The following is a 97469-nucleotide window of genomic DNA, read 5'->3' on the forward strand; positions in this document are numbered from 1 at the left end:
GTCACGTTGGCTTTGAGTGTGCTGGATGTTTTTAGGGTTTCCTCAGATTGGGTAGAATTCCTGATTCCCTTAACCATCGTCATCACTTCGCTGGACAATATAATCTTTAAAGGAAATCAATCTAAATTAATGAGAATCAATTACTTTCTGGCTTTGTTTTTCGGTTTGATTCACGGAATGGGATTTGCCAATACTGCAAGAATGATGTTGGCGAAAGAACAGTCGCTCTTGGTCCCGCTTTTGGGTTTTAATATTGGTTTGGAACTGGGACAAATCCTTGTTGTTCTGGCTTTTTTAGTTTTGCTTTTTGTTTTCACTAAGCTATTGAAAGTGAATCGAAAAGACTGGATCATGTTCGTTTCTTCCGGAGTTTTTGCTTTGGCACTGAAGATGACCATTGAACGTATTCCATTTTAATTTGAAGTTATACTTAATTTCATGTAACAAATCAACTTTTTTTTTGACTATTTTTTAAGTCTAACATTTTATTGATTCATAATCTGTATTTTCATCATGAAACTCAAATCTTTTGCATTTTTTCTTTTTTGTTCAATTTTCGGCTTTGCCCAAAACATTCAGAACAACCCTACAAGCAATCATGGGAACAAATTCGAACAACTCGGAACAATTTTGCCTACTCCGAATGTGTACAGAACCGCTTCCGGAGCTCCTGGACATCAATATTGGCAACAACGGGCAGATTACGAAATCAATGCATATCTGGATGAAGAAAAATTGAATCTGAAAGGATCAGAAACCATTACCTATTACAATAATTCACCCGACGATTTGGAATATTTATGGCTTCAATTAGATGAAAATCAACAATCTAGTATAAAAAATGCTAATTATCAGTCTTCTTCCACTCTTCCGGAATTTTCCACCACCGACCGTTTGCGGACCACGGATTTGCCTGCAAAAGACAATGGTCTCGGTGTAAATATTGAAAAGGTGACCGATGCTTCAGGAAAGCCAATTCCTTATTACATCAATAAAACCATGATGAGAATCGATTTGCCGCAAATCCTGAAATCAAAAGAAAAAATCACTTTCAAAATCGAATGGAATTACAATATTCCCGACCGAATGAAAAACGGCGGACGGGGTGGTTATGAGTTTTTCCCGGAAGACGGCAATCATCTTTTTACGATGACGCAATGGTTTCCCAGAATGTGCGTTTATAGTGATTTCAAAGGTTGGCAAAATAATCAATTCACCGGTAGAGGAGAATTTGCACTGGTTTTCGGAAATTACAAAGTGACCATGAATGTTCCTGCAGATCATGTGGTAGCAGGAACAGGTGAATGTCAAAATTACGCAAATGTGCTCTCATCCGCACAGCTAGCACGTTATAAACAGGCGGAAAATTCAAGCGAACCAATTGAAATTGTGACCTTGGACGAAGCAAAAAAAGCGGAAAAAGTGAAGTCAAAAGAAAGAAAAACCTGGATATTCGAAGCGAAGGATGTTCGGGATTTCGCTTGGACCTCATCCAGAAAATTTATCTGGGATGGAATGCGGGTGACGATTCCTGAAAACGGAAACAAGGTAATGGCCATGAGTCTTTATCCAAAGGAAGCATATGGACTTTACCGCAAATTTTCCACGAAAGCAGTGGCACATACCATTCTGACCTACTCGGAATATACCATTCCATACCCATATCCTGTTGCACAATCGGTGGAGGCCGCAAACGGAATGGAATATCCTATGATTTGCTTCAATTTCGGAAGGACGGAGAAAGACGGAACCTATTCCGAAGGAACAAAAAATGGAATGATTGGGGTGATCATCCATGAAGTTGGACATAACTTTTTCCCCATGATCATCAATTCCGATGAAAGACAATGGAGTTGGATGGATGAAGGTCTGAATACCTTCGTGGAATACCTCACCGAAGAAAGGTGGGACAATAAATTCCCGTCAAGAAGAGGTCCCGCTCACACCATAGTTGATTATATGAAACTTCCGAAAGATCAGCTGGAACCCATTATGGTGAATTCCGAAAACATTAATCAGTTCGGTCCAAATGCCTATTCTAAACCGGCTACTGGATTGAACATTCTTCGCGAAACCATTATGGGAAGGGAGCTTTTTGACAAAGCATTTAAAACTTATGCCAAAAGATGGGCATTCAAGCATCCGGAACCTGCAGATTTTTTCCGAACTATGAATGATGCAAGTGCGGAAAACCTTGATTGGTTTTGGAGAGGGTGGTTCTATGGCATCGACCCGGTAGATATCTCCATTGACAAAGTGACAATGGCCACCCCAGAATTTGACGTGGATCCAAAACCTAGAGAAAGAAGTTATACCCTAGATAAACCGCAGATCAATAGTTTTGAAGATATTAGCAAAATCAGAAATCGCGAAGACAAAAACATCCAATTTTACACCGATGTTGACAAAGAAACCCGAGATTTCTACTGGAGATACGCCAGAGGTTTAGAAAAAGTGGATACCAATAAAAAGTACACGGTCAAGTCAGACAACACCGAAAAACCAAGCCCGGCAGATATTGAAAGATTAAAAAATATCCGGGCATATCAAATTGATTTCAGTAACAAAGGCGGCTTGGTGATGCCGATTATTTTGGAATTCACTTTTGAGGACGGAACCAAACTCAATGACAAAATCCCAGCACAAATCTGGAGAAAAGACGAAAATAAAGTTTCCAAAACTTATTATTTTGACAAAAAGTTAAAATCCATCCAGCTCGACCCGAAGCTTGAAACTGCTGATATAGACACTTCCAATAATTTTTGGGGCGAAATCGCAGTGCCGGCATCAAAATTCAACGTTTTCAAACAAAAACTGGATGGTTCGGCAAGAGGAGCAGCGAAAGGAATGGTGAATCCGATGCAGGCAAAGTAAAGACCCGATTGGTCACATGTCCCGAATTAAAGTAATTGAGTGGGGAGTGGATTAGTAATTTACGGATTTCGGGGGAAACAACTGAACAAAAAACAGAATTCCAGAACCCCTTAGTAGTTGTATTTATGTAGAAAGGATTCCAACCCAATCGATCAGAACTCCCCAGGAATTCAATATTTTAATAACAGCACTAAAAATATCAAAGTCATTTCCATCTGCGAAATGGCTTTTTTTCTGCCAAAATTTCACCATTAATAATTAAAATCTGCCATTTTTTAACTTCCATCCTGCATCTTTCATCTTCCAACTCCTTTGGCAAAGTTTTCGTGAACAAAAAGTCAACTTCAAAAACTTTATTAAAAATTAAATATTATGTCAGTAAATTTCAAACCATTATCAGACAGAGTTTTGGTGGAGCCCAATGCGGCCGAAACAACCACAGCATCAGGAATTATTATTCCGGATACGGCGAAAGAGAAACCCCAGGAAGGAACTGTTGTTGCGGTGGGGCCAGGTAAAAAGGACGAACCTACCACGGTGAAGGTGGGGGATAAAGTTCTTTATGGAAAATACTCAGGTTCAGAATTAAAACTCGACGGTAAGGATTATTTAATTGTAAGAGAGGGAGATCTTTTAGGGATTATTGGATAAAAGAATCAACCTTCAATAATCAGGAAATTCAAAAATAGAAAATCTAGACTCGCGGGTCTAGTTCTTAAAATCTAAAAATTATGGCAAAAGAAATTAAATTTGACATCGAATCAAGAGACGCACTAAAAAGAGGTGTTGATGCTCTGGCAAACGCAGTAAAAGTAACTTTGGGACCAAAAGGAAGAAATGTGGTGATCGAAAAATCTTTCGGTGCACCGCATGTGACCAAAGATGGAGTTTCCGTAGCGAAGGAAATTGAACTCGAAGACAAAGTGGAAAACATGGGGGCGCAAATGGTGAAAGAAGTGGCTTCCAAAACCAATGACATTGCAGGAGACGGAACCACAACCGCTACCGTTTTGGCACAGGCAATCGTTCGTGAAGGTCTTAAAAATGTAGCCGCCGGAGCAAATCCAATGGATTTGAAAAGAGGAATCGACAAGGCGGTTTCTGCAGTGGTGGAAAATCTGAAATCCCAATCCCAAGTTGTTGGTGATTCATCGGAGAAAATCAAACAGGTTGCAGCAATCTCCGCAAACAATGATGATACAATTGGTTCACTTATCGCAGAAGCATACGGAAAAGTTGGTAAAGAAGGCGTGATCACCGTGGAAGAGGCGAAAGGTACAGACACTACCGTTGATGTGGTGGAAGGAATGCAGTTCGACAGAGGTTATCAATCACCATATTTCGTGACCAATCCTGAAAAAATGATAGCAGAATTGGAAAATCCCTATATCCTTTTAGTAGAGAAAAAAATCTCTTCCATGAAGGAATTGCTTCCAGTGTTGGAACCGGTTGCTCAAGCGGGAAAATCACTCTTAATTATTTCCGAGGAAGTGGAAGGTGAAGCACTGGCAACTTTAGTAGTAAACAAATTGAGGGGTTCTCTGAAAATCGCTGCGGTAAAAGCGCCGGGATTCGGTGACAGAAGAAAAGCAATGTTGGAAGATATTGCCATCTTAACAGGCGGACAAGTAATCTCTGAAGAAAGAGGTTTCACCATGGAAAACGCCACTTTGGAAATGCTCGGTACTGCAGAAAAAGTAACCATCGACAAAGACAATACCACTATTGTAAACGGTGGAGGAGATGAAGCGCAGATCAAAGGTCGTGTGAACCAGATCAAAGCGCAAATGGAAACAACTACTTCGGATTACGACAGAGAAAAACTTCAGGAAAGACTGGCAAAATTAGCAGGTGGAGTTGCAGTTCTTTATGTGGGAGCCGCTTCTGAAGTGGAAATGAAGGAGAAAAAAGACAGAGTTGATGACGCGTTACATGCAACCAGAGCCGCTGTGGAAGAAGGAATCGTTGCAGGAGGTGGTGTTGCTTTGGTGAGAAGTATTTCCGCTTTGAACCTGGAAGGTGCAAACCAGGATGAGTCTACCGGAATCAAAATCGTGAAAAGAGCAATCGAAGAGCCATTAAGACAAATCGTTGAAAATGCAGGTGGTGAAGGTTCTGTGATTGTGGCAAAAGTGGCGGATGGAAACGCAGATTTTGGATACAATGCGAAAAACGACGAGTACGTGAACATGTTCGAAGCCGGAATTATCGACCCCACTAAAGTAGTCCGTGTTGCCCTTGAAAACGCTGCATCTGTTGCTGGAATGTTGTTGACCACAGAATGTGTCATCACCGAAATCAAGAAAGACGAACCAGCGATGCCGATGGGTGGCGGAATGCCGGGAATGATGTAAGAAGCGGGAAGCCGAATACAGAAACGTCATAAATTTAAATCCGTTCAGAATTTTCTGAGCGGATTTTTTTTATTACTCTGATTCCTGAAGTTTTTCATTGAGCAGCAGCAGTTTTCTAATAACTTACTGAAAGTCAAAATTCATGTCGTGACCCTTTATCGTTCGAGGAACGAAGAAATACCGATTTATTTTTTAGGGATTTGAAAATAGTTGGTCGCAGCAAAAAAATCCATTTCTTCAGAGAGGGCAAAAACTTCCATGATTTGCTGCCAACCTTCGAGAATGAAAAGAAACCTGTCTTCCCTTTTTTTTCATCCAATTGTTATAAAATGAAAAGTGGGTCTCCTCAATCAAATTTTTGAGGTTTTCTTTGATCTTTGTTTTTTCCTCCTTCCCTACAAAGTCATATTTCACAAAATAGTACAGAATTGAAAAATATTTTGTGCAACCGCAATAAAGATTATCTAAAACCACATCATTCAAATACTGGAGTGAATTTTCCCTGTCTCCTATTTTAAAGTAAGCGACAGCGCAGAGAATCTTCAAACTTTCGGCGTGACTAAGCAGGCGCTCTTCAGGCAAAATGCTGCAGTCGGGAATTTTCTGTTCGGTGTTGTTTTCAATTAGCCATTTGATTTCAGCTGTTTTATCGGTAAAGATGAGGTACTCTAAAATGACATTTTCAAAACTGAAAACGGAATGAATCGAGCCCGGAAGATAGAGTCTTCTTGAAACCAGCATCTCTGCATACACTTCCTGAAACATTTTGTCATCACCCTTAAGCCAGGAATACAGCAGCTGAACCCCAAATTTCCTTCCGGCGAAAACCATGGAGACCTCTTCTGTTACTTCTGTTTCTGCAATTTTCCGATGATAAAGTTCCATAAATTCCGGGTTTTCGGAGAGAAATGCACCCATGAACATAAAACTGTAGGCAAATATTTTCGCTTCGTTGTTTCGGTGAAATTTCAGATAATCCTGAAAATATTGCACATACGCACCTGCAATCATATCGCGCATGGGATGTTCTTCGATAAAGAATTTTCTCACCAGTGGATATTTCATCATTTTGCAATGAAGTGAAATCAACATGGTGGGAGATTCAGTAATCTGCCGGCAAAGTTTGTTACTCATGTCCCAGAAATCATCACTTTTTCCACCAAATTCGGTGAAAAAGATGTCCAGCTCATTACGGAGGAGATCTTGTTTGAAATGGGAAAAATTCTTAAAACCAGTATAAATAGCCAGCGCATCCAGCGTAAAAGTAGAAAATCCACCGTCATACTTAATGACCCCGAAAAAGCGGCGAAGCGTTTGGGAGTGCACCATATATCCCAGAGAGCTCAATTCACTTGAAAGAAAATTGCAGTCTGGAGAATTTCTGATTTCTTTTCCAAACTTTTCAGTAACTGATTTCTTGAGTTGTTGAATGTCTTTCTCTTCAATGCCCATCTCTGATGGTAGTTTTAACAAATCTACAAAAAATATTAGATTTAATTAACATTGTACAAACTTGTACAGCGGTTTTATTGGTTTTTCGATTACTTTTGTAGCCCGAAAACGCCAATGATGAGGAAGAAAAAAAAAGAACAAGAAAAGCTTAAGTAAGCAATTTTCTAATCAGCAATTCGCCAAAAGTATTGGGGAATTGTTTTTTTTTAGATGGTCTTTTGTTCATGGGCAGCTGTCATTAGGAGTAATGAGGAAACTGTGAAACTAAAATGACAAATTTTTATACCAAGTTGCAAAGGTTGCAGTAAATCAAAATCTGTAACATTCCTGAAGGGCAACTCAAACTCTGCTAGGGAATAGAATAATTGCAATTATTGCTGAAAAAATATTTCCACCATCCAAAATTAAGTACGGTAAGTTTGGCAATTTGCACAATTTCAAATGGGAGTTCATCAGGTAGAAAATAATGATGAGGTGCAAAAATAAACGATAAAACTTTCTTAAAGTCTTAAAATTGGACAAAGCTATACAGATAATTCCCTAATACGTTCCGCTTCTCAATAACCCAATAGCTTCAAAACATCTTCCGGTTTTTGTTCCTCGCGGAAAAGCGTGTAAACAAAATTCCCGTCTTCATCTTTGTCGATGAGGATATGTTTCGGCTGCGGCATCAAACAGTGGTGAACACCACCATATCCACCGATGGTTTCCTGATAAGCTCCGGTATGGAAAAACCCGATGTATAAAGGTTTTGTATCGCTGAAAACCGGGAGATAAATCGCATTCGTATGCTGTTCGGAATTATAATAATCATCAGAGTCGCAAGTCAGTCCGCCGAGAAAAACCCTTTCATAAGTGTCTTCCCACCGGTTCAATGGAAGCATAATGAAATGTCGGGAAATCGCCCAAGTGTCGGGTAAAGTGGTCATGAAAGAAGAATCGATCATGTTCCATTTTTCCCGGTCGTTCTGCCTTTTTTGGGAGATAATTTTATAGAGATGTCCGCCGCTTTCTCCCACGGTAAAACTGCCGAATTCGGTATAGATATTGGGTTCCTCCACACCTTCCTCTTCGCAGAATTTCTTGATTTGAGAAACAATTTCATTCACCATATACTGGTAATCATAATCGAAATTCAGGGATGTTTTAATCGGGAAACCCCCGCCAATATTAAGGGAATCTACTTCGGGTGCGATTTTTTTCAAACGGGCATAAACCCGGAGACATTTGTAGAGTTCGTTCCAATAATACGCTGTGTCCTTAATCCCGGTATTGATGAAAAAATGGAGCATCTTCAATCTTGCGTTGGGATGTTCTGCAATTTTTTGGCTGTAATAAGGAATGATGTCCTTGTAACCGATTCCCAATCTTGAGGTATAAAATTCGAATTTCGGTTCTTCTTCCGATGCAATTCTGATCCCGATATCGAAATTCACATCGATGCTTTCCGTCAGTTTGTCGAGTTCGCGGTAATTATCGAGGATTGGTGTGATATTCTCAAAGCCACTGTTGATTAAATCTGCGATTTTCGTCAAGTAATCATCGGTCTTAAAACCGTTGCAGATCACCTCCACATTTTTGTCAAACTTCCCTTTGTCATAAAGCGATTTCACGATGTCCATATCATACGCCGAAGACGTTTCGATGGAAATATCGTTTTTCAGCGCTTCCTCCAAAACAAAGGCAAAGTGGCTGGATTTAGTACAGTAGCAATATCGGTAGTTTTTCTTGTAGTCGTTGATTTCGAAAGCTTCTTTAAACCACGCTTTCGCACGCTGAATATTGGTGGAAATTTTCGGCAGATAATTAAATTTCAGAGGGGTGCCAAATTTTTCCACGACTTCCATCAAAGGAATTCCGTGAAAAAGAAGCTGATTTTCCGCCACATCGAATTCCTCTGTCGGGAAATAAAGGGTCTGGTCAATAAGTTCTGAATATTTAATTTTCATGGGTCAAATCGAGGTTTAATTGAATTGCAAATTTGGTGAAAAAAGTTGGGATTGGCAGATTAATTTACGGTTTTTGACTTAAGAAATGATTACAAAACAAGTCTGCTTATTTTTCCACGAAAACAATCAGGTCGCCTTTCTGAAATTCAATAGAAACGAGATCTTTGGCAGCAAAATTTCTGGTTCCAATTCTGCTGGTAATTTCCAGTTTTTCTTTATCTAAAGACCAATTCAAGCCTTTTGTGACAATGTTTTCGGCAATGGGAAAAGGATAAAGCGAAATCATTTTCCCTTTCACATTCTCTAAAACTAAATTTTTCGGTGAAAAAAAATAGGTAGAAAACTCATCGAAAAAGGTGATTTCCAATTCATCTTTAAAGTGAAAAGCAACCGTAAGATTTCCAAGGAAATGGTCCATTTCACCGCCACTGCCACCGTAAACATGAACTTGCTTAAAACCTTTTGTTTTGATGATCTCAAGGGATTTTTCAAAATCGGTTTTCTCCTGATCTGGAGTGTAGATGAATATTTCTTCATAAATTTCGTCATCATTACCCGTGTGCGAATCAAAATCTCCAGAAATAAAATCGAGTTTTTCCACTGGGAAATTTTTCTCTTTCAAGTAATGGAAAGCACCGTCAGAACAGGCGATCAAATCATAACCGTCAATTTCGGGGATGTCTTTAGGGGGAACTCCGTTGATGAAAAGTAGGGCATTTCCACCCCCAGAATTTCTTCTTAACCGAGAACAGCTTTTTGAGTCGAGGTTCTTTTTAATGTTTTTCACCGGTAAGTAAATATTTCGTTTGAATGCCCTTTTAATTTGCTCTGTCCGGAGAGAACCAGAGTGAGGATTATCGGTTGTTCGGATTCCAATATTCTTCGGTATCGTTATTTAATTTTGATACATATCTTGCCAAAACAAACAAATAGTCTGATAATCTGTTCAAATATGTAATCAGCTCCACACGAACTTCTTCAGTCTCGTTTAAGAATACCAAACTGCGTTCCGCTCTTCGGCAAATGGTTCTGCAAACGTGAAGCAAGGTCGCTGATTTCCCGCCTCCCGGAAGGATGAAATATTGCAGGGGTTCCAAATGTTTTTCCCACTCGTCAATCCAGGATTCCAGTTCTTCGATTTCTTTTTCGGAAATCATTAAGCTCAGTCTGGATTTTCCGTTCGCCAATGTCAGTCGATCAGTGGGCGTTGCAGATTCTGAACCGAGGGTGAATAAATCGAACTGGATTTTCTTAAGTTGCTTGTTTACATTTTCGTCTGTTATTTCCGATTTTGCGACTCCGATAAAGGAATTCAGTTCGTCGATATTTCCGTATGATTCCACTCTTGAGGATGCTTTTGAAACGCGGGTTCCGCCGTAAAGTGCGGTGGTTCCTTTGTCGCCGGTTTTGGTGTAGATTTTCATTTTTGAATAAATAAAAGCCAGCAAATCCCTGCTTGCAGGTCTTTACATAAGATTGATAAATAGGAGGTAAAATTACGGAAATAAATATTTGCAAAAGATTTTGACTTTAAGAAAGCTCATTCAGCACTATTTTCCACAAAACCTTATTAAAGGTCCGGAAAAAGTTGATGTGGCCGATTTCGCCTTTTGGGGATTCAGAAACTTTCACCTCGCGATAGGTTTTTTTCAAGTTGGGATAACCTCTGTTCATCAGACTTTCCATTCCTTTCATGGTCACCCACGGATCATCTTCGGCATGAATGATGAACGCTTCCTGGGTCAAGGTTTTCGAAAAATCCTCGTCAATTTTCTCGAATAGTTTGCTGGTGGATTTTCTGTTTAAGATCAGGGTTTTCCAATCATATGCGACTCCTTTGGGCAAAGATTCCCCTAAACCGAAACTGGTTGCCGGGAAATATCCTAGCAATTTAGTGCAGGCCGGAAGTGCAATTCCAAAACCGAAAATCGCAGTAAATGCCACATTCCATGGCAAATTTCCGATGTATGCGTCTTGGGTTCCAACAAAGATAAATTTCTCAAAAATCCTGGAGTCCCTGTTCATTCCGAGAATCAGTGCGCCCACGGAATGACCCAGGCAAAATTTTCGGTAATCAGCGTAGTTTTCCTGAATAAAATGGGTTAAAGTGGTGAAATCTTTTGTTCCCCAAATCCTCATGGATCCGGTGAAACCCTTCAGTTTTTCCGGTTTAGATTCATTGATTCCACGGTAATCATACGTTAATACCGTAAAACCGTGCCCTGCAAAATAATTGGCGAAAGAAAAATAGACCTGTTGTTTCACCCCGGTCGCAGAGTTGATGAGCAAGAGTTTTCCGTTTGAATGTTCTGGTTCAAAAAGTTTGACGGAAAGCGGAAAATTATCTGAAGTTTTAAGGATTAAATCTTTCATTTTTAAAGAAAATCCACTCATCAAGAAATGGATATCTGTTTTTCAAAATTAACGATTTACCTTTAGCTAAAATGAAATTTCAGTATGTGGAAAATAGGAGTTGATCAATTTTCAACCTCCACCTCAATAAATTCCGAAATGATTTTCACCGGTGAATTATTTGGGTCCACACCGATATAACTGGCGTAAAAACCTTCGCCATAACCGGTTTCGAAAGCGATGATGTTCCCCGGTTTTTCGTCATTGGGTTTCAGGAAGGCGAATTGATCTATTGCCCCGTTTTCATCAAAAAAGTGTTGATGAAAAAATTCCTCGTAAATTCCCATGAAATCGTCACCTTTTCTGTGGAAAAGCCTCTTTTCCAAATGGTTCAGTTCAGTCTGGGTTTCCAGATCCATGAAGCAGCCCATTCCGCTTTCTACCGGATATCCGAAGATTTCGCCTTCTTTTAAATCTTTTGGATGTTCTCCGGATCGGGTAGCCAGCTTCCATTCTGAAATTTCTCGGTCTGAAAAAACAATTTCTGCATATGCAACACAATTGCTGTCTCTTTCTTTATGCACAAAAACCGGAAATTCACCGATTGGGAAAGCGGTTTCAAACGCTGGCATTTCCCCTGTTGTCAATGGATCAGAAGCAACCAGTTTACCTGTTGGAAGTTCTATTTTTCCAACTTCAAATGTTTCGAGCAAAGGACTTTCAACAAAATCTTTGTTGAAAAGTTTGGCGATATTTTCGAGATGTTTCATAAAAAAGAGTATGGAGAAAAAAGCATAGAAGATAGACTACAAAAACTGCTTATTTTGTTCGTAATTTACATTGAATCATACCATTTCAGATCTTTTCGAATTCTTAAAGTGTTTTCAGTTTTTCTTCCAACAAGGCGATTTTTTCCTGTGTGTCTTTTTGCTTTTTCAGTTCAATATCTACTACATTTTGTGGGGCTCCAGCCATAAATTTATCGTTTGAAAGTTTCTTTTGAACAGACATTAGGAAACCTTTTAGATGTTGAAGTTCTTTTTCAGTTTTCCCTTTTTCTTCAGCCAAATCGATGTTTTCACTTAGTGGAATTGAAACTTCTGTCGCTCCAACTAAAAAAGTAAAACTTGGTTTGTCTATTTTTTGGCTAAAATGAATATCGGAAATATTCGCTAATTTTTTTACTAGTTCTTCATTGGAAATAGTTTCTGCATTGGTGAAAATTTCAACACTTTCTCTAGGCGAAATCCCTTTTGACTGCCGGTAATTTCTCACTCCTGAGATAATTTCTTTGGAAGTTTCAAAATCTTTAATCAATTCATTATTAAAGGTTTCAGCCTTTCTTTGTTGTGAAATCACCAAGGCGTTTTCTGGTGTTCTTTCCGAAATATTCTGCCACAATTCCTCAGATAAGAATGGCATGAACGGATGAAGCAACTTCATCAGTTCCTCGAAAAAGGAAATGGTTTGATCATAAACTTGTGGAGCAATCGGTGCGCCAAAATTGGGTTTGATGGCTTCCAGATACCACGAACAAAAATCGTCCCAAATCACTTTGTAAACCAGATGCAATGCATCAGAAATCCTGAATTTTTCGAATTGGTCACCAATTTCCACAATGGTTTTGTCCATTTGATTTCGGAACCATTCAATTGCTTGATGATCTGAATGATTGGGCTTTGTGGTTTCATCTTTTTTCCAGCCTTGAATCAGTTTGTAGGCATTCCAAATCTTGGTGGCAAAATTTCTTCCCTGCAACATCAGATCTTCATCGAAAAGCAGATCGTTTCCGGCGGCGGAGCTCAGCAAAATTCCCACACGAACGCCGTCTGCGCCGTATTTTTCAATCAATTCTATTGGATCCGGAGAATTTCCGAGTGATTTAGACATTTTTCTTCTTTGCTTATCGCGGACAATTCCCGTGAAATAAACATTTTTGAACGGAACTTCTTTTCGGTATTCCAGTCCGGCCATAATCATTCTTGCGACCCAGAAGAAAATAATATCCGGACCGGTTACCAAATCCGAAGTGGGATAATAATAGTTGATGTCTTTATTTTCTGGTTCCAGCATTCCGTCGAAGACCGAAATCGGCCATAACCAGGAAGAAAACCAAGTATCCAAAGCATCTTCATCTTGTTTGAGATCAGAAATTTCCAGATTGGAAATCTGAGACTTTTCTTTGGCTAAAGTTAAGGCTTCTTCGATGGTTTCCGCAACCACGAAATCATTTTCGCCTTCCCCAAAATAATACGCCGGAATCTGCTGTCCCCACCAAAGCTGGCGCGAAATATTCCAATCCCGGATGTTTTCCATCCAGTGTCGGTAGGTATTTTTAAACTTTTCGGGGTGGAATTTCACTTCATCATTCATCACCACATCCAATGCCGGTTTTGCCATTTCAGACATTTTCAAAAACCACTGCTGCGAAATTTTCGGTTCGATGATGGCGCCAGTTCTTTCGGAAGTTCCTACTTTATTCACATAATCTTCAGCTTTTAAGAGAAGACCTTTTTCCTCTAATTCTTTTGCAATAAGTTTTCTGACCTCGAATCGGTTTTTTCCGTTATAATGAAGTCCGTGCTGGTTTAGGTTACCGTCATCATCCAAAGAATCAATCATTGGCAGATGATGGCGTTGCCCGATTTCATAATCGTTTGTGTCATGAGCCGGCGTAATTTTCAATGCTCCGGTTCCGAATTCGATATCCACGTAATCATCTTCTATGATGGGAATCACACGGTTTGCGATGGGGACGATAACTTTTTTCCCTTTCAAATGGGTGTATCTTTCATCATTTGGATTGACACAGACCGCGGTATCTCCGAAAATCGTTTCTGGGCGTGTGGTAGCAACTGAAAGAAATTCCTCTGTTCCTTCTATTTTATATTTCAGAAAATAAAGCTTTCCATTTTGTTCTTTAAAGATGACTTCCTCGTCGGAAATATTGGTTTTCGCTTCCGGATCCCAATTGACCATTCGGTAACCTCTGTAGATCAGTCCTTTATTAAATAGGTCCACAAAGGATTTGATGACCTGTTTTGAAAGTTTCGGCTCCATCGTGAAACGGGTTCTTTCCCAATCGCAAGATGCGCCGAGTTTTTTCAGCTGTTCCAGAATGGTTCCGCCGTATTTATCAGTCCATTCCCATGCATGTTTCAGAAATTCTTCTCTGGTAATTTCGGATTTGCTGATTCCATCTTCTTTCAGTTTTGCCACCACTTTTGCTTCTGTTGCAATCGAGGCATGATCCGTTCCGGGAACCCAGCAAGCATTGAATCCCTGCATTCTGGCTCTTCGCACCAAAACATCCTGAATCGTGTTGTTCAGCATGTGTCCCATGTGGAGAATTCCGGTCACATTGGGTGGCGGAATTACTACGGTATATGGCGGCTTTTCGTTGGGTTCGGAATGAAAATAGTTATTTTCAAGCCAATAGCTGTACCATTTCTGTTCGGTTTCCTGTGGATTATATTTGTCTGAAATCTGCATACAATCTTAAATAAACATTAAAATAATGTGCAAAAATAGGGTAAATAAAATTTTTTATATGGATTAATAAAATAATTTTTAACTTTGTCTCTTAAGATTTATCAAACAACCAAAAAAAACAAATTAGGAATATGAAAAATATTTTCGCAGCTTTATTTTTAACTGCATCTTTCGCATTTGCGTCAGCACAAACAATTTCATTCGAAAAGACTACTGTGGATTATGGAACTGTGAAAAACGGTGCTGATGGCAACAGAAATTTCGTGGTAAAAAACACTGGAGACAAACCGTTGATTATTTCAAGAGTACAGCCGTCTTGCGGATGCACAGTTCCGGAATGGAGCCAGGATCCAATTATGCCTGGAAAAACAGGTCAAATCAAAGTGCATTACAACACTACGCTTACCGGACATTTTACCAAATCTATTGAAGTGTATTCCAACGATCCGGAAAACAGCCGATCAGTTGTCAATATCACCGGTACTGTGGAACCTGCCGCCACTGCTGCTGCAGAAATGAAAGCCGCCTCAGCTGATCTGGCGGTTGCACAAAAATTTGAAAGTGTACCTTCCCAAGCTACAGCTGCTGCACCGGCAAGAGCTACCATGAAAGTGAAAAAGGAAGCAAAAAATACTGCAAAAAAAGAGATCGCAAAATAATTCAATAGCGTTTTCTAAAATAATTCTCAAAAATCACTCCATTATTGGGGTGATTTTTTTATTTTTAATAAAAATTTGATGATGGATTTAGATTTTAGCGACAATTTTATGATCAATGATAAGTTTTCGATCAAAAATGTAGAAACAGAATACAAAGGAAAACTCTCGAAGGAAGATGGAATACGAATGCTGGATGAGGAGAAAGTAAAGCTCCGCGAACTGCAGGAGAAACTTTATGCGGATGGCAGCAAATCTTTGTTAATCGTTATCCAGGCGATGGATGCGGCAGGAAAAGATTCGCTGATAGAACATGTTTTCAGTGGGGTGAATCCGCAAGGTTGCGAGGTGACCAGTTTCAAGACTCCAAGTACCAAAGAATATTCCCATGATTTTTTGTGGCGGCAATATTTGGCAGTTCCGGCAAAGGGCAAAATCGGTATTTTTAACAGAAGTCATTATGAAAGCGTCTTGGTCTGCAAAGTACATCCCGAATATAATCTGAGTGAAAAAGTCTGGAAAAATGTGGAGGACTTTGATGCCAAATTCTGGGAAAACCGGTATGAAAGTATCCGGAATTTTGAGAAACATCTTGCTGAAAATGGTACCACGATCGTGAAAATGTTTCTGAATGTTTCTAAAAAAAAGCAGAAAGAAAGATTGATCGAAAGAATTGACGAACCGGAAAAAAATTGGAAATTCTCTCTGGGTGACCTCCCGGAACGCGCACTTTGGGAGAAATACATGGCGTGTTATGAGGAAGCCATCAACGAAACTTCCAGAAAACATGCGCCTTGGTTTGTGATTCCAGCAGACGACAAATGGTTTACAAGGGTCGCGGCGATCCAGATTATTATTGATGCTATGAATAGGATGAACTTAAAATATCCGGTTTTGTCCGATCAGGATCGTACTGCTTTGAAGGCTGCAAAGGATCATCTGCTTGGTGAATAATTTTTGATAAGGGGTGGTTTTGGCTATGGATATTTGGAGAGCACTACTGTTTTCGGTGATTTTTTTGATTCTGGATGCACTTTTTTATTTCGCGTTTGTATTGCCGTTTCGTTTTGATCTCCTGGATTACGAGACAAATCTGTATTCCACTTTCGAAATGCTCTCAAAAGTTTCTTTCTATGTGTTGTTTTGGTTTTTATTTTTAAGAAAACAGGTCACCTTAAATCATGCAGAAGAGAAAATTCCCAGGATAGACCATGTCTGTTCTATGGTCATGATTTCGGGTGGTTTGTTCCTGCTCAACCGCCTATTCTTTGATTTATACAGTGTCTATATTGAGCGGTATAAATTCGATTTTAAGCCAGACGATTTTCGTAATTTTGTCAATAATAACCCAATCTATTCACAGGTTTTGGGAGTCATTGGATCTTTAATTATCGCTCCGATTGGTGAGGAACTGGTCTTTCGGAAATATCTTTTTGCAAAAATGCTGAACAGATATCATGTTTGGACGGCAATGGTTTGGTCAAGTCTTTGTTTTGCACTGATTCATGTTCCCGATTATCGGAATCTGTTCCCGACTTTTCTGTTGGGATTTTTTTGTTCTTTTGCCTTTCAGCGATCGAAAAAGATACTCTATCCAATTATTTTGCATTTTCTCTATAATTTCTTCACCTATCTAAACCAAAGTTTTTTCATTGATTTCAAGATATTCATTTATGAAAACAGGTTCAATCTGTCCTATTTTTTGATCGTGATTATAGGTGTCATTTTTATTTACTCCGGATTTCTGCTTTTTAATAAGGCAATGAAGAAGGAGAAAGAGAAGTTGGAAATTTCCTGAAAAACCCACAAGAAAAACTATAAGCCGGATTCTGTTCCCCGCCGAAACGAGGCGCTTGTTATTTATCTGCGTTTTACGTTGCCGCAAAACTTGAGCTGTTTACCCCTCATCAACGGACGAGCAGCCCTTAACTGATGATATACTTAACATTGCACCGCAAAGAGTTTACCTGATTTCACTATAACTAAATATACATTCTTTCTGTTGCACTGGTCCTGATCTCGCGACCGACGGATGTTATCCGCTTTGCTGCTCTGTGGTGTCCGGACTTTCCTACCCCCGATCCCGAAACTTCGGGAGGGAATCAACAAGCCGTTTTTCTTGTGGATTGCAAAGATATGGAAAAGCGGTAAGTCTGAAGACGGAACATGAGAGAAAATCAGGAAGTTGAAAAAGTGACTAGGAGCGGAAAAATATATTTTAGAACAAAAACCAACCTCCATCGAAAGGATCAGATTCTTCAAACTGATAACAAATCTATTTTCCAGCTCTGATCTTCGGACTTTTTCCTATTTTTGAATTATGGATTATTTTAGCGTTGTTTCTTCCGTTTTGCAAAGATGGTATCTCACTTTTGCGGAGCTTACCCCAAAATTGATTGTTGGGATTTTGGTTTTCAGTTTCTTTCTTATGGCCAGCTCTTTCCTGAGCAAAGCTACAGTGAAGCTTTTTCATCGCCTTTTCCCCAAAAGCCGCAAAGCGGAGACCATGACCAATTTGGTTGGTTTCTTTCGGTTTTTGATTATCCTTTTCGGAACTTTTGTCTCTTTGGAAATCATAGGGCTCAGTGGTTTTTTCATGAAGTTACTGGGAAGTTTGGGGGTAGCTGGAATTATTGCGGGAGTTGCGCTGAAAGATTTGGTGTCGTCCATGTTTTCGGGAGTTTTGGTGGGAATTGATAAATCCTTCAAACCAGGAGATGTGGTGCAAATCAGTAATATTACCGGCACGGTGGAAGAAATCGGATTCCTGACCACGAAAATTATTGCCGATGACGGAAAGAAAGTTTACCTGCCGAATCAGTTGATTTTCAATGCTCCATTCATTAATTTTTCGGCTTCTGCGAATAGGAAAATATTCATTGATATTGAAATTCCAAACAGCCAGGATTTGGAGAAAGCCAAAGAGGTGATTTTGGATGAAGTGCGAAAGCTTGATGCTGTGGATCGGCTTAATCTTGCCCAGGTTGTATTGCTGAAGCAAAACTTCGGAGTCTTCACCATTGAGGCGCAATTTTGGATGAAACAAGGTCTGAATATTGTGCTGGTACGAAGCGAAGCTCTGCTTAAAATAAAACAGCGTTTAGATCAGGAAGAAATCCAAATGGTTAATCCCAACCAAAACCGATGAAATATTGAACAAAAAAAGGATGCCCAAATTTGGACATCCTTTATGAATTTTAAAGCTTATAATTATTTCTTGATCATAAGTTTATCTGTAAATTTCTCGCCGTTTTTCAATTCGATGTTTAGGATATAGTTTCCATTAACCAGATTCGAAACATTGATTTTTCCTTCAGCAGAAATATTTCCTTTTGCAACAACTCTTCCTGAATGGTCATAAATGCTATAAGAAGCAGCTTCAGCTTTGTTTTTCAACATTACATTGACTTCATTTGTTGCAGGATTTGGATAAATCGCGATATTCTTCACATTTACGTCACCAACTGCCAAGAATTTCTTAATGGAGAAATTGGAAGAATTTAGTGCGAAATAGATGTTATTATCAGCTTTTACCATTAATCTCGCCGAATTCACATCTTCGTTAGGAAGCATAAATGTTGCAGAACCGGTATTTGGAACACTTGCTGCAACTGGATAGAATGTGGCTCCTCCATCTTTTGTCAGGTAAATGGTGACGGTGGAAGTGTTGATGGTTCCGGCATTTGTTCCGGCAACATCCCAAGTTACGGTATATGGCGCCGCTGCATCAACCTGGGTATTGGTAGTCTGCGAAGTCACTTTGAAAGGTCCGTCATTGGTTACGGTTACTTTCATGGTACTTCTTGCAGATTGGTTTCCGGTTGCTTTGTTGTCGCTGACCAATAGTGAAAAGTTCAATGTTCTCGCTACACTTGGAGTTACCTCCCATTTTGGCACCAAATCATTGTTCATGATGGAGGTCATATTGGGGAAATATCTTGATGGAGAAGAAGTGGCAAAGAAAGATCTGTAATTAGGTCCTCCGGTTGCAGTAGAAACTGGTGGTTGCGTGCTGGATTGGTTATCTAATTGTTCCCATAAATAGGTGATTGGATCTCCATCCGGATCGGTTCCCGCTCCTGTCAGCACAAACGCGGTGCTTTTAGGAATGGTATAGTTTGCACCCGCATCTGCGGTTGGAACTCCATTATTGTTAGGTGTTTTTACTGAGCAATCGGATGCTCTTGTGATCACGTTATTGATTTCATTTACACTAGCGGAATGGAAATACGCATCACTGTTATTTTGCACATTGTTTGTTGCGGTGCAAATTCCTGCATAAGCCATAATGGTGGTTCCTCCACCAACTTCAAAAGCAGTCGCGAGGTTTCTGTTTCCTCCGCCACAACTTCCCGTAGTTGCATTGAATGTATGATTCGCTCCAAATTGGTGACCCATTTCATGTGCCACGTAATCAATGTAAAAAACGTCATTAATTGGAGCGGTCAAACCGGTAACTCCACCTGCTTTGCTGGAGCCGCAGATGCACGCCAGATACGCAACACCACCACCTCCGGTAGAGAAGACGTGACCTATATCGTAATTTGCAGATCCGATGACGCTGTTACAAGTCGAGATATTTTGTCCCAGCATGGTGCTTCCATTGTTATTGGTATATGGATCGGTGTTTGGATCCGTATAGATCAAAAGGTCGGTATTTGGAACCATGACCATTGTTACTGAAAGTATTTTCTCATAAACACCGTTTACTCTGGTCATAGCCACGTTCATTGCAGTAAGTGCTTTTGCAACTGTTCCTCCGTGATATATGGTGTATTCTCCTGTTGCTGCCAAAGCAAGTCTATAAGTTCTCATTTTGCCATCTGAAATCAGTGGAGCGTTACTCATAGGCGGTTCTGTGGCGCTCTCTTCAATCAGATGTTCCACATTGCATTCAAAAATCCGGTCATTTACCGGCAAATCTTTTCTTTCATAGAAAATATATTTGGAGTTGTCTTTGGTGTAGCTGTCTAAGTAGCTCACTTTCATTCCGTCAAAATACATGGCGCTCACTCCGGTTTCCGGTGTTACACTAAATCGGACAGAGTTTGCGGGATTGTCTTTTTGAACTCCAATATAAGATCAGATTTCCGGATATTTTGCCTGCAGTTCCGGAGCCATTACTGGTGCTTCGTGTACAAGATATTGCTTGAATTTCCCTTCCGCATTCGGAAAAGTGACCAATTGTCCCGGAGTGTTGGTAAATCTCATAGGAGATTGAGCCAGAACGGCTTTGATCTTGTTCAGATCCAGATTATAAATCGAAAATGAGTTAGGTTTTGTCATTCTCACATTCAGGTCCTTCGTAGGGACCGAGGAAGATTTGGACCAATAGTTTTGTCCAAAACCCCAGATTGCCATCAGGAGGCAAGATAAAAGCGTAATTTTTGTTTTCATAATTACTTGTTTAAAACTGTTATTTATAGTTGATGTTTATTCGCTTTGAACTTACTCTTGAGTGAAGTTTGACCATCACATTTGGTGAAACTCTTGAAGCGCTGCTTCTTTGAGGATCATTAAAAGGTTTCACGTCCACATTTAAAATTCCATTCTTGAGATAAATCTTCAAGATTTCGATATCGTTCGTATTCTTTAATTCTGGCTTAAAAATAAGGTAGGATTCATCCTCTGATATCGTTGGAATAGGGGCCATTCTCCCGCCGCCATTCTCTTGATGGATGATGGCGTAGATTTCATCCATTTTCTTCTGATCGCTGATCAACAAAAATTTCTCCTGGGTTAAAGAATACAGAAAGTGATTCAGGTCTTCAAACTGAATTTCTTGGATGGAGGCTGGCTTCGGTTGATTCATGGATTTATTTTCAGGTGCGGAATCAGTTTCCTTATAGGGTTCTGAAGTTTTTTCGGTATGGGATATTTTATTTTCTGAAATTCTGCTTTTTTCCTGCGTGGATTCGGTCTTCATCTCCGAATTCGTTTCCGCGGAAGGGGATCGGGGATCTTCCTTTCCGGTCTTTGCGCAGGTAATCAAAATGGTCAATATGAAAACAAAAATAAATTTCATGCTTTTTCATCTGTGAGAATTGATAAAAGTAATATTTTTTTATTAAATCGCAAGGTTTTGGTAATAATTTTTTTGAATTAATAGAATTTTTGCCATTTCTTAAAACAAAAAATCCGTTCAAGCAATTGAACGGATCTGTGTTTATTTTAAAAATTCTAGTGACCCAGAACCTCTTTTACTTTATTTGCCGCTTCTTCCAGGGTAATCGCAGAATGTACAGGCAAACCAGAATTGTCAATCAGCTGTTTCGCTTCAACCGCATTTGTTCCCTGAAGACGTACGATTAACGGAACCGGAAGTGAACCCATCGCTTTGTACGCATCCACAACACCTTGTGCCACTCTGTCGCAACGAACGATTCCACCGAAAATATTTATCAGGATGGCTTTTACATTCGGATCTTTAAGGATGATCCCGAAAGCTTTCTGAACTCTTTCCGCATCTGCAGTTCCACCAACATCCAGGAAGTTTGCTGGATTTCCGCCCGAAAGTTTGATGATGTCCATTGTTGCCATTGCCAAACCTGCACCGTTTACCATACAGGCAACGTCACCATCTAGTTTCACGAAGTTCAAACCTGCTTCACCTGCTTCCACGTCAGTTGGATCCTCTTCTCTGGTATCTCTCAGCGCGGCCAAATCTTTGTGACGGAACAATGCGTTGTCGTCCAAAGTCACTTTCGCGTCAACAGCGATAATCTTATTGTCGGAAGTCTTCAACACTGGATTGATCTCGAAAAGTGAGGCGTCAATTCCCACGTAGGCATTATAAAGACTGGTAATAAATTTCGTAAAATCCTTGAAAGCATCTCCGCTCAAACCAAGGTTGAAAGCGATTTTTCTCGCCTGGAAACCTTGCAGTCCAACAGCAGGATCAATTACTTCATTGTGAATCAAATGGGGTGTCACTTCTGCAACATGCTCGATGTCCATTCCACCTTCTGTAGAATACACGATCATATTTTTGCCTTTCGCTCTGTCCAAAAGGATGGAAACGTAAAATTCTTTAGTTTCTGTTGCTCCCGGATAATACACATCTTCTGCAATCAGCACCGAGTTTACCTTTTTACCTTCGGCAGAAGTCTGTGGAGTTACCAACTGCATTCCGATGATGTTTTGGGCATTCTCTTTCAGCTTGTCCATGTTTGGCGAAAACTTTACACCGCCCCCTTTTCCGCGACCACCTGCGTGAACTTGGGCTTTCACTACCCAACCTTCGTTTCCGGTCATTGCTTTTATTTTATTGGCAGCGTCCACTGCTTCGTCCACGTTGTTTGCCACGAAACCGCGCTGAATATTAACGCCATACTTTGCTAAAATCTCTTTTGACTGATACTCGTGAAGATTCATAATATTTTTGTTAGATTTTTTTAAGATTGACAAATTTACGAAAAAGTGGGAAGATGGAAGCGGGAAGATGTAAGTTTTTTAGTGAATCGCTACTTAATCCTTCAAGAAATCCAAATGATTGAAGGAATCAACGGATGGATGTAAGATCATTAAAATGCTATTCCCCGCCAAACCGCAAAAAATACAGTTGCGTAGCGGCGACGGTTTGGTACAAATTGTTTTAGGCAGAAAACAAAGTGATGAAGCTGCAAAATGTTTTAATTGAAAATTTTCATGACCGCAAATCATATTTTGAGATTTTGGGCTTTTTTGGCTTTTCCTTGTCCGTAAAAAAATTTTTGAAGCATTTCAAATCCCTTCAAATCTGCATTATTCTGCAACCTTCCTTCGCTTTTCATAAAAAGTAAGCGCAATTCCAGACAGAATAACTATTCCACCAATAATCTGGCGGGTAACAATTTTCTCATCAACAAAAAACACTGCCAAAAGTGCCGCAAAAGCTACCTGGCTCAACAAAACTAGTGAAACCCTGGTCGCGCGCATCCGTTTCGTGGAATAAGAAATGAGCAGCCACGCAACCAACTGGCATACAATCCCTTGAATCAATAGTGAAACCCATGCCTTTTGTGTAAAGCCAAAAAACTTTTCTCCGAAAACAAGACAAATGAGAAACAGGAAAACCGTACTGAACGACATGCTTATCGACAAAAATGTAACCACATCCATTTTCTGCAAGGTGCTTTTGCTCACTAAGATATAAAGGGCATAAAAAATTCCAGACAAAATCCCCAAAAAGAAGGCGAAATCAAAATTTAGCCGAAAAACCGTGTCAACACCCATGAAAATGACCATGCCAACCAATGCGGAGATTGTACCCAACCAAAACGAAGTTTTCGGGCGGAATTTTAGAAAGACAAGAGAAATCAAACCTACCCAAATCGGCGAAAGATTAGTGAGCAAAGTTGCCTGTGTTACGGAAGAATTCTGAATGGAAACATTCCATACCGCAATGTCAGATGCGAACAAAATCCCGCAGATCAGCAAACCGATGAGTTGCTTTTTGTCTTTTATCTTGATCTTGCCCGAGAAAAACGCAAACGGCAAAACGATGGCCGTTGCAATTGCCATTCGGTAAAATGCGGAACTCAGCCCGGAAGTGAGGTTCATCCGCACCATGACAGGAAAAATGGAAATACAGAGTACTCCGAGAAAAAGAGCGATCCTTGCTTTATTCATAATTAATACATCCTTCCTGCATCCCTACAAATTTTCAACAGATCTTCCGGTATTTTAGAAAAGTAATTCTGCTCGAAATACTCGTCGGAATGGGGGATGTAGATGCTGTATCTTTTCCCCAGTGGAATCAAAGGAATGAAAAACACCTCGAAATACGTTCGGTAAATCATAATAATTGCATTCACCTCAAAACCGTTTCTGTAAATTTTGCGGTTTTCTTTGCCGATGGGTTTTCTGTTGATGCCGAAGATAAAAAACATAGAAAATCCGAAATACAAAGTACAAAGTACGGAATGCGAAATTAAAATTTAGTTTTCACAAAATAGAAAATCAACATTGCCCAGGAAATAATCATCAGCAAACCGCCAAGCGGAGTGATGGGTCCGAGAATTTTCAGGTTCATATTCCAGGCTTCGCTCATGCTCAGGAAGTAGATGCTCACCGAAAAAAGAAACGCACCGACAATCATCAGCATTGAAATCCACTTTTCAGATGAGGTTTCAAATTTCAGGATGTAGCCGACTATTAACAAAAACAGAGCGGCATACATTTGATAACGGACTCCGGTTTCGAAACTCTCGAGTTTTTCAACCGAGATGATTTTCTTTAAAGCGTGCGCACCGAACGCTCCCAATACCACGGAAAGCAATCCGTAAACAGCGCCGAAAATGAGGGTAAGGTTTTTCATTTCTTCTTTAGATTTTTGATTTAGGATTTTAGAATTAACCTGAATTTATTCTATTTCAAATTTCACCTTTTGAATACATGATCACAAGTTTCCCCAAAATACTTATGATTCCAAGGACGATCAGCATCCATGCAAATTTTTTGGAACTTGCGAATCCGGGATTCTTGGTCATTTTCAGGAAAATTCCAAAAAAGAGGAGCGCGATGGCGATGATGATTCCGAACATAATTAGAAGCTTGATTTTTTGAGGTTTATTTTCCGCGCAATTTGTTAAACTCAGCAATCACCTCGTGGTGCGTCACGGTCTTATCTTTGAAATAATTCACGAAATATTGTTTTTCGTCCTCCGTCGCACCGAGTTGGTTTAGAATATTAAAAAGGTGCATTTTCATGTGTCCTTTCTGGATTCCTGTAGTGGTCAATGACCGTAGTGCGGCAAAATTCTGTGCTAATCCCGAAACCGCCAAAATGCTCATCAATTCCTGTGCGGAAGGTTTACCGAGCAAAGCCAAAGAAAATTTCACCAGTGGGTGAAGATTTGTCAATCCTCCTACAACTCCCACAGAAATAGGCAAATCGATCCAGAATCTGAAAATTCCGTTATCAATTGTGCAGTGGGTCAAACTTGAATATTTTCCGTCTTTTGCGGCGTATGCGTGCGCACACGCTTCCGTGGCGCGGAAATCGTTTCCGGTTGCGATGACCACTGCATCGACGCCGTTCATAATTCCTTTGTTGTGCGTAGTGGCACGGAATGGTTCTATTTCCGCAATGGTGACGGCTCGCTTGAATTTGGTGGCAAACTCCTCGTTGGAAATTCCGCTGTCGTCGTTCAGTTCGTTGATTTTGCATGAAACTTCGGCTCTCACAATGCAATCTGGCGTGAAATTCGAGAGAATATTCATCACGATTTGCAGAGAATCTTTTTCTTCCCGTGTGAAATCAGATTCTTTCTCAACCTCCTCTTTCAATGTTTTTCCAAACTGCTCCAGACAGGAGTTGATGAAATTCGCACCCATGGAATCCACCGTGTCAAAACTCGCCTTGAGCTGATAGTAATCCACCATATCCGCGGTTTTGTCGATCAATCGGATGTTGAGAATTCCGCCGCCACGATTCCTCATATTCTTAGTGATGTCTTCAGTGGCTTCAAAAAGTTTTTGCTTCAATTTGAAATTGAAAAAATGCAGCAGTTTATGGGGTTCAACTTTAAAAATAAAATGGGTGTGCCCCAATTTTTTCGTATTGATAATGGTGGTTTTAAAGCCACCTCTCGTTAACCAGAATTTTGCCGACTTGGATGCGGCTGCAACCACCGAACTTTCTTCAACAGCCATTGGCAGCGCCAAAAGTTTGCCGTCAATTAAGAAATTCGGGGCGATTCCATAGGGCATATAAAAATTGGAAATGGTGTTTTCTGAGAATTCCTCATGCAGCTTCTGAAGGGTTGCATCTTCATTCCAATATTGCTGTAAAATCTGTTCGTAGCTTCGGTCTTCATTAAGATATTCCTTGACGAGCCAATCGATTTTTCTTTGTTTCGTCAATTTGGAAAATCCTTCAACGGGACTGTGATTCATATTGAAAATTTTAGAAAGGTAAAGGTAGGGAAAAAGTAGGAAGATAGCGGATGGAATACCCAATAAAAAACCGAAACATTTAAAACTAGAGGTTTCGGTTTACTATCGTTTTAGTATTTGATTTAAGCTTCCAACTGGCTGCCCAAGTATTCCCATTCCTGCAAAGCCAGATCCAACTCTTCTTTTTTGGAATTGTATTTTTCTAAGGTTTCTTCTGATGGATTTTCGTGGGCAAAACTTGTCTCAAACTTTTCGATTTCGATTTCTAATGTTGAAATCTTTTCTTCCACTTTTTTAATCCTGTTTTGAATATTTTTTTGCTCCTTGCTCTGGAATTGTTTTGGACCGGATTTCATTTCCTCTCTTATAATCGGTTTTTCTTCAACTGCAGGAACTTCATTTCGCATTTCAGAAAGTTTTGATTTCTCGGCGGAAATCTCGCGGATGCTTTCTTTTTGTCTGAATTCCAGATACTCGTTGATGTCGCCTAAAAATTCCTTCATCCTTCCGTCTCTGAACTCGAAAATCTTGTCGCAAAGTCCCTGCAAAAATTCACGGTCGTGGGAAATCACAATTAAGGTTCCCTCAAATTTCTGTAAAGCGAGTTTGATGATTTCTTTGGACTGAATATCGAGGTGGTTTGTAGGTTCGTCCATAATCAGCGTGTTGAAAGGTCGCAACAAAAGTTTACACAACGCCAGACGATTTCTTTCGCCACCGGAAAGGACTCGGGTTTTCTTCGTTACATCATCGCCTTGGAACAAGAAGCTTCCCAGTAAATCGCGGACTCTTGGTCTGGTTTCCTCGGTAGCGGCGTCTTCGGCTTCTTCCAAAACGGTTTTGTTCGGGGAAAGTACCTCTTCCTGATTTTGTGCGAAATAACCGATGTTTACATTGTGGCCAAGATTCCATTCGCCAAAATAATCTTTGATTTCACCGGCTAGAATTTTGGCTAAAGTAGTTTTTCCCTGACCATTCTGTCCGAGTAAAGCGATTCTCGCTCCACGTTCTACAAAGAAATCCACCTTGTCAAAAACCTGTTTTTTACCATAGGATTTTCCAAGATTCTTTGCCTCGAAAATGACTTTTCCGGGGACTACCGACTGCACGAAACGGATATTGAATTTGGAGACATCGTCATTGTCAATTTCAATTCTCTCTATTTTTTCCAACTTTTTAATTAAAGATTGGGCGAAAGATGCTTTGGTTGCAGAAGCACGGAATCGGTTGATGTTGTCCTCCATCTGCTTGATTTCAGCGTCCTGGTTTTTCTTGGCTTGGGTTAGTTTTTCTTTTCGTTCTTTACTTAATTCAAGGTATTTGGAATAATTGGCTTTGTAATCGTCAATTTTTTTATTGTTGATGTCGAAAGTTCGGTTACAAACGGAAGTCATGAATTGCTTGTCGTGGCTTACCAAAACGATGGAGCCGGGATAATCTTTCAGGAAATCTTCGAGCCAGATGATGGATTCCATGTCCAGGTGGTTCGTAGGTTCGTCCAGCAGCATCAAGTCGTTTTTCTGCAATAAGAGTTTGGCCAGCTCAATCCGCATTCTCCAACCACCAGAGAATTCGTCGGTAATTTTGTGGAAATCGTCTGCTTTAAAACCTAATCCTAACAGGACTTTTTCCACATCGCCTTCTAAATTATAGGCATCGTGATGCATCAGCAGATCGTTTAATTCCGTCATTCGGTGGATCAGATTCTCATAAGCATCACTTTCGTAATCGGTTCTGGTTGCCAATTGGTGGTTCACTTCATCCAGTTCGTGCTTCATGGCATTAATTTGTTCGAAGGCCTGCAAAGTCTCGTTCCAAACCGTTCTTCCTTTCACGAAGTCCAAATCCTGCTTTAAGAAACCTATGGTGATATTTCCTTCAGGAACGATACTCCCTTCATAGAAATTAATCTCTCCTGAAAGCATTTTCAGTAGAGTGGATTTTCCGGCACCGTTTTTTCCCACCAAACCGATTTTATCATCTTTTTTAATGGTGAAACTGACATTTTGAAAAAGATAATTTCCGGAGTGATGAAGACCTAAACCCTGAACTGAGATCATGAATAATTATTAATGAAAGGTGATTGAATTTCGAGGTGCAAAAGTACACAAAGTATTTTGAACAGTATCTGTAAAAAAAACCTACCGAATAAATTCGGTAGATCCTAAAAACACAAATGATGAAAAAAAATTTATTCTTGGCTATAGAAAGCCTTTGAACGAGACAAAGATTGGATATTTTTTTGATACTACAAAATTTTTTCAGTTATTTTTCAATATTAACTTTAAGTAATTTTGTAAGTGCCACATTGACAATGTGCACGCCGGGAGACATGCGTATCACTCGGATTCCGAAATCCTCATGTCGGAATTTTGGCGGATTTTAAAGATGCGAAAATTATTAAATGAACCAAAATAGCTTTAGTTTTTAATAAATACAGGTATTTTTTAAAAAGGAATCATTTTTTCGTGGTTATTATATCACAAAATTGTGTAAATTTGGAAAGTTTGTGCTGATTTGATATTTTTGAGTCTGCTCATTTGAACTTTGTAATCATGAAGAAATGCATTAATCTGTATTGTTTTGATGCATTTTTGCGATGGCGCGCAAAAAATCATTAATCCCCTCAGTACCCATTTTGATAATTTTAGAATTCACATATTTTATTAACCTAAATCAATTTTGATTATGAAAAAATCAGTACTAATTTCCTTTCTTGTTCTATTGGGATCGGGAGTGACGGCGGAATCTGCTGCACAGCAGGCTAAGTCGAAATCAATCAGGTCGGTTCAGACCGCGAATGTGGCCACCGCGAATCGGGGCAATCTTAATCTTTCCGAGACGGAGATTGTGGAAAAAAGAGCTCAAAATGTGAAGCATTTCCGGAACTCAGATGGAACATTTACCGCTCAGATTGGCGGAAACTATCACTACAAAGATGCTCAGGGAAAATGGCAGGATATTAACCTGAATATTCAGGCATCTAACAGTGGGTTTAGCAATGTGACCAATGAGGTCAAAAGTTTTTTCCCGAAGAATGCTGCGTCGACTTCCGGGGTGAAAATGCAGCTTCCGAATGGCGATCAGTTTGTATGGTGGAAGAATCAGCAAATCAAGATTGGAGGTCAGATTTATAAGCCCACCGCCGCAAATGGTACCGTAAAGAATGAGAAACTTACTTACAGCAATCTGTACAATAAGATCTCTGAAGAATTTGTCATTTTGGAGAACGGTATGGAGAACAACATTATTCTTCATTCCAAAACTCCAGAAATTGAAGCTCTTTCTCCAAATTCCGCAATGGAGTTTAGTTATTTCATCCCTCTTCAAAACAGTTGGAAGATAATGAACGCTGATGGACAACAGATGACTTCTAACTTTACCAGTTCCAATTTCTCAGTTCAGTTATCGGGTCAGGACAGCAATATTTACTTTGGGAAAACCATAGTATTCGATAATGCGATTTCAAGAGATGAGGCTATGAAGTTAAACTTCCCTGTCGAAAAAATCACTTCCGGTGAGAAAACGCAATTGGATCAGCACGCTTTATTGCTTTCGTATCAAATTCAATTCTTGAACGGTGGTGTTCAGGTGACCACAGCGCTTCCGGCATCATGGTTGAAGGCAAATCACCGCAGTTACCCGATTACTATAGACCCTGAAGTTACGGTCACTCCAACTGGTGCCGCTGGTACTTTTTATGGCGCATTAACACATTGGTACGGTTATCAGCGGCATGCAACTGTTTATTTGCAATCAGAGATCGGTGTATATGGAACGATAACTGATATCGAATACAATTCCACCAATGCCGGAACCGCAGGGAGCAGACCAACGAAAGTATATATGAAGACCACTTCCAATTCTGTTTTGGCTGCAGATGCATGGAATTCTTCCAACTATACCGGTGGTGCACAACTATGCCTAGACGCCAATACTGACCAAGGAAATACCGCGGGCTGGAAAAAATTAACCTTAACAACTCCATTCAATTACGACCAGGGAAATCTGGTGGTAATGGTGTACGACGCGTGGGGCGGAGGTGGTGCAACCAAGCATTATAACCAAGCCAATGGAACAGCTTTCAGTAACAGGCAGGCCTATAAAAGGACGGATAATACTGATCCGGGCGATGCATCTGCTTTGGCACTTGAAAACAGGGTTTCCGAAATCCGGATAACCTATATTCCTACTGCAGCATGTACAACTTTGCCGGCATCAGTAACCGCTACAAGCAGTGTGTCCAATACTTGTCCAAGCAATCCTTTCACCCTTACTGCTAGTGGGCTTCCTATAGAATCAGGTTTAAGTATTCAGTGGCAGCAATCAACTGATGGCGGAACGAATTGGACCAATTTAGGTACACCGCAAACGGGATCGACCTATCTTGTTAGTGCGGGCATCACTTCAAACACCCAATTCAAGGCAACAATAACCTGCGTTCCGAGTAGTGCGCAAGTAATCTCATCTGTGGTCAACGTAACGGTAAAGCCTATCTCACAGTGCTATTGTACTAATGCAATCCCATTCCAGTGTAATGATGGAGATCTGATCACCAATGTAACCATTGGTACTATTAACAATAATTCCAGTTGCAGTACTTCAACTGGTGGCTATTCAGATTACACCACATCTGGTCCGTCAACCGATTTAGTGAGGGGAGCCACAGTTCCAATTTCAGTAACCGTCGGACCTTCAGGTGATGGTTGGCTTTACGAATCTGTGGGTGCATGGATAGACTATAATCAAAATGGCATATTTGAAGCATCCGAACTTACTGTAATCGGAACCGGACTGAATCAGGCGATCAATGGAAATATTACCATTCCCGGTACAGCACTTTTGGGTCCAACGAGGATGAGGGTGATGGTTTTGGCTTCCCAAAATCCCGTCTCTCAAGAATATGCTTGCGGACCAATTGCTGCCAATAATCCTTTTGGAGAGATGGAAGATTACACGGTAAATATTGTTTCCACAATGGCGACCAATGAAGCAAATGAAATGAAAGCGGTGCAGATTTATCCAAACCCTGCCAATACAGAATTGTTTGTGGATTTGGCAAACCAGAAAAATGGTTCTTTGGAAATATATACGGCAGATGGTAGATTTGTGATCAGTTACGATCTAAGTTCCAAAGTTAACAAGTTAGATGTTTCTAAACTGGAACCTGGAATGTACATGGTAAAAATTACATCTGGCGAAGGAGTAGTGACCAGAAAATTAATGAAAAAATAACATTAAATCAATTAACTAAAAAAGCGGTCGGAAATTTCCGGCCGCTTTTGTTATTTTAAATCATTTTTTATTCTGTCGGTCTGAAAACCAAGCCACTCTCCTCAAAATAATCCAGAGTAATCCGGTCCCCATCATTCACCTTTCCGGCAAGGATCTCTTTTGAGAGTTTGTTCAAAACTTCCTGCTGCAAAACTCGCTTCAGTGGTCTGGCTCCGAAACTTGGATCATAGCCTTTTTGTGTGATATAATCGATCGCATCTTCTGTCGCGGTCATATAGATTCCCCGCTTTTCGAGCATTTTATTAAAGCTGTTCAGCTGGTAATGCACAATCTTGCCAATCTCTTTTTTGTTTAAAGGCTGGAACAGCACGGTTTCATCAATTCTGTTTAAAAATTCCGGGCGCAAAGTCTGTTTCAGCAGTCCAAACACCTCTTCCTTGGTTTTTTCAATGACGTCATCCGGAACATTGTCGTCCTTGTCACGAACTGCCAAATCAAAATTTTCTTGAATTAAATGCGAACCGAGGTTGGAAGTCATGATGATGATGGAATTCTTGAAATTCACCACCCTGCCTTTATTATCGGTGAGTCTTCCGTCATCCAAAACCTGAAGCAAAGTATTGAACACATCGGGATGCGCTTTTTCAATTTCGTCTAAAAGCACCACTGAATAGGGTCTTCTTCTCACAGCTTCGGTCAGTTGACCGCCTTCTTCATAGCCAATATATCCTGGAGGAGCACCGACCAGACGCGAAACCGAGTGTCTTTCCTGGTACTCGCTCATGTCGATTCTGGTCATGTTGTTCTCATCATCGAACAAAAATTCAGCGAGCGCTTTTGCCAGCTCGGTTTTTCCTACGCCGGTTGTTCCAAGAAAAAGAAAACTTCCGATTGGTTTTTTCTCGTCATTCAGGCCTGCTCTGTTTCTGCGGATCGCGTCTGCCACCGAAGTGATCGCTTCATCCTGTCCCACAACTCTTTTGTGCAGTTCGTCTTCCAGGTGTAGGAGTTTTTCTCTTTCACTCTGGATAAGTTTTGTGACTGGAATTCCTGTCCATTTTGAGATGACTTCCGAAATGTTTTCCGCCGTGACCTCTTCCTTAATCAGTTCATTCTGATGGTTTTGCATTTCCATTTCCAGTTTTTCCAGATCGGCTTCTTTTTCTTTGATTTTCCCGTACTGTATTTCGGCCACCTTTGCGTAATCACCGGCTCTGGAAGCTCTTTCTGCTTCCAGTTTGAGGGCTTCAATGTCCTTTTTAATGGCGGTTAAGTCCTCAGATTTTTGTTTTTCTTTGAGCCATTTGGCATTAATTTCATTTCGTTCCTCAGAGACTTTTGCGATGTCTTCTTTGAGATGCTGCACTTTCACGTCGTTTCCTTCCCTTGAAATCGCAGCCAGCTCAATTTCCATCTGCATCAGTTTGCGATCCAGAACATCCAGTTCTTCAGGTTTTGAGTTGATTTCCATTCTCAATTTTGCTGAAGCTTCATCAATCAGGTCGATGGCTTTGTCTGGTAAAAACCGGTCTGAAATATATCTTTGAGACATTTCCACCGCGGCAATAATCGCTTCGTCTTTGATTCTGACTTTGTGGTGGGATTCATATTTATCCTTAATTCCACGAAGAATGGAAATCGCACTTTCCATGTCTGGTTCTTCCACCATCACTTTTTGGAATCTTCTTTCCAGTGCTTTGTCTTTTTCGAAATATTTTTGATATTCATTTAGAGTTGTAGCTCCAATCGCACGGAGTTCACCTCGTGCCAAAGCGGGTTTCAGGATGTTGGCAGCATCCATGGCTCCTTCACCGCCACCTGCGCCGACTAAGGTGTGGATCTCGTCAATGAAAAGAATGATCTGTCCGTCTGATTTAATCACTTCGTTGATCACGGATTTTAGTCGTTCTTCGAATTCGCCTTTGTATTTTGCTCCAGCGATCAGTGCTCCCATATCTAGTGAATACAGGGTTTTGTCCATCAGGTTTTCCGGGATGTCGCCGGAAATAATACGGTGTGCGATTCCTTCTGCGATTGCGGTTTTTCCTACTCCCGGTTCGCCAATCAGAATCGGGTTGTTTTTGGTGCGTCTGGAAAGAATCTGCAGTACCCTTCGGATTTCTTCATCGCGTCCGATTACCGGATCCAGTTTTCCTTCAGCAGCGAGTTCGTTGAAATTTTTTGCGTATTTGTTAAGACTTTGGTAGGTTTCTTCGGAGCTGGCTGAGGTTGCTTTCGAGCCTTTTCTCAGTTCTTTGATGGCGGTTTCCAGGCCTTTTTTGGTGACTCCCATATTTTTCAGCATTTGTGAAACTTCTGAGTTCACTTCAAAAAGGGAGAGCCAGAGATGCTCGATGGTTACGAATTCATCACCCATTTTTTTGGCGATATTTGGAGCGTCCAGGAGGATTTTATTGGCGGTTTGTGATAAATAGATATTGCCGCCTTCCACTTTTGGGAGTTTTTCCAGGTTTTCGCGGTTGCGTTCTCTTACCAGATTAAGTTCTGCCTCTGATTTTTTCAGCAGAAATTCCGAAATGCTGTCATCTGCTTGAAAAATACCTTCAAGTAAATGTTGCGGTTCAATACTTTGGTTGCCGAATTCCATAGCAATTTGCTGTGCTTTTTGGATGGCTTCCTGTGATTTTACAGTGAATTGGTTTAAGTTCATATTTTATAGTGGTAATTTTTAATTTTGGAAAAAACACTAAGAACCCACACAAATTTACTGATGAATTCTTAATGTTCCTATCAATCATTTTTTAATTCTGAAAACATTAACACAAAGATTATTCTTTTTAACATTTAAGGCAATATCCGGTCAAAATTTCCGATTCGATCCTTTTTTCATGGATTTTGTAAGACAAATTTTCCGAAATCAGGATGGTGAGTAGGTGGCTCAAAAGAGAAATTTTCTGGAACCTAAAAATATATTATCTTTGTTAACACTCATTTTAAGATTGACTCACCCCAGATAACATGCACCATTTTTATCCATTAAAAGCTATAAAAGTTCGTAAGGAAACGAACGATTCCGTCCATATCGCCTTTGAAATTCCACAAAACCTCAAAAATGAATTTTCATTCAAGCAGGGACAGTACTTAAACTTAAGACTTGTTCTTGGTGATGAGGATTTGCGACGGTCATATTCTATCATTAATGCTCCCACAGAAGGAAATTCCGAGCTGGAAATTCTGGTGAAACATTTGGATGGCGGAAAAGTCTCCACCTATCTGAATAATGATTTAAAATTGGGCGACACCGTGGAAGTAATGGCGCCGATGGGTCATTTCTACACCAATTATCATCCATCCAATGAGAAAACTTATGTAGGACTTGCTGCAGGAAGTGGGATTTCCCCGGTGCTTTCCAACTTGAAGGAAGCGCTTTATCAGGAACCGAAAAGTGATGCGTATCTTTTCTTTAGCAACAAAAGTTCTGCCCATATTATTTTTAAAAAGGAAATCGATGAACTGGCCGAAAAGTTTGCCGGAAGACTGAAAGTAATCTACCTCCTTTCCCGCGAAAAACATTTTGAAGACGAGCTTTTTGAAGGCAGGATTACCGCTGAAAAACTGGAGCGTCTGTTTGCGAGGTTTGCGGAAATTCCAGTTCAGGGTGCCACTTATTTTACCTGTGGACCATCAGAAATGATCAAGGGCATCTCGGATTATCTGAAAAATGACAAAAAAGTGCCGTCACTTCAAATCATGTACGAATATTACGCCGCTCCCGATGATGAAGAAAATTCCGAGATGAGTGACGAGTTCAAAGCGATACCGAATCTGGAAAGCATGGTGACTGTAATTATTGATGACGATGAGTATTCGTTTCATTTGAATTCAAAGAAAAACAGTATCTTAGATCAGGCTATCCAAGAAAAGCTTCCGGTTCCTTTCGCATGCAAAGGCGGAGTTTGCTGTACCTGCAAAGCGCAAGTGATGGAAGGTGAGGTTTTCATGGAAAAGAATTTTGCGCTCACCGATGATGAGGTCGCAAAAGGATATGTACTTACCTGTCAGTGTCACCCAACCACTAATGTGGTGATGCTGAATTACGACGTTTAATTTGAGGGTCTTATGAGTCTGAGTGACATCTGGGATTTTCTGAAAAAGAGATGTTATGAAATTACGTTTAAAGAAAATAAAACTAAAAGCAACGCAACCTATGACGAATTGGAAATTTGCCTCGCTCATCGAGGTGGACAAAGAATACCGGGTAGAAGGGCTGAATATCTGGAACCATTACTGGCATTGCAGCGAGCGCAAAATTGAAGTTCGCGATCCGTTTGAAGGACATGTTTATTTTTTTAATGAATACGAAATACAGACCCCGGAAAAAAAAATAAATTTCGTGGCAGGTGATTTCAGCAACGGTCAAATCGGGATTTACACAAAAGACGAATTAAGCGATCAGAAGCTATAAGATCTGAAAAACCTATAAACAACCCTCGATTAGATGGAACATTTAGAAAAGTTTATTGAATACGTACAGGCAGAAAATAAAGTCGAGCCAAAAGACATGATGCCCGATGATTACCGCAAATTGCTGGTTCGCCAGATTTCTCAGCACGCCCATTCGGAAGTGGTGGGAATGCTCCCGGAAGCAAACTGGATTTCCAGGGCACCTTCTTTGCGAAGAAAAATGGCGCTTTTGGCAAAAATTCAGGATGAAGCGGGACACGGACTCTACCTTTATGCGGCTACGGAAACCTTGGGTAATGGCGAAATTGCCGCAGACCGGGATTTCACCTATAATGATATGCTTTCCGGAAAGGCAAAGTATTCCAGCATTTTTAATTATCCGGCTCTTTCCTGGGCGGATATCGGTGCGATCGGTTGGTTGGTGGATGGAGCTGCGATCATGAACCAGGTTATGCTCATGGGAAATTCTTACGGCCCCTATTCCAGGGCGATGGTGAGGATTTGCAAAGAAGAATCCTTCCACCAAAGACAGGGGTATGAAATTTTAATGACGCTTTGTCGTGGAACAAAGGAACAGAAAGATTTGGCTCAGGAAGCTTTGAACCGTTTTTGGTGGCCGGCTTTGATGATGTTTGGGCCCAATGACGAGCACTCGCCGAATTCAAAAAAATCCATGAACTATCGGGTGAAAAGGGAAAGCAATGATTCTTTAAGACAAAGATTTATAGATGTCACCGTTCCGCAGGCAGAATTTCTCGGCTTGAAAATTCCAGATGAACAATTAAAATGGAATGAGCAGCGAGGTCACTATGATTTTGGAGATTTACCCTGGGACGAATTCATGGAGGTTCTAAAAGGAAATGGACCTTGCAACAAAAAACGTTTGGAAACAAAACGGAAAGCGCAGGAAGAACATTCATGGGTGAAAGAAGCGGCGATAGCGTTTGCGAAAGCAAATATTTAATGAGTTTAAACCGCAATAATCAATGTTCTCTGAAAATTTACAACCTTAGCTTAAAACCCTTATGATTTGGAACGGTCGCAATGATGGAACAGATATCCTCGCTCAAAGAATTTTCCAGAAAGTTTCTTTGGAAAGTGACTATGATGTCATTTCACCGAAAGATTTCGTTTTGCACGGATTTGCGGTGGATGAAGGCGTTCGGAGAAATCAAGGAAGAGTCGGCGCAAAAGATGCTCCGGATATCATCCGAAAAAGCATGTCCAGTTTTCCGGTCACCAATCCGGAATTTGTCTTAAAGGATTTCGGGAACGTTTACTGCGAAGATGGTGATCTGGAAAAATCGCAAAACGAATTGGCTGAAAAAGTTGCCAAAGCTTTGACCCGAAAAGCAAAATCCATCGTTTTAGGAGGCGGTCATGAAGTTACCTTTGCGCATTATTCAGGAATCCGAAAAGCATTTCCGGATAAAAAAATCGGAATCATCAACATTGATGCTCATTTTGATAACCGCGAACCGGAAAACGGTTTGGGGAGTTCCGGAACAGGATTTTGGCAAATTGCTCAGGAAGCGGAGATTCATTCACTCCATATCGGGATTCAGCGGAATTCAAATACCCTGAAGCTTTTCGACACGGCTCATCAGTTCGGGATGAAATATATTCTCGCAGACGAACTTTTTTTCGACAGGCTTTCTTATATATATGAACAGATTGATTTGCTTCTGGAAAAGGTAGACGTGCTTTATCTGACCATTTGCATGGATGTGTTCAATGTCGCTATTTCGCCGGGGGTTTCTGCACTGGCTTACAACGGAATTTTTGCCGATTCCACTTTTATGCATTTCTTTAAACATATCCTGAAGTCCAAAAAATTAGTGGGGATTGATGTGGCGGAAGTGAATCCTACTTTTGACATTCAGGAAAGGACCGCCAGATTGGCGGGTTCTTTGGTCAATGAATGGTTCTTGATGTAAGTACGGTAAAGCCTGTTTTTCCTTAGATTTTTTTTGTTTAATTTAGTTTTACTGCTCTACAGGTTATTTTGGGAGGATTTAATGATGTGAAATTGCTGGATTTTAGCCCAATTATTTCCTTTCCTTAATGAATAGCATTTTTTTTCTGATAAATGCAGTTTTTCGAATAAATGATGGAAGCCTTGATGAATACGGAGTTAAAAGTGTTTTGAATTTAGAGATATTTGGTTTTTATAGCACAAAATATGCATATTTGATTTTGTCATATCCAAAATATTTGTATTTTAGGGAATTCAATTTTTTATTAACCAAATTAATTTTTTATGAAGACAAAATTACCTTTTTTCATGATGGCTTTGTTGCCGTCCGCAGGTTTTGGTCAGTCTGTTGCTAAAACAACAGTGAAAACACCTACAGCGCAGCATTCAGCTGTAAAGGCGGCACAGTTTTCTAAAGCAACTAAGTCGCCCTTAGCGTATTGTACTCCTGCATTAGATTGTACCGATGGAGACTTAATCACCAATGTTACCATTGGAACGATTAACAACACCACTACCTGCGGAGCGAATGGTTACTCTGATTTTACTGCCATGCAGACCAATGTTACACCTGGAACTAACGCAGCAATTTCTGTGACAGTTGGGACAGGATTTGCATATGAAAATGTAACCGCTTGGGTTGACTGGAACAAAAATGACACTTTTGAACCTTCGGAATTTACCGCTATTGGAAACCGAAATGGAAATCCGACAGGTCAGGTGATCAATAATAATATTCCGATTCCGGCAGGAACTGCTTCCGGCAGTTACAGACTTCGTGTTAGAGTTGCGGCGGTTTCATCCAACGCTGCTTCAGACCCAACAAAAGCTTGCGACGAAGCTCAGGGATTTGGTGAGACTGAAGATTACACGTTAGTTGTTCCTGCAACCGGCTGTCTGACCGCACCAAATGGTCAGTATCCATCTGCCACGTTTACTCCGGTATGTGCTGGATCAGTCCAAAATGTGACTACGATTGCATGGACCGGTGAATACTCCAAAGTGAACTTGACTGGTGGAGTTGCCTATACTTTCTCGTCCTCAGTGCCTACGCATTTTATCACCATCAGCGACGAAGCGGGAACTACTACTTTGGCAGCAGGAACTGGACCGGTTGTTTATACTCCATCTGCATCAGGCGTAGTGAGATTTTACACACACTTAAGCAGCAATTGCGATTTTGCGAACACCAGCCACACCAGAGCGGTGATGTGCGGAACCCCGCCTACCAACTGCGCGGATTTCAAAGTGGTTTCCAACAACCTGGAAAATGGATTATTTTTCGGTGGAGCAACTGCGCAAAAACTAGCGATGGACATCCCGGTTGCGTCAAGCAATATTACGGTTTACGGTTTGGAACCAACTGTAGTAGGAACGGCAACTACATTTAGTTTCACTTTCTATAGTGACAATGCAGGTGTTCCTGGAACTCAACTGTTTACTCGAACTGGTACTATTGCAGAAAGTACAGTGACTGGAACCAACTTTGGATATGAGTTTATTAAATATAAAGTAATGTTTAATTCACCTGTTGATTTCGCCGCCAATACCAAATATTGGATTGAGGTAACTACTGACGCAGTTGCTTGGGAATCAAGAACCGGTGGAACCCTTGGTTCATTAGATGCTTTTTCCAACACCAGTACATCAGGAGTATGGACTACAGGAACTGGCAACTATGTGTTCAATTTGGTTTGCACCGCTTTAGGTGTAAATGATATCGCTAAGTCAGCATTCAATTATTATCCGAATCCAGTGAAGGGATATCTAAACATCGACTCTAAACAAAAAGTGGAGGTGGTACACGTTTATAACGTAGCAGGTCAAAAAATGCCGGTTTCAACTCAATTGGTTGACGGAAAAATCGACATGAGCAGATTGGCTCCTGGAGTTTATATCGTGAGCACGATCTTGGAAGGAGGAAGAAATGAATCTTTCAAAGTAGTGAAACAATAAATCCAACCCAAAATAGCAAGAACGACCCGGAATTTTCCGGGTCTTTTTTTATGCCGATTTTTTCCAGATTCAGGCAAAAGTCTTTTGAAATTATTTTTGCGTTGATAATGGGTTAACAGAAAAAATGTATCTAGGTTTATCTGTAAATGGTGCCCGTTTTATGCTTTATTTCGTAAATTTGCCATCTGGAAAGTTATCCAATTATGATCAAAAAAAGTTCAAATCGTAAAGAATTTTATATATTTGCACCAATTAACAAATAATTAAAAATAAATATTATGTCAGACATTGCATCAAGAGTAAAAGCTATCATTGCTGATAAACTCGACGTTGAGGAAACAGAAGTAACTCCAGAAGCTAGCTTCACTAATGATTTAGGAGCTGATTCATTGGATACTGTAGAATTGATCATGGAATTCGAAAAAGAATTCAATATCCAAATTCCAGATGACCAAGCAGAAAAAATTACTACTGTAGGACACGCTATTGCTTACATCGAGGAAGTAGTGAACAAATAATATTCTATCAAAAGAAGCAATAATTTATGGAATTAAAAAGAGTAGTTGTAACCGGTTTTGGCGCGATCACGCCCATTGGAAACAATGCGAATGAATTCTGGGAAAACCTTGTGAAAGGTGAGAGCGGAGCGGCTCCGATTACTCTTTTTGATGCCTCCAACTTCAAGACCAAATTTGCCTGCGAAGTGAAAGGCTTTGATCCACTGAATCATTTCGACAAGAAAGAGGCGAAAAAAATGGATCGTAACACCCAGTTCGGAATAGTTGCGGCAAGAGAAGCTGTAGCCCATTCAAGAATTCTGGAAAATGAACTTGACAAAAATCGGGTAGGGGTAATCTGGGGTTCCGGGATTGGTGGTTTGGAGACATTTGAAACTGAAGTTTTGGGTTGGGCAAATACTGAGATCCCTAGGTTTAATCCTTTCTTTATTCCGAAAATGATTGCGGATATCACCGGCGGTCAAATTTCTATTGAATACGGATTCCATGGACCCAATTATACCACAGTTTCTGCCTGTGCTTCTTCAGCAAATGCAATCATTGATTCCAAAATGCTGATTCAGCTTGGGAAAGCAGATGTAATTGTTTGTGGAGGCTCCGAAGCAGCAGTCACGGCAAGTGGAGTAGGTGGCTTTAATGCCATGATGGCGCTCTCCACCAGAAACGATAGTCCGAAAACCGCTTCCAGACCTTTCGATAAAGACCGGGACGGATTCGTCCTTGGCGAAGGAGCGGGATGCATTATTCTGGAAGAATATGAACATGCCGTAAAACGCGGCGCCACTATTTATGCCGAATTGAAAGGCGGCGGAATGAGTGCGGATGCCTATCACATGACAGCTCCACATCCTGAAGGTTTGGGAGCTTATCTCGTAATGAAGAACTGTCTGGAAGACGCCAATATAACAGCCGATGAGGTGGACCACATTAATATGCACGGTACCTCCACGCCATTGGGTGATATTGCAGAATCCAATGCCATTTCCAAGTTACTGGGAGAACATGCTTTTGACATTCAGATCAATTCCACCAAATCCATGACCGGACATTTGCTGGGAGCTGCGGGAGTAGTAGAAGCGATCGCGGCATTGAAAACGATTGTTCACAAAATAGTACCGCCTACCATCAACCATTTCACCGATGATGAAAGAATTGACAGCAGGCTGAATTTTACCTTTAATCACGCAGTGGAGAAAGATGTAAATATTGCGATGAGCAACACGTTCGGTTTTGGCGGACATAATGCCTGCGTACTTTTTACGAAAATTTAAGAAGCAATTTACATGGAGTTAAAGAAGTACTTTTCTAGATTCCTGACCCAAAGAAAAAAAACGCTATCGGAAAAAGATTATTATCTAAGCAACGAAATCAGTAAAATAACCGGTGTCGCCGTACAGAACATCAATCTTTACCGGGAAGCATTTTCCTTAAAAACTTCGTCGAAAAACAAGAAAAACAAAAATTACGAAAGACTCGAGTTTTTGGGAGATTCTGTTTTGGGCGCAATCATCTCAAGTCATCTGTTCGCTATTTATCCCAATGAAAACGAGGGATTTCTCACCCAGATGAAATCCAAAATCGTGAACCGGAAAAACCTCAATAAATTGGGTGAAGAACTTGGTCTCACCAAATTTCTTCAGAATGACCATCCGTGTGCGCTCAGTGAAAACATCACCGGAAATCTTTTTGAAGCATTGATCGGTGCAATCTATTTGGATCTGGGCTACGAGCTGTGCAGAAGCGTAGTGCTGGATCGGTTGCTAACGCCAAACTCCATCAATAAGCTTGAAAAGAAAATTGTGAGCTACAAAGGTTTGCTGCTGGAGTGGAGCCAGAAAAAGAAAACCATCATCAGATACGAAACCTTTGAGGAACTTCAGCCCAACAGGAATCTCGTTTTCAGATGTCATGTTTGGTTGGAAGAGGAAAAAATCACCAACGCCACCGAAACATCCAAGAAAAAGGCGGAAGAAAAAGCGGCACAGCGCGCCTTTTATATCTTAAACAAAAAAGAAAATATCCTTGAAATCCCAAAAGCTATTACTTGACATTGAATATGAAGATGAAGAAATCACATTAGGATTGGTGCGGCTTGCAAAACAGGTTCCGGATTTCGAGTTTTTCTACCACGTCAATGCGCTGAATTCTTTTAAGTTTTCACGGATTTCAGATTTCAGTTTTCAGGGAAGCTATTTTGATTATCAATTTCCGAGATTTCAGGCATTTCACTGTGATTCCAAGGTGTGCATCCAGTTCATTGCCAATAGATCCTGCCAAAGTATTCAAAAGAAATTTTCAAACGAATTGTTTTCCTCGGAAAACGAAACCAAATATCTGTTGGAACAATATGAGGATGTGGATTATCTCATCCGGACTTCCGAGCCGTTTGACGATTTTTCATTAATTTTGCTCCCTGAACATTTAACGTTCAAAACCCAGGGCTTTCGGTTAAGCCCGGAAGAAGAGTTTTATCAGCTCATCCAATATTATGAATAAATACATAAAAAAAACAAAAATCATCGCCACATTGGGTCCGGCTTCTTCAGACAAGGAGACCATGATAGACCTGATTAATGCAGGCGTAGATGTTTTCAGAATAAATTTTTCCCACGCAGATTACGACTTGGTTCGAAAAAACGTGGAAACCATCCGTGAAATAAATAAAGAACTTGGTCGTTCAACGAGTATTCTCGGGGATTTGCAGGGACCGAAGCTCCGAGTAGGCGTGGTGAAAGAAGGATCTTACCTCAATCCGGGAGATGTTTTGACTTTTACCAATGAAAAAATAGAGGGGGATTCCAAAAGAGTCTATATGACTTACCAGCAATTCCCGCAGGATGTGAAAGTGGGTGAAAGAATCTTGATCGACGATGGGAAACTGGTTCTGGAGGTCATCGAAACCAACGAAAAAGACACCGTAAAAGCTAGAACCATTCAAGGTGGACCTTTGAGCTCAAAAAAAGGGGTTAACCTTCCGAATACCAATGTTTCACTTCCTGCATTGACGGAAAAAGACATTGAAGATGCCAATTTCATCCTTGATTTGGAGTTGGACTGGATCGCACTTTCTTTTGTCCGCCATGCGCAAGATATCATTGATCTAAAAGAGCTCATTGCGAAGCATCCGAAAGGGAAAAAATTCAAAACTCCCATTATTGCCAAAATTGAAAAACCAGAAGGCGTTAAAAATATCGAGCAAATCTTGCAAGAATGTGACGGTTTAATGGTCGCTCGTGGAGATTTGGGTGTTGAAGTTCCCATGGAGGAAGTTCCGGCCATCCAGAAAAATCTGGTTGAAAAAGCCAGAAGGTTCGCCAAACCGGTGATCATTGCTACCCAAATGATGGAAACAATGATTAACAGCTTGACCCCGACGAGAGCTGAGGTAAACGACGTGGCGAATTCCGTTCTCGATGGAGCGGATGCGGTAATGCTTTCAGGCGAAACTTCAGTAGGTAGATATCCTGTGGATGTGGTGAAAAATATGGCGAAGATTGTGAAGAACATCGAGCAAACGCATTTTTATCAAAACGAAAACGCTCCTATTGAAAGGGAATTCAACTGTATCGATGAGCGTTTCATCACGAATAGAATCTGCCTTGCCGCAGTGCGTATTGCAAAAACCACCAATGTGGAAGCAATCATCACGCTGACTTATTCAGGATACACGGCGTTTCAGATTTCGGCACACCGCCCGAATTCCAATATCATTATCTACAGTTCCAACAAGCGTGTGATTACGATGCTGAACCTTCTTTGGGGAGTTCGGGCCTATTATTACACGTCCAACAAATCGACTGATGAAACCATTGTCGAAGTCAATGAACTGACCTTGAAGTATGGTTATGTGGAATATAACGATTTCGTGATCAACCTGAATGCGATGCCGGCAAACGAAAGCGGAAAAACAAATACATTAAGGTTGACCACCATTTAATTTTTTTCGAAAACACACTCCGCTTAGTACGGAAATGAAAATGAGTTTGATTTTGTTTGGCGAAAATTTCATTCCAACTGTTTGTGTTTCAGAAAAATTTTGTACTTTTGCACCTCGAATTAACTAACAAAATTTATAGACAATGTTTGCAATTGTAGAAATAGCAGGGCTTCAATACAAAGTTGAGCAAGACCAAAAGTTGTTTGTAAACCGTTTGCAAGGAGACAAAGGAGCGAAAGTTTCTTTTGACAAAGTTCTTCTTACCGTAAACGGTACTACAACAATCGGCGCCCCGGCTGTAAACGGTATCACCGTAGATGCTGAAATCTTGGATCACGTGAAAGCGGATAAAGTTATCGTTTTCAAAAAGAAAAGAAGAAAGGGCTACGAAAAGAAAAACGGTCACAGACAATCTTTAACTCAGATTCAAATTACCGGAATCACAGGTTTCGATAATAAGAAAGAAGAAAAGAAAGCGGCACCGAAAGCTAAAAAAGCAGCAGCTGCTTCAGAAGACGCTCCTGTAGCAAAAAAAACAACGAAAAAATCGGACAGCGAAACCGCTGAATAATCTAAACCAAAAAACCTTAAAATAAAATGGCACATAAGAAAGGAGTTGGTAGTTCCAAAAACGGTAGAGAATCTCATTCCAAAAGATTAGGAGTGAAGATTTTCGGTGGACAAGCAGCAATTGCTGGAAATATCATCGTGAGACAAAGAGGTACGCAGCACCATCCTGGTGAAAATGTAGGAATGGGAAAAGACCATACTTTGCACGCATTGGTTGATGGAAAAGTAATCTTCACCAAAAAAGCAAATAACAGATCTTTCGTATCTGTAGAGCCCAACGCATAATTTTAAGCGTTTCATAAAAATCGATCCTGACTGCATTGCAGTCGGGATTTTTTATTTACTTTTACCTCCGCAAAAATTAAAAAAACTTATGAATTTTAAATCGACTCTTTTCGCTGTTATTTTCTCAATTATAGCATTAATAGGTTGTTCCAGAGATGAAGGAGGATCTGCCACACCAGAAAACAAATGCGGTAAGGTATCCTATGTTAATTTTCAGACCTCACCAAGCGGCGTCACCTTAAGTTTTGTTTCTGGAAGCAATGCCAATTCTTTCAAAATTGAGTATGGACTGACGGGATTTGCACAGGGTAGCGGAAAAAAGATAATGACTTCCAATAACTATGTGGAAATTGCGGATCTGCTTTCCTCCACAACTTATGACTTTTATATCACGGGAATTTGCAGCAGTACGGAAAGCAGCGAGCCCTATAAACTTTCAAGCGTTACTACTCAGCAAAGCAACTGTAACGGAACCGTTTCTGCGGATTTTTATCAGTATGATCCTAACCAAATTATTCTACAGGTTGGTTATTCTGGCGGAAGTTTTTACTATCACGAAGTGGAATTTGGTATTGCCGGTTTTACCCCAGGTTCAGGAACCCGGATAAGAGGTGAAAATTATGCGAGCAATCTCTATTTTAATAATCTGCCGCTGAACCAGACCTATGATTTTTATGTACGGACAATTTGCAGCGCCGGTGATCCAACACCGTTTAAAAAATACACTTATACCACTACACCAACTTGCGCGAAACCTTTTAACCTGAATAGTTATGTGATTTCAGGACAGTGTAACGTAGGAATGGGAGCGACCAGAGGTTTTTCCTGGAGCAGTTACGGGTCGCCCCAAAGTTATACGATTTCCCTGATCCAAAATGTGAATGATCCGCCAGGTGCGCAGGAATTCACCACTTCAAACACTTCCATTTCCATTTCGAATATGTATTGCTTGTGGAAAGGATTCTATGTGAGATCAAATTGCGGCGGAAGCACCGGTAGCAGCGCATGGGCCGGTCCATTTATTTTCTAAGAAATTTGCAAGCGGGGTTTCCAGGCGAAAGATTGCTTTTTTTACGTAATGATGGTCAGCAGAAATAAATTTAATTTTCCATTTAAATTTATTTCACATTGAAACCTTAATTTTGAAAAAATTCCGATGGAAAAGCGAGACCTTCCGATTGTAGTTCTTTCAGATATTCATTTGGCGACTTATGGTTGCCATGCCACGCAGCTTGTGGCGTATTTGAAAAGCATTAATCCCAAATTACTGATCTTAAACGGCGACATTATCGATGGCTGGGCTTTTTCTAAAAAGTATTTCCCGGATTCCCACATGGCGGTTCTGAGTGAATTTTTCAAGATGATGAAAAACGGGACCGAAATCATTTACATCACCGGAAATCACGATGAATTCTTAAGGAAGTATTCGGATTTGACGATGGGAAACCTTTTCCTCACCGATAAGTATCTGTTGGAAATCGATGGGAAGAAAACCTGGTTTTTCCATGGCGATATTTTTGACCATACCACGAAAGGCAGTGCGAAAATTATCGCAAAAATTGGCGGAATCGGTTATGATTGGCTGATTCTAATCAATCGGGCAATTAATTTTTTATTGGAAAGTATCGGAAGCAAAAAGATTTCACTTTCAAAGAAAATCAAAAACTCTGTGAAAAATGCAGTGAAGTTCATTGCTGATTTTGAAGAAAAAGCCATAGAACTCGCCATTGAAAACAAATATGATTACGTGGTTTGTGGGCATATTCATCAACCAGCAGATAGAATCGTAACCAATGAGAAAGGTACGGTTCATTATCTGAATTCCGGCGATTGGATTGAAAATCTAACTTATTTGGAATACCAACAGGGAAAATGGAAGCTTCTTTATTTTGATGAAGCCCAATTTGAAAAACCTGAAATCGAAGCCAATGATATTACGGTAAATGTGGAGGAACTTATTCATCCGCAGATTTTTGCAGCTTTTGTAGGAGCGAAGGTTTAAGGTTTTTTATTTCTTAGAAAAGCATCCCAGCCTTGAGCGTTTAAGGCGATGAGTTCATTGGTTCCACTTGCCACCAGGAAATTTCCCTGATCCAATTCAACGGCATGACCGATGATCGTGAAATCAGGATGGTTTTTGATTTTTTCAAAATCATTGGGGGAAATGGTGAAGAGTAGTTCATAATCTTCGCCACCGTTCAGTGCACACATGACGGGGTTCAGATTGAGTTCTTCAGCAGTGGAAATCGTCAGCGGATCCAATGGAATTCTTTCCTCATAAATCCTGAAACCTACTTTGCTCTGATCGGACAGATGCAGCGTTTCCGAGGACAAACCATCAGAAACATCGATCATGGAAGTCGGTTGGATGCCCAATTCTTTTAGAATAATTTTGATGTCGGTTCTGGCTTCAGGCTTCAGTTGTTTTTCCAGAATATAGTCATACCCTTCCATTTCCGGCTGCATATCTGGATTGGCCAGAAAAACGGCATGTTCTCTTTCCAGGATCTGTAATCCGAGATAAGCTCCACCCAAATCACCGCTTACCACCAACAGATCGTTGGGTTTTGCACCAGTTCTCCGCACCAAATTCTCGGAATTTTCCAAACCGATTGCGGTAATGCTCAGCACCAATCCGGAATTAGAACTCGTGGTATCGCCTCCCACTAAATCTACCTTGTAATGTTTACAAGCCAAAGAAATTCCGGCATAGATTTCCTCCAAAGCTTCCACCGGAAATCGGTTGGAAACGGCGAGCGAAATCAGAATCTGCGTCGGCACCGCATTCATTGCCGCAATATCGCTCAGATTGACCACCACCGCTTTATACCCCAGATGTTTTAGCGGGACATATCCCAGGTTGAAATGGACGCCTTCTGCCAAAATATCTGTGGTCACCACTACTTTCTGGTTTTCGGGATTGATGACTGCAGCATCGTCGCCAATTGAAATTTCTGTGGATGGATTTTCAAAACTTAAGTTTTCGGTGAGGTGCTTGATCAGTCCAAACTCTCCGTAAGCGGAAATCGGTGTGAGTTGTGGGGATTTTTCTTCGAGCATTTTCTGATATGTTATTAAAGGTTGGGATTTGATTTGTTTAGGATTTCAAAGGGTGCCGGAATGATTATTCTTCCGTTTTTTCATCGTTATTTTTTCTCCATGTGAAAGTGTTTCTTTTGTAAAAAGGTTCTACATCCTGTGCTTTGAAAGGCAGGTCTTTCAAATCCTGTTTGGTTAGGAGTTTCGTGTTCTCTGAGCGGAATTCCTGCATGACTTCCACAATGTCGTCAGGAGGTGATGTGGATTTTCTAAGCATCATATCGATCCAAACTCCGGTCGCTTCTGCAGTTGCCATGTGTGTTCCGTCTGGTAAATAAAATTTATGGACAAACTGATAGATACTTGCATCTTCAGACATTCCCGAGATTTCGGCAGAAACATAAACGATTTGATCGGCATAGATTTCCTTAAAAAAAGAAAGTCTTTCATGCAGAATCACCGGTCCGATTCCCCACCGTGAAAGTTCTTTAAGTCCCATTTTATGGGTATTCATAAAAGCCATCCTGGTTTGTGCACAGTAAGCAATATAGGAAGAATTTGCCAAGTGTTTGTTGGCATCGATATCGCTCCAGCGGACTTCGAACTTATGCAGGTATTCAGACATTTTTTGATTAAAATTACAAGTTAAGGGACGTTTATTTCCGGGTTCAAAATTACGGATTAAAGGTGGTTTGGAAAAATCGTATTTTTGTGCGGTCGTTATCAGCGTTGTGGACGCTATAAACGCTGACAATGCTGCATACTATGAAAAAAAAACAAATCATCATCATCGGAGGTGGAGCGGCAGGATTTTTCTGTGCCGCAAATCTCGATGAATCTCTTTTTGAAGTTACTATTTTAGAACAGAATTCCGATGTTTTGCAAAAAGTGAAAATTTCCGGAGGCGGAAGATGCAACGTAACTCATGCGTGTTTCGACCCAAAAGAACTGACCGAATTTTATCCAAGAGGAAACAGGGAATTGCTCAGCGTTTTCCATAAGTTTCAGCCGGGAGATACGATGGAGTGGTTTCACCAAAGAAATGTAGCTTTAAAAATAGAGAATGACAACCGTGTTTTTCCGGAAAGCAATTCCTCGCAAACAATTATCAATACTTTGGTGAGCGAGGTTTCCCGAAAAAATTTCAAAGTCCAGACTCAATCCGTAGTTTTAGAAATTAGGAGGGTAGAAAATCAGTATCTGGTAAGAACCAATGCAGAGGTTTACTTTGCAGATTATGTGGTTTACGCTACCGGAAGTTCACCTAAATCTCTAAAGCTCATCCAGAATCTCGGACATCAAATCGTGGAAGCTGTTCCGTCGCTTTTTACCTTCAACATTAAAAATGAGACCTTAAAAGATTTGATGGGGACAAGTTTTGCCAATGCGGAAGTTTCTATTCCAAAGTTGAAGACGGTGGAATCCGGTCCCATGCTGATTACGCATTGGGGACTTTCGGGACCGGCCATCTTAAAAATTTCTGCGTGGAAAGCCAGAGAGCTCGCAGCTTCGAAATACCAGTTTGAAATCTTGGTGAATTTTTTGGGAATAGACCTTGAAACAGCCGGAGAAATCTTCAAGAAATTCAGACAAAATCATCCAAAGAAAACCATCGGAAGTTCGAAGGTTTTTGAAATCACTTCCAGGTTTTGGCACCGGATTTTGTGGCTTTCAAAAGTGGATCTTGAAAAAAACATCTCGAATATTTCAACCAAAGAACTTGACCGGATTTTAACCCATCTTTGCGGAAATTTGATGAAAGTTTCAGGAAAATCAACATATAAGGATGAGTTCGTAACAGCAGGTGGAGTGGATCTAAAGGAAATCAATTTTAAAAACATGTCCTCTAAGATTTTGCAAAACTTCTATTTAGCTGGCGAAGTTTTAAATATTGATGCAGTAACTGGTGGATTCAATTTTCAGGCATGTTGGAGTGAAACGTGGTTGATTGCCCAGGATTTGAACTCGAAAAATTCTTAAAAGGTTTCAAAAGCGCTCTCCTAACCATTAATTTTATTAAATTTGACAAAATTATTCTCAAAATGAAAAACCCCCGTGCTATAATTGCTTTGTCGCTATTGGTTTTTGCAACTTCCTGCCAAACCCGTGTAGTGGATAAATTGAAACCGATGCAGAAAAATTCTCTGGAACTTTACCAAAAATACACCATTACCACCAATGAACCTAAATTGGTGAAAATGGAAGTTTTAAAAGTGGATGATGATAAGATTTATGGCAAAACAAGCAACGGACAAGAAGTAAATATCAATAAAAGTGACGTGCGAACCATCAAGAAAACCGATTGGATTTCTTCCATCGCAATAGGAGCGGCTGCAATTTTGGCTGTGATTTTTGTGCCGATTTAAATCATAGAAAAATAATGAGAAAAGGAATCAACTTATCGCTGATTCCTTTTTTTTATTTGAAAATTCTGCTCACTATATTCCCGATTTCCATGAAATCATCCATATTCCCGATTGCTCGCGTTTGCTTTTTGTATGCATTTTCGCGGGTTTGGTTCGGGAATATCAGCAGGTAATTTCGGTTCCTGAAATGCTGGTTCAGGTAATTCGGGACATGCTGCATTTCTGGCAGATAAGACTGCATTTCCCTGGTGGCCATGAACAGGATGAGTCCATCGTCATCCTTCATTTTCTCAAAAATTTTGCGGATTTCTGTCCAGTTGTTGAAGATGATGACCGACGAATCAATATTCACCTTTTTTCGGATATTTTCGATTACTTTGATGGTGTCTTCACTTCCATAAAACTCAATTTTTGATCCGGAATTTCGTGCAAGGTTCCAAACCTTCAGCAAAGAATGAAAGAATCCACTTTCCAGATGTGCGTTCGCCGCGAAAATCACCACATATTTTTGGATGGTGGAAACCGGCTGTACCGAATGATAAACCAACACATTTGCCGGCTGGTTATTGAGATATCCGCTGTAGAGATTATAGACAAAAGTGGGCGAAAAACCTTTTTCAGAATCCACGCCAATGATCAGATCCGAGACGGAATTCACCTTGACCTCATTATTCATCCCATTGATGATATCTGCGTCATACCGAATCAAAGGCTTAATTTCTAGGTCTGCAGAAGCACCGATGCTTTGAGCTGAATGAAGGAGTTTTTCCGCATTTTTCTTTGAAGATTCATTTTTTTCTTCACTGATGATATTCAGGGCGTAAATTTTCCCACGATTGTTTTTCGATTTGATCATCAGTGCAAGATTGGCCATTGGTTCCACGGTACTCAGATGGTTCAAGGCGAGCAAAATATTCTCGTCGTCAGGATCGGTATCCGTAATGGTATTTTCATTTTCTGCTTTCACGAGTTGGTGTGCGTTTTTCTGCGTCACAAAAGAGGAAACGGTGCATGAGACCAAAATCAGCAGAATACTTCCGTTCAGCACGCTTTCATCCAATAAACGGATGGGTTCTCCGGAATCGGTTTCGCCCAAAATAATGTTGTAACCCACCATTACGATGGCTAAAGTTGCTGCCGCGTGTGAAGCACTTAATCCGAAAATAATTCCCCCCTGTTCTTTCGTGAGTTTGAAGGTTTTCTGGGTAGCAACTGCCGCAAAATATTTCGTGGAAATGCCGATAACCGTCATTAACAATGCGACTTCAATGGTTTTTATATCGTTTAGAAATACTGAAAAATCGATGATCATTCCTACGCTGATCAGGAAGAAGGGGATAAAGATGGCGTTTCCCACAAATTCAACCCGATTCATCAAAGCGGAAGTGTGTGGAATAAGCTTGTTTAAAGCAAGTCCGGCAAAGAACGCTCCGATAATTGGTTCCACACCGCCCAATTCCGCGAGCAGTGCCGCCAGATAAATCATCACCAAAACGAAGATATATTGCGAAATACTGTCACTGATTTTTTTGAAAAACCACCGCCCAATAATCGGAAAGCCAAACAGAACCACCGCCGAAAAAATAATCATCGAGATCGATATTTTCGTCCAGAAAGCTGCGTTCACCTCGCCTTGAGTTATACCCACACAAATCGCCAAAACCAAGAGCGCCAGAATATCGGTGATCATTGTTCCACCCACGGCAATATTCACCGGAAGGGTTTTTTGAATGCCTAGTTTACTGACAATCGGATAAGAAATTAAGGTATGAGATGAAAAAATACTGGCAAAAACAATGGCCGTCAGCCACGAGAAATTAAACAGAAAATGGGCGCCCAATATTCCCAAAATGAAAGGAATTGAGAAAGTATACAGTCCAAAAGTGATGCTTTTCCACTTGTTTTTCTTGAATTCGTTCAGATCGATTTCCAAGCCTGCCAAAAACATGATGTACAGCAAACCTGTAGTTCCGGTGACCACGATGCTCGCATCTCTTGCAAGGACGTTGAATCCGTTCGGACCCACGATTGCACCCGCGATGATCAGTCCCAAAAGGTGGGGAACTTTAATTTTGTTCAATAAAATAGGGGCGAAAAGAATGATGATCAAAACCACCAGAAATTTCAAAACCGGATCTTCCAGCGGGAGAGTGAGGGTTGAAAAATTTAAGCTTAAAATGCTGAGCATGTTCTAGTTTTTAGATTTATCCAGATCGATGGAAAAACGGGAAGTACAGTTATTGTCACCAATGACGTCCCGGATTCCACGGATTTTGGTGTCTTTTAAATCATTTAAAAGTATGTTCACATAGGTTTTTTTTGCAGCGGTGGAATCGCTTTGGTAAGAAAGCCGGATTTCTGAACCGTTGTAACTGCCGGTGTAAACTCTGATGTTTCCTGCTTTATTGGTAACTTTTGCCGAAATTTTTTGTCCATTCTCGGTGAATTCCCAATTGTCATTTCTGATGTCGCCTATCATATTTTCGGGGCAGTTGGAATCAGTGCAGATCATTTTTCCGGACCATTTTCCCAAAAGGTTTTCCGGAAGTGGAATTGCCTGAAGGGTGTCCTTTTTGGCATAAAGGCTATCACGCATTTCTAAAAGATTTTGATAATCAGCTTGTTTCAGCGCAAATTCTTTTTCTTTTTCCAGAAGTTTCTGTTCGCGGATTTTAAGCTCTTCATTTTTTTCTTTGAAGTTGCAGGAAGTCCAACTCAGCACAGCAATAAGTAGAAAACCGTATTTCAGCATTATTTTCATAGATTTGGTTTGACAGTTTTTAAAAATACCAAAAAAAGCCAAGACTAAAAAATCCTGACTTTAATTACTGCTTTTCTCATCATGCGATTGATTATCTCAGTTTCGCGATCACATCCAGTCCTCCCGTGGTTTTATCTCCAATTTTGCAGGTTATTTCCGTATTTAACGGGAGAAAAACGTCCATTCTGGAACCAAATTTTATGAACCCGAATTCGTGTCCCGCTTTCGCCGGATCGCCTTCATTGCAATAGAAAACGATTCTTCTGGCAACATATCCCGCAATTTGGCGGAAAACGACTTTGTGATTGTTGAACCCTTCTACGGCAACGGTGGTACGTTCATTTTCGGTAGAGGATTTTTCATGCCAAGCCACCAAATATCTTCCCGGATGGTATTTTTTGTACACCACTTTTCCGGAAACCGGATACCTGCAAATATGGACGTTTAATGGCGACATGAAAATAGAAATCTGGATGGCTTTTGCCTTTAAAAACTCATCTTCGTCCACTTCCTTGATCATCACCACTTTACCATCAACCGGTGCAATGACGTTTTCTTCTGTATCCAGAATATTTCTTTCGGGAACCCGGAAAAACCAGAAAACCAGTCCATATATGACCAAGATTGGGATCAGGAGCAAAATGGCCCAAAATTTTAGAAAATAAATTGAAAGTGCCGCGATGACGATGAATAATAACGTGGCGACGGTGATGGTTCCTTTTGATTCTTTATGAAGTTTCATTTGATAGCTTTTGGCTACTGGCTCCCGATAGCGATCGGGATGGCGAATAGCAGATTTAAGTTTTTAAATTGAAATTAAAATTCAGTTTTCAGATTAATTTTTCTAAAATAAAGTACAAATATACGACCGGAACACAGATTATAAAACTGTCCAGCCGATCCAGAATTCCGCCGTGACCGGGAATGATGTTTCCGGAGTCTTTCACTGCGAAAGTTCTTTTCAGCTGACTCTCTACCAAATCTCCGAGCGGCGCGAAAACAGCAACCAAAAAACCGACAGCCATCCAGTTTCCTCTTAAATCTGGATGGAATTTTTCAATGAAAAATCCCAGAATGATGGTCAATATTACGCCTCCGGCAAATCCTTCCCAGGTTTTCTTGGGTGAAATTTTTGGGGCCATTTTATGTTTTCCGAAAAACTTTCCGGTGAAATACGCAAAAGTGTCGCTGCTCCAAATCAGGATGAACAGGAAAAACACTTCTAAACTAAAGGTTCCTTCCATCGCTGAAAATTTGGGCAAACCTAAAGCAAATCCGAACGGCAGTGCAGTGTAAATCACTGTGAAAATCAATTTCCCGTTATCATAATAAAGTTCCTTGGAAAATTTAAATAAAGTAACCACGGCAATCACGACCAGTGAAAGTGCCAGAATTTCCGAGAGGTTAAAGTCAAAATAAAAACCGTGTTTGAAAAATCTTGTTGAAAATCGCCAGAAAACCACTGCAATCAGTGGAAAAACCACATATTTTTCCCAGCTTTTGGGGTCGAATTTCATCATCTTCACACATTCCCATGCTCCCACGAAAAGGAAAAAAGTGATCAATCCATAATAGAGTTGATGCTGCTGAACGAGGTTTGGGGCTATTTTCCCCAGCAATTCCGAGCCAATCGGAGTAGTGCAGAATATGACCACGAACCCATAAAGCAGTCCGCCAAGTAATCGTTGAATTAGATTTCGATCCAAAATTTTGTAATTAATGGGAAAATTAAATAACTTCTAAGAAGTTAATCTTCGAGCAAAAGTAAGAAAAGTTTTGTATTGTCCTTGTTCGGCGTATCCAATTTGGAATTGCTTCCGCTGATGGAGGTGAGGTTTTTGATGTTTCCGTTTCTTTTGATTTTAGCCATCGCGTCGTTCAGGTTGGTGACAATTTGGGAAACATTCGCCATGATGATGATCTTTTCCGGCAGTCTGGAAGAATGGTAATGCAGGATATTGTTGTGAGAAAGCATGATTCTGCCGTCATAGGCAATCAGGTATTCGCAGGTGATGAAGGCGCAATCATTGAAAAGTTCAAGTTCTGTGGTGTAGGGAACTTTCACCACATCCAGAAAGTTTTTCAGTTCGTGATCCCAGCAGAAAACCGATTTCACATCTTCAATCTTCAGAATATGATTCAGGGTTTGAAGCGCTTCCGCTTCGTCTGCGCAATAATTGAAGAATCCTCCGGAATGCGTGAACAGCTGTGCAAACTTATAATCCAAATCAGCATTTTTCAGCTGATCTCCAAGTTTGATCACATCCTGGTTTTCGTCTTCTTCCGGTTGATTTAAAATTTTACCGACAATTTTTTTAAATAAACTCAATTTTTGCGGTTTATGCGAATGTTAATACAAAAATAGAAAATATTTGTTTACGGAGTGAAATTAACAAAAAAAACCTGACTATTTGCACTTCTGGTTAATTAGGATGCAAATAGTCAAGTTCTAAATATTTTGATTATAGTTGAGAAGGTGATTCTGGTGCCTGAATTTCTTCCGGTGCCGGATTTTCTTCCTCGGTTGGTGGATTTTCTTTATGGGTGCTGGAAACCGGGTGTTCGGTCAACTCCGGATCCCACGCTCTTTGCCCGAAAACTTCTTCCAAATCTTCCCTGAAAATCACTTCTTTTTCTAAGAGTTTTGTTGCCAAAGCATCCAGTTTTTCTTTGTTATCACGCAGAATCTGCAAAGCCCTTTGATATTGTGTTTCAATGATTTTTGAAATTTCTTCGTCAATCATCTTTGCGGTTTGCTCAGAATAAGGTTTTCCAAAACTGTATTCGGATTGTCCCGAACTGTCATAATAAGAAATGTTTCCAATCTTATCGTTCAGTCCATAAATGGTCACCATTGCCTGTGCTTGTTTGGTTACCCGTTCCAGGTCTGAAAGCGCTCCGGTTGAAATATTTCCGAAAATGGTTTCTTCAGCTGCTCTTCCTCCCAAAGTTGCACAAAGTTCGTCATTCATTTGCTCGGTGGTGGTGAGCTGTCTTTCTTCCGGAAGATACCAGGCTGCACCCAGAGAACGTCCTCTTGGCACGATGGTCACTTTCAAAAGTGGAGCGGCGTGTTCCACCAGCCACGAAATCGTGGCGTGTCCTGCTTCGTGATAAGCCACTCTTCTTTTTTCCGAAGGTTTGATGGCTTTGTTTTTCTTTTCCAGTCCTCCGATAATTCGGTCTACCGCATCCAAAAAGTCCTGTTTCGTTACGGATTCGTGCCCGTTTCTTGCTGCAATCAGTGCAGCTTCGTTACAAACGTTTGCGATATCTGCGCCTGAAAATCCCGGTGTTTGTTTGGCCAAGAATTCGCGGTCGATATTTGGGGCGAGTTTGATTTTTGCCAAATGCACATCGAAGATCTGTTTTCTTTCATGAAGTTCCGGCAAATCCACATAAATCGATCGGTCAAATCTTCCTGCCCTCATTAATGCTTTATCCAGGATGTCTGCACGGTTTGTCGCCGCCATCACGATGACGTTGGTGTCCGTTCCGAAACCGTCCATTTCAGTTAGGAGTTGGTTCAGTGTATTTTCTCTCTCGTCATTGCCGCCGGTGAAATTTCCTTTTCCTCTCGCTCTTCCAATCGCGTCAATTTCATCGATAAAGATGATTGCCGGAGATTTTGCTTTTGCCTGCGCAAACAAATCACGGACTCTGGAAGCTCCCACTCCCACGAACATTTCTACAAAATCTGAACCGGAAAGTGAGAAAAACGGCACTTTTGCTTCGCCTGCTACCGCTTTTGCCAATAATGTTTTTCCTGTTCCCGGAGGACCCACAAGCAGAACTCCTTTCGGGATTTTACCTCCCAGTTTAGTATATTTTTCAGAGTTTTTCAAAAAGTCCACCACTTCCTGTACTTCCTCTTTTGCGCCTTCCAAACCGGCTACATCTTTGAATGTGGTCTGGATTTTTTCTTTTTCGTCAAAAAGTTTTGCCCTGGATTTCCCGATGGAGAAAATCTGTCCGCCGGGACCGCCTCCTCCTCCCATCATTCTTCGGAAAATTACGAAATAGAACAGGGCCATCAAACCAATCCAGAACAGCGCAGTGAAAAGAAGTTCGGTCACTGGGTTTTTCCCCATTCCGTAATCTTTTTTGGTCACGATTTGTGGATTATCCGCTTTGATCTTGTCAAATTTTTCCAGGAAAAGCTGTAGGTCGCCATAGCTTAAAGTATAGTCCGGTTTTGGACCCAGATTAAAGTCGAAAGCTGACAGTGGATTTTTGGTGGGGGCAGTCGTTTTTGCGGCAGCTTGAGCTTTTGCCTCTTTGGTGAGGAAAACGTCTGCTTTTTCGGTGTCTTTGTAAATGAGTATGTCCTGGACTTTCCCTTCTGTCATCAATTTGTAGAATCCTTCTTCATCAATGGTGTTCTGTTGGGAGTCACCATTCATGTTTGAAAAGAAGAAAAGCAAAATTGCAGCAATTGCAATGGGAAAAAACCAGTTAAATCCTTTATTATTGTTCATATCTTTTTTATAAAAATTTTGACGAAAACAAATCCGTCAAATATCAAGTTGTTTAATCTTCTACTCTGGTGATTTTTGCATCGCCCCAAAGTTCTTCAATTTCGTAATACTCACGGGTTGCTCTTTGGAAAACGTGCACTACCACGGAAACGTAATCCATCAGAACCCACATTGCATTTTCGGATCCTTCCACATGCCATGGTCTGTCATGAAGTTCGTTTCGTACTTTTTTCTCAATATTTCCTGCGATGGCCGAAACCTGCGTGTTTGAATTTCCGCTGCAAATGATAAAGGTTTCTGCAACTGAATTTTCTATGTTGGAAAGGTCAAGAATCATGATGTCTTCGCCTTTTGTATCCTGAATGGCATCTACGATTTTATCGATTAGGAGTTGTTTTTCTGTCGTTTTGTTCATTAAAAAATGGGTCTAATCTGCAAATTTATTGTTTTTTTATTTAATTTATCCTGAAATTTACGGTTTCCAAACCATAACTTCTGATTCTATGCCGCCTGTTTTTTACCTCGATGAATGTGCTTCTACTCAAGACGAATGTACCCGGATTTTACTTTATGGTGATTCGGGAATTTCGGCGGTTTATACCTTTAACCAAACCCGCGGAAAAGGACAATACGGTAATTCTTGGGAATCTTTGGTAAACAGGAATATCGCTTATTCTTTTGCGGTTCCGGCAAGCCAAATCGGCATTCCGGAAAATTTACTCAATTTTTATACCGCAATTATCCTGCGGGATTTTCTTGCCAATCTGTCAACATTTGAGGTGGAAATAAAATGGCCGAATGATTTAATCATCAGAAATAAAAAAATTTCCGGGATTTTAATCGAAAAGAAAACCCTCCATAAGAAACCCTATTTCATCATCGGGATTGGTTTGAATGTGTTGCAGGAAAACTTTGAGCATCTTCCGAAAGCCGGTTCACTGCTTACGCAAACCGGAATCCGGTTTCACCTTGATCATTTAGTGGAATCCTTTCACGGAAATTTTTCAGAAAGAATTTTGCAGGTGATCCCGGATGAAGAAATTTTAACGCAAATCAATAAAACCCTTTTCCGGAAAGATGTGGTTTCTGTATTCGAAATTAAAGGAATCAGACAAAATGGCATCATCAGAAATGTGGATGAGGAAGGTTTTCTTTGGATTGAGCTGGAAAATGACGGATTGAGCAGGTTTTTCCATAAGGAGATTAATATGCTTTACTGATTCGCCCGTTTAAAATAGAGAATCAAAGCCAAAGGTCCGAAAACGATATCCGGCAACCACATCGCAAAAAGCGGACTCAGAGTCTTATTTGCGGAAACCACCTTTAAAATCTCAAAAGAGAACACGAAAACAAACGCCAAAGCAATTCCCAGTGCGAGATTCAGACCCAATCCGCCCCGTTTTTTCTGAGACGAAAGTGAGAGTCCCAAGAAAGTCAAAATGATGACGGAAACCGGCATTGAAGTTCTTTGATACAGCTCGTTCAGATAACTGTTCAGGTTTGCGTTTCCCTTTTCTTTTTCCCGATTGATGAATTTGATGAGCTCAGGAGTGGTTTTATTTTGTCCCAGCAAAACATCCGGAAAAAGTTCTTCAGGAGGATGTCCGAAACTTTTGTTCATGGTATTGCCATTTCCCAGTTTTTCGGTATCATCACCCTTGATGGTTTTTTCGATGTAGTTGCTCAGTGCGAATTGGTTTTTGGTTTTGTCCCAATAAAATTCACTCGCATTGAGCTGATAAATCAATCGGTGGTTTTTGTCGAATTTTTGATACAGAAATCCGGAGCCCCGCTTTTCCTTTTTATTATAGCTTTTCAGAAAGATGTATTCCGTTTTTGAAAGCTGGGTGGAAACTTCTGAACTTCCGGTGAACTCGTCCCGGCTTACTGCGGTATAGGTATAAGGTTCCAGTTCATTTTTTTTCACATTTGCCAATGGTAAAACCAAATGATTTAAGAGCAAAGCCATGATCGCGATAAATCCGGAAGTAATCAAATAGGGTCGTGCAAACCGGTGAAAACTCGCTCCGGAACTGATGATGGCGACAATTTCCGTGTTGTTGGCAATTCTTGAGGTGAAGAAAATTACGGAAATGAAAACCAATATCGACATGAAGGTAATGATCAGATTCAGAATCCAATACGGATAAAAATCGACCAGAAACTCGCTTACCGTAAATCCGTTGGACTCAATTCTCGGTGCTTTTGCCTGAACATCTATGACCAAAACGATAATCGTCAGCAAACCCAGCATGAACCCGAAAGTTCCGAGGTATTTTTTGATGATATAGCGGTCGATGATGGTGAACATTGGCTAAATAATAATTAACAATGAATAATTAATAATGGGTAGGAAATGCCCAATCTGTATGCTCAGTAATTAACTGATCTCTTTTGGTGAAGCAATCTTCTTCCCCTTTTTTACAATCTTTGTTTTAAAACCGGAACCACGGAATCTTTCCATTCATAGAAATCCCCTGCAAAAATATGTTCTCTGGCGACTTTCACCAAATCCAAATAAAAAGCCAGGTTGTGGATGGATGCGATCTGTTTTGCCAGATATTCCTTGGAGACGAACAAATGCCGAACATATGCTTTGGAATATTCGCGGTCCACATAGCTCATCCCGAATTCATCCAAAGGTGAAAAATCGTTCTTCCATTTTTCATTTTTCATGTTCATCACGCCGTTCCAGGTGAAAAGCATCGCATTTCTGGCGTTTCTTGTCGGCATCACGCAATCCATCATATCGATTCCCAAGCCGATGGATTCCAATATATTCCATGGAGTTCCAACTCCCATCAGATATCTGGGTTTTTCTTTAGGTAAAATATCGGTCACTTCGTCAGTGATGCGGTACATTTCTTCTTCAGGTTCACCCACAGAAAGTCCGCCGATTGCGTTTCCTTCGGCATTTTGTTCGGAAATAAATTCCGCCGATATTTTCCTCAAATCAGAGTAGGTGGAACCTTGAACAATTGGGAAGAGTCGCTGTTTGTGTCCATAGATTTCCGGATGCTCATTGGTCCAGTCGATGCATCTCTTTAACCAACGGTGAGTCATTTCCATGGAGGTTTTCGCCAGATTGTATTCGCAGGGATAAGGAGTACATTCATCAAAGGCCATGAAAATATCGCCACCGATTTGACGCTGGATTTCCATTGATTTTTCGGGTGAAATAAAATGGTAACTTCCGTCAATGTGAGATTTGAATTTCACGCCTTCCTCGCTCATTTTTCGGCTTGCAGAAAGCGAAAAAACCTGATAACCTCCGGAATCGGTGAGAATAGGCAAATCCCAGTTCATGAATCGGTGAAGCCCGCCCGCTTGCTGCATAATCTCCATTTTCGGACGAAGATACAGGTGATAGGTATTCCCTAAAATAATCTGGGCTTTGATATCTTCTTTCAGTTCGTGCTGGTGGACGGTTTTCACGGAGGCCACTGTTCCCACCGGCATGAAAATCGGTGTTTGAATGGTTCCGTGGTCGGTAGATATGATTCCTGCTCTGGCTTTTCCGGCAGATGTTTTCTTGATTTCGAAAAATGGAGACATATTATTATCTGGCAAATGCGGGTACGTTTGGGTTTTCTTTGATTTTTTTGTCGATGTAGGATTTTGCTTCCGGATGTTTTTCAAGGATTATTTTCTGTGCATGATCCAAAATTTTTTCTAGTTTCCCGGTCGCGATATAGAACTTATAGCTTTCGGTGAATTGGTTTCCCGTGATCTTATATTTTTTCAAAGTATAGCGGGTTGCATTTTCCGGGTTGGCTTCCGGGTCTATAATTCTCAGCTGGTCATTCAGGGCAAACTCAGCAATGATTTCGGACATCTGTTCTTTTGGAATCAGGTTTTTCGGCTCGTCAATCAAATGCGAACAACTCATCATCAAAAAAGAAATGAAAACAAAAAGAAGCTTCTTCATAATTTGCCGATCAGCGATTTCCATTTTAGCCTTAAAACTCCGAAAACTGCTTCGTGAATGATTCCCCCGTTCATTTTGCTTTCGCCCAGTTCTCGGTTGGTGAAAATAATCGGGACTTCCACAATTTTGAAGCCTTTTTTGAAGGCCCGGTATTTCATCTCAATCTGGAAGCCATAACCTTTCAGCTTGATTTTATCCAAACCGATTTCCTCCAGAACTTTTCTGGAAAAACATACGAATCCGGCCGTGGTATCCTGAATCGGAAATCCCAGGATGGTTCTGGTGTAAATCGATGCGCAGTAGGAAAGCAAAACCCTTCCCATTGGCCAATTCACCACATTCACGCCTTTGGAATATCGGGAGCCGATGCTCATGTCGGCATTTCTGCAGGCATTGAAAAGTCGGTTCAGGTCTTTTGGGTTGTGGGAGAAATCTGCATCCATCTCGAAAATATAGTCGTAGCCTTTTTCTAAAGCCCATTTAAAACCGTGGATATAAGCTTTTCCCAAACCGTCTTTTGTCTTTCTCACGGTTAAGAAAAGTTCATTAGGATAGCGTTGCTGAAGTTTTTTCACGATTTCGGCGGTTCCATCCGGTGAGGAATCATCCACTATTAAAATATGGAAATCCTCTTTCAACGCCACCACTTCGGAAATAATATTTTCAATATTTTCCTTTTCGTTGTAGGTTGGAATGATGACGAGTTTCTTCACGTGTGAAATTAAGTTGCAAAGATAATGTTTTTTGGCTTTGGGATAATTGCTGAAAACTTAATGCCAAACGCTAAAAGTTACTCGTCAATTCCCAAAAGCCATCCGGATCACTGCAGGGAGGGAATTGCCATTCGCCAAATTAATCTTATTTTTGCAAGAAAATACAAATTGGTCCGGATTGCACAGCAAAACGACTGGGTGGTTTTCATTTTGGTCGGCTCTATTTTTCTGTATATTTTCATGCTCCTTTCCTTGCAGCGTGAATCGTCTGTGAGAGATTTTTTGCTGCAGAAATTTCCCGATTCCTCCAACAATTTCCCAAGTTGGTTGATCATCAGTTTGGTTTTTGTGTTGCTCTTTTCAACATTGGTTTCGCAGTTTATTCCGATAGTTCCGCGCAAGATTTCGGAAGTTCAAATAATGGGTTATGAGCTGAATAAATTTGGATTCACCTTTTTGGCAGTATCAGGAATTTATTTTATCAAAAATATATGCAGTTACCTTTATTATGCAGGGACCGGTAATAGTAAGAAATGGAAGGTTTTCTACTTCGCTGCATCGAAGATTTACTTTGTTTTTTCGCTTGTTTTGATGGTGGCATGTGTGGTCAAATATTTTTACAGCATCGAAAGTTTGGTGTCTTTCAATTTCCTTGTAGCCGGTTTTCTGGTGCTGTTCGGCTTTAAGCTGATATTCTATTTCTTTCATAGAGACAACATATTGCCTCAAAAGTGGTATTATAAAATTTTGTATATTTGCACCCTCCAAATCACACCTGTATTGGTGTTGTGGAAAATCTTATTCTTTTAATTGAGTTTGATGATGAAAATTAAATCTATTCTGGTTTCTCAACCTGCTCCAAGTGAAACGTCGCCCTATCTGGAAATGGCCAAAAAGAAAAAAATCAAGATTGATTTCAAGCCTTTTATTCATGTGGAAGGAGTGGACGCCAAAGAACTTCGTACCCAAAAAATTGATCTTTCCCAATTTACGGGGGTGATTCTGACCAGCAAAAATGCGGTAGATCACTATTTCCGTTTAGCGGAGGAGATGCGTTTCGCAGTTCCCGATTCCATGAGATACCTTTGCCAATCGGAAGCGATTGCCAATTATTTGCAGAAACACATCATCTACAGGAAGAGAAAAATCGCATTTGGCGAAAAGACTTTTGCCGATTTGATGCCGCTTTTCAAGAAATTCCCCAATGAAAAATATATCATTCCCGCATCGGATACATTAAGTGCAGACATCGTGAAAGTGTTGGAAGCTTCTCCGATAGAATGGACCAAAGCCACCATGTACAGAACTGTGAGCAGCGACTTGAGCGATACCCAAGTGTCGGATTATGATATGCTGGTTTTCTTTTCGCCTCAGGGAATCCGTTCGCTGGGTGAAAACTTCAGGGATTTTAAGCAAAATGATACCAAAATTGCGGTTTTCGGAGCAACAACCGAACAAGCTGCAAAAGATGCAGGTTTAAGGGTGGATGTGATGGCTCCAACCAAAGAAACTCCCTCCATGACGATGGCGATAGAGAAATATGTCAGAAGTATGAACAAATAGTTTCTCTGCAAAAATATACTGAAAACCGTTTTTTCATTTTGAAGAACGGTTTTTTATTTTAATTAAATGTTAACTTTACCCGATTTTATCTCAAAAGAAGAATCTGATTATCACATGAAGCCTCCAAAAGCAAAAAAAATAGAAAAAATCCTTGAAATCCACGGTGACCGGCGCATCGACAACTATTTCTGGATGAATGAAAGGGAAAATCCGGCGGTGACCCAGTACCTGGAGGAAGAAAATGCATATTGCGATTTCATGATGAAGGACACCGAAAAATTTCAGCAGGAACTTTTTGAAGAAATGAAATCCAGATACAAAGAAGATGACCAATCTTTGCCATATTTTTTCAATAAATATTGGTATATCGTGCGGTTTGAAACAGGGAAGGAATATCCTGTTTTCAGCAGAAAGTTCGAAACCTTAGAAAATGAAGAGGAAATTTTACTGGATGTCAATATTTTGGCTGAAGGACAAAAGTTTTTCGAAGTGGGGAGTGTAGCGGTTTCTATGGACAACAAGCTGATGACTTTTTCCAGCGATAATATGGGAAGAAGGATTTACACCATTCAGTTTAAAAATCTGGAAACGGGAGAAATTCTTCAGGATCAGATTGCCAACACTACTGGAAAAGCAGTGTGGGCAAATGACAACCGGCATATTTTCTACATCAGAAAAGACAAAAATCTTCGTGCGTTTCAGGTGTATATGCATGAATTGGGGACGGATTCTTCGCAGGATGTCCTGGTTTTTCATGAAAAAGACGACACTTTCGACGTGAATGTTTTTAAATCAAAATCACTGGAATATATCTTTATTTCGAGTTCCAGCACGGTTTCTGACGAACAGCGGTTTATTCCTGCAGATCAGGTTTTGGCGGAGTGGAAAATCGTGCAGCCGCGCACAAAGGATCTGGAATATTCTGTGGAGCATTTTGGAGACGAGTTCTATATAATTACCAATGCGGACAAAGCGACCAATTTTAAGATCGTAAAAACGAAATTGTCAAATCCCGGAATCGAAAACTGGAAAGATGTGATTCCGCACCAGAAGGAGGTATTGCTCGAAGGTTTTGAGATATTTAAAAATTATTTGGTTCTGGAGGAAAGAAAAGAGGGTCTTCTTCAAATTAAAATAATTGACAGTCAAAACAATACTTCGCATTACCTTCTGTTTTCAGACCCCACTTACACGGCATATATCGGTCTGAATCTGGAATTCGATACCGAAAAATTGCGGTATGGATACACCTCTTTGACCCAACCCAGTTCCACCTTTGAATATGATATGAAGCAAAGAACCACTAAACTGCTGAAACAGCAGGAAGTTTTGGGCGGAAAATTCCTGGCTGAAAATTATATCTCCGAAAGAATTTGGGCAAAAGCCAGAGATGGAAAGAAAGTTCCGATTTCTTTGGTTTATCACAAGGACACCAAAAAATCTGCTGAAACCCCGCTGCTGCTTTATGGTTATGGAAGTTACGGACATACTGTGGATGCGAGTTTTTCCAATGTGCGGCTGTCGATTTTGGACCGAGGTTTTATTTATGCGATTGCACATATCCGCGGCGGAGAATATCTCGGAAGGGAATGGTATGAAGACGGGAAATTGCTCCATAAGAAAAATACTTTTTTTGATTTCATTGATGCTGCGAAGTTTTTGGTGGAAGAAAACTACACTTCGCCAAAGCATCTTTACGCAATGGGAGGTTCTGCCGGTGGATTGCTGATGGGAGCGGTGGTTAATTACGAACCGGAACTGTTCAACGGAATTGTGGCGCAAGTTCCTTTTGTGGACGTGGTAACGACGATGCTCGATGAAGAGATCCCTTTAACCACGGGAGAATTCGACGAGTGGGGAAATCCGAAAAAGAAAAACTATTACGATTACATGAAATCCTATTCGCCATATGACAACGTGGAAGCGAAGAATTACCCGCATATCCTGATCACCACTGGATTGCATGATTCACAGGTTCAGTACTGGGAACCCGCCAAATGGACAGCAAAACTTCGGGAACTGAAAACAGATTCCCACCTGCTGCTTTTCAAAACCGACATGAGTTCCGGACACGGCGGCGCAAGTGGAAGATTTGAGAGTTTGAAAGAGGATGCTTTGGAATATGCGTTTTTGATGAAAGTGGAAAAATTAACTTAAATAAATAGCCGCCAATGCACGAATAACTTTCTTTAAGGTTGATGAATTCGTGCTTTCGTGGTCTTAAATAATATGAAAGAAGCAGAATTATGGAGCAAGGTTGAAGAGTTTTTCTCTGAAAATTTCGATACCGACAAACATCCGCAAATGGACACTATTTTATTCCTAATCGGTGTTCAGGAATTGGGAAGCGGAAAACAGAAATATACCAAAGACGACAAGCTAAATATCCTGCACATAGCGGTTTGCAGGTTGCTTGAGCCTTTCGGGTACTATAAATTTTCCCATTATGACGATGATGGATATCCGCATTTTGAAGTGTTGGAAGCATTGCCGGAACTGAAACCGAATGAACAGCAGATTCTGATGAAGAAGGCGGTGATCCAGTATTTTATGGATGAGGACCTATTCTAATTCTATGGAGTAACTAGCTCTTCCAACTGGTTCAGCTGTGTTTCAAAACCCTCTCTGAATCCCATTTCCAGAATTTTGTTGAGGTCTTGCAAAGAATTGAAATAGATATTAAAGGTCAATTTCGTGCCCTGTTCGATTCCGGTGAATCCAATGAGCCAGTTCAAGGTGGGAAGTTCAGTATTTACTTTCCCGTTTTCGTCGGTGAAAAAATCGGAAACGGCGATGCTTCTGTGGTTTTTGATTTCCTGATAGACCATACCCGCGAAATGTTTCTCATTTTCCGGACTCACCATGGCATAATTCCATGTTCCTCCTTCCCTGAAATCCATGTGTTCGGTCTTACATTTCCAGGGTTTCGGCGCCCACCACCGGTCGATCAGTTCCGGTTGGGTGTAGTTATTCCAAATTTCTGAAACATCTGTGGGATAAATTTTCATGATGTATAGTGAAAGTTGCTCTTCGTCTTTGGAAAAGGTGATCGGGGAATTCATATTCTTAATTTTTAACAAATTTAGATTTTTATTTTTTAAATCACTGATTTAAAAACAAATACACACTGAATTCAAGAGAAATTGTTAAAAAAATATGATTTAAGACATTTTAAACAATATTTTAGCACAATTTTTGTTTTGTTATTCTTAAAATGAATAATTTTAACAAATCAAATTTAAAGTCAGTTGAATAATAAATTCATTCCTTTTATTTCTGTGTTGATGACGATTTCCATGATCGTTTTCGTCACTTTGCAACTTTACTGGATCAAGGAGCTGTATTCCGCGCTGAATCAGGATTTTTCCAATAAGGTATATTCTGCAATGGAATCTTCAGCGATGAAGATTTCTCAATTGGAAGTAGATAAGTATCTGAACCAGGAGTACAAAAATTTCGGAAAGAATGTTATTGGCGGAAATAATACACAACCGACGCAGACCTATATCCAGCAAAATTCCGACTCTGCAAATCGTCAAACGATTACCTTCCAGAAAAGTATTGTGGAAAATCAGAATATTCCGATTTCGCAAAAAGGGGACAGTTTGAAACTCACCAAACTCTATACCGATGAAGGTATCCTGAAAATTAAGAAGGAAAGTACTTCCGAACCCTTGACTGCTCAGCTCAGCAAAGACATCAGCAATAATACTTATGCATTGCGGGAATTTGCGAAGCTGAGTGCATCTAATCTGCCGATTGAAAAGAGGGTGGACGAAAAAACGATTGACTCGGTGGTTTCCAAAGAATTGAAATTAAGCGGTTTGGATACCAGGTTTGGTTTTGCGGTCATTGATAAGCAGAACAAGATCACCAAAGTGGCCAACAAAATTTACAACGACGAAAAAGACAAAAACAATTACACCTACCCCCTTTTCACGGACAGCAAAGATGTGACACTTTATACGCTGGCTTTGGTTTTTCCGCGAAAAGATTATTCTTTGGCCAAAAATAATCTGCCCATGCTGCTCGGAACGTTTATGTCCCTGCTCACCATTTTGGGGATTTATATTATATCCATCAACTACATGATGCGGCAGAAAAAAATCTCGGATATTAAAACCGACTTTATCAACAACATGTCGCATGAGTTCAAAACTCCGCTGGCAACTATTTCTGTGGCGACCGACTCCTTGAATAACGATAAAATAGCGACGAATCCCGAGAAAGTGAAATACTATTCTCAGCTCATCAAACAGGAGAATCTGAGAATGAAAAAGCAGGTGGAGAATGTGCTGAATATGTCCAAACTCGAGAGAAATGAAGTTCAACTTTTCCTCAAAGAAACAGACGTTCGAGCATTGATTAAAAAAATCACGGAGTCTTTCGGGTTGATTGTGGCGCAGAGAAACGGTACCTTGACGCAGGAGTTCAATACCGAGAAATATGTTTTCAAGATTGATGAGTTCCATATTTCCAACGCATTGGTAAATCTGCTGGATAATGCAAACAAATATTCGCCGGAAAACCCTGCAATCACTGTGAGAACCCGGAACGAAGGAAATTGGTACGTGATTGAAATTTCAGATCAGGGAATGGGAATGGATATGCAGAATACCGGTAAGATCTTTGAAAAATTCTTCCGCGAGGAAACGGGAAATATTCATAATGTAAAAGGACAGGGACTCGGTTTGTCTTATGTGAAGAAAATCATTGAGCTGCACAAAGGACAAATTGTGGTGGAATCGGCGAAAGGAAAGGGAAGTACATTCACGGTAAAACTGCCGATGAGCTAAACAGTAAATAATAGTAAAAAATGAATCATTGTTAACCCCTTAAAAATTATTGATCATGAAAACAAATGAGCATTACAAAGAAAGTCCCATTCGGGAAAAGTCCTTTGAGTTTGCAGTGAGAATTGTGAATCTCTCGAATTTTGAGCCATCAAAAGAAAACATTAAAGCATAATATTAACGCCAAGCAAGAATAATTAATTCTTACTTATTAAATAAAGAAGCTATGAGCAACAGAATCTTATTAGTAGAAGACGACCAAAGTTTTGGTGCGGTATTGAAAGATTACCTGACCATCAATAATTTTGAGGTGACACTCGCTACAGACGGCGAACAGGGATTGAAAGAATTTACAGAAAATGAGTTCGACATCTGTATTTTCGATGTGATGATGCCTAAAAAGGACGGATTCACACTAGCGGAAGAAGTGAAAAGAATCGACAAGAATACGCCGATCATCTTCCTCACCGCAAGAAATATGCGCGAGGATATTTTGAAAGGCTACCAACTGGGAGCAGACGACTACATCACCAAACCGTTTGACACCGAGTTACTGCTTTACAAAATCAAGGCAATCCTGCAAAGAAGCGCCGTTGTGGAAGACGATGAACAGGAACAGTTCAAGATCAGCAATATTTTCTTCGACTCCATGCTGAGACAACTTCGGGTGAATGATAATGAATATAAACTTTCACCCAAAGAGAATGAGCTGTTGAAATTGCTTTGTCTGCACAGAAACGACTTTATGCCGAGAGATCTGGCTCTGAGGAAAATCTGGAAAAAGGAAAACTATTTCACAGCCAGAAGTATGGATGTGTACATTGCCAAACTCAGAAAACTTCTGAAAGAAGACGACGGAATAGAAATCATCAACGTGCACGGCGAAGGATTTAGACTTTTGGTTAAAAATTCGTAAACCGGGAGCAGTTTCATCAAAAAAGTTCGGAAAATTTCCGAACTTTTTTTGTCATCAGGGAAGAGGATTATTTTGCTTCCACGCAGAAAACGCGGTACTGGATTGCCACGGCATTCTCGAAATATTTTTTGATGCTTGCCAAATCAGAGGCGGCACTTTGTTTGCTGAGGTAGCTTCCTGCCATCACTTTGTAATTGGGTCTCAGTGACGCATCTATTTCCACTTTCATATTGGGGAACCGTCTTCTGAAATACATTCCCACTTCTCTGGCCTCCTCATTGCTTTTCACCACTGCCAACTGGATTTTGTAACCCATGATTCTTGGATTTTTCCTGCAAATCTCAGCTTGCGAAAGTTCTCTTTCCGGAACCACAATTTTAGGGATGTTGTGGCTCTCATCATCTGAAGAGGAGACGTTTTTAGTATTTGAAGTGAGGCATTTCTGCTCTTGGCTGACCAACATATCTTCTATTCTTTTATCCATTGAAATGGTCAATGGTGTCCCGGAAATGGTGTCTTTTTTTACAACTTGTTGGGCTTCAATCAGATTTAAAGAAAACAGCGATAGTATGGCAATAACTTTTGTGAAACTTCTCATCAAAATTTTATTTTGGGGCAAATTTAGTGAAATAAAAATTATGCCAACTGTTGTCATTTAGGACGAATAGGAGGTGTTATTTAGAATAGTTACAAATTATGTGAAAATTCGAAATGCTCCCGTATCTGCTGTTAATTATGTGTTAAAAGTCTTATTTTTGCCAAATTGAAAAGTAAACTCAAGACATTTTAACAACCCAAGATTTTATAAATGATTAGTTGGAGAAAGCATTACAAAAAAGGTCTGGTCGCGATTGGATTATTGTTATCAACCAGTGCTTCTATTTACGCTCAAGGAGATGCGGCAAACGGGGAGAAGCTTTTTAAGGCAAACTGTACCGCATGTCACGCATTAGACAAACAGCTTGTGGGACCTGCTCTCGGCGGAATAGTTGAAAAAGTAAAGACCGAGCAGAATCTGGATACAGACTGGCTGCACAAGTGGATTAAAGACAATAAGGCGCTTCGCGCATCGGGCGACAAATACGCGAACGAAATCTTCGAAAAGTTCAATAAAGTGGAGATGACCCCGTTTCCGAATCTTTCGGAGCAGGACATCACCGATATTCTGGAATACACCACCAATCCTCCAAAACCAGCAGAACCTGCAGCAGACGCTGCCGCCGCAACTGATGCGAACTCGTTCACAGCCATGGAACAGGCTAAGAGAGAATCCATGAATGGAAAAGTCATCATGATCTCGCTTCTGGCGATCTGCGGATTGCTCATTTGGTTGTTGGTAAGACTTCGCCAATTGGTAAAGCTACAGCAAACCGAAGAACTGGCAGGATTGAACGCCACCAGAGCGACTTCTTTTGCAGATCTTTACAAGAAATACAGCGCAATAGGAAAAGGAATCTTAGCTCTGCTTGCTATTTTTGCCGCCTATGGACTTTGGAACAGTTTGATGTGGATCGGGGTGTACAAAGGCTACAAACCGGAACAGCCCATTTATTTTTCCCACAAAATTCACGCAGGCATCAATAAAATTGACTGTCAAATGTGTCACTCCAGCGCGAAATACGGAAAGGTCTCTGAAATCCCTTCCATGAACGTTTGTATGAACTGTCACAGAAATATCTCCGAATATCAGGGGAAATATTTCGAGCCAGGAAAAGACAAAGCTTTCTACGATGGGGAAATCCAGAAAATCTATGCTGCAACAGGTTGGGATGCCGGCAAACAGCAATATACCGGAAAAACTCAACCGGTGGAATGGGTGAGAATCCACAACATGCCGGACTTTGTTTACTTCAATCACTCACAGCACGTTGTTGCAGGAGAACAGGCGATCATCAACTCTTTCAACAAGAAAAATCCGGATGCTAAAATCGATGTGGTTTGTAAAGCTTGCCACGGACAGGTGGATACCATGAACGTGGTGCAAATGGCAAACGATTTCACCATGGGTTGGTGCATCGAATGTCACAGAACAACAGAAGTTGATATGAACAACGGTTATAATAAAGAATACTTCAAAAATCTACACGAAAAGCTGAAAAAACAATATCCTCAGTCCGAAGGAAAAATTACAGTAGATGCGATTGGAGGTCTTGAATGTGGTAAATGTCATTATTAATAACGAAAATCAGAAGTATCAATGTCTTCAAATAAAATAAAATTCAGAAGTATCCACGAACTGGAAGATCCAACTTTGACAACAAGGTTGGCTCAAAAAGAGTTCCTCGAGGAAATTCCCGTGGACGAAAAAACAGGAGAATTAAAACCCAACGAATCCGCGAAATCGGGAACTTCGAGAAGGGATTTTCTAAAGCTTTTGGGATTTTCCACCGCGGCAGTTACTTTGGCGGCCTGTGAAGCGCCGGTAATTAAAACCATCCCGTATGTGGTGAAACCACACGAGATCATTCCGGGGGTTCCTAACTATTATGCTTCAACCTATTTTGACGGGTTTGATTTTGCAAGCGTATTGGTGAAAACCAGAGAGGGAAGACCCATCAAGATTGAGCCGAATCCTATGGCGAAAACTTTAGGCAAAACCAATGCGAGAGCTCAGGCTTCGTTGCTTTCTCTTTATGATAATGACAAGATCAAGCAGCCAAAACTGAATGGCAAAGATGAGACTTTCGATAAAGTGGATGATTTCATCCTGAAAGAATTGTCTGATTCTGCAGCAATGGGCAAAAAGATCGTTCTGCTTTCCCACTCTTTCGCTTCTCCAACCTTCAAAAAGTTATTTGAAGATTTCAAAACAAAATATCCCACTGCGGAACTGGTAACATACGATGCTTTCCCTTACACCGCTGCATTAGACGCAGCTCAGGAAGTTTTTGGGCAAAGACATTTGCCGGTTTACGACTTGTCTAAAACCCAACTGGTGGTTTCATTCAATGCAGATTTCCTGGGAGATTATAATGGTGGTTCGCTTGAAACTTCTTACGCAGCTGCCAGAACTCCTGGTGCGAATATGTTGAGACACATTCAGATTGAATCCAATATGTCATTGACCGGCGCCAATGCCGATACCAGAATCCAATTGAAGCCAAGTGCTGTAAACAGAGTCTTGGTAGAGGTTTATAATGGTCTGAACGGGGGTTCTGTGAGTAAGGAAGCTGGAGAAATCGTCAAAGAACTTCAGGCAAAAGGATCCAATGCAGTTGTTTTTGCAGATGGTTCCAAAGGAGCTTACGTATTGGCACACTTGATCAACCAGAAATTGGGTTCTACCGCTTTCACAGGAAAAGCAAACCTATTGAAGGAATTCGATGGGGCTAAATACCGGGAATTTTTAGGCTGGATGAACTCCGGATCTGTGGGCGTTTTGATCGCGAACAATGTGAATCCAATGTACTCCAGCAACAAAGCAGAAGACTTCAAAAAGGCAATTGCCAAAGTAAACTGTGTGATCGCCATCGCTGACAAGAAAAACGAAATGTACAGAGCTGCGAAAGCAGTGATCCCGGTTGCAAACTGGTTGGAATCCTGGGGAGATATGTCGCCTCAAACCGGAGTTTACACTTTGATGCAGCCAACCATTCAAAAGATTTACAAGTCAAGACAGATTGAAGAATCGCTTTTGGTTTGGGTGAATGGAAAAAACAATCCGGCGAATAATTATTATGACTACTTAAAAGCAAATGCTGCAACCTTAATCGGTGGAACTCCTTTCAACAAGGCATTATATAACGGTGTTCTGGAAGGTGGAAATACGGCAATGCTTTCATATACCGGTGGAAATGGAGCGCAAGCTGCCGCAGAATTGGGAGCTTTCAAAGCATCTGATCTGGAATTGCAATTGTACACCAAAACCGGAATGGGTGACGGAACTCAGGCAAACAACCCTTGGTTGCAGGAATTACCGGATCCGATTTCCAGAATGAGTTGGGATAACTATTTGACGATGTCGCCAAATGATGCCAAAAAACTCGGAATCAAGAATTCACTGAACGGAAGAATGCAGCTTGACGGTTCTAAAGTAAACCTTACTGCAAATGGAGTGACCATTAAAGATGTTCCTGTTTTTGTTCAACCTGGACAAGCCGACGGATCTGTTGGACTTGCTTTAGGGTATGGCAAAAAGAATTCCGGAAAAGTTGCGGATACTGGAGTGAACGCGTTCCCATTATTTGATGGTTCAAACACTGTTCTTTCAGGAGTTACTATCGAGAAGACCGGAGACATGCACGAATTTGCAGGAATGCAGCTTCAGAATACATTGATGGGTCGTTATGAAATTGCGAGAGAAGTTCCTCTGGAAACTTTCCTTAACGTGAAATTTGACGACGAGAAACTGGGTTGGAACAAACCTTTGGAGTACCACACGATCGGAGGAGCATTGCCGGCAGGAAAAGTTGACCTTTGGGATGCTTTTGACGATACCGACGGACCACACTTTAATTTGTCCATTGACTTGAACTCCTGTACTGGTTGTGGAGCTTGTGTAATCGCCTGTCAGGCGGAAAATAACGTTCCGGTTGTAGGTAAAGCCGAGGTGAGAATGTCCAGAGATATGTTCTGGCTGAGAATCGACAGGTACTATACCACCGATATTCCAGAAGGAATGGACACCAACAGAGACGGCAAACTTTCTCAGGAAGAAGCTGTGGATGCAGGTCTGGATGTTCCGGGAATGTATGGACATTTCCTGGATAAAGACAGCGGTATCCTGAACCATCCTTCATCGAATCCGGATGTGATTTTCCAGCCGGTGATGTGTCAACACTGTAATCACGCACCTTGTGAAACAGTTTGTCCGGTTGCGGCAACTTCACACGGAAAACAAGGACAAAACCAGATGGCTTACAACAGATGTATCGGTACAAGATATTGTGCCAACAACTGTCCGTACAAAGTAAGAAGATTCAACTGGTTTACCTATAACCTCAATGATAAGTTTGACTACAACCAAAACAATGATTTGGGTAGAATGGTGCTGAATCCGGATGTAGTGGTAAGAACAAGAGGGGTAATGGAAAAATGTTCCATGTGTATCCAAATGACTCAGAACGTGATTCTGGAAGCCAAAAAAGAAGGAAGAGTGGTGAAAGACGGTGAATTCTCCACAGCCTGTGTGAACGCTTGTGCTACTGGAGCGATGCAGTTTGGTGATATGAATGATCATTCATCAAAAGTGCGTTCGCTTTTCGGAAGCAACAGAAGATATACTTTGCTTGAGGAAATAGGTACAAAACCCAATGTTTTCTACCACACCAAAGTGAGAAACAGAAAAGAAAATAACGTTTAAATAATAAATAGGTAAAAAATGTCAGGACATTACGAAGCTCCGATAAGGGAACCTTTAATTATTGGTCATAAGACTTATCATGATATTTCAGAAGATATCGCAAGACCTATCGAAGAGAGAGCCGGTAAATTGTGGTGGGTTTCATTTTGGATCGCTTTAACGCTTTTCGTTTATGGATTCGGCTGTATTGCTTACACCATCGGAACCGGAATTGGTGCATGGGGACTCAACAGAACCAACAACTGGGGATGGGATATCACCAACTTCGTTTGGTGGGTAGGTATTGGTCACGCAGGAACGTTGATTTCCGCGGTACTATTGTTATTTAGACAAAGATGGAGAATGTCGGTGAACCGTTCTGCAGAAGCGATGACGATCTTCGCGGTGGTGCAGGCAGCGATTTTCCCGGTAATCCACATGGGTAGAGTTTGGGTAGGATATTGGGTTTTTCCTTTACCTAACCAATTTGGTTCTCTCTGGACCAACTTCAACTCTCCACTTCTCTGGGACGTATTTGCAATCTCCACTTATTTCTCCGTATCAACCGTTTTCTGGTTTATGGGATTGATTCCGGACTTTGCAATGATCCGTGACCGGGCAAAAACACCTTGGACTAAAAGGATCTACACATTACTGTCTTTCGGATGGGGTGGAAAAGCGAAACATTGGCAAAGATTCGAGGAACTTTCCCTCGTGTTGGCAGGTTTGGCAACTCCGCTTGTATTCTCGGTTCACACCACGGTATCCTTTGACTTTGCTACTTCGGTAATCAAAGGATGGCACTCCACCATCTATCCGCCGTACTTCGTTGCCGGTGCGATTTTCTCAGGATTTGCTATGGTACAGACTCTTTTGTTGGTTGCAAGAAAAGTGTGCCACCTTGAAGAATACATCACCATGTATCACATTGAAATCATGAACATCGTGATCATTGTAACGGGTGGTATGGTTACGGTAGCATATGCCACAGAATATTTCATCGCCTGGTATTCCGGGTCAAGATTTGAAGACTTTACTTATCTTTCTCCGGGAGCAGCCACTGGTCCTTATTGGTGGGCGTTCTGGTCGTTGATTATCTGTAACTTGGTGGTTCCGGCGTCTTTCTGGTTCAAAAAACTGAGAACAAACATTATCTGGACTTTCATCGTGGCATTGATCATCAATATCGGGATGTGGTTTGAAAGATTTGATATCATCGTCATCAACATTGCAAGAGATTACATGCCTTCAGGATGGACGATGTTTAAACCAACCATTATCGATGTGGGCGTATTTCTGGGAACAATCGGATTCTTCTCCGTGTTATTCCTTCTTTACGCAAGAACTTTCCCTGTAATTGCACAGGCGGAATTGAAGACTATTTTGAAAATTTCAGGTGAAACTTATAAAGCAAAAGAAGAAGATGAGCACCACTAAGAAAATATACGGTATCTATGCCGACGACGACGACTTACTGAACGGCGTTCATGCCTGTAATGACAAAGGAATCAAGATTGCGGAAGTATATACTCCGTTTCCGGTCCACGGTCTTGACAAAGCTTTAGGTTTAAGAAAAACAAGAATCTCTGATGCTGCTTTTATTTACGCAGTATATGGAGTGACGATAGGAATTTTGGTTACCTGGTACACCATGAATCATGACTGGCCAATGAATATCGGTGGAAAACCAGCGTTTGACTGGGCGCACAATATGCCCGCTTTCGTGGTACCGATGTTTGAACTGATGGTATTTTGTGCAGCACACATGATGTCGCTTACTTTTTTGGCAAGAAACAAAATGTATCCGGGATGCAAGCCACAGAATCCAGATCCAAGAACTACCGATGACAAATTCATGATCGAGTTTGAGAGTGACAATGTAGAGGCGGTCAAACAGATTTTGGTTGATACGGGAGTTGAAGAAATAACTGTAAAAGATGCTTAATACGATGACAAAGAATATTTTTAAAATTACAGCTATCTTTGGTTTTGCCGCAATTTCCATGAGCTCATGCAGTAAGAAGAATCCACCTTTGGTGTACTTCCCGGATATGTATTTTCCGGTAGCTTATGATCCATTGGAAAAGGCAGAAGATGCCTACTCAAAACATCAGAATGAAATTCCGCTTTTTGTAAAACAAAACGGTGCCACCGGTTTGAGTCCGGTTAATGGAACTGTGGCACAGAATAAAGATGGTGTTGCTGATGAAGCGGCAAATACCGCAATGAAGACGGATGACTATATCGCCGGCTATGACGCATCGAAAGCCGTTACTTCTTCTCCGCTTGACCCTGCAAATGAGGCGAAAGATATCGAAAGAGGTAAAGTACTTTTCAACCAGGTTTGTGCAGCCTGTCACGGAACAGGTGGTGACGGACAGGGACCAATTGTTGCAAGTGGCGCGTATTCCGGTGTTCCGAAATATGCAGACCGGCAAATTACAGTGGGCTCTGTGCATTATGTTTTAACAAACGGTAGAAACGCTATGGGTTCCTATGCTGGACAACTGAAACCTGGTGACCGCTGGAGAGTAGCAATGTATGTGATGAGCGCTTTCAAAGGCGGAGTAAACGCTGCGGCTACTGCACCGGCAGCAACAACTGCGGCCGCTCCGGCTCCCGCAGCCGATGTAAAGCCAGCAGCAAGTGAAACAACCACTCCTAAAAAATAAAAAGAATTAAGAAATGTATAGTTTTTCACCGAAATTAAGATTATATTCAATCGTATTTGTCGTTCTGGGATTAATCCTTTTTGGAGCTGGTTATTTCATGAATCAAGGTATTGATGATGCAAGAATCGAGCACATGATGGAGGTGGTTCATTCCACCGGACATAATGCTCCAACTCACTCCAGTGAATTGGTGGGTCCGCAAGACCATGCCGCTCATTTGGAGCATGCAAAAATGCAGGTTCACAATCAGCCACTAGCAGCGGTTCACACGGTTGCAGTATTTTTGTTCGCATTGAGTTGTTGTGCACTTTTCTTTTACTCGATCCAAAATGCGGCACACGCAGGGTGGCCAATCATCATTTTGAGAGTAATGGAGGCCATCGCATCATTCATTCCTTGGGCGGGAGCGGCCTTAATTATCCTTATGGTGCTCAATGTCACCCATCAAGGGCATCTGTTCCACTGGATGGACCCGGCTTTAACCGAAAAAGGCAATGCTAACTTTGATCCAATTCTTTACGAAAAGAAAAAGTTTCTGAATATTCCTTTTTATGCTTTCAGGACGATTTTGTACGTCATCGGAGCAACCTTCTTTGCATGGAAATTAAAGACACTTTCGAAAAAAGTGGACGACAATAAGGGCGACAGAAAAATTTATGCCAGCTATTACAGTTGGAGCGTGGGGTACATCGTATTCTTCGGATTCGCTTCTGCAGCTTGGGCGTGGGATTGGTTAATGTCAATCGACCCGCATTGGTATTCTACCATGTATATTTGGTATGCGATGGTTTCCGCTTTGGCTTCTTCTATCGCAGTAATGATCCTCATCAGTGTTTACCTGAAGAAAAACGGATTCCTGCCTCAGTTCAATGACAACCACCTGCACGATTTGGGAGTCTTCCTTTTCGCAACAAGTATGCTCTGGACTTATACCTGGTTTGCACAGTTCATGCTGTATTGGTATGCAAATATTCCGGAGGAAGTCAACTATTTCTTCGGTCGGTTTGAGTATTACAGCTGGACTTTCCTTCCTGTTATGATTTTCGTATTCTTGCTTCCACTTTTGGTTCTGGTCAGTTCAAGCATCAAGAGAAACTACAAGGTAGTAACCACCATGGCGGTGATCGTGATCTTTGGTCATTGGGTCAACCATTTCAATATGGTGATGCCGGGAACGGTGGGTCCTTTCTGGAAAACTCCGGAGGTTCTGTTGCTGAATTTAGGAGCGGTATTGCTGTTCATAGGTCTGTTTATCTTTGTAGTAATGACTGCATTGTCTAAATCAAAATTGATCCCAACAGGAAACCCATTCCTCCACGAGTCTGAGATTTATGAATATCCTTTCTAAGGAATTCCAAATACAGTTTAAAATTTCCGGTTATTGATTTAACCGGAATTTTTTTTGTCCTTTAAATTAGACCTTCATAAGGCATCTTTTATGATCAGTAAATAACCACCCTTTTAGTCTCCTGATTTTTTGCCCAAATAAAAATTTCCCACAGATCATACTGATCTTTCCTCCAGATTTATTCTCCGCGAACCGATAGCCGCCGGATGATCAGCAATTTCATGATCAGGTCATTTTCCTTCAAGGCTTAATTTTCAGTCAGAGTAAGCATGACTTATGGCCGGAAGACTTTGGTTTGTCGTCGGTTAAGATTCAATTGCCGACTTAGTTCGGTGAACTATCCCAATTAGGCTCCGAAGACTCTTCCAAGAGCCGGAGTTTCGTCGTAGAATGCGCAGCGGATGTTCAGATACTGCGCATTTTACTCGTGGACAATATAAACAGCCGTTCGCAGAGTTCGTAACCTTGCTTCATACTTTCTTCATATTGCATGCATAGGCTTGAATTGTGAAAATCCTATGCAATTCCCCATATGATATGCGCTCCATAGGATTTTGCCGGTGTAGAGGAAGATATACAGCCGTCTTATAAAATAGCCATTTTATTTACTTTTTGCTGTTTATAAAATTAATTTTTTGCTAATGATCTCTTGTTTTAGGAGGTTTTATTTAAATATTTCTTAATCCGTATCCGTGTTTTCTTTAACATTTTATTAACACTATGGGATTAGTTTTGTGGTTTTAAAAATCAACCTTCAGAAACCATTCAAAATATTTAGAATCTATTAAAATGAAACCATTACTGAAAATTATTCCGGTGCTCATTCCGGTAAGTGCGTTTTTCTTCTCGGGAACAATAACCGGCCAGGAGAAGAAGACCGCAGACACCGTTATGGCCAATGAAAAACAAATTGGTGAAGTAGTTGTCACCGCATTAGGAATCAAGCGGCAGGAAAAAAAATTAGGCTATTCTGTCACTCAGCTTAAAAGTGAAGAAATCAGTACAAACAAAACGATTAACATTCAAAGCGCATTAGCGGGCAAAGTTGCAGGTCTTGATATTGGCGAATCTGCGAACGGGCTTGCCGGTTCCAAGCGGACCAATCTTCGCGGTATTTCTACCATTTCACCTACGGGCACCAATTCGCCTTTGTGGGTCATTGACGGGGTGCCTGTGAATTCATCTAATTTTGGCAGGAATAATGACGCCGGAGGAGGGATCGACTTTGGCGACGGCCTCTCGATGTTTAACCCAGATGATATTGAATCCATTTCAGTTCTGAAAGGAAATGCTGCTGCTGCATTATATGGCTCCAGAGCTTCAAACGGCGTTATTATTATAACCACCAAATCCGGTAAGAAATCTGATAAAGGTTTTAGAGTAGAGCTGTCATCAACCCTTAACTTCTCCCGAATTAAAGATCTTACAGACTGGCAATATGAATACGGCCAAGGGAGAGATGGTAAAAGACCGGCTTCGCAACAGGAAGCTTTAGTGACCGGTTATCTTTCCTGGGGTGAAAAGATGGATGGTGCCCTGGCTCCACAGTTCGACGGTGTTTTACGTCCTTACGCTCCGGTAAAGAATAATATTAAAAACTTTTATTCGGATGCTGTTCTTTATTCAAATACTTTATCGATATCCAGGGCACAGGACCATTATAATTTCCGGTTTTCTTTAGGTCAGACCGATTCGCAGGACTTTATTGACAGCGGACTGTACAAAAAAAGGAATGCATCCCTCAATGCAGGTTTAACATTCGGCATTTTTGAACTGGATGTTAATTCGATGTATGTGAACGAACCTGTGAAAAACAGACAGAACATTGGCGGAAATGTAAGAAATGCGAACTACACGATGACCGCTATTCCTACTTCTGTAAATGTACTTGATATGCAACCTGGATTTGAACCTGACGGAACTGAATTAGTCATCACTGAAAGTTCGATGACCAATCCATATTACGTCATCAATAAGGTCTATGAAGAAGACTCCAAAAACCGGGTCGTGAATGCTGTTGCATTAAGAGCCAGACCTACGGAAAACATCTTTGCCCAGGTGAAAGTAATGCAGGACTATTTCACCTTCAGGCGAATGAATTATCAACCGCAGGGGATGAACTGGCAACCGTTTGGCGGTGAATATACGGAGCGTTGGAATGAGTTTCATGAGCTGAATTATGAATTTACTGCTGGATACGATAAGAAATTTGGTGAAAAATTCGGGACCAGTTTTGTTCTTGGAGCCAATAAAAGGGTTTCCACTTCAAATGCGGTGAATTTATATGGAACCCCATTTGTGGTGCCCGATGTCAACACCTACAACAATACATTAAACAGGACTACTTCCACCAGTTTATCCGAAACGCAAACCAATTCCCTTTTCGGTATGGCAGAGTTATCTTATGATGAATCACTTTTCCTTACCCTTACCGGAAGAAACGACTGGTTTTCAACACTTCCGATGAATAATAACAATTATTTTTATCCGTCCGCTTCATTAAGTTATGTTTTTACCGACGGTTTAAAAATAAAGAGCGAAATCCTGCGATTCGGTAAACTGAGAGCGTCTTTTGCCCAGGTAAGCGGCGGGGCAGATCCCTACAGTCTGGATCTTTCTTACGGGATAGATGATGTAAATTACAATGGCCAGGTGCTGCAGTCCATCGCTACGACGACGATTCCCAATAAAAATCTTAAGCCACTGATTTCTTCTGAATATGAATTCGGAGGAGAATTCCAGCTCTTTAAAAATTTTCTGCATCTGGATGTTGCCTATTTCAATAAAAAGATCAGAAACGACATTGTCGCGATTAATGTTTCCAATGCTTCATCTTACAACAAAGCCATTCAGAATACAGGAAATATTGACAATTCGGGGCTCGAGATTATGGCAACACTAAGACCATTAACAAAAGGAGTGAAATGGAACTCCACCTTCACTTTTTCAAAAAACTGGAACAATGTACTTGACCTGGGATTCGGTGTGAACTCTTTACAGTTAGGATCGGCGAAAAATGACGCAGTAACGGTGAATGTAGAAAAGGGACTTCCTTATGGGGTGATAAAAGGTGCTGCATACAAAAGAAATGAGAATGGCAGTATTATATTTGATAAGAACGGATTTCCTATGATTGGCGACCGTGCGGCGGTACTCGGCGTGGCTTTTCATGACAAAGTTGTAGGCTGGCTCAATGAGTTCAATTATAAGAATCTTTCACTTCGCATCCTCATTGACGGAAAATTCGGTGGAAAAATGTATTCACAAACCAACAGATGGGCTTATGCCAACGGTAAACACAAAGCAACGCTGGAGGGAAGAGAAAACGGTATCGTAGGAGTAGGAGTAAAAGAAGATGGCACCGTGAATGACATAGTGGTTACTCCTGATAAACTGCAGAATTACTATTCTGTAATGGCAAGCATTCATGAGAACTTTATCTATGACGCAAGCTTTATCAAACTTCGCGAACTTTCCCTGGGTTATACCCTTCCCAGTTCAATTCTCGCTAATACTCCTGTGAGCAAAGCCACCGTGAGCCTTACTGCAAGAAACCTGTTTTACCTGATGAATAAAATGGAAAACGTCTCTCCGGAGAGCAGCGTAACCTCATCAAACGCACAGGGTCTGGAAAACTCGGGATATCCTGAATTTATCACTTATGGAATCAATTTAAACTTAAGCTTCTAAAATAAAAATGAAAAACTTCTTCAAACAAACCATCATGATGTCTTTTGTAGGGTGTTTTATGATTTCCTGCAACGACAGCAGATTTGCAGAACTCAATACCAGCAAGGATCTGGTAACTGCGCCTACGCTCGATTATGTAATTCCTACAGTGGAACTTACCTTATTGGAAAGATCATATTATACCCATTATACGGCACTGGGACGATTAAGCCAACAGATTCACACTCCCAGTACGAATGATTACAAAAGCCCCAGTACGGAAACCGGCTATCTTTTCGACAACCTCTACCCCAATACCATAAAGAATGCCACTGATATTGTTCTGAGAACTTCCAATAATCCGGAACTTGTGAATTACTGGGCCACGGCAGTAATCCTGAAAGCATATGCCATCAGCAGAGTGACTGATGCATATGGCGATGTTCCTTATTCAGAAGCGGGATTGGGCTATGATCAACAGATTTTTTCCCCTAAATACGACACCCAGGAAGAAATCTACACCAAGCTGTGTGAAAATATTGCCGGTGCTATTGCCAAATTCGATGCTACCAAGAAAGTAATTCCAACCACTTCAGACATCGTCTATAAAGGGAATATTGACAAGTGGAAGCGGTTTGGAAACAGTTTGATCCTGAGATATGCGATGCGGATGGCTAAAGCGAACCCGGCAAAGGCGCAGGCATTCGCCCAGAAAGCACTGCAGGACGGCCTCATGCAGAACAACAGTGATTCTTTTGTGGTGTATTATCTGCCTAATACCTATTATGCAACTACGGCCAACGGAAACGCTGCAGCCATCAAATATGACTACAAACTCACAGACGTGTTTGTCAACCTTTTGAAAGACTCCAATGATCCAAGACTCAGCGTATATGCCATGTTACCAAACGGCAATACAGCCCCGGAAGTGCAGAAAGGTTATAAGCTGTTCGAGAGTGACAATACGCCCAAACCCACCGTTTCCACGACCAACCATAGTACCTACGGTCGTTACGATTCCCCATATGTTCACATCAGTTATGCCGAAACCAGATTCCTTTTGGCAGAGGCTGCTTTAAGGGGCTGGATTTCAGGCAGTGCTGAAAGCTATTTCCGGGATGGCGTAAAAGCCAATCTGCAGCTGCAGGCCATCTATGGACCGAAAGGAGTAATCGATCCGGCCAAAATTGACTCATTTACGGCAAGTCTTCCTTTTAACGCATCCAACTTCAATGAAGCCTTCAAGGCCATTCATATCCAGATGTGGATCATGCTTTACTACAACTGGAATGAAGCTTTTGCCAACTGGAGAAGAACAAACGTTCCGAATTTCGGCGATGCGGTAAATAACAATATCGCACGCAGACTGGTATATCCGCAGTCTGAATGGAATACGAATACCGACAACGTAAGAGCAGCGGCGAACAATATGGGCGGTGATCATGCGATGACCAAAGTATGGTGGGACAAATAATTAAAAGAAGAATACAATGAAGAACTTATTGATCAGCGCAGCAATATTGCTTTTTTCGGGAATATCTGCACAGGCCCTTACCGTAAACCCCTATTCGGGAGTCCAATGGAAAACACAGCATAAAGCCAACTTCCATACCCATACCAATAACAGTGACGGTGGCTTCAATGCCGAATATGTGGTGGACACCTATAAAGCCCACCATTACTCCATCCTGGTCATTACCGACCATAATCTGGTCACCTATCCATGGACCAAATTTTCAGCACTGAATCCGAAATGGAAAGACAGAAATGATCAAAAAATGGATATTCTTACCTTCCCGGGGAATGAATTCTCTCGGGGGGTGCATGACAGGAATATGTTTTTTGCCCAGATCCCCGGTGACGGAGCGGATATTGATTTAGCCTTTAAAACCATGCAGGATTCGCTTTCGCTGGGAATCTTTAACCATCCCGGGCGGTACTGGAAAATAGACAAAACCTATACTCCGGGCGAAAAGTACTCACCCGAATGGTATGTGGATTATTTTAAAAAATATAATTCTGTGGTGGGAGTCGAAGTCTATAATACTCCTTATGACCGTTACCCCAATGACCGATTGCTCTGGGACGAGATTTTAACACGTTCGATGCCGGCAACTCCGGTATGGGCCTATTCAAATGACGACATGCACGGAGAAAAGGAACTGATGGGCAATTATAATATGATGCTGATGAAGAATCTTTCGGTTGCGGATCTTAAGAAAGCCATGATCGCCGGAAATTTCTACATCTCTAACGAACCGGGAAAAAGCGGAAAAGCTTTAGCACCTAAAATTACAGGAATCTCCGTACACCCTGCTCAGAAAAAAATTAAAGTTTCGGCCAAAAATTACAGCTCGATCGAATGGATTTCCGGCATAGAAGGGAACGGAGCAGATCGCAAAAGTAGGGTGATTGCCACCGGACCAGAGTTTGACTTTAATAATTTCAAAGGCAACTATGTGAGGTTTCAGATTAAAAATGACCAGGGGGTAACGCTTTCGCAGCCATTTGGATTTCAATAAAAAAAACGTTCAAAATGTACAGATACTTATTTGTTTTCATGGGACTGTTGATTTTTTCGTTCAGCAATGCCCAGTCAAAGATACCTAAGAAAAGAAAATATGGCTTCACCCCCAAACTGGTCACGGGTCCATATTTGCAGATGCCGACTTCCAACTCCATGACCATCAGATGGCGGACCGCAGACCGCGACGTCTCTTTTGTCAGATACGGAAAGGACGAAAACCATCTTGATCAGTTGGCCGGCAACAGCAGCCGCACCTCAGAACATATCGTCAACCTAACCGGATTGGAGCCCGGAACCCAATACTACTATCTGATAGAAGGAGTGAGGGATACGCTGAAATGGGACAGCGATACCCGGTTTCAGACCTTGCCGCTGTTTCGGAAAAAAGAGAAAGTAGCGGTAGGTCTCTTCGGTGATGCGGGAAATAATTCCGATAACCAAAGAAAAGTAAGAGACGCTTTCAAAGCCTATACCCAGGACAGGAATTTAAACGCGCTGATCATGCTCGGCGACAATGCCTATTCTTTTGGCACCGATGCCGAATACCAGCAGAATTTCTTTGATATCTATCAGGATCAGTTCCTGAAAAACACACCTGTTTTTGCCATTCCCGGAAATCATGATTACCATGATTATGTCACTTTTGCCGAGCATGCACAGCAATCCGGATTGCTGGCTTATTTTGACCGGTTTACCATGCCTACGAAAGGGGAGTTGGGCGGAGTAGCCTCTCACACGCAGTCTTTCTATGCTTTCGATCTGGGTAACGCACATTTCATCGCGCTGGATTCTTACGGTCTGGAGGACTTTAAAGGAACCCGGGTCTTTGACCTCGATGGAAGGCAGGCCAAATGGCTGATCAAAGATCTGGAAGCCAATAAAACGAAAAAATGGAAGATCGTTCTGATCCACCATCCGCCTTATTCTATGGGCTCCCACAATTCAGATACCGAGGCGCAGCTGATCAAAATCCGGGAGAACCTGACACCGATCTTCGAAAAATATGGTGTAGATGTGGTATTCTCCGGGCACAGTCACGATTATGAGCGGTCTAAACTCATGAAAGGTCATACCGGAAACAACGCGTCATTTCATCAGGGTTATTTTATTTCTCAGTCATCAGCAAAAGACAACGGCACCCCAAATTCTGCTCCTTATGATAAACGGAAGAGTAATGACGGTACGGTTTATGTCGTTGCCGGATCATCCGGAGCACTGGACCATCAGCAAAAAACCTATCCGCATAATGCCATGCCTTTCTCCACGAACGAACTGGGAGGTGCCGCCCTGCTTGAAATTGAGGACAGCAGACTCGAAATGAAGTGGATCAATTCAGAGGGTAAAGTCTGGGACAACTTCGTCATCATCAAATAACATGAAACAGTTCTTTTCATCCTGTATTATTTTTCTTTCACTTTTACCATCGGGTTTCATGGCCCAGACTTTAAATAATCAGATCACGAGGGAGCCTTATCTACAGGCTCCTTCCCCCTCTGAAATTACCGTGCGTTGGCGGACCAATTTAATGACGAGAAGTACCGTCTTTTACGGTAAAGATGAAAGAAATCTGAATCACAGGACCGATAGTCTTCAATATAACACAGAGCATGAGGTAAGGCTTTCCGGACTCGAACCTGACACCCGGTACTATTATCGGGTAGTATTACCGAAAGATACACTGACCGGCAAAATATTTTCGTTTTATACCCTGCCCCAAAAGCGACTTTCAGAAACGTATTCCTTTGCACTGTTCGGCGATCCCGGATCCCCGGGTGAGGACCAGATAAAAGTACGGGATGCGGTGATGAAGTACTATGCCGACAAAAAAATGGATTTCTGGATTCAGTTAGGTGACAACGCTTATAGACATGGGACCGATCAAGAATTCCAGAACGATTTTTTCACACCTTTTAAAGAAATGTTGGGTCATTATCCTTCGTTTTCAACACTCGGAAACCATGATTATCATGACGTGGATTTTGGGTCAAAATACGCCCAGACCACCAAGTCGAACGTGTACTTTAAGATTTTCTCCCTCCCTGCCAGAGGCGAGGCAGGAGGGGTGCCCTCAGGAAACAGTTCCTATTATTCAATGGATGTAGGTCACGTTCATTTAATCTCCCTGGATTCCTACGGGATTGAAAAGAACGGTAAGATGGTCTTTGATCCTGGAAGCGCTCAGTATGAGTGGTTAAAGCAGGATCTGCAGGCTTTGGAAAACCACCGGGGTTTCATCATCGTCTATACGCATTTCCCTCCTTTCAGCAAGGGGACCCACGATTCGGATTCCGATTCAATTATGATCGGAATGCGTGAAAATCTACTGCCCCTGCTTGAAAGATATGGGGTTGATTTATTGATCGGCGGTCACAGCCATGCGTACGAAAGATCCCCTATGATGAAGGGGTTTTACGGAAAATCTGCGGAATTCGATACGAAATATGCCTTTAGGGAATACCGAAAAAATGTGGAAGGTTTTGGGAAGGCAGATTTATACAAAAAAGAAGGTAAAGAGGGTATTGCTTATATGGTGACCGGCAATTCTTCGGCAACTTCCGCTTCCCGTTATCCGGATTTTCCGCACCGTGCCATGAAATACTCCAATGACCGCTCATCAGGCGCATTTATCGTGGAGGTTCAGAAAAACCAACTGACGATGAAATGGCTTACAGGAAACGGAATCATGGAAGACGCCTTTGTCATTGAAAAGGATTTCCGAAGATAATTTTTGGGGATCATACAAAGATCAATGCGTATGATGTCGGGTTTTTTAAGGCAGATGGAGAACCGGTTTTAGGTGTTGGCTCGCTCGTTTTCCCGGCTGCCGTCGCTGTCAAATGAAATTGAAGATCCCACGAAGTCCATCTATTCGTGTGGCCTTACCTAGAGAAAATTTTCACCCGACAAAACCGAATGCCCGTTGCAATCTGTGTGCGGGCATTTTTCGGTTTGCGGATGTAGCGCCGCAATAGCTTCCGTTACCGGACTTATTCATTGAGGCATATGATGAATTTGTGTTAACCTTTTTGCAGAGTTCCGTAATTGCTCGGCAAAGGTACTGTGATATTCAGATTCCACCTTACGGAAAACCGTAAAACGGGAATATTATTGAGCAGCATTGAAAAACCTGCCATCAGGTGAGCGGTTTCCAAACCCTTGCAATGGGAGATTTTTAAAGGATCCCGATGTCTTTGCAGATCACTACCATTTCGATGTTATTTTTGGCATTCAGCGTCTCGCGCAATTCGTTCAGCCGTTTTTCTATCGCACTTCTGCTGTTGGGAGAAAGCCCGTTGCTCTGGAAGTGGTCAGATATTTCATGCTGTTTCCACCCTTTCGACAGAAGATCAAGCAGGGTGACGTCATATTCGGAAATTTCATGAGGGTTGTTCCGGATCGAATTCATGATTTCCTGAGGAATGACGAGATCTCCCGAATAAACTTTTTGGAGGGTACTTTTCAGTTCCTTAGCGTCGTTTCTGCCTTTGCTTACATATCCGTTAATGCGGTGCGTCTTAAAAAGCTCATCAATGGTTTTCGGCTTTTTCTCCACTGAAAAAACAATGATTTTGAGTTCGGGCTGTATTATTCTGACCTCATCGATCAAATCCTGGCCGGAAGTTATCTTTTGATCCCGGTGATCCCGGTCGAATCCGAGATCTGTAATTAACAGCTGGTAAGGATGGTCTTCATGAAGCGCATTTTGAATTTTCCTGAGAGCATCGTCACAGTAACTGACAAATTCATATTGCGGGATCTGCAATTCTTCCAGGGTTTTGATGACGCCAAGATTCCGGATCTCGTGATCTTCGGCAATGATAACTTTTTTAAACATATGCTATGGAATTGGAACTGAAATAGTGATAATCAATCCTCCTTTCGGATTTTTGTCAAAAATAACGGTTCCGCCGATGGTCTCAATACGGTTTTCCATATTTCGGATTCCGGAAGCAGAAATTTTTTCCAAATCTTCAATGCCAATGCCATTATCGGTATATTTGAGGAGTACCTCTTTTTCGGATCTTTCTATTTTCACAGAAGTGAGGGAGGCGTGGCTGTGCTTGACCATATTCACCATGGCTTCACGCAAAATATAATAGATTTCAGACTGCACCGCCGCGGAAATCCCGTTCCATTTCTCCTGATCATTTTCTACCACAAACACTTTCTGGTCCGAAGACTGATAGGAGTAGAGCATCTCCGACAAACGTGCTGCAAAATCTTTTTCGGTTAATTCCATAAAGTCATCCCGGGCGATATCCCTGGAATCTTCATACATTTTTTCAATCCGGTTCAGGATGATTTCTTTATTAAGCTCCTGGTTATTCTGAATTTCGACCATGGCGTGATACAATCCGTTGGCAATGATGTCATGCACTCTTCTGGAGTATTTCAGCTGAGTATTCTTCACTTCGATCTCTTTTTCCTGCTTCAGTCCTTTCTGTCTTCTTTTATACCCGATAAAGCCGCCGAATAAACTGATGGTCAATACCCCGATCGCAATGTTCTGTTTCAGGATGTGGTTTTGCTTTCTCGCATTTTCTGCTTTTTCTTTTTCTGTTTCGTAGCGGATCAATGCAAACTGGTTTTTGGCTTTTGCCCTGGCTGTCTGAAGGCTGTCATTGAGCTTTTGATACTGAAGAAAGTATTTTTTTGAATGGTCAGAAGATTCCAGGGTGACCAGTTTCTGAAGTGCTTCCAGCTGATCATCTACGCTGCCGAGCTCCGAGGCGATTTCCAGCATTTTTTCTGCATGGAAAAGTGATTGCGGTGGATCTTTCTCATGAAAATAATCCGATAAATGGGCGTGACTTGCATTCTGGCCCCAAAGATCATTTTCCTTTTCGCGGATGCTTAACGCCTGTTTGAGTTCCGGTTCTGCGTGGTAGCTGGGATTCTGAAGAAATTTGGTAAAAGCCAGGTTGTCACGGATTTTCGATTGGGTATTCAGATCCTGATGGTATTCCGGTTGATTTGATAAATCTTCCAAAACCGCTATGGCTTGGTCATATTCTTTGGATTTGGAAAGCGCAACCGCGATATTGTTCCGTATTTTGGTCTTTTCCAGGGAATCCCTGGATGCACTGAGTGCTTTTTCATACCATGCTAAAGCCGATTTGTAGTCCTGGAGTTTTTTTCTGGAAATGGCAATTGAATTATAGACCGAAAAAACATATTCATGATCATCGGCGTTTTTCAGATATTTCAAAGCCTGAATATTGGATTCTTCACTTCCAAAATAGTCGCCTGCATTAAGCAGGATAATCGAACTGTTCATTAAGGATTTCCCCGCACCAATACTGTCTTTGTCTTGTAAAAAATCGTTTTTGGCTATGTTAAAATACTTGAAAGCTTCCGGTTCATTCCCGTTTTCAAAAAAATACCACGCTTTTTCATAGTTAGGATTGGTAGGGTTGAAATTCTCTTTTTTAGAGCAAGATAAAATTATAAAAAGTACTATCAGATAGTAATTTTTTGTTAATTTCATAATATTTTCTTTCAAAGATAAAAAAAAGAGGCCTATAAAAGCCTCTCCTTTATTACTTCTTTGGAATCGTTGCGTCCTCGCCTCCCGTATCTCCATCCGCATTGTTCAGGATATAGGGATAGTCAAAGCTGACTTGATCCGTTTTATCGAGGGTAGCCGCATGGGTGTTGCTGTTGGGAGATATGAATCCCAAAAGCATTAATAAAAAATGTAGCATGGTTTTTAAAATTTAAGTGGGTGTAGTTTTCATGCGTACTCAAAGCACCGGCTCTGAGCAGAAACATGACGAAAAAAGAAGCGCTTCTTAAATTTTTGGGAAGTGATGATACGCTGAACAGAGGAGAATAACTGCTTCCCAAACCAGTGAGACCCGACTGTTCTTTGTATCGGTTTTTAGAGATCAGTTTTGTAACTTTGCTTGGATAACATTTTGTTTGTCACTGATTTCCAGAACAAAGTAACGACAGGAATGACCTGTTTTCCCGGACAGATCAGGGACAGAGTACAGACAGCGGAACCACCTTGTTTTATGGAAAACCGTAATAACCCGGACAGTTTTTTGTCTATTTTGGACAGATTTTACAGGTAAGAAATTATTTTTATGGATACTAAAAAGAAGACTTTAGTAAAAATGGCATTCGAACAGGCGAAAAAAGAGCTTCCGAGAGCAACCAAAACTTCCGTCGCCTTTTACTTGAGCTCCCTGTTTGAGGAGAAGTACGGATTTTCTAAAAATGAAAAGACTTTTTCCCGGTATTATACTGAACTTATAGAAAAAAACAGAGATTATGCTATAGATGAGATTACCCTGGATCAACTCAGTGCCTATGTGGGCTATAAAAACTACAGGGACTTTTGCCAAAATACGCTGAACGAAGCACATTACGGGGGTTCCGGTTCCGTGAAAATATCGATTTCCGATGAGAAAGGAACCACTTCGTTGGTTTCCGAAGCATTGAAAATTGTCATTAATAATACCATCTCCCTCCCGGAATTTTTTACTAAAAATCAAAACAGTTTGGGGTTGATCGGGATTCTGCTTTTGGGAGGATTGGTCTGGAACAGAATAGATTATGCCGCTGCCGATAATAAGAAGGAAATGCCTCCTCCGGCCCACCTTTCGCAAACTGTACTGCCTAAAAGTGAGCCGGAAACAGCAATTCCGCAGGCGGTTGCCTATATTCCTACAGCGCGAAAAACGGAGAATATAATTATTGAAGAGAGAAAGCAGGAATGTATGTACTGGCAGAATGACCATTACGAACCTGCATTTTGTGATGAGAAAATAAGCGGGCAACAACTCGTCGCAGCAAATGAAGATATGTTGCGGTTATTCAGGAAAATAAATGCGCCGGATACCCTTACGGTTGCTAATGCAATAGGCAATGTTTGGTATGATAAATCAGATAAAAAGGTAGAGTTTTTCACCCATTATGGACTGAATCCGCGTACCGGCAAGACCTTGAAGCCGGTTACCCCCTATATCATTGGAAAGTATGTGGTCAATTCCGCTTCCGTGAATGGCTCTATTTCTAATTGATCCCGAATGAAGTGTTTGGTAAAGGGCAGTTTTGGTTTTGGCAGACCCCCTCTTTCCCATAATAGGACCATCATACTGCTGAAAAGCCACCGGAGCTTCCGTTCAACGGGCTTTCATTTCTTGTCTTGCAGACAAAACGAAAGCTTAGTTATTATCTGCAGTATTTTTAGAGGAAATTATTGTAGTCACGTTGGAAATAAACACCATTCAAGTTTTCTTTTAAAAACTCATCAATATTTGCATTCATCAATGAAGTCAGAATTAATTTATTATTATCTTTTAATAAGATTTCAGCGTATTTATAATGCATAAATGACATCATTGCATATTTTCCCGAGTCTAGAAATTCAGACTTGTGAATTATGATTTTTAGAATTTCGTCAGAGTCATATTTTTTTTTTGCGTTTTTATCAAGTATATAATGATTTCCAATCTCAATTTTCTTATTGAAATTTTCAAGTAAATATCCTGCGATAATATAAATGTCAAGTAGAATATTTATTATTGGCCAAATGTGAACATACCACATTTTAAAAATGTTCAAATCTCTAAAAATCAGAAAGACAACAAAATAATATCCTAGAACAAACAATAAAGTCCATTTTAATCCTAAAAATAAACTTAAAAAATTCAGTTTTAATTGTTTCATTTACAGCTTGTTGGGTAATATTCTGACTAACGTTAAATTTAAATATTGATAATCAAATAGTTATATGTTTTTATTTTTTGACTATTTGATTATCCAAAATAGTAAAAATTTCTTCGTTAGCGGCTAAAAACAACTCCGTTTTCGAGTAGGGGAATTACGGCTAACGGTTGCGTATTTCTGCAGGCGGGCTAAAAATACGAAAACTTTCTACTTGCTAAAAACTTAATCAATTGCTAAAATCTTCAACTGAAAACTTCAACCCCGCTAATAGAAATACACTGTAGCGATAGTTGCATGAGTTACATACTTTGTCCAAAAGTCAATAGATTGTTGTCTGGGTCAAGTAAAGCAAATTCTCGTTGATTCCATGGCTTGTTTTCTAAAGGTCCGTTTGGATGGATTTCTACGTTTTCTTTTAATAAAGATTTGTAAAAATTGTCTATTTCATTAGTTCTTATGTAAACTTGTCCATAATTATCAATCGGATTGAGTTCTTTAAATTCAAAAAAGTGTAATTCTACATTATCTTTTTTAACAATCAGGTAATTTCCATAGTCTGCCAGTTCCTCGAAGTTTAATTTTTTCACATAAAATTCTTTTGTCAGATTTAAATCTCGCATAGGTAATTTAGGACAGATTTCGGTAAGCATTATTTTTCAGTTTTTTTTGAAATTATTTTGACGGGCAATTCTGACTAAAGTTAAATTTTTTTATTGATAATCAACATTTTGCGATTTCAATATCCCTGTCAGTCAATCCAGATTTAGTGATTTGTTTTTGAATTCTTTTTACCATTCCATAGAAGAACCAATATTGAAGAAAAGCCACCGGAGCTTTCGTTCAACGGGCTTTCATCTCGTGTCCTGCGGACAAGACGAATGCTTAGTTATTGTACGCAGTTTTTTTAAATTCTTGTTTGGTTAGCTAAATAAAAACTTGTCAAAATTACAAAGTAATAGAGAATCATACTGGTTAGTAAATATAGTATTTCTTTAAAATTTATTTCCTTTCTATTTATTGATTTTACACTTTCATATGTAAGTAAAATTAGTGAAACTAAAATTGAGAAAAAAGAAAGGAGAAAGATAAATTTGACAAGCTGCTCGTAAAAAATCCAATCAAAATTATACGTATTGAAGAAATAATTTTGAATTCCAAAAACAATTATGAAAACATACAAACTGATTTGATATTTATAAATTTTTTCAATTTTCATTTCATTGGAGTTTTGTAGACAATCGAATCAAAATTCAATTCAACATTAATCGAGTCAAAATATTTTTTGTGTTCAAAATGAGTGCGAAAGTCATTGAGGTAATTTTTCACCTTTTCCCGATCAGAGTTATTAAATGAATCTTTATAAAGTCGTAGCCCAAAGTTTTCAAGTTTTGAAATCTTATTATTTTGTAAATCTCTAAAATACCAAAGAGTATCTGTCGCATCTCCAACTTCCATTTTTACTTTGTATTTTTTATTCAGTTTATTCAGTAAATTAGTAGTTTTTTGCGATGGTTCGTAGTGCGGATTTCTCTTGATCCAGCTGAAGGGATTCAGATAAAGAAACATTGGTAAAAAAATCAAAATTATAAAAATTACCGTAATTAATTTCTTCACTTTTAATTTGATATAGAGTTGCTATTAAATTCTGACTAACTTTAAATTTAAATATTGATAATCAAACAGTTATATGTTTTTATACCCAAGAAAAAAAGTTAATAAAAATCCAACTAAGATTAAAAAACATCCAAAAATTATTGTTTTACTTTTCACGGAAATTTGTGCGGAATATTTGTTTTACAATTCTGACCAACGTTACATTTAAATATTGATAATCAACATTTTGCGATTTCAATATCCCTGTCAGTCAATCCAAATTCAGTGATTTGTTCTTGAATTCTTTTTACCATTCCTTAGAAGAACCAATATTGGAGAAAAGCCAGCGGAGCTTCCATTCAACGGGTTTTCAGCTTGTGTCCTGCGGGCAAGACGAAAGCTTAGTTGTTATCTGCAGTAATATTATTTTATTAAATCTGTCATTTTAGAATATACTTCATTTTCAATTTCATACAGTTCAAAAGAAGTTTTACCATCATTCCAAGTTGCTTTATTATTAGATATTTCAGGAATTCCCAGAGTTTTCTGGTATTCTTCAATTTCAGTTTTTAAACTAGTTTTATCTCCATAATAAAAAATAATTTCAGCTATATTTCCATTGGAATTTGAAATTATTTCAATTGATTCCGCTCCGCCAAATACATTTTCTTTTAGAAATAAATGATCATTTTTTATTTCAGTTAAAGAATTAATTTTTTGAATGTTTTCTCCTAATTCAAATTTCCCATAAGTATCTAAATCTACATAACGAAAAATAGGTTTAGATTTTACATGGTTAGAACTACCACAAGAAATTACAATTAAAAATAAGAGATAAAATAATTTGATTTTCATTTGGTAACACGTTTTTTGGATTATTCTGATTAAGTCCTTCAATTCATTTTGATAATCAATTTTATATAAAATTTAAAAGCTCATTAGTCCAACCAAATTTAGTGATTTGTTTTTGAATTCTTTTTACCATTCCATAGAAGAACCCATATTAAAGAAAAGCCAGCGGAGCTTCCGTTCAACGGGTTTTCAGCTTGTGTCCTGCGGACAAGACGAAAGCTTAGTTATTATCTGCAGGCGTTTCTATTTATCATCCCAATCTAAAAAGTTTTTTAAATAAATTGGACTGTGAATTTTGTTGTACCCACTTTTCCTCCAAAAGATAAAAGTAATTTTCATTGGCTTGATTTCGGGATTTTTGTTTACAAATTTGTATCTGACAAATTTTCTTTTTGTTCCGAAAATAATAGTGTCCTGTATTTTAACTTCATTAAGGGGTGTTATTTGAGATTTAATTTTTGGATAGTTTTTTTCAACTGGTAAAATTGCATTGACATCATACCATAATATTCACTTCCGTAAGTAAACAGTTCGATGGATTCGTTGAAGTGGTTGTGATCAAAACATTCCCAATATTCTGCAACAGTTTTTCTAATCTGTCTTTCAGGAGAGTTTAAAACAAAAAAATAAAAGAGTAATGCTAAAAATAAAGCAAATGAGGAGGTAAGAAGATATTTATTTTTCAAAATCTCAATGTTGGCGGTTTGTTATGGCTTCTGACTAACGTTAAATTTAAATATTGATAATCAACATTTTGCGATTTCAATATCCCTGTCAGTCAATCCAAATTTAGTGATTTGTTTTTGAATTCTTTTTACCATTCCTTAGAAGGACCAATATGGGATAAAAGCCACCGGAGCTTCCGTTCAAAGGGTTTTCACCTCGTGTCCTGCGGACAAGACGAAAGCTTAGTTGTTAGCTGCAGGCGTTTATTGGACTTCTATTATTTCTTCAACATTTAAGTTAATCAAGATTGCAGAAATTATATTGTTATTCTTTTGAAATACAATTTCAGCGTCCATATCGTAAAATTCATTTCCTTTATCAGGAATTAGAACATTTACAACCCTATAATTTTCAAAATCAGTTCTGGAATTAAGATTTTTTAATTGATTTAAAATAGAGTTCCAATTATTTTCTATTTTCTTAAAATATTCTGTTTGATAATTTGAAATTTCAGTTCCATTTATAGGAAAAAGCAATTCAATATTTTGACCAATATTTGAGTTAATAATTCCTTTGAAATTTTTAGTTCCGTCAGATTCAATAAATGAAAATTTTCCAATATGATTAAAAATTGTATTTACATTTTCTCTTTTTGAAGATTTAAAGATGTCAAATAATCCCATGTCTTTAGATTTCAGAATATTAATTTTTACTTTAACAGGCTTTTAAACACGATTTTTGATATGTTTCTGACTAACGTTAAATTTAAATATTGATAATCAAACAGTTATATGTTTTCATTTTTTAACTATTTGATTATCCAAAATAGTAAAAATTTCTTCGTTAGCGGCTAAAAACAACTCCGTTTTCGAGTAGGGGAATTGCTGGTAACGTTTGGGTATTTCTGTTGGCGGGGATTATGATAACTGGTCTTTGTAAATATAACAAAAAGAACAACTAGCGAAAATCTCTATGATGTAAACTTCAACCCCGCTAATAGAAATACCTTGTTGAACTAAACCTCCGGTAGCTTTTCCCATTCGCCGTTTCATTAACTTTGTTTTCATTAACCTTTTAAAAACCCATAAAATGGCTACAAAAAAAAATCTACTGAGGATTTAAGAACGAACAAATTCCTCAACCGTGCCTCGAGCGAAGTTAACGGTTTTGCCGAACTCCTGCAACGCTTTGAAAGAAATATTTCCATACTGGGCAGAAGCAAACGCACCTTTGATAATTATTCGCGGCATGTTGCCGCCTTAGCGCTTCATTTCGGTAAAATCCCTACCGAATTAGACCCGGAAGACATCAAAGATTATCTCTTTGAACTTCAAAAGCGATCAAAAACCCCTTCTCAGTCGTACTTTAAACATACTGTTTACGGGCTGCGTTTCCTGCTGAAAACCGAAGGCCTACCTTACAGCTACCTCCATCTTCCCACCATTCCAAAAGTCAAGAAACTTCCTGTAATTCTCAGCCGGGAAGAGATCTGGCGCATGCTTCAAACCGCCGAACTCCTGAAACACAAACTGCTCATCGGACTCATCTACGGCTGCGGACTGCGCTGCATGGAAGTCCGGAATATCAAGCTTCAGCATCTGGATTTTGACCGGAAGATGCTGCATATCGTTCAGGGTAAAGGTAGCAAGGACCGTTATGTACCTTTGTCGGAGCATTTAATCAGAGGCTTAAAAACCTTTATTAAAGTTGAAAATCCGG

87 protein-coding genes and 1 other RNA gene (1 of these 88 only partly in view) are annotated in these 97469 nt (G+C 40.5%); 45 read left to right on the forward strand and 43 right to left on the reverse strand.

The genetic code is table 11. The features are described from left to right. The 4 genes from L0951_RS10485 to groL all read left to right on the forward strand — a co-directional run. Positions 1–417, forward strand: the 3' portion of a protein-coding gene (locus L0951_RS10485) for a HupE/UreJ family protein (protein ID WP_234111213.1). The gene continues 162 nt to the left of window position 1, outside the view; 417 of the gene's 579 nt are visible here — the last part of the coding sequence; its start codon lies off the left edge, out of view; it ends in the stop codon at positions 415–417. 96 nt (positions 418–513) lie between these two features. Further along, positions 514–2874, forward strand: a complete 2361-nt coding sequence (locus tag L0951_RS10490) for a M1 family metallopeptidase (RefSeq protein WP_234111216.1) — start codon at positions 514–516, stop codon at positions 2872–2874. Between the two features lie 372 nt (positions 2875–3246). Then, complete coding sequence (gene groES, locus L0951_RS10495) at positions 3247–3525, forward strand: co-chaperone GroES (protein ID WP_234111218.1); 279 nt, start codon at positions 3247–3249, stop codon at positions 3523–3525. Between the two features lie 80 nt (positions 3526–3605). Then, complete coding sequence (gene groL, locus L0951_RS10500) at positions 3606–5228, forward strand: chaperonin GroEL (protein ID WP_234111220.1); 1623 nt, start codon at positions 3606–3608, stop codon at positions 5226–5228. A 237-nt stretch (positions 5229–5465) separates the two neighbouring features. Here the strand turns inward: groL and L0951_RS10505 are convergent, their stop codons facing one another. From L0951_RS10505 to L0951_RS10535, 7 genes are all read right to left on the reverse strand, one after another. Beyond that, positions 5466–6680 carry a hypothetical protein gene (locus tag L0951_RS10505; RefSeq protein WP_234111221.1) on the reverse strand — a complete coding sequence of 405 codons (1215 nt, stop codon included), beginning with the start codon at positions 6678–6680 and terminating at the stop codon, positions 5466–5468. 557 nt (positions 6681–7237) lie between these two features. Next, a complete protein-coding gene (locus L0951_RS10510) occupies positions 7238–8629 on the reverse strand; it encodes an arginine decarboxylase (protein ID WP_234111222.1) in 1392 nt (463 codons plus the stop codon). A 106-nt stretch (positions 8630–8735) separates the two neighbouring features. Next, positions 8736–9332, reverse strand: coding sequence for a thiamine diphosphokinase (locus L0951_RS10515; protein ID WP_234111298.1), 597 nt, complete (start codon positions 9330–9332; stop codon positions 8736–8738). 151 nt (positions 9333–9483) lie between these two features. Next, positions 9484–10053 carry a cob(I)yrinic acid a,c-diamide adenosyltransferase gene (locus L0951_RS10520; RefSeq protein ID WP_234111223.1) on the reverse strand — a complete coding sequence of 190 codons (570 nt, stop codon included), beginning with the start codon at positions 10051–10053 and terminating at the stop codon, positions 9484–9486. 106 nt (positions 10054–10159) lie between these two features. Continuing rightward, positions 10160–11002, reverse strand: a complete 843-nt coding sequence (locus L0951_RS10525) for a serine aminopeptidase domain-containing protein (RefSeq protein ID WP_234111224.1) — start codon at positions 11000–11002, stop codon at positions 10160–10162. Between the two features lie 104 nt (positions 11003–11106). Next, positions 11107–11751, reverse strand: coding sequence for a DUF4241 domain-containing protein (locus tag L0951_RS10530; protein ID WP_234111225.1), 645 nt, complete (start codon positions 11749–11751; stop codon positions 11107–11109). A 103-nt stretch (positions 11752–11854) separates the two neighbouring features. Continuing rightward, positions 11855–14473, reverse strand: a complete 2619-nt coding sequence (locus L0951_RS10535; protein ID WP_234111226.1) for a valine--tRNA ligase — start codon at positions 14471–14473, stop codon at positions 11855–11857. A 131-nt stretch (positions 14474–14604) separates the two neighbouring features. Here L0951_RS10535 and L0951_RS10540 point away from each other — a divergent pair, with 131 nt between their 5' ends. The 3 genes from L0951_RS10540 (at position 14605) to L0951_RS10550 (ending at position 16927) form a co-directional block, all read left to right on the forward strand. Beyond that, positions 14605–15132, forward strand: a complete 528-nt coding sequence (locus L0951_RS10540; RefSeq protein WP_234111227.1) for a DUF1573 domain-containing protein — start codon at positions 14605–14607, stop codon at positions 15130–15132. Between the two features lie 81 nt (positions 15133–15213). Beyond that, the gene (locus tag L0951_RS10545) at positions 15214–16083 is read left to right on the forward strand and encodes a PPK2 family polyphosphate kinase (protein WP_234111299.1); all 870 of its coding nucleotides are present in this window, start codon (positions 15214–15216) and stop codon (positions 16081–16083) included. Positions 16084–16108: 25 nt separating this feature from the next. Beyond that, complete coding sequence (locus L0951_RS10550; RefSeq protein WP_234111228.1) at positions 16109–16927, forward strand: CPBP family intramembrane glutamic endopeptidase; 819 nt, start codon at positions 16109–16111, stop codon at positions 16925–16927. 4 nt (positions 16928–16931) lie between these two features. On the opposite strand, the gene rnpB is transcribed toward L0951_RS10550, so the two are convergent. Continuing rightward, positions 16932–17251: RNase P RNA component class A (rnpB, locus tag L0951_RS10555), an RNA gene on the reverse strand. Positions 17252–17449: 198 nt separating this feature from the next. Here rnpB and L0951_RS10560 point away from each other — a divergent pair. Then, positions 17450–18277, forward strand: a complete 828-nt coding sequence (locus L0951_RS10560) for a mechanosensitive ion channel family protein (protein ID WP_234111229.1) — start codon at positions 17450–17452, stop codon at positions 18275–18277. Between the two features lie 62 nt (positions 18278–18339). Here L0951_RS10560 and L0951_RS10565 read toward each other — a convergent pair whose 3' ends face one another. The 10 genes from L0951_RS10565 to L0951_RS10610 all read right to left on the reverse strand — a co-directional run bounded on the left by L0951_RS10565 (position 18340) and on the right by L0951_RS10610 (position 28067). Further along, entirely contained in the window at positions 18340–20112 is a 1773-nt protein-coding gene (locus tag L0951_RS10565; protein ID WP_234111230.1) for a reprolysin-like metallopeptidase, read from the reverse strand. Between the two features lie 99 nt (positions 20113–20211). Beyond that, complete coding sequence (locus L0951_RS10570; RefSeq protein WP_234111231.1) at positions 20212–20526, reverse strand: hypothetical protein; 315 nt, start codon at positions 20524–20526, stop codon at positions 20212–20214. 19 nt (positions 20527–20545) lie between these two features. After that, the gene (locus L0951_RS10575) at positions 20546–21154 is read right to left on the reverse strand and encodes a hypothetical protein (protein WP_234111232.1); all 609 of its coding nucleotides are present in this window, start codon (positions 21152–21154) and stop codon (positions 20546–20548) included. 155 nt (positions 21155–21309) lie between these two features. After that, complete coding sequence (gene sucC / locus L0951_RS10580; protein ID WP_234111233.1) at positions 21310–22503, reverse strand: ADP-forming succinate--CoA ligase subunit beta; 1194 nt, start codon at positions 22501–22503, stop codon at positions 21310–21312. A gap of 369 nt (positions 22504–22872) precedes the next feature. Beyond that, positions 22873–23742 carry a DMT family transporter gene (locus L0951_RS10585; protein WP_234111300.1) on the reverse strand — a complete coding sequence of 290 codons (870 nt, stop codon included), beginning with the start codon at positions 23740–23742 and terminating at the stop codon, positions 22873–22875. Next, positions 23742–23999, reverse strand: a complete 258-nt coding sequence (locus L0951_RS10590; RefSeq protein ID WP_234111234.1) for a hypothetical protein — start codon at positions 23997–23999, stop codon at positions 23742–23744. The genes L0951_RS10585 and L0951_RS10590 overlap by 1 nt, the downstream gene beginning before the upstream one ends. 41 nt (positions 24000–24040) lie before the next feature. Beyond that, on the reverse strand, positions 24041–24427 hold the full coding sequence (locus L0951_RS10595) for a DUF423 domain-containing protein (RefSeq protein ID WP_234111235.1): 387 nt from the start codon (positions 24425–24427) through the stop codon (positions 24041–24043). Positions 24428–24482: 55 nt separating this feature from the next. Further along, complete coding sequence (locus L0951_RS10600) at positions 24483–24653, reverse strand: hypothetical protein (RefSeq protein WP_234111236.1); 171 nt, start codon at positions 24651–24653, stop codon at positions 24483–24485. 25 nt (positions 24654–24678) lie between these two features. Further along, positions 24679–26052 carry a hydroxymethylglutaryl-CoA reductase, degradative gene (locus L0951_RS10605; protein WP_317207202.1) on the reverse strand — a complete coding sequence of 458 codons (1374 nt, stop codon included), beginning with the start codon at positions 26050–26052 and terminating at the stop codon, positions 24679–24681. Positions 26053–26129: 77 nt separating this feature from the next. Beyond that, the gene (locus tag L0951_RS10610; RefSeq protein WP_234111238.1) at positions 26130–28067 is read right to left on the reverse strand and encodes an ABC-F family ATP-binding cassette domain-containing protein; all 1938 of its coding nucleotides are present in this window, start codon (positions 28065–28067) and stop codon (positions 26130–26132) included. Positions 28068–28695: 628 nt separating this feature from the next. On the opposite strand from L0951_RS10610, the gene L0951_RS10615 reads away from it, so the two are divergent. Beyond that, positions 28696–31242: a T9SS type A sorting domain-containing protein gene (locus tag L0951_RS10615; RefSeq protein ID WP_234111239.1), complete on the forward strand. Its 2547-nt coding sequence runs from the start codon at positions 28696–28698 to the stop codon at positions 31240–31242. 67 nt (positions 31243–31309) lie between these two features. Here L0951_RS10615 and clpB read toward each other — a convergent pair whose 3' ends face one another. Next, positions 31310–33913, reverse strand: coding sequence for an ATP-dependent chaperone ClpB (gene clpB / locus L0951_RS10620; protein WP_234111240.1), 2604 nt, complete (start codon positions 33911–33913; stop codon positions 31310–31312). A 308-nt stretch (positions 33914–34221) separates the two neighbouring features. On the opposite strand from clpB, the gene L0951_RS10625 reads away from it, so the two are divergent. From L0951_RS10625 to L0951_RS10690, 14 genes are all read left to right on the forward strand, one after another. Beyond that, the gene (locus L0951_RS10625; protein WP_234111241.1) at positions 34222–35310 is read left to right on the forward strand and encodes an FAD-binding oxidoreductase; all 1089 of its coding nucleotides are present in this window, start codon (positions 34222–34224) and stop codon (positions 35308–35310) included. Positions 35311–35365: 55 nt separating this feature from the next. Beyond that, on the forward strand, positions 35366–35668 hold the full coding sequence (locus L0951_RS10630; RefSeq protein ID WP_234111242.1) for a hypothetical protein: 303 nt from the start codon (positions 35366–35368) through the stop codon (positions 35666–35668). 33 nt (positions 35669–35701) lie between these two features. Beyond that, entirely contained in the window at positions 35702–36631 is a 930-nt protein-coding gene (gene paaA, locus L0951_RS10635; RefSeq protein ID WP_234111243.1) for a 1,2-phenylacetyl-CoA epoxidase subunit PaaA, read from the forward strand. Between the two features lie 61 nt (positions 36632–36692). Then, on the forward strand, positions 36693–37604 hold the full coding sequence (hutG, locus tag L0951_RS10640) for a formimidoylglutamase (RefSeq protein WP_234111244.1): 912 nt from the start codon (positions 36693–36695) through the stop codon (positions 37602–37604). Between the two features lie 323 nt (positions 37605–37927). Further along, entirely contained in the window at positions 37928–39598 is a 1671-nt protein-coding gene (locus L0951_RS10645; RefSeq protein WP_234111245.1) for a GEVED domain-containing protein, read from the forward strand. A gap of 278 nt (positions 39599–39876) precedes the next feature. After that, positions 39877–40116 carry an acyl carrier protein gene (locus L0951_RS10650; protein ID WP_002976354.1) on the forward strand — a complete coding sequence of 80 codons (240 nt, stop codon included), beginning with the start codon at positions 39877–39879 and terminating at the stop codon, positions 40114–40116. A 26-nt stretch (positions 40117–40142) separates the two neighbouring features. Then, positions 40143–41387 carry a beta-ketoacyl-ACP synthase II gene (gene fabF / locus L0951_RS10655; protein ID WP_234111246.1) on the forward strand — a complete coding sequence of 415 codons (1245 nt, stop codon included), beginning with the start codon at positions 40143–40145 and terminating at the stop codon, positions 41385–41387. 12 nt (positions 41388–41399) lie between these two features. Continuing rightward, complete coding sequence (gene rnc / locus L0951_RS10660; RefSeq protein ID WP_234111247.1) at positions 41400–42164, forward strand: ribonuclease III; 765 nt, start codon at positions 41400–41402, stop codon at positions 42162–42164. Next, entirely contained in the window at positions 42139–42612 is a 474-nt protein-coding gene (locus L0951_RS10665; RefSeq protein ID WP_234111248.1) for an IPExxxVDY family protein, read from the forward strand. Before rnc ends, L0951_RS10665 begins: the two co-directional genes overlap by 26 nt. Continuing rightward, a complete protein-coding gene (pyk, locus tag L0951_RS10670; RefSeq protein ID WP_234111249.1) occupies positions 42605–44053 on the forward strand; it encodes a pyruvate kinase in 1449 nt (482 codons plus the stop codon). Before L0951_RS10665 ends, pyk begins: the two co-directional genes overlap by 8 nt. 142 nt (positions 44054–44195) lie before the next feature. After that, positions 44196–44624, forward strand: coding sequence for a 50S ribosomal protein L21 (gene rplU, locus L0951_RS10675; protein WP_234111250.1), 429 nt, complete (start codon positions 44196–44198; stop codon positions 44622–44624). Positions 44625–44650: 26 nt separating this feature from the next. Next, positions 44651–44908 carry a 50S ribosomal protein L27 gene (gene rpmA, locus L0951_RS10680; RefSeq protein WP_234111251.1) on the forward strand — a complete coding sequence of 86 codons (258 nt, stop codon included), beginning with the start codon at positions 44651–44653 and terminating at the stop codon, positions 44906–44908. 88 nt (positions 44909–44996) lie between these two features. Further along, on the forward strand, positions 44997–45938 hold the full coding sequence (locus tag L0951_RS10685) for a hypothetical protein (protein ID WP_234111252.1): 942 nt from the start codon (positions 44997–44999) through the stop codon (positions 45936–45938). Positions 45939–46064: 126 nt separating this feature from the next. Next, positions 46065–46910: a UDP-2,3-diacylglucosamine diphosphatase gene (locus L0951_RS10690; protein WP_234111253.1), complete on the forward strand. Its 846-nt coding sequence runs from the start codon at positions 46065–46067 to the stop codon at positions 46908–46910. Here L0951_RS10690 and thiL read toward each other — a convergent pair. Together thiL and L0951_RS10700 are read right to left on the reverse strand one after the other, a co-directional pair. Beyond that, positions 46907–47968, reverse strand: coding sequence for a thiamine-phosphate kinase (gene thiL, locus L0951_RS10695; protein WP_234111254.1), 1062 nt, complete (start codon positions 47966–47968; stop codon positions 46907–46909). The two genes, L0951_RS10690 and thiL, sit on opposite strands and share 4 nt — an antisense overlap. Positions 47969–48032: 64 nt before the next feature. Next, complete coding sequence (locus tag L0951_RS10700) at positions 48033–48572, reverse strand: acyl-CoA thioesterase (RefSeq protein WP_234111255.1); 540 nt, start codon at positions 48570–48572, stop codon at positions 48033–48035. 140 nt (positions 48573–48712) lie between these two features. Here L0951_RS10700 and L0951_RS10705 point away from each other — a divergent pair, with 140 nt between their 5' ends. Both L0951_RS10705 and L0951_RS10710 read left to right on the forward strand, forming a co-directional pair. Continuing rightward, positions 48713–49927 (forward strand): aminoacetone oxidase family FAD-binding enzyme, encoded by a 1215-nt coding sequence (locus L0951_RS10705; RefSeq protein ID WP_234111256.1) that lies wholly within the window; start codon positions 48713–48715, stop codon positions 49925–49927. Positions 49928–49989: 62 nt separating this feature from the next. Next, positions 49990–50313, forward strand: coding sequence for a bacteriophage spanin2 family protein (locus L0951_RS10710; protein WP_234111257.1), 324 nt, complete (start codon positions 49990–49992; stop codon positions 50311–50313). A 52-nt stretch (positions 50314–50365) separates the two neighbouring features. Here the strand turns inward: L0951_RS10710 and L0951_RS10715 are convergent, their stop codons facing one another. The 7 genes from L0951_RS10715 to rsfS form a co-directional block, all read right to left on the reverse strand. Further along, positions 50366–52501 (reverse strand): cation:proton antiporter, encoded by a 2136-nt coding sequence (locus L0951_RS10715; protein WP_234111258.1) that lies wholly within the window; start codon positions 52499–52501, stop codon positions 50366–50368. A gap of 3 nt (positions 52502–52504) precedes the next feature. After that, positions 52505–53074 (reverse strand): hypothetical protein, encoded by a 570-nt coding sequence (locus L0951_RS10720; RefSeq protein WP_234111259.1) that lies wholly within the window; start codon positions 53072–53074, stop codon positions 52505–52507. A 91-nt stretch (positions 53075–53165) separates the two neighbouring features. Then, the gene (locus tag L0951_RS10725; RefSeq protein ID WP_234111260.1) at positions 53166–53816 is read right to left on the reverse strand and encodes a phosphatidylserine decarboxylase family protein; all 651 of its coding nucleotides are present in this window, start codon (positions 53814–53816) and stop codon (positions 53166–53168) included. A gap of 88 nt (positions 53817–53904) precedes the next feature. Then, positions 53905–54780 (reverse strand): phosphatidate cytidylyltransferase, encoded by an 876-nt coding sequence (locus L0951_RS10730; RefSeq protein ID WP_234111261.1) that lies wholly within the window; start codon positions 54778–54780, stop codon positions 53905–53907. A 41-nt stretch (positions 54781–54821) separates the two neighbouring features. Then, positions 54822–55403, reverse strand: coding sequence for an LUD domain-containing protein (locus L0951_RS10735; protein WP_234111262.1), 582 nt, complete (start codon positions 55401–55403; stop codon positions 54822–54824). A gap of 133 nt (positions 55404–55536) precedes the next feature. Beyond that, positions 55537–57552, reverse strand: coding sequence for an ATP-dependent zinc metalloprotease FtsH (gene ftsH, locus L0951_RS10740; protein WP_234111263.1), 2016 nt, complete (start codon positions 57550–57552; stop codon positions 55537–55539). A 52-nt stretch (positions 57553–57604) separates the two neighbouring features. After that, complete coding sequence (gene rsfS, locus L0951_RS10745; RefSeq protein WP_234111264.1) at positions 57605–57967, reverse strand: ribosome silencing factor; 363 nt, start codon at positions 57965–57967, stop codon at positions 57605–57607. An 88-nt stretch (positions 57968–58055) separates the two neighbouring features. Here rsfS and L0951_RS10750 point away from each other — a divergent pair, with 88 nt between their 5' ends. Then, the gene (locus L0951_RS10750; RefSeq protein ID WP_234111265.1) at positions 58056–58772 is read left to right on the forward strand and encodes a biotin--[acetyl-CoA-carboxylase] ligase; all 717 of its coding nucleotides are present in this window, start codon (positions 58056–58058) and stop codon (positions 58770–58772) included. On the opposite strand, the gene L0951_RS10755 is transcribed toward L0951_RS10750, so the two are convergent. The 4 genes from L0951_RS10755 to L0951_RS10770 all read right to left on the reverse strand — a co-directional run bounded on the left by L0951_RS10755 (position 58766) and on the right by L0951_RS10770 (position 62193). Continuing rightward, positions 58766–59863, reverse strand: a complete 1098-nt coding sequence (locus L0951_RS10755) for an LptF/LptG family permease (protein ID WP_234111266.1) — start codon at positions 59861–59863, stop codon at positions 58766–58768. The genes L0951_RS10750 and L0951_RS10755 overlap by 7 nt on opposite strands. 110 nt (positions 59864–59973) lie before the next feature. Next, complete coding sequence (gene tgt / locus L0951_RS10760) at positions 59974–61107, reverse strand: tRNA guanosine(34) transglycosylase Tgt (RefSeq protein WP_234111267.1); 1134 nt, start codon at positions 61105–61107, stop codon at positions 59974–59976. A 4-nt stretch (positions 61108–61111) separates the two neighbouring features. Further along, on the reverse strand, positions 61112–61480 hold the full coding sequence (locus L0951_RS10765; protein ID WP_234111268.1) for a DUF4296 domain-containing protein: 369 nt from the start codon (positions 61478–61480) through the stop codon (positions 61112–61114). Beyond that, complete coding sequence (locus tag L0951_RS10770) at positions 61477–62193, reverse strand: polyprenol monophosphomannose synthase (RefSeq protein ID WP_234111269.1); 717 nt, start codon at positions 62191–62193, stop codon at positions 61477–61479. The genes L0951_RS10765 and L0951_RS10770 overlap by 4 nt, the downstream gene beginning before the upstream one ends. A 60-nt stretch (positions 62194–62253) precedes the next feature. Here L0951_RS10770 and L0951_RS10775 point away from each other — a divergent pair, with 60 nt between their 5' ends. The 4 genes from L0951_RS10775 (at position 62254) to L0951_RS10790 (ending at position 66327) form a co-directional block, all read left to right on the forward strand. Then, positions 62254–63003 (forward strand): DUF4271 domain-containing protein, encoded by a 750-nt coding sequence (locus tag L0951_RS10775; protein ID WP_234111270.1) that lies wholly within the window; start codon positions 62254–62256, stop codon positions 63001–63003. A gap of 12 nt (positions 63004–63015) precedes the next feature. Next, positions 63016–63756, forward strand: a complete 741-nt coding sequence (locus tag L0951_RS10780; RefSeq protein WP_234111301.1) for a uroporphyrinogen-III synthase — start codon at positions 63016–63018, stop codon at positions 63754–63756. A 114-nt stretch (positions 63757–63870) separates the two neighbouring features. Then, the gene (locus L0951_RS10785; protein WP_234111302.1) at positions 63871–65913 is read left to right on the forward strand and encodes a S9 family peptidase; all 2043 of its coding nucleotides are present in this window, start codon (positions 63871–63873) and stop codon (positions 65911–65913) included. 72 nt (positions 65914–65985) lie between these two features. Further along, on the forward strand, positions 65986–66327 hold the full coding sequence (locus L0951_RS10790; protein WP_234111271.1) for a hypothetical protein: 342 nt from the start codon (positions 65986–65988) through the stop codon (positions 66325–66327). Positions 66328–66329: 2 nt separating this feature from the next. Here L0951_RS10790 and L0951_RS10795 read toward each other — a convergent pair whose 3' ends face one another. Next, the gene (locus L0951_RS10795; protein WP_234111272.1) at positions 66330–66818 is read right to left on the reverse strand and encodes an SRPBCC domain-containing protein; all 489 of its coding nucleotides are present in this window, start codon (positions 66816–66818) and stop codon (positions 66330–66332) included. 186 nt (positions 66819–67004) lie between these two features. Here L0951_RS10795 and L0951_RS10800 point away from each other — a divergent pair, with 186 nt between their 5' ends. After that, on the forward strand, positions 67005–68552 hold the full coding sequence (locus L0951_RS10800) for a sensor histidine kinase (RefSeq protein ID WP_234111273.1): 1548 nt from the start codon (positions 67005–67007) through the stop codon (positions 68550–68552). A 223-nt stretch (positions 68553–68775) separates the two neighbouring features. Beyond that, the gene (locus tag L0951_RS10805; RefSeq protein WP_234111274.1) at positions 68776–69465 is read left to right on the forward strand and encodes a response regulator transcription factor; all 690 of its coding nucleotides are present in this window, start codon (positions 68776–68778) and stop codon (positions 69463–69465) included. Positions 69466–69532: 67 nt separating this feature from the next. On the opposite strand, the gene L0951_RS10810 is transcribed toward L0951_RS10805, so the two are convergent. Continuing rightward, a complete protein-coding gene (locus L0951_RS10810; RefSeq protein WP_234111275.1) occupies positions 69533–70063 on the reverse strand; it encodes an SPOR domain-containing protein in 531 nt (176 codons plus the stop codon). Positions 70064–70273: 210 nt separating this feature from the next. On the opposite strand from L0951_RS10810, the gene L0951_RS10815 reads away from it, so the two are divergent. From L0951_RS10815 to L0951_RS10865, 11 genes are all read left to right on the forward strand, one after another. Further along, positions 70274–71641, forward strand: coding sequence for a c-type cytochrome (locus L0951_RS10815; protein WP_234111276.1), 1368 nt, complete (start codon positions 70274–70276; stop codon positions 71639–71641). Between the two features lie 21 nt (positions 71642–71662). Next, complete coding sequence (locus tag L0951_RS10820) at positions 71663–74767, forward strand: TAT-variant-translocated molybdopterin oxidoreductase (protein ID WP_234111277.1); 3105 nt, start codon at positions 71663–71665, stop codon at positions 74765–74767. 18 nt (positions 74768–74785) lie between these two features. Beyond that, positions 74786–76183, forward strand: a complete 1398-nt coding sequence (gene nrfD, locus L0951_RS10825; RefSeq protein ID WP_234111278.1) for an NrfD/PsrC family molybdoenzyme membrane anchor subunit — start codon at positions 74786–74788, stop codon at positions 76181–76183. Further along, a complete protein-coding gene (locus L0951_RS10830) occupies positions 76170–76691 on the forward strand; it encodes a DUF3341 domain-containing protein (RefSeq protein ID WP_234111279.1) in 522 nt (173 codons plus the stop codon). The genes nrfD and L0951_RS10830 overlap by 14 nt, the downstream gene beginning before the upstream one ends. 4 nt (positions 76692–76695) lie before the next feature. After that, positions 76696–77418 (forward strand): c-type cytochrome, encoded by a 723-nt coding sequence (locus L0951_RS10835; protein ID WP_234111280.1) that lies wholly within the window; start codon positions 76696–76698, stop codon positions 77416–77418. A 13-nt stretch (positions 77419–77431) separates the two neighbouring features. Then, on the forward strand, positions 77432–78766 hold the full coding sequence (locus L0951_RS10840) for a quinol:cytochrome C oxidoreductase (protein ID WP_234111281.1): 1335 nt from the start codon (positions 77432–77434) through the stop codon (positions 78764–78766). A gap of 789 nt (positions 78767–79555) precedes the next feature. Then, positions 79556–82456, forward strand: a complete 2901-nt coding sequence (locus tag L0951_RS10845; RefSeq protein WP_234111282.1) for a SusC/RagA family TonB-linked outer membrane protein — start codon at positions 79556–79558, stop codon at positions 82454–82456. Positions 82457–82463: 7 nt separating this feature from the next. Further along, on the forward strand, positions 82464–83909 hold the full coding sequence (locus tag L0951_RS10850; protein ID WP_234111283.1) for a SusD/RagB family nutrient-binding outer membrane lipoprotein: 1446 nt from the start codon (positions 82464–82466) through the stop codon (positions 83907–83909). 16 nt (positions 83910–83925) lie between these two features. After that, positions 83926–84957 (forward strand): PHP domain-containing protein, encoded by a 1032-nt coding sequence (locus L0951_RS10855; protein ID WP_234111284.1) that lies wholly within the window; start codon positions 83926–83928, stop codon positions 84955–84957. Positions 84958–84971: 14 nt separating this feature from the next. Continuing rightward, positions 84972–86336 (forward strand): purple acid phosphatase family protein, encoded by a 1365-nt coding sequence (locus L0951_RS10860; RefSeq protein ID WP_234111285.1) that lies wholly within the window; start codon positions 84972–84974, stop codon positions 86334–86336. Between the two features lies 1 nt (position 86337). After that, entirely contained in the window at positions 86338–87687 is a 1350-nt protein-coding gene (locus L0951_RS10865; RefSeq protein WP_234111286.1) for a purple acid phosphatase family protein, read from the forward strand. 447 nt (positions 87688–88134) lie between these two features. Here the strand turns inward: L0951_RS10865 and L0951_RS10870 are convergent, their stop codons facing one another. The 3 genes from L0951_RS10870 to L0951_RS10880 are packed head-to-tail and all read right to left on the reverse strand — an operon-like array spanning position 88135 to position 90667. After that, complete coding sequence (locus L0951_RS10870; RefSeq protein WP_234111287.1) at positions 88135–88797, reverse strand: DNA-binding response regulator; 663 nt, start codon at positions 88795–88797, stop codon at positions 88135–88137. A 3-nt stretch (positions 88798–88800) separates the two neighbouring features. Continuing rightward, a complete protein-coding gene (locus L0951_RS10875; protein ID WP_234111288.1) occupies positions 88801–90450 on the reverse strand; it encodes an ATP-binding protein in 1650 nt (549 codons plus the stop codon). Between the two features lie 52 nt (positions 90451–90502). Next, positions 90503–90667, reverse strand: coding sequence for a hypothetical protein (locus L0951_RS10880; protein WP_234111289.1), 165 nt, complete (start codon positions 90665–90667; stop codon positions 90503–90505). A 384-nt stretch (positions 90668–91051) separates the two neighbouring features. Between L0951_RS10880 and L0951_RS10885 the strand changes: the two genes are divergently transcribed. Further along, positions 91052–91990, forward strand: coding sequence for a hypothetical protein (locus L0951_RS10885; RefSeq protein ID WP_234111290.1), 939 nt, complete (start codon positions 91052–91054; stop codon positions 91988–91990). 166 nt (positions 91991–92156) lie between these two features. On the opposite strand, the gene L0951_RS10890 is transcribed toward L0951_RS10885, so the two are convergent. The 6 genes from L0951_RS10890 to L0951_RS13720 all read right to left on the reverse strand — a co-directional run bounded on the left by L0951_RS10890 (position 92157) and on the right by L0951_RS13720 (position 97000). After that, positions 92157–92639 carry a hypothetical protein gene (locus L0951_RS10890; protein WP_234111291.1) on the reverse strand — a complete coding sequence of 161 codons (483 nt, stop codon included), beginning with the start codon at positions 92637–92639 and terminating at the stop codon, positions 92157–92159. Between the two features lie 299 nt (positions 92640–92938). Further along, positions 92939–93289 carry a bleomycin resistance protein gene (locus tag L0951_RS10895; RefSeq protein ID WP_234111292.1) on the reverse strand — a complete coding sequence of 117 codons (351 nt, stop codon included), beginning with the start codon at positions 93287–93289 and terminating at the stop codon, positions 92939–92941. A 562-nt stretch (positions 93290–93851) separates the two neighbouring features. Beyond that, positions 93852–94253 carry a hypothetical protein gene (locus tag L0951_RS10900; RefSeq protein WP_234111293.1) on the reverse strand — a complete coding sequence of 134 codons (402 nt, stop codon included), beginning with the start codon at positions 94251–94253 and terminating at the stop codon, positions 93852–93854. A 402-nt stretch (positions 94254–94655) separates the two neighbouring features. Then, positions 94656–95087 (reverse strand): hypothetical protein, encoded by a 432-nt coding sequence (locus tag L0951_RS10905; protein ID WP_234111294.1) that lies wholly within the window; start codon positions 95085–95087, stop codon positions 94656–94658. 926 nt (positions 95088–96013) lie between these two features. Beyond that, the gene (locus tag L0951_RS10910) at positions 96014–96433 is read right to left on the reverse strand and encodes a hypothetical protein (protein WP_234111295.1); all 420 of its coding nucleotides are present in this window, start codon (positions 96431–96433) and stop codon (positions 96014–96016) included. Between the two features lie 435 nt (positions 96434–96868). Continuing rightward, positions 96869–97000, reverse strand: a complete 132-nt coding sequence (locus tag L0951_RS13720) for a hypothetical protein (protein WP_262908494.1) — start codon at positions 96998–97000, stop codon at positions 96869–96871. Here L0951_RS13720 and L0951_RS10915 point away from each other — a divergent pair. Further along, on the forward strand, positions 96959–97469 hold a 511-nt coding region (locus tag L0951_RS10915; protein ID WP_234111303.1), incomplete at its 3' end, for a tyrosine-type recombinase/integrase. The genes L0951_RS13720 and L0951_RS10915 overlap by 42 nt on opposite strands.

This window comes from Chryseobacterium sp. R2A-55 (assembly GCF_021401085.1).
Lineage (GTDB): Bacteria > Bacteroidota > Bacteroidia > Flavobacteriales > Weeksellaceae > Kaistella.

Excerpts from the sequence above, each read along its gene's own strand:
- L0951_RS10490 (WP_234111216.1), top strand. The coding sequence starts at position 514 with ATGAAACTCAAATCTTTTGCATTTTTTCTTTTTTGTTCAATTTTCGGC.
- groES (WP_234111218.1), top strand. The coding sequence starts at position 3,247 with ATGTCAGTAAATTTCAAACCATTATCAGACAGAGTTTTGGTGGAGCCC.
- groL (WP_234111220.1), top strand. The coding sequence starts at position 3,606 with ATGGCAAAAGAAATTAAATTTGACATCGAATCAAGAGACGCACTAAAA.
- L0951_RS10505 (WP_234111221.1), bottom strand. The coding sequence starts at position 6,680 with ATGGGCATTGAAGAGAAAGACATTCAACAACTCAAGAAATCAGTTACT.
- L0951_RS10510 (WP_234111222.1), bottom strand. The coding sequence starts at position 8,629 with ATGAAAATTAAATATTCAGAACTTATTGACCAGACCCTTTATTTCCCG.
- L0951_RS10520 (WP_234111223.1), bottom strand. The coding sequence starts at position 10,053 with ATGAAAATCTACACCAAAACCGGCGACAAAGGAACCACCGCACTTTAC.
- L0951_RS10525 (WP_234111224.1), bottom strand. The coding sequence starts at position 11,002 with ATGAAAGATTTAATCCTTAAAACTTCAGATAATTTTCCGCTTTCCGTC.
- L0951_RS10530 (WP_234111225.1), bottom strand. The coding sequence starts at position 11,751 with ATGAAACATCTCGAAAATATCGCCAAACTTTTCAACAAAGATTTTGTT.
- L0951_RS10535 (WP_234111226.1), bottom strand. The coding sequence starts at position 14,473 with ATGCAGATTTCAGACAAATATAATCCACAGGAAACCGAACAGAAATGG.
- L0951_RS10540 (WP_234111227.1), top strand. The coding sequence starts at position 14,605 with ATGAAAAATATTTTCGCAGCTTTATTTTTAACTGCATCTTTCGCATTT.
- L0951_RS10545 (WP_234111299.1), top strand. The coding sequence starts at position 15,214 with ATGGATTTAGATTTTAGCGACAATTTTATGATCAATGATAAGTTTTCG.
- L0951_RS10550 (WP_234111228.1), top strand. The coding sequence starts at position 16,109 with ATGGATATTTGGAGAGCACTACTGTTTTCGGTGATTTTTTTGATTCTG.
- L0951_RS10560 (WP_234111229.1), top strand. The coding sequence starts at position 17,450 with ATGGATTATTTTAGCGTTGTTTCTTCCGTTTTGCAAAGATGGTATCTC.
- L0951_RS10570 (WP_234111231.1), bottom strand. The coding sequence starts at position 20,526 with ATGAAAACAAAAATTACGCTTTTATCTTGCCTCCTGATGGCAATCTGG.
- L0951_RS10575 (WP_234111232.1), bottom strand. The coding sequence starts at position 21,154 with ATGAAATTTATTTTTGTTTTCATATTGACCATTTTGATTACCTGCGCA.
- sucC (WP_234111233.1), bottom strand. The coding sequence starts at position 22,503 with ATGAATCTTCACGAGTATCAGTCAAAAGAGATTTTAGCAAAGTATGGC.
- L0951_RS10590 (WP_234111234.1), bottom strand. The coding sequence starts at position 23,999 with ATGTTTTTTATCTTCGGCATCAACAGAAAACCCATCGGCAAAGAAAAC.
- L0951_RS10595 (WP_234111235.1), bottom strand. The coding sequence starts at position 24,427 with ATGAAAAACCTTACCCTCATTTTCGGCGCTGTTTACGGATTGCTTTCC.
- L0951_RS10600 (WP_234111236.1), bottom strand. The coding sequence starts at position 24,653 with ATGTTCGGAATCATCATCGCCATCGCGCTCCTCTTTTTTGGAATTTTC.
- L0951_RS10610 (WP_234111238.1), bottom strand. The coding sequence starts at position 28,067 with ATGATCTCAGTTCAGGGTTTAGGTCTTCATCACTCCGGAAATTATCTT.
- L0951_RS10615 (WP_234111239.1), top strand. The coding sequence starts at position 28,696 with ATGAAAAAATCAGTACTAATTTCCTTTCTTGTTCTATTGGGATCGGGA.
- clpB (WP_234111240.1), bottom strand. The coding sequence starts at position 33,913 with ATGAACTTAAACCAATTCACTGTAAAATCACAGGAAGCCATCCAAAAA.
- L0951_RS10625 (WP_234111241.1), top strand. The coding sequence starts at position 34,222 with ATGCACCATTTTTATCCATTAAAAGCTATAAAAGTTCGTAAGGAAACG.
- L0951_RS10630 (WP_234111242.1), top strand. The coding sequence starts at position 35,366 with ATGAAATTACGTTTAAAGAAAATAAAACTAAAAGCAACGCAACCTATG.
- paaA (WP_234111243.1), top strand. The coding sequence starts at position 35,702 with ATGGAACATTTAGAAAAGTTTATTGAATACGTACAGGCAGAAAATAAA.
- hutG (WP_234111244.1), top strand. The coding sequence starts at position 36,693 with ATGATTTGGAACGGTCGCAATGATGGAACAGATATCCTCGCTCAAAGA.
- L0951_RS10645 (WP_234111245.1), top strand. The coding sequence starts at position 37,928 with ATGAAGACAAAATTACCTTTTTTCATGATGGCTTTGTTGCCGTCCGCA.
- L0951_RS10650 (WP_002976354.1), top strand. The coding sequence starts at position 39,877 with ATGTCAGACATTGCATCAAGAGTAAAAGCTATCATTGCTGATAAACTC.
- fabF (WP_234111246.1), top strand. The coding sequence starts at position 40,143 with ATGGAATTAAAAAGAGTAGTTGTAACCGGTTTTGGCGCGATCACGCCC.
- rnc (WP_234111247.1), top strand. The coding sequence starts at position 41,400 with ATGGAGTTAAAGAAGTACTTTTCTAGATTCCTGACCCAAAGAAAAAAA.
- pyk (WP_234111249.1), top strand. The coding sequence starts at position 42,605 with ATGAATAAATACATAAAAAAAACAAAAATCATCGCCACATTGGGTCCG.
- rplU (WP_234111250.1), top strand. The coding sequence starts at position 44,196 with ATGTTTGCAATTGTAGAAATAGCAGGGCTTCAATACAAAGTTGAGCAA.
- rpmA (WP_234111251.1), top strand. The coding sequence starts at position 44,651 with ATGGCACATAAGAAAGGAGTTGGTAGTTCCAAAAACGGTAGAGAATCT.
- L0951_RS10685 (WP_234111252.1), top strand. The coding sequence starts at position 44,997 with ATGAATTTTAAATCGACTCTTTTCGCTGTTATTTTCTCAATTATAGCA.
- L0951_RS10690 (WP_234111253.1), top strand. The coding sequence starts at position 46,065 with ATGGAAAAGCGAGACCTTCCGATTGTAGTTCTTTCAGATATTCATTTG.
- thiL (WP_234111254.1), bottom strand. The coding sequence starts at position 47,968 with ATGCTCGAAGAAAAATCCCCACAACTCACACCGATTTCCGCTTACGGA.
- L0951_RS10700 (WP_234111255.1), bottom strand. The coding sequence starts at position 48,572 with ATGTCTGAATACCTGCATAAGTTCGAAGTCCGCTGGAGCGATATCGAT.
- L0951_RS10705 (WP_234111256.1), top strand. The coding sequence starts at position 48,713 with ATGAAAAAAAAACAAATCATCATCATCGGAGGTGGAGCGGCAGGATTT.
- L0951_RS10710 (WP_234111257.1), top strand. The coding sequence starts at position 49,990 with ATGAAAAACCCCCGTGCTATAATTGCTTTGTCGCTATTGGTTTTTGCA.
- L0951_RS10715 (WP_234111258.1), bottom strand. The coding sequence starts at position 52,501 with ATGCTCAGCATTTTAAGCTTAAATTTTTCAACCCTCACTCTCCCGCTG.
- L0951_RS10720 (WP_234111259.1), bottom strand. The coding sequence starts at position 53,074 with ATGAAAATAATGCTGAAATACGGTTTTCTACTTATTGCTGTGCTGAGT.
- L0951_RS10725 (WP_234111260.1), bottom strand. The coding sequence starts at position 53,816 with ATGAAACTTCATAAAGAATCAAAAGGAACCATCACCGTCGCCACGTTA.
- ftsH (WP_234111263.1), bottom strand. The coding sequence starts at position 57,552 with ATGAACAATAATAAAGGATTTAACTGGTTTTTTCCCATTGCAATTGCT.
- rsfS (WP_234111264.1), bottom strand. The coding sequence starts at position 57,967 with ATGAACAAAACGACAGAAAAACAACTCCTAATCGATAAAATCGTAGAT.
- L0951_RS10750 (WP_234111265.1), top strand. The coding sequence starts at position 58,056 with ATGCCGCCTGTTTTTTACCTCGATGAATGTGCTTCTACTCAAGACGAA.
- L0951_RS10755 (WP_234111266.1), bottom strand. The coding sequence starts at position 59,863 with ATGTTCACCATCATCGACCGCTATATCATCAAAAAATACCTCGGAACT.
- tgt (WP_234111267.1), bottom strand. The coding sequence starts at position 61,107 with ATGTCTCCATTTTTCGAAATCAAGAAAACATCTGCCGGAAAAGCCAGA.
- L0951_RS10765 (WP_234111268.1), bottom strand. The coding sequence starts at position 61,480 with ATGAAGAAGCTTCTTTTTGTTTTCATTTCTTTTTTGATGATGAGTTGT.
- L0951_RS10775 (WP_234111270.1), top strand. The coding sequence starts at position 62,254 with ATGCCAAACGCTAAAAGTTACTCGTCAATTCCCAAAAGCCATCCGGAT.
- L0951_RS10780 (WP_234111301.1), top strand. The coding sequence starts at position 63,016 with ATGAAAATTAAATCTATTCTGGTTTCTCAACCTGCTCCAAGTGAAACG.
- L0951_RS10785 (WP_234111302.1), top strand. The coding sequence starts at position 63,871 with ATGAAGCCTCCAAAAGCAAAAAAAATAGAAAAAATCCTTGAAATCCAC.
- L0951_RS10790 (WP_234111271.1), top strand. The coding sequence starts at position 65,986 with ATGAAAGAAGCAGAATTATGGAGCAAGGTTGAAGAGTTTTTCTCTGAA.
- L0951_RS10795 (WP_234111272.1), bottom strand. The coding sequence starts at position 66,818 with ATGAATTCCCCGATCACCTTTTCCAAAGACGAAGAGCAACTTTCACTA.
- L0951_RS10805 (WP_234111274.1), top strand. The coding sequence starts at position 68,776 with ATGAGCAACAGAATCTTATTAGTAGAAGACGACCAAAGTTTTGGTGCG.
- L0951_RS10810 (WP_234111275.1), bottom strand. The coding sequence starts at position 70,063 with ATGAGAAGTTTCACAAAAGTTATTGCCATACTATCGCTGTTTTCTTTA.
- L0951_RS10815 (WP_234111276.1), top strand. The coding sequence starts at position 70,274 with ATGATTAGTTGGAGAAAGCATTACAAAAAAGGTCTGGTCGCGATTGGA.
- L0951_RS10820 (WP_234111277.1), top strand. The coding sequence starts at position 71,663 with ATGTCTTCAAATAAAATAAAATTCAGAAGTATCCACGAACTGGAAGAT.
- nrfD (WP_234111278.1), top strand. The coding sequence starts at position 74,786 with ATGTCAGGACATTACGAAGCTCCGATAAGGGAACCTTTAATTATTGGT.
- L0951_RS10830 (WP_234111279.1), top strand. The coding sequence starts at position 76,170 with ATGAGCACCACTAAGAAAATATACGGTATCTATGCCGACGACGACGAC.
- L0951_RS10835 (WP_234111280.1), top strand. The coding sequence starts at position 76,696 with ATGACAAAGAATATTTTTAAAATTACAGCTATCTTTGGTTTTGCCGCA.
- L0951_RS10840 (WP_234111281.1), top strand. The coding sequence starts at position 77,432 with ATGTATAGTTTTTCACCGAAATTAAGATTATATTCAATCGTATTTGTC.
- L0951_RS10845 (WP_234111282.1), top strand. The coding sequence starts at position 79,556 with ATGAAACCATTACTGAAAATTATTCCGGTGCTCATTCCGGTAAGTGCG.
- L0951_RS10850 (WP_234111283.1), top strand. The coding sequence starts at position 82,464 with ATGAAAAACTTCTTCAAACAAACCATCATGATGTCTTTTGTAGGGTGT.
- L0951_RS10855 (WP_234111284.1), top strand. The coding sequence starts at position 83,926 with ATGAAGAACTTATTGATCAGCGCAGCAATATTGCTTTTTTCGGGAATA.
- L0951_RS10860 (WP_234111285.1), top strand. The coding sequence starts at position 84,972 with ATGTACAGATACTTATTTGTTTTCATGGGACTGTTGATTTTTTCGTTC.
- L0951_RS10865 (WP_234111286.1), top strand. The coding sequence starts at position 86,338 with ATGAAACAGTTCTTTTCATCCTGTATTATTTTTCTTTCACTTTTACCA.
- L0951_RS10870 (WP_234111287.1), bottom strand. The coding sequence starts at position 88,797 with ATGTTTAAAAAAGTTATCATTGCCGAAGATCACGAGATCCGGAATCTT.
- L0951_RS10875 (WP_234111288.1), bottom strand. The coding sequence starts at position 90,450 with ATGAAATTAACAAAAAATTACTATCTGATAGTACTTTTTATAATTTTA.
- L0951_RS10880 (WP_234111289.1), bottom strand. The coding sequence starts at position 90,667 with ATGCTACATTTTTTATTAATGCTTTTGGGATTCATATCTCCCAACAGC.
- L0951_RS10885 (WP_234111290.1), top strand. The coding sequence starts at position 91,052 with ATGGATACTAAAAAGAAGACTTTAGTAAAAATGGCATTCGAACAGGCG.
- L0951_RS10890 (WP_234111291.1), bottom strand. The coding sequence starts at position 92,639 with ATGAAACAATTAAAACTGAATTTTTTAAGTTTATTTTTAGGATTAAAA.
- L0951_RS10895 (WP_234111292.1), bottom strand. The coding sequence starts at position 93,289 with ATGCTTACCGAAATCTGTCCTAAATTACCTATGCGAGATTTAAATCTG.
- L0951_RS10905 (WP_234111294.1), bottom strand. The coding sequence starts at position 95,087 with ATGAAAATCAAATTATTTTATCTCTTATTTTTAATTGTAATTTCTTGT.
- L0951_RS10910 (WP_234111295.1), bottom strand. The coding sequence starts at position 96,433 with ATGGGATTATTTGACATCTTTAAATCTTCAAAAAGAGAAAATGTAAAT.
- L0951_RS13720 (WP_262908494.1), bottom strand. The coding sequence starts at position 97,000 with ATGCCGCGAATAATTATCAAAGGTGCGTTTGCTTCTGCCCAGTATGGA.